Origin of the sequence: Niallia sp. FSL W8-1348, assembly GCF_038006745.1 — a bacterium.
Taxonomy (GTDB): Bacteria; Bacillota; Bacilli; order Bacillales; family Cytobacillaceae; genus Niallia; species Niallia alba.
In genome coordinates, this window is the sequence record NZ_JBBOVV010000001.1 from 2,400,172 (window position 1) to 2,515,514 (window position 115,343).

102 protein-coding genes, 7 pseudogenes and 1 riboswitch (2 of these 110 only partly in view) are annotated in these 115,343 nt (G+C 35.4%); of the genes and pseudogenes, 86 read left to right on the top strand and 23 right to left on the bottom strand.

Annotation, left to right across the window (positions count from 1 at the left end; all coding sequences use genetic code 11):
- The 3 genes from NST60_RS11535 to NST60_RS11545 all read left to right on the top strand — a co-directional run.
- Positions 1-684, top strand: the 3' portion of a protein-coding gene (locus NST60_RS11535) for a sucrose-specific PTS transporter subunit IIBC (protein WP_341098807.1). It extends 711 nt beyond the left edge of the window; 684 of the gene's 1,395 nt are visible here — the last part of the coding sequence; its start codon lies beyond the left edge, outside the window; the stop codon is at positions 682-684.
- A gap of 40 nt (positions 685-724) precedes the next feature.
- Positions 725-2,125, top strand: coding sequence for a sucrose-6-phosphate hydrolase (locus NST60_RS11540; RefSeq protein WP_341098808.1), 1,401 nt, complete (start codon positions 725-727; stop codon positions 2,123-2,125).
- 336 nt (positions 2,126-2,461) lie between these two features.
- A complete protein-coding gene (locus tag NST60_RS11545; protein WP_341098809.1) occupies positions 2,462-3,124 on the top strand; it encodes a BlaI/MecI/CopY family transcriptional regulator in 663 nt (220 codons plus the stop codon).
- Positions 3,125-3,855: 731 nt separating this feature from the next.
- Here the strand turns inward: NST60_RS11545 and NST60_RS11550 are convergent.
- Positions 3,856-4,299 (bottom strand): hypothetical protein, encoded by a 444-nt coding sequence (locus NST60_RS11550; RefSeq protein ID WP_341098810.1) that lies wholly within the window; start codon positions 4,297-4,299, stop codon positions 3,856-3,858.
- A gap of 84 nt (positions 4,300-4,383) precedes the next feature.
- Positions 4,384-4,686: a Gfo/Idh/MocA family oxidoreductase gene (locus NST60_RS11555; protein ID WP_341098811.1), complete on the bottom strand. Its 303-nt coding sequence runs from the start codon at positions 4,684-4,686 to the stop codon at positions 4,384-4,386.
- A 40-nt stretch (positions 4,687-4,726) separates the two neighbouring features.
- Here NST60_RS11555 and NST60_RS11560 point away from each other — a divergent pair.
- From NST60_RS11560 to NST60_RS11665, 22 genes and pseudogenes are all read left to right on the top strand, one after another.
- Positions 4,727-4,822, top strand: a pseudogene (locus tag NST60_RS11560) (NAD-dependent epimerase/dehydratase family protein); the annotation flags it as partial.
- A gap of 480 nt (positions 4,823-5,302) precedes the next feature.
- Positions 5,303-5,539: a DUF6429 family protein gene (locus tag NST60_RS11565; RefSeq protein WP_341098812.1), complete on the top strand. Its 237-nt coding sequence runs from the start codon at positions 5,303-5,305 to the stop codon at positions 5,537-5,539.
- Positions 5,540-5,657: 118 nt separating this feature from the next.
- The gene (locus NST60_RS11570) at positions 5,658-7,340 is read left to right on the top strand and encodes an SWIM zinc finger family protein (RefSeq protein ID WP_341098813.1); all 1,683 of its coding nucleotides are present in this window, start codon (positions 5,658-5,660) and stop codon (positions 7,338-7,340) included.
- Between the two features lie 198 nt (positions 7,341-7,538).
- A complete protein-coding gene (locus NST60_RS11575) occupies positions 7,539-8,987 on the top strand; it encodes a DEAD/DEAH box helicase (RefSeq protein WP_341099832.1) in 1,449 nt (482 codons plus the stop codon).
- Between the two features lie 199 nt (positions 8,988-9,186).
- Positions 9,187-9,368, top strand: a riboswitch (Lysine riboswitch).
- A 101-nt stretch (positions 9,369-9,469) separates the two neighbouring features.
- Positions 9,470-10,306 (top strand): transporter substrate-binding domain-containing protein, encoded by an 837-nt coding sequence (locus NST60_RS11580; RefSeq protein WP_341098814.1) that lies wholly within the window; start codon positions 9,470-9,472, stop codon positions 10,304-10,306.
- Positions 10,307-10,912: 606 nt separating this feature from the next.
- Positions 10,913-11,656, top strand: coding sequence for an amino acid ABC transporter permease (locus tag NST60_RS11585; protein ID WP_016201541.1), 744 nt, complete (start codon positions 10,913-10,915; stop codon positions 11,654-11,656).
- A gap of 20 nt (positions 11,657-11,676) precedes the next feature.
- On the top strand, positions 11,677-12,420 hold the full coding sequence (locus tag NST60_RS11590; protein WP_016201542.1) for an amino acid ABC transporter ATP-binding protein: 744 nt from the start codon (positions 11,677-11,679) through the stop codon (positions 12,418-12,420).
- 225 nt (positions 12,421-12,645) lie between these two features.
- Positions 12,646-14,034: a vWA domain-containing protein gene (locus tag NST60_RS11595; protein WP_169189492.1), complete on the top strand. Its 1,389-nt coding sequence runs from the start codon at positions 12,646-12,648 to the stop codon at positions 14,032-14,034.
- Positions 14,035-14,222: 188 nt separating this feature from the next.
- Positions 14,223-15,494, top strand: a complete 1,272-nt coding sequence (locus tag NST60_RS11600; protein ID WP_169189491.1) for a globin-coupled sensor protein — start codon at positions 14,223-14,225, stop codon at positions 15,492-15,494.
- Positions 15,495-15,553: 59 nt separating this feature from the next.
- Positions 15,554-15,972 (top strand): annotated as a pseudogene (locus NST60_RS11605) (YhgE/Pip domain-containing protein); the annotation flags it as partial.
- 258 nt (positions 15,973-16,230) lie between these two features.
- Positions 16,231-16,743: an LURP-one-related/scramblase family protein gene (locus NST60_RS11610; RefSeq protein ID WP_268870224.1), complete on the top strand. Its 513-nt coding sequence runs from the start codon at positions 16,231-16,233 to the stop codon at positions 16,741-16,743.
- 89 nt (positions 16,744-16,832) lie between these two features.
- Positions 16,833-17,174 (top strand): annotated as a pseudogene (locus NST60_RS11615) (zinc ribbon domain-containing protein YjdM).
- Between the two features lie 735 nt (positions 17,175-17,909).
- Positions 17,910-19,025: an IS4 family transposase gene (locus tag NST60_RS11620; RefSeq protein WP_100525938.1), complete on the top strand. Its 1,116-nt coding sequence runs from the start codon at positions 17,910-17,912 to the stop codon at positions 19,023-19,025.
- A gap of 211 nt (positions 19,026-19,236) precedes the next feature.
- Positions 19,237-20,190, top strand: coding sequence for an ATP-binding cassette domain-containing protein (locus NST60_RS11625; RefSeq protein WP_341099834.1), 954 nt, complete (start codon positions 19,237-19,239; stop codon positions 20,188-20,190).
- Entirely contained in the window at positions 20,187-21,002 is an 816-nt protein-coding gene (locus NST60_RS11630) for an ABC transporter permease (RefSeq protein WP_016201549.1), read from the top strand. Before NST60_RS11625 ends, NST60_RS11630 begins: the two co-directional genes overlap by 4 nt.
- Positions 21,003-21,101: 99 nt before the next feature.
- Entirely contained in the window at positions 21,102-21,779 is a 678-nt protein-coding gene (locus tag NST60_RS11635) for a response regulator transcription factor (protein WP_169189487.1), read from the top strand.
- Positions 21,780-21,796: 17 nt separating this feature from the next.
- The gene (locus tag NST60_RS11640) at positions 21,797-22,876 is read left to right on the top strand and encodes a sensor histidine kinase (protein ID WP_341099836.1); all 1,080 of its coding nucleotides are present in this window, start codon (positions 21,797-21,799) and stop codon (positions 22,874-22,876) included.
- A 56-nt stretch (positions 22,877-22,932) separates the two neighbouring features.
- Positions 22,933-23,235 (top strand): DUF3219 family protein, encoded by a 303-nt coding sequence (locus NST60_RS11645; protein WP_169189486.1) that lies wholly within the window; start codon positions 22,933-22,935, stop codon positions 23,233-23,235.
- An 88-nt stretch (positions 23,236-23,323) separates the two neighbouring features.
- Positions 23,324-24,319 carry an LLM class flavin-dependent oxidoreductase gene (locus NST60_RS11650; protein WP_169189485.1) on the top strand — a complete coding sequence of 332 codons (996 nt, stop codon included), beginning with the start codon at positions 23,324-23,326 and terminating at the stop codon, positions 24,317-24,319.
- Positions 24,320-24,353: 34 nt separating this feature from the next.
- Positions 24,354-25,334: an LLM class flavin-dependent oxidoreductase gene (locus NST60_RS11655; protein WP_341098815.1), complete on the top strand. Its 981-nt coding sequence runs from the start codon at positions 24,354-24,356 to the stop codon at positions 25,332-25,334.
- A gap of 233 nt (positions 25,335-25,567) precedes the next feature.
- Positions 25,568-25,843, top strand: a complete 276-nt coding sequence (locus NST60_RS11660; protein WP_169189483.1) for a CD3324 family protein — start codon at positions 25,568-25,570, stop codon at positions 25,841-25,843.
- Positions 25,844-25,970: 127 nt separating this feature from the next.
- Positions 25,971-26,627 (top strand): FusB/FusC family EF-G-binding protein, encoded by a 657-nt coding sequence (locus NST60_RS11665; protein ID WP_101728957.1) that lies wholly within the window; start codon positions 25,971-25,973, stop codon positions 26,625-26,627.
- A gap of 16 nt (positions 26,628-26,643) precedes the next feature.
- Here NST60_RS11665 and NST60_RS11670 read toward each other — a convergent pair whose 3' ends face one another.
- Positions 26,644-28,107 carry an aminotransferase-like domain-containing protein gene (locus NST60_RS11670; RefSeq protein WP_169189482.1) on the bottom strand — a complete coding sequence of 488 codons (1,464 nt, stop codon included), beginning with the start codon at positions 28,105-28,107 and terminating at the stop codon, positions 26,644-26,646.
- A gap of 126 nt (positions 28,108-28,233) precedes the next feature.
- Here NST60_RS11670 and NST60_RS11675 point away from each other — a divergent pair, with 126 nt between their 5' ends.
- From NST60_RS11675 to NST60_RS11730, 12 genes and pseudogenes are all read left to right on the top strand, one after another.
- Complete coding sequence (locus NST60_RS11675) at positions 28,234-28,848, top strand: LysE/ArgO family amino acid transporter (RefSeq protein WP_341098816.1); 615 nt, start codon at positions 28,234-28,236, stop codon at positions 28,846-28,848.
- Between the two features lie 159 nt (positions 28,849-29,007).
- Positions 29,008-29,757, top strand: a complete 750-nt coding sequence (locus NST60_RS11680; RefSeq protein ID WP_341098817.1) for a methionine ABC transporter ATP-binding protein — start codon at positions 29,008-29,010, stop codon at positions 29,755-29,757.
- Positions 29,750-30,412: a methionine ABC transporter permease gene (locus NST60_RS11685; protein WP_016201560.1), complete on the top strand. Its 663-nt coding sequence runs from the start codon at positions 29,750-29,752 to the stop codon at positions 30,410-30,412. The genes NST60_RS11680 and NST60_RS11685 overlap by 8 nt, the downstream gene beginning before the upstream one ends.
- A gap of 18 nt (positions 30,413-30,430) precedes the next feature.
- Entirely contained in the window at positions 30,431-31,258 is an 828-nt protein-coding gene (locus NST60_RS11690; RefSeq protein WP_101728952.1) for a MetQ/NlpA family ABC transporter substrate-binding protein, read from the top strand.
- A 295-nt stretch (positions 31,259-31,553) separates the two neighbouring features.
- On the top strand, positions 31,554-33,053 hold the full coding sequence (locus NST60_RS11695; protein ID WP_341098818.1) for a malate:quinone oxidoreductase: 1,500 nt from the start codon (positions 31,554-31,556) through the stop codon (positions 33,051-33,053).
- 548 nt (positions 33,054-33,601) lie between these two features.
- Entirely contained in the window at positions 33,602-34,996 is a 1,395-nt protein-coding gene (locus NST60_RS11700; protein WP_341098819.1) for an MFS transporter, read from the top strand.
- Positions 34,997-35,067: 71 nt separating this feature from the next.
- Positions 35,068-36,240 (top strand): annotated as a pseudogene (gene xynB, locus NST60_RS11705) (xylan 1,4-beta-xylosidase); the annotation flags it as partial.
- 131 nt (positions 36,241-36,371) lie between these two features.
- A complete protein-coding gene (locus NST60_RS11710) occupies positions 36,372-37,634 on the top strand; it encodes a hypothetical protein (RefSeq protein ID WP_341098820.1) in 1,263 nt (420 codons plus the stop codon).
- A gap of 210 nt (positions 37,635-37,844) precedes the next feature.
- Positions 37,845-38,771: a hypothetical protein gene (locus tag NST60_RS11715; protein WP_341098821.1), complete on the top strand. Its 927-nt coding sequence runs from the start codon at positions 37,845-37,847 to the stop codon at positions 38,769-38,771.
- A 107-nt stretch (positions 38,772-38,878) separates the two neighbouring features.
- Entirely contained in the window at positions 38,879-40,234 is a 1,356-nt protein-coding gene (locus NST60_RS11720; RefSeq protein WP_016205203.1) for a transposase, read from the top strand.
- A 235-nt stretch (positions 40,235-40,469) separates the two neighbouring features.
- The gene (locus NST60_RS11725) at positions 40,470-40,967 is read left to right on the top strand and encodes a hypothetical protein (RefSeq protein ID WP_341098822.1); all 498 of its coding nucleotides are present in this window, start codon (positions 40,470-40,472) and stop codon (positions 40,965-40,967) included.
- A 210-nt stretch (positions 40,968-41,177) separates the two neighbouring features.
- A complete protein-coding gene (locus NST60_RS11730; protein ID WP_341098823.1) occupies positions 41,178-41,495 on the top strand; it encodes a hypothetical protein in 318 nt (105 codons plus the stop codon).
- Position 41,496: 1 nt separating this feature from the next.
- Here the strand turns inward: NST60_RS11730 and NST60_RS11735 are convergent.
- Positions 41,497-42,613 (bottom strand): annotated as a pseudogene (locus NST60_RS11735) (IS3 family transposase).
- Positions 42,614-42,879: 266 nt separating this feature from the next.
- On the opposite strand from NST60_RS11735, the gene NST60_RS26780 reads away from it, so the two are divergent.
- From NST60_RS26780 to NST60_RS11770, 8 genes and pseudogenes are all read left to right on the top strand, one after another.
- Complete coding sequence (locus NST60_RS26780) at positions 42,880-43,242, top strand: lysostaphin resistance A-like protein (protein WP_445304393.1); 363 nt, start codon at positions 42,880-42,882, stop codon at positions 43,240-43,242.
- A 374-nt stretch (positions 43,243-43,616) separates the two neighbouring features.
- Positions 43,617-43,787: a hypothetical protein gene (locus NST60_RS11740; RefSeq protein WP_341098824.1), complete on the top strand. Its 171-nt coding sequence runs from the start codon at positions 43,617-43,619 to the stop codon at positions 43,785-43,787.
- Between the two features lie 13 nt (positions 43,788-43,800).
- Positions 43,801-44,418: pseudogene (locus NST60_RS11745) on the top strand (recombinase family protein).
- On the top strand, positions 44,418-46,133 hold the full coding sequence (topB, locus tag NST60_RS11750; RefSeq protein ID WP_445304394.1) for a DNA topoisomerase III: 1,716 nt from the start codon (positions 44,418-44,420) through the stop codon (positions 46,131-46,133). Before NST60_RS11745 ends, topB begins: the two are co-directional and overlap by 1 nt.
- Positions 46,117-46,446: pseudogene (locus tag NST60_RS11755) on the top strand (ParA family protein); the annotation flags it as partial. The gene topB and the pseudogene NST60_RS11755, both read left to right, overlap by 17 nt.
- Positions 46,447-46,520: 74 nt before the next feature.
- Positions 46,521-46,730: a peptide-binding protein gene (locus NST60_RS11760; protein ID WP_000527318.1), complete on the top strand. Its 210-nt coding sequence runs from the start codon at positions 46,521-46,523 to the stop codon at positions 46,728-46,730.
- 16 nt (positions 46,731-46,746) lie between these two features.
- Complete coding sequence (locus NST60_RS11765) at positions 46,747-47,019, top strand: antitoxin (protein ID WP_341098825.1); 273 nt, start codon at positions 46,747-46,749, stop codon at positions 47,017-47,019.
- 1 nt (position 47,020) lies between these two features.
- Positions 47,021-47,329 carry a zeta toxin family protein gene (locus NST60_RS11770; protein WP_002355414.1) on the top strand — a complete coding sequence of 103 codons (309 nt, stop codon included), beginning with the start codon at positions 47,021-47,023 and terminating at the stop codon, positions 47,327-47,329.
- A 79-nt stretch (positions 47,330-47,408) separates the two neighbouring features.
- Here NST60_RS11770 and NST60_RS11775 read toward each other — a convergent pair whose 3' ends face one another.
- Together NST60_RS11775 and NST60_RS11780 are read right to left on the bottom strand one after the other, a co-directional pair.
- A complete protein-coding gene (locus NST60_RS11775; RefSeq protein WP_341098826.1) occupies positions 47,409-48,389 on the bottom strand; it encodes a tyrosine-type recombinase/integrase in 981 nt (326 codons plus the stop codon).
- Positions 48,390-48,393: 4 nt separating this feature from the next.
- Positions 48,394-49,161 (bottom strand): DeoR/GlpR family DNA-binding transcription regulator, encoded by a 768-nt coding sequence (locus tag NST60_RS11780; RefSeq protein ID WP_341098827.1) that lies wholly within the window; start codon positions 49,159-49,161, stop codon positions 48,394-48,396.
- Positions 49,162-49,640: 479 nt separating this feature from the next.
- Here NST60_RS11780 and lacA point away from each other — a divergent pair, with 479 nt between their 5' ends.
- From lacA to NST60_RS11845, 13 genes are all read left to right on the top strand, one after another.
- The gene (gene lacA / locus NST60_RS11785; RefSeq protein ID WP_002290555.1) at positions 49,641-50,066 is read left to right on the top strand and encodes a galactose-6-phosphate isomerase subunit LacA; all 426 of its coding nucleotides are present in this window, start codon (positions 49,641-49,643) and stop codon (positions 50,064-50,066) included.
- A 16-nt stretch (positions 50,067-50,082) separates the two neighbouring features.
- Complete coding sequence (gene lacB / locus NST60_RS11790; RefSeq protein WP_341098828.1) at positions 50,083-50,604, top strand: galactose-6-phosphate isomerase subunit LacB; 522 nt, start codon at positions 50,083-50,085, stop codon at positions 50,602-50,604.
- 10 nt (positions 50,605-50,614) lie between these two features.
- Entirely contained in the window at positions 50,615-51,547 is a 933-nt protein-coding gene (lacC, locus tag NST60_RS11795; protein WP_341098829.1) for a tagatose-6-phosphate kinase, read from the top strand.
- A gap of 2 nt (positions 51,548-51,549) precedes the next feature.
- Positions 51,550-52,530, top strand: coding sequence for a tagatose-bisphosphate aldolase (lacD, locus tag NST60_RS11800; RefSeq protein ID WP_341098830.1), 981 nt, complete (start codon positions 51,550-51,552; stop codon positions 52,528-52,530).
- A 27-nt stretch (positions 52,531-52,557) separates the two neighbouring features.
- Positions 52,558-52,875: a PTS lactose/cellobiose transporter subunit IIA gene (locus NST60_RS11805; RefSeq protein ID WP_002290550.1), complete on the top strand. Its 318-nt coding sequence runs from the start codon at positions 52,558-52,560 to the stop codon at positions 52,873-52,875.
- Complete coding sequence (locus NST60_RS11810) at positions 52,875-54,581, top strand: lactose-specific PTS transporter subunit EIIC (RefSeq protein ID WP_341098831.1); 1,707 nt, start codon at positions 52,875-52,877, stop codon at positions 54,579-54,581. The genes NST60_RS11805 and NST60_RS11810 overlap by 1 nt, the downstream gene beginning before the upstream one ends.
- Positions 54,582-54,727: 146 nt before the next feature.
- Positions 54,728-56,134 carry a 6-phospho-beta-galactosidase gene (gene lacG, locus NST60_RS11815; protein WP_002290548.1) on the top strand — a complete coding sequence of 469 codons (1,407 nt, stop codon included), beginning with the start codon at positions 54,728-54,730 and terminating at the stop codon, positions 56,132-56,134.
- A gap of 22 nt (positions 56,135-56,156) precedes the next feature.
- Complete coding sequence (locus tag NST60_RS11820) at positions 56,157-56,429, top strand: DUF3884 family protein (protein WP_002305107.1); 273 nt, start codon at positions 56,157-56,159, stop codon at positions 56,427-56,429.
- Positions 56,430-56,449: 20 nt separating this feature from the next.
- Positions 56,450-57,349, top strand: a complete 900-nt coding sequence (locus NST60_RS11825; protein ID WP_341098832.1) for an aldose 1-epimerase family protein — start codon at positions 56,450-56,452, stop codon at positions 57,347-57,349.
- A 388-nt stretch (positions 57,350-57,737) separates the two neighbouring features.
- On the top strand, positions 57,738-58,310 hold the full coding sequence (locus NST60_RS11830; protein ID WP_445304395.1) for a zeta toxin family protein: 573 nt from the start codon (positions 57,738-57,740) through the stop codon (positions 58,308-58,310).
- A gap of 268 nt (positions 58,311-58,578) precedes the next feature.
- Positions 58,579-59,741 (top strand): IS3 family transposase gene (locus NST60_RS11835; RefSeq protein ID WP_341098833.1). Its coding sequence is split into 2 segments (ribosomal slippage): positions 58,579-58,855 and positions 58,855-59,741, totalling 1,164 coding nucleotides; the frame shifts between segments, so codons are not numbered across the junction.
- A gap of 102 nt (positions 59,742-59,843) precedes the next feature.
- A complete protein-coding gene (locus tag NST60_RS11840; protein WP_341098834.1) occupies positions 59,844-60,104 on the top strand; it encodes a hypothetical protein in 261 nt (86 codons plus the stop codon).
- 161 nt (positions 60,105-60,265) lie between these two features.
- Positions 60,266-60,478 carry a hypothetical protein gene (locus tag NST60_RS11845; RefSeq protein ID WP_341098835.1) on the top strand — a complete coding sequence of 71 codons (213 nt, stop codon included), beginning with the start codon at positions 60,266-60,268 and terminating at the stop codon, positions 60,476-60,478.
- 76 nt (positions 60,479-60,554) lie between these two features.
- Here the strand turns inward: NST60_RS11845 and xerS are convergent, their stop codons facing one another.
- From xerS to istA (NST60_RS11865), 4 genes are all read right to left on the bottom strand, one after another.
- Complete coding sequence (xerS, locus tag NST60_RS11850; protein WP_341098836.1) at positions 60,555-61,661, bottom strand: tyrosine recombinase XerS; 1,107 nt, start codon at positions 61,659-61,661, stop codon at positions 60,555-60,557.
- A gap of 272 nt (positions 61,662-61,933) precedes the next feature.
- Positions 61,934-63,271 carry an ISLre2 family transposase gene (locus NST60_RS11855; RefSeq protein ID WP_100525934.1) on the bottom strand — a complete coding sequence of 446 codons (1,338 nt, stop codon included), beginning with the start codon at positions 63,269-63,271 and terminating at the stop codon, positions 61,934-61,936.
- A gap of 607 nt (positions 63,272-63,878) precedes the next feature.
- Positions 63,879-64,598, bottom strand: a complete 720-nt coding sequence (istB, locus tag NST60_RS11860; RefSeq protein WP_003320558.1) for an IS21-like element helper ATPase IstB — start codon at positions 64,596-64,598, stop codon at positions 63,879-63,881.
- Positions 64,595-66,094, bottom strand: a complete 1,500-nt coding sequence (istA, locus tag NST60_RS11865) for an IS21 family transposase (RefSeq protein ID WP_012961019.1) — start codon at positions 66,092-66,094, stop codon at positions 64,595-64,597. Before istA (NST60_RS11865) ends, istB (NST60_RS11860) begins: the two co-directional genes overlap by 4 nt.
- Before the next feature lie 323 nt (positions 66,095-66,417).
- Between istA (NST60_RS11865) and NST60_RS11870 the strand changes: the two genes are divergently transcribed.
- From NST60_RS11870 to NST60_RS11890, 5 genes are all read left to right on the top strand, one after another.
- Positions 66,418-67,284, top strand: coding sequence for a hypothetical protein (locus NST60_RS11870; protein WP_341098837.1), 867 nt, complete (start codon positions 66,418-66,420; stop codon positions 67,282-67,284).
- A gap of 117 nt (positions 67,285-67,401) precedes the next feature.
- Complete coding sequence (gene istA, locus NST60_RS11875; protein WP_016205473.1) at positions 67,402-68,835, top strand: IS21 family transposase; 1,434 nt, start codon at positions 67,402-67,404, stop codon at positions 68,833-68,835.
- Entirely contained in the window at positions 68,819-69,544 is a 726-nt protein-coding gene (istB, locus tag NST60_RS11880; RefSeq protein WP_341098838.1) for an IS21-like element helper ATPase IstB, read from the top strand. The genes istA (NST60_RS11875) and istB (NST60_RS11880) overlap by 17 nt, the downstream gene beginning before the upstream one ends.
- A 447-nt stretch (positions 69,545-69,991) precedes the next feature.
- Positions 69,992-72,001, top strand: a complete 2,010-nt coding sequence (locus tag NST60_RS11885; RefSeq protein ID WP_341098839.1) for a DEAD/DEAH box helicase — start codon at positions 69,992-69,994, stop codon at positions 71,999-72,001.
- A gap of 9 nt (positions 72,002-72,010) precedes the next feature.
- The gene (locus NST60_RS11890; RefSeq protein ID WP_341098840.1) at positions 72,011-72,664 is read left to right on the top strand and encodes a hypothetical protein; all 654 of its coding nucleotides are present in this window, start codon (positions 72,011-72,013) and stop codon (positions 72,662-72,664) included.
- Positions 72,665-73,391: 727 nt separating this feature from the next.
- On the opposite strand, the gene istB (NST60_RS11895) is transcribed toward NST60_RS11890, so the two are convergent.
- Positions 73,392-74,162, bottom strand: a complete 771-nt coding sequence (gene istB, locus NST60_RS11895) for an IS21-like element helper ATPase IstB (protein ID WP_341098841.1) — start codon at positions 74,160-74,162, stop codon at positions 73,392-73,394.
- Positions 74,162-75,715, bottom strand: coding sequence for an IS21 family transposase (gene istA / locus NST60_RS11900; RefSeq protein ID WP_341098842.1), 1,554 nt, complete (start codon positions 75,713-75,715; stop codon positions 74,162-74,164). The genes istB (NST60_RS11895) and istA (NST60_RS11900) overlap by 1 nt, the downstream gene beginning before the upstream one ends.
- 458 nt (positions 75,716-76,173) lie before the next feature.
- On the opposite strand from istA (NST60_RS11900), the gene NST60_RS11905 reads away from it, so the two are divergent.
- The 5 genes from NST60_RS11905 (at position 76,174) to NST60_RS11925 (ending at position 81,901) form a co-directional block, all read left to right on the top strand.
- On the top strand, positions 76,174-76,488 hold the full coding sequence (locus NST60_RS11905) for a PTS sugar transporter subunit IIB (protein ID WP_016201565.1): 315 nt from the start codon (positions 76,174-76,176) through the stop codon (positions 76,486-76,488).
- A 55-nt stretch (positions 76,489-76,543) separates the two neighbouring features.
- Entirely contained in the window at positions 76,544-77,821 is a 1,278-nt protein-coding gene (gene celB, locus NST60_RS11910) for a PTS cellobiose transporter subunit IIC (protein ID WP_101728947.1), read from the top strand.
- A 107-nt stretch (positions 77,822-77,928) separates the two neighbouring features.
- Positions 77,929-78,243 carry a PTS lactose/cellobiose transporter subunit IIA gene (locus NST60_RS11915; protein WP_040342725.1) on the top strand — a complete coding sequence of 105 codons (315 nt, stop codon included), beginning with the start codon at positions 77,929-77,931 and terminating at the stop codon, positions 78,241-78,243.
- A gap of 18 nt (positions 78,244-78,261) precedes the next feature.
- Entirely contained in the window at positions 78,262-79,653 is a 1,392-nt protein-coding gene (locus NST60_RS11920) for a glycoside hydrolase family 1 protein (protein ID WP_169189479.1), read from the top strand.
- Between the two features lie 313 nt (positions 79,654-79,966).
- The gene (locus tag NST60_RS11925; protein WP_341098843.1) at positions 79,967-81,901 is read left to right on the top strand and encodes a BglG family transcription antiterminator; all 1,935 of its coding nucleotides are present in this window, start codon (positions 79,967-79,969) and stop codon (positions 81,899-81,901) included.
- Between the two features lie 84 nt (positions 81,902-81,985).
- Here NST60_RS11925 and NST60_RS11930 read toward each other — a convergent pair whose 3' ends face one another.
- Together NST60_RS11930 and NST60_RS11935 are read right to left on the bottom strand one after the other, a co-directional pair.
- A complete protein-coding gene (locus NST60_RS11930; protein ID WP_101728945.1) occupies positions 81,986-83,140 on the bottom strand; it encodes an endo-1,4-beta-xylanase in 1,155 nt (384 codons plus the stop codon).
- A 476-nt stretch (positions 83,141-83,616) separates the two neighbouring features.
- A complete protein-coding gene (locus NST60_RS11935) occupies positions 83,617-85,278 on the bottom strand; it encodes a peptide ABC transporter substrate-binding protein (RefSeq protein ID WP_169189476.1) in 1,662 nt (553 codons plus the stop codon).
- A 333-nt stretch (positions 85,279-85,611) separates the two neighbouring features.
- On the opposite strand from NST60_RS11935, the gene NST60_RS11940 reads away from it, so the two are divergent.
- Entirely contained in the window at positions 85,612-86,058 is a 447-nt protein-coding gene (locus tag NST60_RS11940; protein WP_169189475.1) for a GNAT family N-acetyltransferase, read from the top strand.
- A 243-nt stretch (positions 86,059-86,301) separates the two neighbouring features.
- Here the strand turns inward: NST60_RS11940 and ahpF are convergent, their stop codons facing one another.
- Positions 86,302-87,831 (bottom strand): alkyl hydroperoxide reductase subunit F, encoded by a 1,530-nt coding sequence (ahpF, locus tag NST60_RS11945; RefSeq protein ID WP_016201573.1) that lies wholly within the window; start codon positions 87,829-87,831, stop codon positions 86,302-86,304.
- A 14-nt stretch (positions 87,832-87,845) separates the two neighbouring features.
- Positions 87,846-88,409, bottom strand: coding sequence for an alkyl hydroperoxide reductase subunit C (gene ahpC / locus NST60_RS11950; protein ID WP_016201574.1), 564 nt, complete (start codon positions 88,407-88,409; stop codon positions 87,846-87,848).
- A 790-nt stretch (positions 88,410-89,199) separates the two neighbouring features.
- Between ahpC and NST60_RS11955 the strand changes: the two genes are divergently transcribed.
- Positions 89,200-90,639 carry a phospholipase D-like domain-containing protein gene (locus NST60_RS11955; RefSeq protein ID WP_169189474.1) on the top strand — a complete coding sequence of 480 codons (1,440 nt, stop codon included), beginning with the start codon at positions 89,200-89,202 and terminating at the stop codon, positions 90,637-90,639.
- A gap of 199 nt (positions 90,640-90,838) precedes the next feature.
- Here NST60_RS11955 and NST60_RS11960 read toward each other — a convergent pair whose 3' ends face one another.
- From NST60_RS11960 to NST60_RS11975, 4 genes are read right to left on the bottom strand one after another with little or no spacing between them, the layout of a single operon-like run.
- Positions 90,839-91,651 carry an ABC transporter permease gene (locus tag NST60_RS11960; protein WP_101728940.1) on the bottom strand — a complete coding sequence of 271 codons (813 nt, stop codon included), beginning with the start codon at positions 91,649-91,651 and terminating at the stop codon, positions 90,839-90,841.
- Positions 91,648-92,625, bottom strand: a complete 978-nt coding sequence (locus NST60_RS11965) for an ABC transporter ATP-binding protein (RefSeq protein ID WP_341098844.1) — start codon at positions 92,623-92,625, stop codon at positions 91,648-91,650. Before NST60_RS11965 ends, NST60_RS11960 begins: the two co-directional genes overlap by 4 nt.
- Before the next feature lie 13 nt (positions 92,626-92,638).
- Positions 92,639-93,448: an ABC transporter permease gene (locus tag NST60_RS11970; RefSeq protein ID WP_341098845.1), complete on the bottom strand. Its 810-nt coding sequence runs from the start codon at positions 93,446-93,448 to the stop codon at positions 92,639-92,641.
- A complete protein-coding gene (locus tag NST60_RS11975) occupies positions 93,449-94,474 on the bottom strand; it encodes an ArsR/SmtB family transcription factor (RefSeq protein ID WP_224427580.1) in 1,026 nt (341 codons plus the stop codon).
- Between the two features lie 488 nt (positions 94,475-94,962).
- Between NST60_RS11975 and NST60_RS11980 the strand changes: the two genes are divergently transcribed.
- The gene (locus NST60_RS11980) at positions 94,963-95,121 is read left to right on the top strand and encodes a hypothetical protein (protein WP_341098846.1); all 159 of its coding nucleotides are present in this window, start codon (positions 94,963-94,965) and stop codon (positions 95,119-95,121) included.
- A 9-nt stretch (positions 95,122-95,130) separates the two neighbouring features.
- Here NST60_RS11980 and NST60_RS11985 read toward each other — a convergent pair whose 3' ends face one another.
- Positions 95,131-95,496, bottom strand: coding sequence for a VOC family protein (locus NST60_RS11985; protein ID WP_169189471.1), 366 nt, complete (start codon positions 95,494-95,496; stop codon positions 95,131-95,133).
- Positions 95,497-95,686: 190 nt separating this feature from the next.
- On the opposite strand from NST60_RS11985, the gene NST60_RS11990 reads away from it, so the two are divergent.
- The 9 genes from NST60_RS11990 (at position 95,687) to NST60_RS12030 (ending at position 107,903) form a co-directional block, all read left to right on the top strand.
- Positions 95,687-96,148 carry a hypothetical protein gene (locus NST60_RS11990; RefSeq protein ID WP_101728937.1) on the top strand — a complete coding sequence of 154 codons (462 nt, stop codon included), beginning with the start codon at positions 95,687-95,689 and terminating at the stop codon, positions 96,146-96,148.
- 89 nt (positions 96,149-96,237) lie between these two features.
- Entirely contained in the window at positions 96,238-97,269 is a 1,032-nt protein-coding gene (locus NST60_RS11995; RefSeq protein ID WP_016201583.1) for a polysaccharide pyruvyl transferase family protein, read from the top strand.
- A 237-nt stretch (positions 97,270-97,506) separates the two neighbouring features.
- Entirely contained in the window at positions 97,507-98,754 is a 1,248-nt protein-coding gene (locus tag NST60_RS12000; protein ID WP_341098847.1) for a sugar ABC transporter substrate-binding protein, read from the top strand.
- 221 nt (positions 98,755-98,975) lie between these two features.
- Complete coding sequence (locus tag NST60_RS12005) at positions 98,976-99,806, top strand: carbohydrate ABC transporter permease (protein WP_411955776.1); 831 nt, start codon at positions 98,976-98,978, stop codon at positions 99,804-99,806.
- Positions 99,807-99,818: 12 nt separating this feature from the next.
- Positions 99,819-100,649, top strand: a complete 831-nt coding sequence (locus tag NST60_RS12010; protein WP_016201586.1) for a carbohydrate ABC transporter permease — start codon at positions 99,819-99,821, stop codon at positions 100,647-100,649.
- An 11-nt stretch (positions 100,650-100,660) separates the two neighbouring features.
- Entirely contained in the window at positions 100,661-102,820 is a 2,160-nt protein-coding gene (locus NST60_RS12015) for a glycoside hydrolase family 3 N-terminal domain-containing protein (protein WP_101728936.1), read from the top strand.
- 10 nt (positions 102,821-102,830) lie between these two features.
- Positions 102,831-106,145, top strand: coding sequence for a GH36-type glycosyl hydrolase domain-containing protein (locus tag NST60_RS12020; protein WP_224427575.1), 3,315 nt, complete (start codon positions 102,831-102,833; stop codon positions 106,143-106,145).
- A gap of 18 nt (positions 106,146-106,163) precedes the next feature.
- Positions 106,164-107,135, top strand: a complete 972-nt coding sequence (locus NST60_RS12025) for a LacI family DNA-binding transcriptional regulator (RefSeq protein ID WP_016201589.1) — start codon at positions 106,164-106,166, stop codon at positions 107,133-107,135.
- A gap of 9 nt (positions 107,136-107,144) precedes the next feature.
- A complete protein-coding gene (locus tag NST60_RS12030) occupies positions 107,145-107,903 on the top strand; it encodes an alpha/beta hydrolase (protein ID WP_224427574.1) in 759 nt (252 codons plus the stop codon).
- A 450-nt stretch (positions 107,904-108,353) separates the two neighbouring features.
- Here the strand turns inward: NST60_RS12030 and NST60_RS12035 are convergent, their stop codons facing one another.
- Both NST60_RS12035 and NST60_RS12040 read right to left on the bottom strand, forming a co-directional pair.
- The gene (locus NST60_RS12035; RefSeq protein ID WP_169189466.1) at positions 108,354-109,001 is read right to left on the bottom strand and encodes a copper homeostasis protein CutC; all 648 of its coding nucleotides are present in this window, start codon (positions 108,999-109,001) and stop codon (positions 108,354-108,356) included.
- Positions 109,002-109,238: 237 nt separating this feature from the next.
- Positions 109,239-109,529 (bottom strand): DUF5316 domain-containing protein, encoded by a 291-nt coding sequence (locus NST60_RS12040; protein WP_016201592.1) that lies wholly within the window; start codon positions 109,527-109,529, stop codon positions 109,239-109,241.
- A gap of 108 nt (positions 109,530-109,637) precedes the next feature.
- On the opposite strand from NST60_RS12040, the gene NST60_RS12045 reads away from it, so the two are divergent.
- The 6 genes from NST60_RS12045 to NST60_RS12070 form a co-directional block, all read left to right on the top strand.
- Complete coding sequence (locus tag NST60_RS12045; RefSeq protein ID WP_224427573.1) at positions 109,638-110,423, top strand: hypothetical protein; 786 nt, start codon at positions 109,638-109,640, stop codon at positions 110,421-110,423.
- 579 nt (positions 110,424-111,002) lie between these two features.
- Positions 111,003-111,827 (top strand): CPBP family intramembrane glutamic endopeptidase, encoded by an 825-nt coding sequence (locus NST60_RS12050; RefSeq protein ID WP_224427572.1) that lies wholly within the window; start codon positions 111,003-111,005, stop codon positions 111,825-111,827.
- A 124-nt stretch (positions 111,828-111,951) separates the two neighbouring features.
- On the top strand, positions 111,952-113,067 hold the full coding sequence (locus NST60_RS12055) for an IS4 family transposase (RefSeq protein WP_341098848.1): 1,116 nt from the start codon (positions 111,952-111,954) through the stop codon (positions 113,065-113,067).
- Between the two features lie 451 nt (positions 113,068-113,518).
- On the top strand, positions 113,519-114,796 hold the full coding sequence (locus NST60_RS12060) for a histidine--tRNA ligase (RefSeq protein WP_016201596.1): 1,278 nt from the start codon (positions 113,519-113,521) through the stop codon (positions 114,794-114,796).
- 17 nt (positions 114,797-114,813) lie between these two features.
- Positions 114,814-115,011, top strand: a complete 198-nt coding sequence (locus NST60_RS12065; protein ID WP_224427786.1) for a hypothetical protein — start codon at positions 114,814-114,816, stop codon at positions 115,009-115,011.
- A 229-nt stretch (positions 115,012-115,240) separates the two neighbouring features.
- A protein-coding gene (locus NST60_RS12070; RefSeq protein ID WP_016201597.1) for a tyrosine-type recombinase/integrase crosses the window boundary here: on the top strand, positions 115,241-115,343 show its 5' end (the start). Its footprint extends 455 nt past the window's final position; the window shows 103 of its 558 coding nt (coding positions 1-103); it begins with the start codon at positions 115,241-115,243; its stop codon lies beyond the right edge, outside the window.

Consider the following 115,343-nt stretch of genomic DNA (forward strand, 5'->3'; position numbering starts at 1 on the left):
GGGGCCAAGCTTGAAAGGGCGATTAGAAAACGTGTTCCTGAAACATTGGATTTAATTGTTACACCATTTTTGACGCTGCTTGTGATGATAGCACTTGGACTATTAGTGATTGGACCAGTATTCCATACAGTCGAACAAGGAATCTTAGATGTAGCGACAAATGTCCTTTCATGGCCGTTTGGTTTGGCGGGACTATTAATTGGCGGATTGAACCAGTTGATTGTAATCACTGGTGTTCACCATGTATTCAATATGTTAGAAATTCAACTGCTTGCTGAATTCAAAAATAATCCTTACAACGCTATTGTAACGTGTTCGGTTGCTGCACAGGGGGGAGCGGCTTTGGCAGTTGGATTAAAGACAAAATCTGCAAAATTAAAAGCTCTAGCTCTACCATCATCATTTTCGGCATTTTTAGGAATTACCGAGCCAGCTATCTTTGGAGTAAATCTTCGTTATGGAAAACCGTTTATTATGGCACTAATCGGTGGTGCAGCAGGTGGATTTTTAGCTTCTATTCTTGGTCTAAAGGCAACTGGAATGGCAATTACCGTAATTCCTGGCTTACTGCTTTATTTAAATGGACAGATTTTACAATATATTTTAGTGAACGCCGTTGCAATTGCTGTTGCTTTTGTACTGACTTGGATGTTCGGCTACTCAGATAAAGAGCAGGAGAATTAGGCTGAAATGAAGTATTTTTTCTTAAGAAGGAGGTTCTGAAATGACAGAAATCCTTATACAAAAAGCTTATAACGAAGTAAAAAAATATAGGAATAAAGTAATAAATGACCCTTATCGATTACGCTATCATCTAATGCCGCCTGTTGGCTTACTGAATGATCCGAATGGATTAATCCAATTTAAAGGGATATATCATGTCTTTTACCAATGGAATCCATTTGAAACGACCCATGGTGCTAAATTTTGGGGGCACTATACTTCGGAAGATATGGTTCATTGGCGGGAGGAGCCTATTGCCTTGGCTCCAAGTGAATGGTATGACAGAAACGGCTGTTATTCTGGAAGTGCAGTAGAGGCGGATGGAAAACTGTACCTCTTTTATACGGGTAATGTGAAGCAAGAAGATGGGACTCGGGAAACGTATCAATGCCTTGCAGTTTCTGAAAATGGGATTGATTTTGAAAAGCTTGGTCCTGTATTAAGGCTTCCTGAACATTACACATCTCATTTTCGTGATCCGAAGGTTTGGAAAAAAGATGACCACTGGTATATGGCTGTTGGTGCACAAACCTTGGAGGAAAAGGGGGCAGTTGCACTATTCCACTCTAAAGATTTGTACAATTGGGAGGAAGCGGGGCGAATTGCTGGATCAGGAATGGATGGATGGAAGGACTTTGGATATATGTGGGAATGTCCGGATCTTATTCATTTAAATGGTAAAGATGTTTTATTAGTTTCACCTCAGGGGCTCGAGCCCGAAGGTGATTTCTATCATAATTTGTTCCAATCTGGATATTTAATAGGGGAATTAGATTATAAGAGGATGAAGTTTCAGCATGGGACATTTACCGAACTGGACCGTGGCTTTGACTTCTATGCACCGCAGACATTTACGGATAAGTCAGGGAGAACCATTCTTTACGGTTGGATGGGAATCACTGATGAGTTGGAAGCACATCAGCCAACGATTGTTAATCGCTGGGTTCATGCTCTAACAATCCCAAGAGAATTAGAACTTCACGATGGAAAAATTTTTCAAAGGCCAGTGAAAGAATTGGAAAAGTTGCGAAAAAACCAAGTAGTCGTGGAAACTAACAAATTTGAAGGGATTTCAGCGGAATTTATTATAGACTTTGTAAAAACTGCTCCATTCAGGATTTCATTTCGGAATGAAGCGTACTTAAGTTTTGACGCAGAAAGACTTACCTTAAAAAGAAGAAATTTAATGACAGATGATCTAGAATCAAGAACTTGCAAAATAGCTTCTGTTTCTAAGTTGCAAATTTTTATGGATCATTCCTCCTTGGAGATTTTTATCAATGATGGTGAAGAGGTATTCACTGCTCGATATTTTCCAAATCCAAATGATGCTATGATTAGTATGGAAGGGGAAGCAGAATTTAAACTAATCAAGTGGAGTCTTGGGGATGATGGGGAATGATCTGCAAAGACTGAACCTCAACTGTTTTGCATATAGCATAAGTAAATGAAGTTTTCAGCTAAACGCCTCTCCTTAAGGTTGGAGAGGCGTTTAGCATAATAAGGTTTTTAACGGATTGACAAATGTAAGAATTTTATTAAACTATAAATAGTTCTATCCTCAAAATCTCTCTAGATTTTCTTTGTATATTTGCTACTCCGCCTCTTACTTTCTATAATTTAAGCCATATTAAACCTCTTTTTTTCTCTGTCACTAACATCATCGATCTTAAAATCTGTCCGAAGTTCAAATGATAAATAGTAGTATTGAATATGTATGGATAGGAGGAGGAATCCTATGGGATTTGAAAAAGAATATCATGCCTTTTTGAATGCTCACTTGCAGGCAAGAACTGGTGAACAGTTGCGGCGCTTACAAGAAGGCCACAATCAGGCTGAAATGTTGTTTTTGAGGCAAGTGTGGTGGCCAATATTTTTTCACTTTAAGCACCTTCACCCAGAATATGAAGTCGATGATTTCAAGGATGGCAAAAGGTATTTGGATTTTGCTTATATTCGTCCTGGTATCCGGATATGTATTGAAATCGACGGGTATGGTCCTCACCTAAAGAACATAAGTAGATGGCAATTTTCCGACAACCTGGAACGTCAAAATCAATTGGTGATTGATGGATGGACTGTTATCCGATTTTCTTATGACCAAGTGAAAGAGAAGCCTCGTCGATGCCAGCAGATTGTTCAGCAAGTGATTGGCCAATGGCTGGGTGAAGAATTAGACCAGATATCTTTGTCCATTGTCGAAAAGGAAGTACTGCGATTAGTGATACGGAAAGGAGAACCCATATCTCCTAAAGAAGTCGAGAAGTATTTGAATTTAAGTGATAAGACGGTGAAAAAAATACTTTCTCGACTAGTCGAAAAAAAGATGCTGATTCCTGCCTCTGGGATCAAGAGGGTTCGCTCTTATCGGTTGGGAGATCTGGTTAAACGCCCAATTTGATAAATAGACGGAAAAATTCCGCTTAATTAGAAAAAGAATAAAAAAATAGCTTAAATAGACGGAGAGATTCCGCCTATCGACTCGAAAAACATGAAAATGGGGAATTTTGCTTTACATAATCGGAAAACTTACCCTTAATTACCCCTGAAACTAGCTCCACTCTGCATCTAACAGAAAAAACTCCGCTTATTTTACTTTCTCTAGTTACTTAAGGTTCAGAATTTTTATCGAAAAGGAAGTTAGATGGGCGTGTATCCTTCTTTTGGTTAAGTAAAAAATCCAAGAAATCCTTATTTAGATGCGTTATGGAGAGCAATATCATAAATAGGTATTTTCTTATGGAAGTCTGCCTTCATTTATTTAAATAACGATCTTTCTAAATGTTTCCTTGGAGAATAGGGGATTATGTAACTTACAAATAACCACAGCATATTTTTATTGTTACACCATTTTTTCTCAATCTCCCAAATCGTCAGTAGTTCGAATCGTATAAGAAATGACGGACATTCAAATCCCAACCTGACTAGTCCTTAAACAATTCTTCAATCAATCATACAGTCCAGACTGAACCATCCTGTTAGCCATTTCCATTAGCTTTCAGCCCATGGTTGGCGAACAGTCTTAACAATTTTCCTTAGATAGTATGGCCTTTTCCATCATTAGCCCCAGGTATTGATCTTCAGCAAGGCTATAAAAGTTCGGACCGCCTGCTATATATTCTGCCATTTTCTTTAAGCAAGAAGCGATGGCAATTTCATCATCATAGAGCCTTGCAGGAATAAAAGGATTTCGATAAACCCAGCGTTCGCGGCCATAATTCCTTCCAGGTAATAGCCTTCTTGATTTTCCTCTTCTCCTTTATTAATCCGCTTTAAATCCAAGAAAGCAGGCGTTGAATAGTCGCTCAACACTGCCAATCGATTATCGAATATTTCCCCGCGGTTTCCGCGCACAGATAAATGATTCGAACGAATCCACGAACGATGTTGATCTTTTGTAAAATCATAGATTCCTAGCTTTCCATCAAATTCAAGCGACACCAAGTCGCGTTCAGCTAAAATGATTTTTTCTTCTTTGGGAGGGCCACTCCGATCTGGACCAGCTACAAGGGAGGATTCGAATCTCATTCCTCTAATAGTTGCATTCTCAAAACCAAATCCGAGCATTTTTCTCATTAAGCTTATGCCATGATAAAAATGGGAAATAGAAACGGAAGCTTGCGTAACATTTCCTAATCTTTCAGAATCAATAAGGGATAGTCATGCTTGCTGTATAGGATGTAAATAATATTGTTCTGCAACCTGTACTTTAGCACCTCTACAAGTAAGTTTTTCATGAAGGGTTACTAACTCCTTTATTGATGGAGCGGGAGGAGTTTCTGCTAATACCGGGATACCAAGCTCTCCTAATTGAAGCATATAGTCAGGGATTGCTGATCCACTTACGGATACTACTATGAAGTCAGGATTCTCATTTTCCAAGAGTTGAGACAAATTACTGTAAGTAGTGACATTCCATTTTTGTTCTAAAAACTTTCTCTTCTCTTCATTCCTTACAACCATCCCGCTTACACGAAATTTCTTAGGAAGAGCTTGAGCAATTCTTGCATATTTCCATCCAAATGAAGTGACATTTGAAAATAATGTTATGTCTACTTATAACATTTTAGAGGCAACTGGGAATTTAGGGATTAAAAAGTTATGGTCACAGTGACTTCTCGAAATTTGTCGAAATTGATAGAGAGTGTAACTACGTGAATTTGCTAAACTGAAATAGCAACTGAATCTAAAAGGGCTATTCGAAAAATAGTTTTTTAGCTAAAATTAGAGAAAAGAAAAACCAAAAAACGCTGTAAATTCAACATTTTGTTGTTTTTAGTTTGGGTAAAACCGTTTCTAAAATAGGTTTTTTTATAGTCACTTTATTTATTAAGCAATATTCGAAGAGTTGTACGTTATGAACTGTGTAACATCTATATGAAACAAGATTTTTTGGGGCGTCACTGTGACTGAGAAATCATCTTTTGTACTACTGATTTACTACCAACAGGTTCCCTTCATAAAGAATGGACACCTTTTTTAATATATCTTAGCTAAATCAGGGATAAACAATATTGTAAATTGAATTTTTTTTTAATAAGCTAGAATTAAACGATACATGGAAAGAGGGTTAATCGAGATGGAGAAACAGATTAAGGAACTTACTCTGTTATTGTTATACTTAACATCATGGAAAGAAAAGGATTTTCCAGAAGAAATGAGGAGAAGTTGGAAGGGATATCCATTTGACGTCCTGAATGAATTTTACGACAAAGATTTGCTTAGAGGGAGTATCAAATCTAAGTCAGTATATTTAACTGAGTCTGGAATCAAAGAGTCTGAAGCGTTAGTAAAAAAATACCTAGGGAATGTGTAATAAAGTAATGGAACATTGAGTGTATGATAAAGCATTATATAATCGAAAAAGTACATAATTTGAAAATGAAGATCCAATAGGGTAGTAATGGACAATTATGGATTGGGCGGGACTGGAAATGAACATTAATCATTTTGAGAACGATATAAATAAAACGATCGTAGACAGAGGATATAGCTATTATATTGAAGGATATATTTTAGAAGTCTATGAAAAAGCCGATAATGAATATATTTTTCTTATTGAAGGAAGCGATGACTACGAAGTGGTAGTGCAGCTTGGGGATGACGGAGAAATTTTATATTCTGAATGTGATTGTCCCTATGATTTTGGGCCAGTATGTAAACACGAAGTTGCAGCCTATTTTCAACTATTTGAAATGGTCAATCATGTAACCACAACTAAAAATGATACGAATATGACCAACAAACGAACGACAATTCATGAGGTTTTAAGTAATCTCTCAAAAGAAGAATTGATCCATATTATTATCAATTGCGCAAATCATGATGCTACCTTTGAAAAAAGTCTCATCGTTAAGTATTCAAATGGCTATCCTCAACAGGAGCTTGCAATATGTCAGGAGCTAATTCATTCAATTGTGAGGAAGTACACAGGCAGAGAAGGTTTTATCAAGTATCGAGATACGGGCGCTTTTGTAAGAGAGATGGAAGATGTAATAGATAAAGCAAGAAATACTGAAAATGTGCTAGTGGCATTGGATATCACACTATTATTGCTCGAGGAAGCAATCGCTGCATTTCAATATGCGGATGATTCCAGTGGGGATATTGGTTATCTTGTCAGGGAAACACTAGAATTATTAGCGGAAATGGTAACTAGCCGGGTTGGATTAGATCATCAAAGTGCAGAAATATTTGAGAAACTACTAGCCCAAACCGATAATGAAGTTTTTGAGGGATGGTTAGATTACAAGATTGATTTATTAACCATTTGTTTTGGATTTGCCGATGATGAAAGGCATAGGGAGCAACTTAAAAATAAAATAGAGTCCATGATTGATAATAAATCAAGGGAGAGGTATACGTACTATAATAATGAAAGTATGCTCCAGCTATTATTTCAGCTCATTGTGCAATATGGTTCACAAGATGAAGCAGATCAATTTATTCACGAGCATCTTCAGTTTTCGTCCTTCAGAGAGCAATTATTGAATAAATACCTTCAAGAGAAAAACTACCATAAAGTTATTGAAGTGGCTAAAGAAGGAGAAACGCAGGATCAACAATACCCAGGATTACTATCTAAATGGAAAAAATTTCGCTACGCAGCATATACATTCCTTGCATTAAAAGAAGAACAGCAAGTGTTAGCCAAGGAACTTTTGCTTGCTGGTGACTTTGAATATTATAGGGACTTAAAAGAATTAGCCAAAGAAAATCAAGATGTATCCTCATTCTATAGGAGTATAAAAAATGAACTGAAAACGGAGAAAGGCTGGCATACGAATCGTATATTTCTTAAATTGATAGAGGAAGAAAATGATCTTGAAGAAATGTTGGATTTTGTTGAAAATAATCCTAGCTATATAGAAGATTATGCTGAGAAGCTAGTCAAAGTGTTTAAAGAAGAAGTCATTGAAATATACAAGAAATATATACATTCGATTGCAAGCATTTCTTCCAATCGAAGAGCCTATCAAGGTGTATGTCACAAAATAACGAGATATAAAAAGATTGCAGGTAAGCCACAACAAGTGGAGTTGATAAACGAACTAATAGGATTATATAAGAAAAGGCCAGCCTTTATAGATGAATTGGGGAAAATTAAATCACTTTAGTGCTAAGTACTCCATGGAAAATTTTGCTATTATGATATGTAATTTATATAATGATTTCCGCTGAGGAATTAATTACAATTTATTTCCCTGAACACTCATTATAATTACAGCTTTAGCTAATTTGCTAAGAAAAATAGCGTATAATAAGACCTTACGGAAATAATAAAAGAATAATTTAAAATAAAAAGAGGCTTAATGATGAGTGCAAAGAATTTTCATGATTTTAATTTAAGTAATCAAATAGTAAAAGCTCTAGATAGTTTAGAATATAGAACACCAACAGAGGTTCAGAATAAAGTAATCCCTCTTGTACTAGAAAAAATCGATCTTGTTGTGAAATCACAAACTGGAAGTGGCAAGACGGCTTCCTATGGGATTCCTATTTGTGAATTAGTGGAATGGGAAGAGAATAAACCTCAAGCGTTAATTTTGACACCAACAAGGGAACTTGCTGTTCAAGTTAAAGAAGATTTTATAGATATAGGAAGATTTAAACGAATTAAAGCAGCAGCTGTATATGGAAAACAGCCGTTTGCTATCCAAAAAACAGAATTAAAACAAAAGACGCATGTAGTGGTCGGTACACCAGGTCGCGTATTGGATCATATCGAGAGAGGGACATTGTCCTTAGACAGAATTAGCTATCTTGTAATTGATGAAGCGGACGAAATGTTAAACATGGGATTTATTGAACAGGTAGAAGCTATCATCAATGCATTACCACAAAATCGAGTAACCATGTTATTTTCAGCTACTTTACCTGAGGCGGTTAAAGAACTGTCACAGCGCTATATGAAGACACCCATTGATATTGAAATCAAGGCGACTGGATTGACTACAGATAAAATTGAACACTCGCTTATAAAAGTAGAAGAGAAGGATAAGTTCTCTCTTCTTCAAGATGTAACGATTGTAGAAAATCCTGATAGTTGTATTATCTTTTGTCGTACAAAAGATAGAGTAGATACCTTGAGTGATCAATTAACAGATTTAGGATATAACTGTGATCAAATCCATGGTGGTATGGTACAGGAAGATAGACTTGAAGTCATGAATGATTTTAAAAGGGGAGAGTTCCACTATTTAATTGCGACAGACGTGGCAGCTAGAGGGATTGATATTGATAATATCACCCATGTGATCAATTATGATCTTCCTTTAGAAAAGGAGAGCTATGTTCATCGCACAGGAAGAACAGGGCGGGCAGGTAAAAAAGGGAAAGCCATCACATTTGTGACACCATTTGAAGATAGGTTTTTACAGGAGATAGAAGAATATATAGGTTTTGAAATTCCAATGATAGATGCTCCTGCAAAAGAAGAAGTTGCCAATAGGCAAGCTGACTTTGAAGCAAAAAAGAATGAAGAACCAACTATTAAAAAGGCAAAAAATGAAAAATTGAACAAGCAAATTATGAAATTATACTTTAATGGCGGCAAGAAAAAGAAGCTTCGAGCAGTCGACTTTGTTGGAACGATCGCTAAAATAGAAGGTGTAACAGCAGAGGATATTGGGATTATTACCATAATGGATACTTTTTCTTATGTAGAGATTTTAAATGATAAAGGGCGTTTAGTATTGGAAAGAATGAAGAAAACGCCAATCAAAGGTAAATCATTGAAGGTATATGAGGCTAAGAAGGACTAAAAATCATAATCAGTTGATTTTTATAATAATACAGAGAGTAGTACAAATTTGCTGAAAAGAAGCGTTTTGTGATAAAGATTTTTCCTTATTAAAACCAAATAAAATACAATTTACAAAGGTAATGGTGATAAAAACAAGTTGACGAATCTCGACAAAATACGGTACTATTAAAAATAATTGAATAAGACCTCACTTTTAACAGTGAGGTAGAGGCGCGATATTTAACAGTCTTTAGCGGAGTTTGAGAAGCTATGATGCTAAGGAGAAGGAAATGTCGCCGAAGTGTGTAATATTTCTCCGTATTACATGCTGGGTCTGTAGTTAAGAGCTGCAGGACTGTCTCAATAAACCCCTTGTTTATTGAGTTGTGCTATCTCATTTGGGATAAAAGAGAGGACTTTAGGGCTATTACATATACTACGACCTGAGTTGATCTCAGGTCGTTTTTTTTGTTTTAGTAGATTAATAGGAGGAGAGACATCATGAAAAACAAGTTTACATTATTTATGGTTTTAATGGTAGGAGCTATGCTTTTATTGGCAGGATGTGGGACGAACAGTGATTCAGCTTCTGGATCATCAAATGATAATACATTTAAAGTAGGACTGGAAGCGGGTTATGCTCCATTTAACTGGACACAAAACAATGATTCTAATGGAGCTGTGAAAATCAATGGCTCTTCAGAATATGCTGGCGGATATGATGTGGAAATTGCGAAAAAAGTGGCTGAAGGTTTAGGAAAAGAATTAGTGATTGTTAAAACAGAATGGGATGGATTAGTACCAGCATTAGTTTCTGGGAAAATTGATGCGATTATCGCAGGGATGTCACCAACTGCAGAACGTAAAGAAACAATTGACTTTTCAGATAGCTATTATAAATCAAATTTAGTAATGGTTGTGAAAAAAGGAAGTAAGTATGAAAATGCTGCTTCTATCCAAGATTTCAAAGGTGCTAAAGTTACAGCACAGCTGAATACCTTTCACTATTCTGTAATTGATCAAATTGAAGGTGTAGAAAAAAAGACGGCTATGGATAACTTCCCAGCAATGAGGGTAGCGCTTGAGTCAGGAGTTATTGATGGATATGTTTCAGAACGTCCTGAAGGAGTTAGTGCCTCAACTGCAAATGACAAGTTTGCAATGGTTGAATTTAGTGATGGATTTGAAACATCGGAAGAAGATACATCTATCGCAGTTGGCCTTCAAAAGGGCAGTGATTTAACAGAGAAGATTAATAAAATTTTAGCAGATATCAAAGAAGAAGAACGTGCAAGCATAATGGATAATGCTATAAAAAATCAACCAGCAGCAGAATAAAAAGGATAAAGAGGCTGGGAAATAAGTATTCCAGTCATAGATAAACCCGAACAACTATCAAATAATCCTAAATGATTGTTCGGGTTTTATTAGTTTTATAAAAGGCTGTTTCAGTACAGTTAGTGTTAATATCCGCAGCCTGAATACACTTCGCTTTCCATGGGGCGAGCGCCGAGCCGCTTCGGCCTATGGCCTGCAGGGTCTCGGACTTTCTCGCAGCTCCCATAGGAGTCTACGTGTATTCAGGCTGCTCCATATTTCCTACTAATTCATTTTTTCTAAAAAAACAATATTTTTTAGGGAATTGCCTTTAAAAACAGAGTGGAATGGAGCGGAAGACACTCGACTCCTGCGGGAAGTAGAGCAAAACCTAAGACCCCACAGGCTTTAGCCGAGGAGGCTTAGGTTGCTCCCCGCGGAAAGCGAGTTTCTGTAGCGCAATGGAACGAATTAGTTTTTACACTTGACTATATTTAAAAACATAAATAACCATTGTATAAAAGGAACCTTTATTTAAGTGATAAATTAGAGATTGTTCGTCTTTACAGATTGGCTATCTAGTTTTGTCCCAGCCTCTTTATACAGTAAAGTAAGTGAGGAGAAAAGATGAGTCTTGAATGGATCATTAAAATAATTTCAGAGAATTGGCCTATGTTCCTTCGTGGTGCTGGTTTAACCCTTTTGATTGCCTTGATAGGGACGATTATTGGGGCAGCTATCGGATTGGTAGCAGGTGTAATTCGCACGATCCCTACACCAGAACGAGGTGCAAAAAAAGTCATTTTAAAACTGGTCAATATCATACTGTCTATCTATATTGAATTCTTCCGTGGAACACCGATGATTGTCCAAGCGATGGTTATTTATTATGGTTCTGCGCTAGCATTTGGTATAAATATGAATGTTCTTACTGCGGCGATTATTGTCGTATCGATTAATACAGGAGCTTATATGGCAGAAATTGTTCGAGGCGGAATTATTTCCGTTGATAAAGGGCAGTTTGAAGCAGCGCATGCAATTGGGATGAATCATGTTCAAGCAATGTGGAATGTTGTTTTGCCACAGGTTATTCGAAATATCCTGCCTGCAACTGGCAATCAGTTTGTTATTAATATTAAAGATACGTCCGTACTGAATGTTATTTCAGTGACAGAATTATATTTCGTGACAAAATCGATTTCAGGAAATAACTTTAGATATTTTGAATCTTTCTTTGTAGCTTGTCTCATTTATTTTGTGATGACCTTTATTGTAACGAGAATATTGCTATATATGGAGAAGAAATTAGATGGATCTGATAGCTATACGGTGATCGGAAGAGATGACCAATTAAGAGGCAAATTTAAATAATGGAAGAAGGTGAAAAACAGATGGAAAAAATTATTGATATTCAGCATCTTAATAAATCCTATGGAACACATGAAGTACTTAGAGACATTAATTTTTCTGTAACGAAAGGAGAAGTAGTTTCCATTATCGGTTCGTCTGGATCTGGTAAATCGACGCTACTTCGTTGTATTAATCTTTTAGAAAAACCAAGTGGCGGGCAAATACTCTATCATGGAGAAAATATATTGGATGATAAACATGATGTTGCGTCCTATCGAAAACACTTAGGGATGGTGTTCCAGCAGTTTAACCTATTTAACAATCATAATGTTCTCAATAATTGTGTAGTAGGACAAATAAAGGTCCTAAAGAGATCCAAAGAAGAGGCCGAGAAAGTAGCGATGCATTACTTAAACGTTGTTGGTATGGATAAGTATATTAATGCACAGCCAAAACAATTATCAGGCGGTCAAAAACAGCGAGTCGCAATAGCAAGAGCTCTTTCGATGAATCCAGATGTTATGCTGTTTGATGAGCCTACATCGGCTCTTGATCCAGAAATGGTAGGCGAGGTTTTAAAGGTCATGAAGGAACTTGCCAATTCTGGCTTAACGATGATTGTTGTAACACATGAAATGGAATTCGCAAAAGAAGTATCAGATCGAGTTATCTTTATGGATAAAGGTGTTATTGCGGAGGAAGGAAGTCCGGAGCGGATTTTTCAAAATCCTACACAAGAACGTACTAGAGAGTTTTTAAAGCGGACGATTCTGCAACCACAATAAATTTCATGATAGAAAGATAGGAAAGAAGTTACCTAAATGAATAAAGGATTTATAAATAGATGATCTCTGTTTTCTGTAGAGGTCATCTTTTTTATTTGTCAGTACTTTAATTAATAGGAATATGCACCTAACGATTCTGCTGTAAATTGTGCCCTAAGCCTTAGAAACTAATATCTCCATAGGACGTATAGAAAATAATGGATTTTTCTAGAAGGAGGGTATTAGATGAAAGCTTTACAAAGAGGGGCAATTTTAGTTTGTATTTTGTCTTTAGTGATAATCTCAGCTTGTGCAAAGGATCAAGTGCAACCGGAGAAGCTAAAAACTACTAAAACAACGACAACGGAGGAAGCTGTGGAAGAAAAAATCCCGCCTGCTGCCAAAACGGTAGAAGAAATGGTTGATCAGCAAGCAGGAGTATTAGTTGAAACACATATGGATCAGCAGTTAGAAACACTGGAAGGCTGGGACAGTCAGCAGTACCGAGATTTTCTAGAAGACACATTTAATCCGATTGCCGAGAAAGAGCTTGAGAATTATTTTATGAAACATAAAAATCTAAGCAGTGAGCAAGTGTATGATTACCTTGTTTATACGCTAGGGTCAGGAAATTATAAAAACTATTATGAGCAATTAGTTACATACGAGCATGGGTTTGTGATGCCTGAATTGCCGAGTGGTGAGGATGAAGTAACCACACAACAAAAGAAAATGAACGTTTTGGTGTTAATGGATGCAAGTGGCAGTATGAATGGGGAAATAGAAGGAAAAACAAAAATGGAGCTTGCAAAAGCAGCAATTGCGAAGTTTATGGAGCAAATTCCAAGTGATGCGAATGTTGCGTTGATTTCTTATGGACATGTTGGCTCATCGGCTGATTCAGACAAGAAAAAATCTTGTTCGGCCGTGGAATCGATATATCCGCTATCTGCCTATCAACCTAAAAATTTCACAAACTCATTAAATTCTTTTCAGGCAAGTGGCTGGACACCGTTAGCTGGGGCTATAAATGATGCTCAGAGAATATTGGCGTCCTATTCTGCAGATGAGTACGAAAATTTGGTTTATATGGTGAGTGATGGAGTGGAAACATGTGATGGAGACCCTGTTACTGCTGCTAAACAACTACAAAATCAAAGTATTAAGGCTAAAGTAAATATCATTGGATTTGACGTAGATAACGAAGGCCAAAAGCAATTAAAACAAGTGGCCGATTCTGGTGGTGGGGAGTATGTGACAGTGAACGATCCAGCTGATTTGGAAGTGCAAATTACAAAAAAATGGCAGCCTACGATTGGGGAGCTTGTTTGGACACAAGGGGTGACGTTACAGCAAATGACTGCGGCGATGGAGAGGATGAATGAGATTTATAATCCTCTATATAGGGTTTCCGATGCAGAATGGAATCGAATTAAAGATGCAGCGTATTTCTTGCATGATGAGAAAGTGATTACCGATGATGTAGAAAAACAAGTTTTGAAATTAGCTCATTCACAGCACGATTTGCGAAATAAGCACTTCCAAGCTATAAAGGAAGAAAAGGAGTCGGAAAGAGATCGAGCAGCAAAAGAAATTAACGATAAGGTAGAAAAATGGCGTCAGCAATGGCAATAGGAGTATAGAGGAAGCAGGAAATTACACGAAAAGCAGTTCTTCCATTGTTTCATTTTTAATGAATAATAGAAAGTAACTGCTTTTATTTTTCAGGAGTTAATACCTATAATTGAGTCTTTTTGCCTATATTGGTAAATGGTATAATAGTTACATTATATACATTTATTAACAGCAGGGAGAGACTCGTAATGCCGTTATTAGGAAAGAAAAAGGCTGAATTGTTATTTTCATCTTTAGATAACGTAGTGGTAGATTTTAATTTGCCAAAGGAATTGCTAACTCAAATTGAAATGATAGGCTTAACAGAAATGGATGTTAAACGATTGTTCGTTTTAAAACCAATAGTAGAAAGCGAAGCGCAAAATTTAGTGAATTCCTTTTATGAGACTGTCATGAAAGAACCTACTTTAATTACGATCATTAATACCTATAGCGATGTTGAAAAACTTGGAAAAACATTGTATCACCATATTACAGAAATATTTTCTGGGAAAGTGAATGAATCATATGTTATACAGAGAAAAAGAATTGCGCATGTTCATGTCAAAATAGGGTTAGGAACGAAATGGTATGTGAACGCTTTCCAACATTTATTGAATGCGATTGTAGAAGTTTTTTATCGAGAAATCCAAAATAAAAATGAATTGTATGAGGCTGTTCGCTCCCTTCAAAAAATCTTTAGTTTAGAGCAACAATTAGTATTAGAAGCGTATGAAATAAAGGAAGAATCCAATCGTCTAGTAAAAGAAAAAGAAAAAGAGAAAATACAAGAAAAGTTGAGGGAAACTGCCCATGAATTATCTGCTATCACACAAGAAACGAGTTCTTCCTTACAAGGTCTGATTAGCCAATTTGATAAAATTCAAATGTTAGCCAATGGTGGGAACCAGGCTATTCAAAAGGTAGAGGACTTGTCTGAAGAGGGAAAAAATAGAATGGGACAAGAAAAGGAATCTGCCACAGCGATCAAAAATCAGATTGTTGTTCTGCAGGATGAGATTAGTCAAATGAGCCGAGTTAGTCAAAAAATTGATCATGTAGTAGACGTTGTTGCTTCCATTGCTAATCAAATTAATCTTTTAGCACTAAATGCATCGATTGAATCGGCACGCGCTGGTGAACATGGCAAGGGGTTTGCAGTAGTAGCAGGTGAAATAAGAAAATTATCGAATATGACAAAACAATCTACGGAAGAAATTGCTTCTTTTGTTAAAGAAATTTCTCAACAGGTCAAAAAGGTAAATGGGTCTGTCACTACCTTTAACGAGGATATCGTGAAAAATCAAAAAATAACAGAAGAAACAATTGAGTTCTTCAATCAAATTGTTTATGCTGTCAAACATTCAAAATATAAAACAGAAGTAATATTTAAGGAAATTAAAAATAGTAACTTAATTGTAAATCAACTTCATGAAACAACAAATGAAATAACACATACGGCTGAAATGTTAGTTAAATAACAAAGCTGCGAATGGGACAAAGCCGCTTAAGGAAGGCACAGATAAGCTAATGGACGGATATGTTTTCTGAACCAGTAGTACTCGAACAGCAAAATGTTTCCACTGTGCCAAACTACGGATCGGGTATCGCACCTTACTTCTTGTCACTTGCCTTTTTTGTAGGTGGGGATAATGGCATCCAATATTCTTCCTCTTGGAAAACGAAAAGAGCAGATTGTAAATGGAACCCATCATTTAGTTAACAAACTAGGATTGGTTTATACGATTGGATTTGTTCAAGCGATTATCGTAGATATTATTGTTTTAAGTGTGTTTAAGCTGGAAGTAGCAAGTGTTCCATTATTTGTACTTTAATTGGCATGAGCTTCAAACCCAATTATTTATTTTGGTGACTTATCTTGCAATAGCTGGGATCATTGCATGGATTGCAAGTCATATCCAGCATCGAGAAACGTCTGTTCAAAGTTCGCTTTCTTAAAGACCAAAACAGGCGACATAAGCTATCCTGTTTTAAATGACTTTGATTTAAAAGTGGAAGGAAAAGGTATGTAAACATCTTCGTTTACATACCTTTTTTCACTATGGGAGGTATTACGTCATAAAGTGTTGAATATAGGAATGAAATGACCATTTATACAAACGGTCTCCATTCTAAATAGTGATTTTAAGTTGATTTCCATGTTATAACAATTGATTATTATATGAAATAAGGCAAACCAATTTAGCAAACTGCTATATCAGGAGGTATAAAATGAAACAACTTTATATAAAGCAAAAGGTGTTTAGTTTAAGTGGTAAATTTACAGTTAAGGATCAGCAGGAGAAGGATGTTTATTATGTAGAGGGAAGTTTTATGAAAATTCCTAAGACCTTCTCTATTAGGGATGAAAACAAAAATGAAATTGCGCTTATTACGAAAAAGGTATTAAGCTTTTTACCAAAGTTTTTTGTTGAAATAAATGGTCAAGAAGTCCTGACTATTAAGAAAGAGTTTTCCTTTTTTAAAGCACGATATAATATTGAGGCAGCAGGTATGGAGGTACTTGGTAACTGGTGGGATATGGATTTTCAAGTATTACAAAATGGGAAAGTCATCGGTAAAGTAAATAAAGAGTGGTTCACTTGGGGAGATAGTTATAAGGTACAAATTTTAAATGAAGAGTTAGAGACGATTGTTATTGCCCTCGTCATCGCAATTGATTGTGTGAAAGCAGATGAAGCAGCTGCAGCTTCATCATCAACCCATTAACATTAAGTAGAGGTAAGGTCCCTCTGAGGATCCCTTTTTGTTATAATAGTATCCTTAATACCAATTCAATTTGTGGAGGAGTAATAAGAATGAGCAATTTGCCTAATTGTCCAAAATGCGAATCAGAATATACATAAGATGATGGGACGTTTTTGGTTTGTCCAGAATGTGGACATGAGTGGACGTTTAGTACTGAAACCGAAATAGACGGAGACAGCAGAGTTATTAAAGATGCAAATGGAAATGTTTTGAATGATGGAGATACGGTTACTGTTATCAAGGATTTAAAAGTAAAAGGTAGCTCTTCGGTTCTAAAGCAAGGAACAAAGGTGAAAAATATTCGCTTAGTTGATGGTGACCACGATATTGACTGTAAAATTGTTGGTTTTGGTGCAATGAAATTAAAATCAGAATTTGTGAAAAAAATATAAAGTGAGAATCAAGGGGACGGTTCTACTGTTTCCCTTAAAAGTCCTCAGAAGAACCGTACCTCTGCCTTACTTCGTATCAAATGCATCTACATTTTCAATGGGGAAAATGGATTGGAAAGGTAGATGGCTATCACCGATTTGTTTTGTCTCTCTACTATGAATTTGATATTCTAGCATTTGTTCAATGTTTAACTCTCCCCTTTCGTCTCAGCATTTAGGATAGTATAGTCTGTAATAAGTTGGTTTTCTCTTTGCTCCACATCAGTTACCTTCATTTTATAATCAAACCGTTTAATTTCCTGCTGAATAATGCCCGAATATCTTTTGCTAAGCGGTTATCACAATGTTTCGCAGATAAAACATCTGCATGACTTTTGGATAACCGATTTTCCTTTTATAACAGAATCTGTAACCTAGTCATCTTTTGTTTTTCTATCGAAGTCATAGTAGCGGACCATTGCTGTTATTCATTTCCCCCAAAAAAAGTCCCCCTAAGAACCGTCTCTCTGCTTCCCTCGTTCATATGGAGTTCATATTTGTGTTTTATTATCGCTTCATCAGATGAAGAGGAGGATTTACTTTGAATCAAATTATCACTAGTGTTGCATTAATTTAATTTCATTATTAAAAATACTCGAAATGTTCACTTTTATTATTTTATGCATAGAAAAAGTCCTTTATAATGGATAAGTCAGGTGGTAACCCGTCCAAATCCACTAAAAAAGGACCAATCTCATGGACAAGATTACACGAAAAACTTCATTTGGACAATGGTTTTCACCAATAAATCTTCAATTATTTGAAGAAAACGTGAAAACGTTGAAATTAGATTTCTATACGAAAAAACTAACGACAGAGTCATTTCTAAAATTATTACTTTTTGCGCAGCTAGAAGAAGTCGAAAGTCTGCATGCGCTGAGCGATTGTCTTTTCGATGATCAACTGCAAAAGGGCATTGATCTTGATTCTATCAGTATTTCCCAACTCTCACGCCGTTTAAATGGCATGAATCCAGACTTATTCCAAAAGCTTTTCCTTGATTTAGTTTCACAAATTCATGCCAAAACGCACAACACGAAACTTGTGATGCCATTAAAAATCATTGATTCAAGCACATTGCCTCTCAATTTGACTAATCATAAATGGGCAAAATTCCGCAAAACAAAAGCGGGTGTTAAATTGCACTTACGCCTTGTGTTTATGGAAAAAGGTATATCCTATCCCGAAAAGGCCATTATGACAACGGCCAAAGAACATGACCGCGGTCAGCTTGAAGTAATGGTTGATGACAAGGAATGTATGTATGTGTTTGACCGTGGTTACTTAGACTACGAACGCTTTGATCGGATGACAGATGACGGCTACTTTTTCCTTTCTAGGCTGCGAAAAAACGCAGTCATACGGGAGGTTTACGATTTTAAACTACCCGAGAATACATCTGTTTTGTCGGATCAAATGGTGTTGATTGGTACGACGCAAAACCGTGCCGAAAATTACTTTCGTCTTCTAAAAGTGATTGATTCAAAAGGAAATGAGCTTCATTTAATCACAAATCGTTTTGATTTAAGTGCTGAAGAAATCTCAAAGATGTATAAATCACGCTGGGCGATTGAGTTATTTTTCAAATGGATTAAACAACATCTCCATATCAAAAAGTTTTACGGCCAAAGCGAATGGGCAATTCAGAATCAAGTGTTTATCGCACTTATTGTTTTTTGCCTGCATGTTCTCGCACAAATCGAGACAAAAAGTAAACGAAAAACCCTACAAATTAGCCGATATTTACGGGCAGCTTTGTGGAAACCAGCACATATTTGGCTTCGAAAGATTGAAGGAAAAACCATTCCTTAATAAACAAATTGTCGTCGTCTCTTAAGTCTAATTGTAAAAAATTTCCAAATGGATGGATCCACCTTTAGTTGGGTATTTACTTTTTTGGCTCTTAACAGGGGACATATTTAAACTGAATATTCTAACAACATTTATGCAACACTAGTGTCAAATTATAAATAATAAAAAGATTATAGATAGTAGTGAATGGGCTGTGGAGGCTCGTGGTTTGATGAAGGTATTTGGTGATAATCGGGCGGTTGATGGGGTGGATTTGAATGTTCGCGCTGGTTCGATTTATGGTGTGCTTGGCCCAAATGGAGCTGGGAAAACGACCACGATTAGAATGCTTGCAACATTACTGAAGGCAGATGCTGGTTCAGCAAAAATCTTTGGTTACGATATAGTAAAGGAACCGCAGCTTGTTCGCCAATTAATTGGTGTTACAGGTCAGTACGCTTCTGTTGATGAGTCATTAAGTGCTACGGAGAACCTAATTATTTTTTCTCGTCTATTAGGCTTAGGGCGAGCTGAAGCGAAGCGTAAAGCAATGGATTTACTAGAAGAGTTTGGTTTAATAGAAGCGGCAAAACGTCCATTGAAGAATTTCTCTGGCGGAATGCGCAGAAGGCTTGATTTAGCTGCCAGTCTCATTGCCCAACCACCGCTTATCTTTTTAGATGAACCAACAACTGGGCTAGATCCGCGAACCCGCAACCAAATGTGGGATACAATCCGAAAGTTAATTAATGGGGGCTCGACAGTACTACTAACGACACAATATCTTCAAGAGGCAGATGAACTAGCGGACCGAGTTGCGGTTATCGATCATGGGAAAGTAGTTGCGGAAGGAACCGTAAATGATTTGAAGGAATCAATCGGTACATCATCCTTACATTTAAGTATACAAAACGAGCAGTATATGCAGGATGCTCGCTTAATCGTGGAGCGTGTGCTTAACGTCCAATCAGCTGTTTCAGCAGAAGGTGGAAAAATCACAGCACCTATGGCCGATGCTGATAAAGTAACAGATTTGCTAATTACCTTAAAAGAGGCTGGTATTCAATTAGCTGAGCTAAGTGTACAGAAGCCAACATTAGATGAGGTTTTCCTATCTATCACTGGTTCAAAAGAAAATATCGCAGATACTACGAATAAATCTAGTAAAGTGGAGGAATTAGTATGAGCAGCACTATCATAAAACCAGCTCATGAACGGAAACTTCGTGGAAACTCAAGTTTTCGCCAAGCGGTTAGAAATTCATTAACAATGGCTTACAGAGGTTTGCTTAAGATAAAGCGTACACCTGAACAATTATTCGATGTTACATTGCAGCCGATTATTTTTACTCTTATGTTTACGTATATATTTGGCGGGGCTATTTCTGGAAATGTGCAAAACTATTTGCCTGTTATTATTCCAGGCATTCTCGTCCAAACTGTTATTACCACTTCTGTTGTGACAGGAGTACAGCTCAGGGAGGACATGGATAAAGGGGTCTTTGATCGGTTTAAGTCCTTGCCGATTGCCCGGATCGCACCTTTAGCTGGAGCATTATTAGCTGATACGATTCGATATACCATTGCAACAACTCTTACATTTACAATGGGATATGTTATGGGCTACCGACCAGAAGGTGGTATAGGCTTTGTGATCCTAGCAGGACTTCTTGTCATTGTCTGTTCTTGGGCAATTAGCTGGATCTTTGCTTTCTTGGGTGTTATTTCACGCACAGCTTCAAGTGTGCAAGGGATCTCAATGATTGTTTTATTTCCGCTAACCTTTCTTTCTAATGCCTTTGTACCAGCTGATACAATGCCTAATATACTTCAATGGTTTGTAAAAGTTAATCCAATTTCGCATTTAGTTACAGCAGTAAGAGATTTAACGAACAATGGCACAATGGGATGGGATTTCACGATCTCCCTAATTGGGGCAGCAGTCATCGTAGCAATTTTTGCGCCAATTACAGTACGAGCTTATATGCGACGTGCATGAGTTTTAGTAAGAAGAAATGGTAGAATAAAGAATAATCAAATGGATAGGAACGGCCATTAATTTGGCGGTTCTCCTTATTTTTTAAAAGGGATGAAGTGTATGGCAAAAATATTAATCGTAGATGATGATCCACATATTCGGGAATTAATCCGCATCATTCTGGCGAAGGAGGGTCTTTCCATTGTAGAGGCAGAAGATGGAGAAGTTGCTATGACTTTATTAGAGCAAGATAAAATGGATTTAATTATCCTCGATATTATGATGCCAAATATGGATGGATGGACATTTTGTCGAGAAGTACGAACCAATTATACGGATACAATGCCAATTTTAATGTTGACTGCAAAAGGAGAAACAACCCAAAAGGTAAAGGGCTTTGATCTCGGAGCGGACGATTACTTAGTAAAGCCATTTGCTCCGGCCGAATTACTAGCAAGGGTAAAAGCGCTTCTTAAGCGCTATCAAATTACTCTCTCCAATCGGATTGTGATTGGAGATGTCACTATTGATCGTGATTCTTATAAAGTCTCTATTGGCGCCGAAGAAATTACGTTGCCTTTAAAGGAATTTGAACTATTATTTAAACTTGCAACCCATCAAAAGAAAACTTTCTCGAGAGAACAATTGATTGAAGACATATGGGGCTTTGATTATGAAGGAGATGAGCGCACAGTTGATGTTCATATAAAACGCTTGCGACAGCGGTTTTCTCAAGAAGAATGCCCCTTTAAGATAATAACAATCCGTGGTCTCGGTTATCGTTTGGAGGGAAAATAGTGAAGTTCTCACAATTTATGAAACGAACAGCAGGCTTCCTTTCAATCATTGTATTTTTACTAGTATGCTGGTCACTAGCTTATTGGCTAACTGCATGGCTTTATGATGCAATTCAAATAACTCCTAGTGAATTCATCAGACAGTTAATAAATTCGATCGTTGGATTTTTCTTCTTTGGTTGTTGTATAGCAATTATCACAAGAATTCCATGGGTAAAATCAAGACAAGAGAAACACCTGCATCCAATCATTCAAGCAATAAAAATGATTGCAGAAGGAAATTTTAAGATTGATCTTTCTTATTATAAAAGTCAGTTTCGTGAAGGAGATGATGATCATCCCTATTATCAAATCGTATCAAGCATCAGTGATATGGCAGAAAAATTAGGAGAAATGGAAGAAATGCGTCAGGAATTTATCTCGAATGTGTCCCATGAAATCCAGTCTCCCTTAACGTCTATTAGTGGTTTTGCCCATACCTTGAAAAATGATGATTTAAGTCCAGAAGAACGAAAACATTATTTACATATTATTGAAATGGAAAGTACACGCTTGTCCAAATTAAGTGAAAATCTATTAAAGCTTACCTCTTTAGAATCGGAACACTTGCCTTTGGATCAAAGAGAATACCGATTAGATCACCAGCTTCGTCGTATTATTCTTGCTAACGAGCCACAATGGACAGAAAAAGAAATCAATATGGATATCTCGCTTGAGGACGTAAAAGTCACTGCAGATGAAGTTATGCTGGATCAAGTATGGATTAATTTACTGCATAATAGTATAAAATTCACGCCCACAAAAGGTACTATAGCAGTCGAGGCATTTAAATCGGATAATGGAAGCATCACTGTTAAAATAAAAGACACAGGAATCGGCATAGAACAAGAATCACTCATGCATATATTTGAACGATTTTATAAAGCAGATAAATCAAGAAATCGAAAAGCTGGAGGAAATGGACTCGGTCTTTCGATTGTCAAAAAAATAATTGATTTACACAAAGGCGAAATCCAAGTCCAAAGTGAAGTAGGAAAAGGAACAGAAGTAACGGTGAAAATAGGGAAGCAGAGGGACGGTTCTACTGAGGTCAATTAAACGGATCTTATAAGAAACGTCCCTCTGCTTCCACTTCTAAATAAGGAGTGAGTAACATGGTAAATAAAGTTGTCTTAAATGATTTTGAATTAACTGTTTCCAATTATAAAGAGAAAAAGATGAAAAGTAATAAGACCGAGAAGTATTTAATGCTCGTTAGTTTTGAATTTGAAGTAAGTGGTGGGGAAGAATACCATGTAGTGACGAAGTTTTTATATGAAAATGTTTTTGATGTAAGTATCCCAAATAAGCAATTGAATTTTAGAGGGAAAATCAATCAGTATTCTACTTCTTATACCGATTTCTCAGATGAAAATAGTATAAGTGAATTCTTTTTAGAATTGAAAGAAGTGGAATGAATTTACAAATATAATAGACAAACAGATCGCTGTTAATCGTTTTTATGATCTGTTTTTTGCTTATTTATACAACAGGGAGGTCTGTCAGATGAAGTTAAGTATTTTAGACCAAGCTCCAGTTTTATCTGGAAAAACGGCGCAAGAGGCACTTCTGGAATCGATGAAACTTGCACAATTTGGAGAAAAACTCGGTTACACAAGATACTGGATTGCAGAGCATCATGATTTCCCAGGTCTTGCTAGCTCTGCTCCAGAAGTCGTACTAGGATACATAGGAGCTAATACAGAAAAGATAAGAATTGGAGCTGGAGCTATATTATTACCACATTATAAGCCTTATAAAGTGGCCGAAACGTTTAATGTGCTGGCAACCTTATTTCCAAATCGAATTGATCTAGGAATAGGTCGAGCACCAGGCGGATCTGCTGAAGCTTCGATTGCTCTTTCTGGGAATTTTTTAGAAAATGTCCGGAATATGCCGGAATCCATTAAAGACCTTCTACATTTTTTATATAATAATTATCCATCTGATCAGATGTTTTCCAAAATAACTGCACATCCTCTTCCCATTGTTCCCCCTGTCCCTTGGATTCTAGGGACGAGCGAAAAAAGTGCTATCCAAGCTGCAAATTATGGGACAGCCTACGCATTTGGACACTTTATGAGCGAAAAAGATGGAATGGAGATTGTAAATACATATAGAAATGCATTTCGAAAAAGCGGAGGTATTCAAAAGCCCGAAGCTATCGTAACTGTATCAGTTATTTGTGCGGAAACAACCGAACAAGCAGAGGAACTTGCTTTAAGTTGGTTTCTATCGAAAATTAAAATAGATACAGGCGAAAAAACTAAAGGAATTCCAACAATAGAAGAAGCAAGAAACTATTCTTTTACTAGCGATGAAAAAGATAGAATAAAAGAAATGCGAAAAAAGATGATTATAGGGAATCCAAAAGAGGTTAAAGAGCAATTGGTTGACTTACAATCAGCGTATAATGCAGATGAAATGATGATTATTACTATTACTAATAGTTATGAAAGCCGAAAAAAATCCTATCAGCTTATTGCAAAAGAGCTATGGTAATCTTTCTAAAATGTGAGGAAAGAAGGGGATTCAAATGAAGTTGAGTGTACTTGATCAGTCTGTTATTAGTAAAAATTTGCATGCAGCGAATGCTCTTCAAAATACGATTTATTTGGCAAAAAGAACAGAGGAATTAGGATACACTCGGTTTTGGGTTGCTGAGCATCATAATTCAAATGGAATCGCGGGGACTTCTCCAGCGGTACTTATATCGAGTATTGCCTCTCAAACAAACAGGATACGTGTCGGTTCTGGTGGTGTTTTGCTTCCCCAGTACAGTCCATTTAAAATAGCGGAAGATTTTAAGGTGTTAGAAGCGTTATATCCTAACCGAATCGATTTAGGCATTGGGCGTTCACCAGGCGGATCTACTCCCACTCGATTAGCCCTTACAGATGGGATGAGGAAAAGCTTGAATGAGTTCCCACGACAAGTAACGGAACTTCAAAATTATTTAGCAAATACCCCGCTTGGTCTTGAAGTTCGAGCATATCCCTCCATTGAAACACAACCGGAAATATGGATGTTAGGTGTCTCACAGCGAGGAGCCAGATTAGCCGCGGAAAAAGGAACTGCTTTTACATATGGACATTTTATCAATCCAATTAGCGGAAGCATTGCGATGAAGCATTATCGGGAGAACTTCCAGCCATCTGGCACTCTTGCTAATCCAAAAGCAAATATATGTGTTTTTGTTGTATGTGCACCTACACAAGAAGAAGCAGAAGAAATGGCAATGAGCCAAGATCTTTGGCTGTTAGCAGTGGAAAAAGGAGAAGATACCTTTATTCTCTCGAAAGAAGAGGCAAAAAGGGCAGACCTTTCAGAAGAAGACAGAGAAATCGTAAGGAAAAACCGAAAACGAGCAATAATTGGAACGCCAGAAAAAGTAAAAGAAGAGCTTGTCCGATTAAGTGAAAACTATCAAACGGATGAATTTATGATTATAACAAATATTTATGATTTTGAAGAAAAACTGCAATCTTATACATTACTAGCACAAGCAGTTCTTTGATATTTGGTTTAAACACTCGATAAAATTAGCTATAATAATGATAAAAGGGGGTGCTTACAGTTGGAGAATCACATACGATTGTCTGATACTACTTCCACTCATGCAAAGCCTATTATTAGAAAGGCGATACTTTGCATGGGGCGAAACGATTAAATTTATCGCTAACAAAGATTTCTAATATTTTGGCTTTGCACCTTATTTTAGACAAAATTAAAAATAAGGGAGCGGGCAAATTGAAATATACGAATGCAAACAATGTTTTACCTGAAAAACTTATTGCCGAAATTCAAAAATATGTTCAAGGTGAGACTTTATATATACCTAAGCAAGAAAACGCCTATAAGAAGTGGGGAACATCTAGTGGCGGCAGAAAAATGCTGGATCGCAGGAATCATGCAATAAAAGCAGCCTTTGCAAAGGGAAGCACGATTTATGCTTTGGCGAAGGAGCATCATCTTTCAACAGAAACGATTAAGAAAATCGTGTATTCAAATAAGAATGAGGGATAGCACTGATGAGGTTCATCAGTGCTTTTTTATGTAGAGATTGTTTCTAAGTCATCTTTTCCATTTTAGAAAGGTAGGAACTTTATTAAAATAGTAAGAGGGGCGCAACCAATGATAGGAGAGAATGCATATGACAGAACAATTTATAAAAAATGAACAGCTGAATTTTATTGAAAAACAGATTGCAATCATTAAGGATAGTTCCAATAAAAACTTGCCAAAGACGGTGCTAACCGCAGTAATAGATTTAGCAAATGCAAAAATTTTGGATCTCTTTCCTCAAGCATCACTTGAACAGCAAGAGTTGTTAGATATTACAAAATGGAATACAAAGGAAGAGTATGAGCGATATATCGAACAGTTAACTGCTTGTTTACTACCATTTCCCAAAATTACAGAGCAGCAGCTCAAAAAATTATTTCCCAAGCAAAAAAAATTAAGGTTACCTGATTTATCAACGATAGATCACAATAAATTAACTTTTTTAAGTTGGAATGATTTGAAATCTAATAAAAAAGTTATTATTTATGATCTAGAAGGAACATTAGTTGGGACGGAAGGAAAAATGACACCGACGAGTAAAAAAAATATTTGTTCCTTCTGTAACTGCTTTGGAGAAGTAGCCTATTTTTCAACTGTGACAAAAGAAAAAAGGCCCAAAAATGCAGATTATTACAAAGCCATTGGCAATCTAATTTGCACAGATAGCAATGAATGCAATAAGAACATAACCAATACCGAATATTTGCGAGAATTTTTGAAGACTGCGGAGGGACGGTTCTACTAAGGACTATTAAATGCCCTCAGTAGAACCGTCTCCGTGCTTCCCTTTTGATAATTTGTGCTAAGGCTATCAATCCTCTCTCCAACTCATCGAATGAGGCGTAGGAATAGGATAATCGTAGATGCTGGTCATCTGTTTTATCGTATACGATTCCTGGATTGATAAGAATTCCGTCTTTAAGGGCTAGAGAAAATAGCCTTTGTGAAGAGATGCTTAGCTTTAATTTTAGCCATATATAAAACCCACCTTTCGGCAATGTCCATGTGGCGATATCAGAAAAATATTTCTTTAATAGTTCATTTGTAAAATCTCTTCTATGTCTAAGCTCGTCTCTTATATTAATTAAAAATTCCTCATACCAACCTTTGCTCAGCCATTTTTCTACAGCAAATTGAGATAAGGTACTGGAACCATAATCTGTTTGCATTTTAATATCAGCCAAATGACCAATCACTGCCTCCGGACCTACTATCCATCCGATTCGAAGTCCTGGGCTTAATGATTTGGACATGCTCCCAATATAGAGAACATTTCCTTGGAAATCATGAGCTTTTAGAGGCTTAGGTGGTGGGATGTCTAACCATAAATCTCCGTATACATCATCCTCAATGATAGGGATTTTTTCCATTTGGCTAACTGCTATTAAATCTTTCCGTCTTCTTTCAGACATTACAATACCTGTTGGATTATGAAAATTAGGTATCGTATAAAGTAACCCCGCTTTATGTTGCTTCTTTAGTCGTCCGATAGTATCAAATGTTACCCCTTCTTCATCAAGTGGTAGGCCAAGTAAATGCATCCCAGCCGATTGGAATACATGGATGGAATTTAAATAAGATGGTGTTTCATGAAAGATTGTAGAGCCTCTTTTTAATAGCCCAATAGATAGCAATTGCAGTGCCTGCAGTCCGCCAGAAACAATTAAAATCGATTCAGATGAAGCAATGATTCCTTTCTTGCTTAAATAGGCACTGACTGTTTGGCGCAAAGCAAAGCTTCCCTTTGGTTCCGTGTAGCCAAGAGATAAGCTTTGCTTCTCATTAAATTGAAAAGTTTCTTCCATCCGTCCTTTAGGTAGCAGTTCTGGGGAAAGTTCCCCCGTACCTAGCCTAATCATATGGGGATTTGCTTCCGCTTTATTAATTTCTTGGATGATGGAAATATTCGGTTGGTGAATTCCTGATTTAACATAACTGATCCAATCAGGAGGAGGTGTGGCTGCAAGTAGACCCCATGTATTATTTATTATCTTTGTACCACTTCCCACTTTCGCTTCCATTAAGCCATCTGCAGCCAATTCTTCAAGTACTGCTACAATGGTGCTTCGATTCACTTGAAATTGTTTGGCTAAGTTGCGTTGAGAAGGAAGTTTCATACCGATTGTCCATTCACCATGCTGTATTTTTGTTTTCATATATGCAGTTATTTGTTGATGCAACGAGACAGTAGAATTCTTTTGTGGCTTCCATTCTATTTCTGCCATAAAAGTGTGCTCCTCTTCTTTGTTTTCTCTTATTTTACCAAAATGGTTGGGTTGGTGACCATCCAATTGGATGGAGACAAGAAAACGATTCTCCGCTATGCTGAATAAAGCAGAGGGGGAAGAAGAATGGAACCATTATTACATGGAATGATATTAGCATTTGGGTTAATACTACCTTTAGGTGTTCAAAATATATTTTTGTTTAATCAAGGGGCGACACATACAAGATTCATTGGTGCATTACCTGCTATTATTACAGCTAGCATTTGTGACAGTTTACTTATTTATTTGTCTGTTGCAGGCGTTTCTGTATTAGTGTTTACCTTTGAGTGGGTTAAAGCGATGCTATTTGTTGTTGGCTTCTTTTTCTTAGTTTATATGGGATGGGCTATGTGGAAAAGTGCAGACAAGGAAGGGAATAGGCAGGAGCAAGTACCCTTTTCCCCCCTTCGCCAAATAGCTTTTGCTGCATCTGTTTCTCTATTAAATCCACATGCGATACTTGATACAATCGGGGTCATTGGTACAAGCTCTCTAGCCTATACAGGAGAAGATAAAATTATCTTTGCTGTTGCTTGTATAAGTGTCTCATGGATTTGGTTTTGTCTTTTGGTGATAGTAGGAAGAAGACTCGGACAAATCGGCCACCAAGGGAAGCTGATAAAACGCGTTAACCAACTATCTGCAATGATCATTTGGGCGATGGCTCTTTATTTGGGTATAAATCTTATAAACTCATAAAGACTGCAGAGTGACGATTCTACTGTAGACCATCTAAATGACCCCAAAAGAACCGTCACCCTGCTTCCCACATTGGGCATTCAAAATGACATCGCCTCAATATTTCGCTATAATGAAAAAGTTGTGAGTACCCTTCAAATGGTAAAGGGGGTTTTTGTTATGATTCAATTGCGTAATGTCAGTAAGCGTTTTGCGTATGATGAGGTCATTAAGTCTATTTCTTTAGCGATACATAAAGGGGAAGTCTTTGGAATTATTGGGGCGAGTGGTGCTGGTAAATCGACGTTGCTTCGTCTAATGAATTTATTAGAGGTCCCGGAGACGGGAGAAGTAGAAGTAGATGGGCGAAAGTTGACCAGTCTTAGCTATAAGGAACTTCGCCAAGCTCGCCAATCGATTGGGATGATATTTCAGCATTTCAATCTTGTCGCGAATAAGACAGTTTACGATAATGTCTTAGTGTCTTTAGAATTAGCTAATTATCCAAGAAAAGACAGAAGAAATCGTGTAATAGAGTGTCTCCAATTTGTTGGACTGGAAAGTTATATGGAGAAATATCCTGCCCAATTAAGCGGTGGTCAAAAGCAGCGTGTGGCGATTGCAAGGGCGATTGCAAATAACCCGCAAGTATTATTATGTGATGAACCAACCTCTTCCCTTGATCCGAAAACGTCTGCGGAAATCTTACATGTACTAGAGGATGTAAATAAGCGATTAGGTGTAACTATTGTCATCGTCAGTCATGAGATGGAAGTAATTAAAAGTATATGTAATCGCGTGACGGTTATCGAGGATGGAGAAATTTATGAAACTGTTGCTATTGAACCAAAAGGAATTCAACAAATAAATAATACCTCAAAAAGATTGGTAGAACAGCTAAAAAAGGATGGTGAATTTGACCATGCCTGAGATATTAGTTCAATATAGAATGGAAATTTGGCAATCAATCGGACAGACATTTATAATGGTTGGCATGTCTATTTTAGCAGCGATTATAATAGGACTTCCAGTTGGGACATTGCTTTTCTTAAGTAGAAAGGGAAAAATGCTAGAGAACCCAATCGTTTTTTCTACGTTGAATTTATTAGTAAATATTATTCGTTCGTTTCCGTTTTTATTATTAGTTGTCTTTCTTATTCCGTTTACAAGAATTATCATTGGAACGGCTATTGGAACAGCTGCTGCCACTGTTCCATTATCAATTATCGCTATTGCCCATTATTCTCGCTTAGTAGAGCAATCGTTACTGGAGGTGCCGAAGGGTGTCATAGAAGCAGCTATTTCGATGGGGGCTTCTGTTAGGGAGGTAATTTTTAAATTTCTTTATGTCGAAGCTCGCTCTGGACTCGTATTAGGACTGACAACATCGATTATTAGCTTTATTTCTTATTCAACCATTATGGGAGTTGTCGGCGGCGGCGGTATTGGAGATTTTGCTATCCGCTATGGATATCAACAATTTAAAACAGACTTGATGATTTATATGATTATTATTATGGTAATATTAGTACAGGCTATACAATTTACTGGAACAGCTATAGCGAAAGTGATTGATAAAAGGTAAAGGATAGGAGATAAGGAAATGAAAAAGATATTATTTTTAATGATGATTGGTATATTTATGTTGGCTGCGTGCGGTAAAGAAAATACCGAAACAGACAAAAAGAAAGTGGAGAATACAGAGCAAGAGGAAGTTACGTTAAAGGTTGCATCCTTAATTCCGCCAATGACGGAAATCCTTGATCTTGTAAAACCAACATTAGCAGAAGAAGGTATTAACCTTGATGTGGTTGTGCTAAGTGATAATGTGCAACCAAATACTGCTCTTGCAGCAGGTGAGGTGGATGCAAACTTCTTCCAACATGTTCCCTACATGGAGGAATTCAACCGCAGCAATGATGCAGAGCTAGTGCCTGTGAAAGCTATTTATTTTGCCAATTATGGAGTTTATTCAAAACAATATGACTCTATGGATGATGTACCAGAAGGTGCTGTAATCGCGATTGCGAATGATGTTTCCAATATAGATCGATCTTTGGCATTATTAGCTCAACATAATGTAATCAAGTTAAAAGAGAAAGAAGGCCCTTATTATACAAAAGCGGATATCATTGAAAACCCGAAAAACTATAAGTTTGAAGAAGTTGATTTATTAATGCTTGCAAGAATGTATGATGATGCTGATTTAGTCGTGATGACACCAGCTTATGCATCTCCACTTGGATTAACACCGAAAAGTGATGCATTGTTAACAGAAGGTGTAGAAAATGACTTTGCGATTACGTTAGTTGCTCGTAAAGATAATGCGGATTGGGAACCTATTCAAAAGTTAGCAGAGGCAATGACTAGTCCAGAAGTTCGTAAATTTTTAGAAGAAAAATATGATGAAACAGCAATTCCTGCATTTTAAATACGAGGGAAATTAAGAAAGTAATATTTTTTAAATAATAAGCATATCAATGCCTTATCCTAGTTTTTTACAGGGTAAGGCTTTCTTTTTGGGTAAATTCTGGCTTTAAAAAAAGGATTAACTAGCGTATAATTAAAGGTAACTATTTAAAATTTTTTGAAAATAAGTTGGACTGTAACCAGGTAATATTTGCTCCAGAAATGATGGTTGGCTAACAATTTCTTACCTACTTCCATGTATTAAAAAGGGAACGCTTACATTCTTTCTGAAAATCTAAAGTATAAGGAAGGTTAAAATGAGCAGAAGAGAAACGAAAACAGACGTTATTTTAATTGGTGCCGGGATTATGAGTGCAACTTTGGGGATGCTTTTAAAAGAATTAGACCCGAATATGAAAATTACAGTGTTTGAAAAATTAACTAGCGCAGGAGAGGAAAGCTCCAATGAATGGAATAATGCGGGAACAGGTCATGCCGCACTTTGCGAACTGAACTACACAGTAGAAAAACCTGATGGCTCTATAGACATAAGTAAGGCGATAGAAATTAACGAACAGTTTCAAGTTTCATTGCAATTTTGGTCTCATCTTGTAAAAAATCAAGTACTACATAATCCACAAGATTTCATTATGCCACTACCGCATATGAGTTTAGTGCTAGGAGAAAAGAATGTAAACTTCTTACAGAAGCGTTTTGAGGCGATGGTAAGCAACCCATTATTTGAAGGAATGGAATTTTCAAAGGATCCTGAAAAACTAAAAGAATGGATTCCGCTTATTATGCAGGATCGTGAATCAAAAGAGCCGATAGCTGCAACGAAAATTGATGCCGGAACCGATGTTAATTTTGGTGCTTTGACAAGATTATTGTTTGCTGAATTAGCGAAAAAAGATGTGGGCATTAACTACAAGCACAGTGTAAATGATTTAAAACAGACAGATGATGGCTTGTGGAAAGTGAAGGTCCAAAATAATACCGGTTCGATAGAAACACATACTGCTAAATTTGTCTTTATTGGAGGCGGCGGTGGCAGCTTGCATTTATTGCAGAAATCAGGCATCCCAGAAGGAAAGCATATGGGCGGGTTTCCAGTCAGTGGTATATTTTTAGTATGTAAGAATCCAGAAATTGTTGCTCAGCATCATGCAAAAGTTTATGGGAAAGCAAAGGTAGGTGCACCGCCAATGTCAGTTCCTCATCTTGATACACGCTTTATTGATAATAAAAAGTCATTGCTATTTGGGCCATTTGCTGGTTTTTCTCCTAAATTTTTAAAGACAGGCTCCATGTTTGACTTAATTTCATCTGTAAAGCCAGATAATTTGTTAACAATGTTAGCAGCTGGTGCTAAAAATATGTCTTTAACGAGTTATTTAATCCAGCAACTCATGCTTTCAAAAGAAAAGCGAATCGAAGAATTGCGGGAATTCATTCCAAATGCGAAAGCAGAGGATTGGGATCTTGTGGTAGCTGGGCAACGTGTCCAAGTCATTAAAGACACAGAAGCAGGAGGTAAAGGAACCCTTCAATTTGGAACAGAGGTTGTCAGTTCTGCCGATGGTTCCATAGCAGCATTGCTCGGCGCTTCACCAGGGGCTTCCACAGCTGTCCATGTTATGCTAAAAGTTATTCAGAAGTGTTTTACAGAAAAAATGCCAGAGTGGGAACCAAAATTAAAAAAGATGATTCCATCTTATGGTGTATCGCTTAAGGATAACCCAGAACTATTGGATGAAGTTCACTCGTTAACAGCTCAAGCACTCAAACTAAGTGAAAAAAAACCAATTCATCATTAATAATTTACTTTCTCTGATAAGCAAGTTTGCTTATTGGAGAAAAAATATTTTTTGAGCGAAACTTTAAGGTTCACCTCACTATTTTAGCAAAATATGAATGAACATAATAAAAAAGAACTTTCGTCTTCGGATGAAGGTTCTTTTTTTGAAAAAACCTCTTATAAAGCGGAACCTCTTACAAATGTATAGAAAAATAAAATAATTAGCCTAGATGAAGTTTTTATATAATTTTTGCGAAATGATTGACAAACGCTTTCAAAATTGGTTAACTTAGTTTATACAACAAACAAACTAACTTGAAATACTAGTTGTATCTGTCATATTATCAGCAGGGAGGAAAAGATTTTATGAAGCATTTTCTAATTATTTAGAAAAGCAATCTTTTTGTAGTCTTTTGTGGAAACGATTCCACTCTTGATTAATAGCAATAGTATCGTTATTTCAAGCATTATATGTTCAACAAAATAGTAAAAACCCTCCAGCTAGATAAAATAAATAATTTTAGAGATAAGTAGTAACTTTCGGGGGCTTTTGAAGGAGGAAAGATAATGGCAAGTGAAAATTTAAAAAAGATTAGTATGAATGAGAAATTTGGCTATGCATCTGGAGATTTTGCCTGTAACTTGATTTACACTACGGTATCAACCTACCTTTTGTTCTTTTATACGGATGTTTATGGATTATCTGCAGCAGCAGCAGGAACGATGTTTTTAGTAGTTCGAATCATTGATGCTCTTGCCGATCCTTTTATTGGAACAATCGTAGATAGAACGAATACAAAGTTTGGCCGTTTTAGACCATATCTATTTTTTGGGGCTTTCCCTTTTGCTATACTAGCAATTCTCTGTTTTACTACTCCTGATTTTTCAAGTATGGGTAAATTAATCTATGCGTATATTACTTATGTTGGATTATCGCTAGTATATACAACGATAAATGTTCCATATGGTGCATTAACATCTGCTATGACAAGAAATAATCAAGAAGTGGTTAGTATTACATCGGTTCGGATGATTTTAGCCAATCTGGGTGGATTAGTTGTAGCCTTTTTCGTTCCACTATTATCGACATTTCTAGGAAATACTACAGGAAATACAGCTCTTGGCTGGCAACTAACAATGAGTATATTAGGGGGCATTGGCGCTTGTCTATTAATTTTCTGCTTTAAAAGTACGAAAGAACGAGTGGTTTTACAAAAATCTGAGGATAAAGTTAAGCTAACGGACATCTTTGAACAATTCCGTATTAATCGTCCATTGGTTGTTTTAAGTATCTTCTTTATCATTATCTTTGGTGTTAACTCTATTAGTAACTCTGTAGGAATCTACTATGTAACATATAACCTTGGTAGAGAGGACTTAGTAAAGTGGTATGGATTACTTGGAAGCTTGCCTGCTTTAGTAGTTCTTCCGTTTTTACCTAAAATCAGTAAGTCACTTGGTAAGAAAAGACTATTAAATTATGCGTTACTGTTAAATATTGTTGGTCTTTTAGCTCTACTCATCATTCCGCCTAGTAATGTGGCACTTGTCCTTATTTTTCGTCTAGTTGCTGCTGCTGGAAGCTTAACAGCTGGAGGATATATGTGGGCACTTATACCAGAAACAATTGAATATGGGGAATACAAGACAGGAAAACGAATGGGTGGCTTGATCTATGCAATCATCGGCTTCTTCTTTAAATTTGGGATGGCGCTTGGCGGTATTGTCCCAGGCTTAATCTTAGACAAATTCGGCTATGTTGCCAATCAAATACAAACACCTGAGGCTTTGATGGGGATTCTTATTACGACAACCGTCGTACCAGTAGTTTTCCTTGTATTAGCAATGATTGACATCAATTTCTATAATCTTGATGAAAAGACGTATGACAAGATGATCCGAGAACTAGAGAATCGGGATAAAGTTTATTTGGAAAACATAGAAGAATTTGAGACAAAATAATAGCTTTATAAACTATTAAACGATTAAATTACTATTCTATTGGAAACAGCGATTATAAGGAGGATTTTAAGATGAAAATTATCAACCCAGTACTTAAAGGATTTAATCCAGACCCAAGTATTTGTAGAGTCGGTGAAGACTATTATATCGCATTATCCACCTTTGAATGGTTCCCAGGAGTACAAATTCATCATTCTAAGGATTTAGTTAATTGGGAATTAGTTGCACACCCATTACAAAGAGTGTCTCAACTAGATATGAAAGGAAATCCTAACTCAGGTGGTGTTTGGGCACCTTGCTTAAGTTATAGCGACGGAAAATTTTGGCTGATTTATACAGATGTAAAAGTGGTAGATGGAGCTTGGAAAGATTGTCACAACTATTTGGTTACATCCGAAATAGTAGATGGCGATTGGGGAGAACCAGTTAAGTTAAATAGCTCAGGTTTCGATGCTTCCTTGTTCCATGACACAGATGGAAAGAAGTATTTATTGAATATGCTGTGGGATCAACGCATTGATCGTCATCCATTTGGCGGGATTGTCATGCAGGAATACTCTACTGAGGAGAAAAAATTAATTAATAAACCACAAATTATTTTTAAAGGTACGGATATTAAATTAACAGAGGCACCGCATCTTTATCATATTGGTGAGTATTATTATTTATTAACAGCAGAAGGTGGAACTAAATATGAGCATGCTGCAACAATTGCTCGTTCTAAAAATATAGAAGGACCATATGAGGTACATCCACATAACCCCATTTTAACTTCTTGGCATGATCCTAGAAACCCATTGCAAAAGTGTGGACATGCCTCTATCGTTCAAACACATACAGATGAATGGTATTTGGCCCATTTAACTGGCCGTCCGATTCATCCAGATGATGACTCGATTATTCAACAAAGAGGGTATTGTCCGTTAGGAAGGGAAACAGCGATTCAAAAGCTGGAGTGGAGAGATGGCTGGCCATATGTTGTTGGTGGAAAAGAAGGGAGTTTAGAGGTAGAAGCTCCAAAGATTCCTGAAACAAAATTTCCTCCGACTTACCCAGTTGTTGATGAATTTGATCGTGAGGAGCTAAATATTAATTTTCAAACATTACGTATTCCATTTACAGAACAATTAGGCTCGTTAACAGAAAGGCCAAACCATTTACGCTTATTTGGCCAAGAATCATTAACATCAACCTTTACACAATCTTATGTAGCGAGACGTTGGCAAAGCCTTCAATTTAAATCAACTTTTACCCACTCAGCGCATCTTTGATTATTATAAGAATAATACACAGAAAGTTTTAAATGAATTTTCATTACCAATTTTATGTATTGATGGTATAATTTTTATAAAAAAAGTTAGTTTGGAGACTGTACATGAGATTTATTAGAATGTCAAGACTAGAGCCTGAAGAAGTCTTTAATCCTAGAAAAGAATATGATCCAAGTATGTATATAGCTAGACCTGACCATGAAAGGCAATTTAAAAATGCCCTAAGAAATGATTTGTGTATCTTAATACATGGTCAAAGTGGAACAGGGAAAACCTGGCTAACAAGAAGGGTTTTAATTGAAGAAGATTATTATTTTAAACCAATAAACTTAGCTAGTGCTTCTAGCGCAAAAAGTATTGCTAGTTGTTTTAAGAACATAATGGCAAGAGAAAATTGGCAGATTAAGACAAAGTATACTGAAACAAAAAACGCTAATGTAAAAATTCCTATTGCTGATGGTGGAATAAGTCATGCTGCAGAGTATGTGGCAGAGGTCGACTATTTCCTTGAATTTTTAAAGTTTATGAAACATAGAGCAAAGAATAGAGGTAAAAAAAGGTATATAGTTTTTGAGAATTTTGAAGCTATTGTAGATAGTGATGAATTAATAAAGGAACTTACCAATCTTATAATCTTAATTGATGACGATGAAGTACTAAAGTTTAACACTAAGATTATAGTAGTAGCTGCAACAGGTGATATACAGAGTTATTTCAAAAGGGTATCAAACATTAATACTATAGATAATAGAGTAATGGAGCTTCCTGAGATAAGAACACTTAAAACACAACAGTCATTTGAATTAGTTGAGAGAGGGTTTGATAAATTAGATATCCATTTTAATAACCAAGATGATAAAGAATTTTATAAAAGAGAGATTGCGTGGATAACAGGTGGAGTTCCACAAAGATTACACGAGTTTTGTTTGGAGTTAAGTATAAGATGTAAAGAAAATAATTGGTCTGCGAAAAAAGAATATCTACAGGAAGCAACTAAAACATGGTTATCAACTTCCTTAAATAAAAATTATGCAGCTATTTCGAAAATATTTGTGTATGATTCAAGAAGTATATCACGAAAAAATCAAGTTTTATTCTGTTTAGGACTCAAAGAAAAAGAGTACTTTACAACAAAAGAAATTAGTGAGGATTTAATTACTGAGTTTCCTATCTCGACATTTGAAAAAAAAATTAATGTTACCCCAATATTGAATAGTCTTTGTAGTACAGATCCAATAATCCTTTATAAAGACCAAGAAACTAAAAAATATCGCTTTGCAGACAATAAGTTTACACTTTGCTTAAGATCGATGCTTTATAAAGACGAGGTAGAAAATGTTCAGATTTATGATTTGGATGATATTTAGTTATGTTTTATTTCAACCTTTTAAAATTTATCCAACTTTTAATTTTCAATTGGGTGTAGTGGCGATATAGATTTGCAAGTGGTTTTGTTTTGCAGAATTGGTTATACGTTCTTTTTTGAAGCAGAGCAGTTTATCCTTAATAGGAAACTGTTTGCTAGTTGAGTTTTATAGCGTGTTTATATTTATTGATAAGGATTTTTTTATTATATATTGGAGGCTAGAAGTGTGACATATTGTATTGGCTTTAAATCTAAAACAGCAGTATTTTTGATAGCTGACAGTCTAACTTCAAGTGGACGAAATCATGATATTGATGAAGTATTTGGTGCACATACTACTTTTGGTGAATTTGTTAGGGCAGATAATAAAACTATGCAAGATAGAAGCTATAAAGTCTTTAAATTACCTGGTAATGTTTTAGTTACTTTCGCAGGGGATGTTGAAAATGCTTTGGAAGCAATTGGAATCTTTAAGGATGAACTTGAAAAAGGATTGAAACCTTTAACTGCTTTCGAAAGAGTGTTATCATCTGGTCCTTTTTCTAGTATAGAATTACTAGTGGGTTTTATGGAGAAAGATATTCCTAGACTATATTCGTATAATTACATGGGAAACAGTAGATTCAAAGAGGAACATTCTTCAATACACCTAGGTACTGGAAGAGAACATAGATTTTTAAGTGAAAAAAGCTCACAGTTTGTAGATTTTATTACAAATGAGGATTTTGGAGATGGAAAAAGTTTAGTTTATACACTTGCTTTTTTACAGAATTTTTCCACAAAAAACCCTTTGACCATGTTTGAAGTAGGTGGCTTTTTCTTTGGGGGATTTGTAAACAAAGAAGGAGTTCAACGAACTTGGAATACCACTTACTTAATGTACGCTGTAACTCACGATAAAGGGGAAAGAAAGCTTCATTTAAATTATCAAGTATCATTAACTCGAAAAGGTGATTTACTATTAGTTTCCTCTAGTTTTTTAGATCATGAAAGAATATATTTGCAAGAAATTAATTTGAAAGATGAAGAATCTGCTTTTTTTGAGTTGGATAAAAAAGTAAATGAATTAAGAGATGATTATTGGGAAGGAAACTTTAAATTTATAGTTTTATTAAATCGAATCAATTTCATAAATTAAATCCTTAGAGCCACAAGCTATCAAATGTACGAAAAAAGGAGTACCTCCCCAAAATGTCGAAATAAGTAAGCACCACACAAACTTATAAGACTGGAGGAAGACTCCCTATGACTATTATACGACAAGGAAGCCTATTTGACCTACAAGAATTATATAATTTAGAACCTACCCAACGTTTTGAAGCTATTTTTTCTTCTATTGATATAGACCCAATCTTCGCTGTGGTAACGAAGAAATCACGTTTTGGAAGACCCGTTAAGTTGAACTATGCAGCGATGATTTATTCACTCGTTGCTAGAATCACAGAGCGTATTTCATTTATTAAAGATTTAGTGAAAAGATTACAGAATGACATGATTTTTCGCCTTGATTGTGGCTTTTTAGTGTCAGATACTATTCCGTCAGAAGCAGCTTATTCCAGAATGGTCACAATCCTCAGTGAATCGAATGTACTTGAAAAAGTCCAAGGAACCTTGCTTCATCAAGCGATTTCAGAAGGTTTTATTTCCGATGACACAGTAGCCATTGACGCTACACACTTTCTCGCAAAAGATGGAGCACCACCAAAGGAAGAACAACCGAAAAGTGAACCGAAAAAGCGTGGGCGTAAATCAAAAGAAGAATATGAAAAATGGCTCATTGAAAAGGCGGAACTGGAAGCCAATCTGCCTCTTTTTGATAAAAAAATCGAAGATCAGTTAGACATTCCTTTAGCCGACCTTCGAGCTGAAATTCCTCAAGATCCACAGTGGGGTGTGAAGAAAAACAGTGAAGGAAAAAACGTTTTTTGGTATGGATTTAAAGCTCATTTGGCTGTTGGAACATCCAGTCAATATATTCTTCAATCCCTTCTTTCTTCGGCCAACTTGAATGACGGAAAGGCTGCGATTCCTTTATTAAAAGGAATTCATGAACGAATATCGCTTTCTTCTTTACTCTATGAAACAATGGACGCTGGTTACGATTTTGAAGCCATTTATACGCAAATACATCGAATGGGTCATCGAGCTGTGATTGCTTATAATAAACGCAATGAACCAGAACCAATTGGTTTTGATAAGCATTTCGCTCCTACTTGTGTCCGTGAACATTCCTATCGCTATGATAGCTTTGAAGTAAAATATGAAACACTAAAATACACACGTCCAAACGAATGTAAAGACTGTCCACTAGCCAATGATGCTCTATGTCAAAAGGTGTATAAAGTAAAAATCACTACAGATTTAAGAAAATTTACAGCGCCAGCACGTGGATCTCAAACATGGAAAAAAATCTTCAAAAGACGCACGGCGGTAGAACGTGTGAATGCTTATCTTAAGGGATATTTCCAATTAAACAATGTTCGTTATCGTACAGGAAAAAAGGCTAAAGTCCATTTTGACCTCGTTACGTTAGTTTATAATGCTTCAAAATTAGCTGCAGACCGTCTTAATCAAATGTTAAATCAACAACAAGTTGCTTAATCAAAGTAAAAAAATTAAAAGGAATTAAATTCTGCAAGTTTTTGATTTTTTAAAAGTTGGACTTATGAAATTGACTCAATTATATAAATATAAAACAAACCCTACCTTTATTAATTAGTAGGGTTTTTGGATTATGATTAAAATTCATTGAAAATCGTTTTTTTATTCCTCTCGCAGCAAGATTATTAGCCAACCATTACCAAAAGATGTAAAATATATACATTGAGGTGATAACATGAGTGAGAAACTTAATGCTGGCATATATGCAATTATTAATAAGAAATTGAGAATTGTTTATGTTGGACAAACTCAATTAGCATTCGTAGTTAGATGGATAGAGCATGTGTTAAATATACCGGAATATACAAGCAAGCCTAATAGGATGAATTTATACTTAGATAAAGATACGCATTATATAGTTTTGAAAATGTTAGATCCTTCTACGCACAGCAAAAAAGATTTTTTAATATATGAGCATCAAGCAATGGATTTTTATAAAAGTAAAGATTGGATTGTTGTGTCTCATGATACATATACCAATAAAGCAGATGATACTGTATCTGAGAGAGATTTTTTAGAGGTTAAGTCAAGATATAAGCGTTGCATTAGAAAGATGGTTAATGAGTTATCAGATTCTAATAAAAAGTATAGTAGACAATTCTTATACAATGGGCTATACAAAAAGATAAATAAAGAATCGATACTGACCTTCACCAAAGAGAAGGTAAAGTAATATTAGATAAGTTAAGTAAAGAGGAACTAGGATACGCCTTAATGGAACTTTATCCAAGATTCTATGAAAAGAGATTAGCTGAATATAGAAAGACATTGAAGATTGATGATGACCAACTTACTTTATTTTAATTTTTATATCTAAATTTTTAACAGAAGGGTATATCAGTTTCTTTTTCTTTTGACTATAATTTTATAAGGAGATGTTATTTTGTCAAAAAGAACATCAAGAATGGATGAAGTAATTAATATTAAAAAGTTAATAAAAAATTTCCAATCTTTAACGTATAGCGATATTTCTAAAATCTATGTTGAAGAAAAATTTGAAGAAATCGAAAGTGAAATCGAGGATTTGAAATGGGAAATTAGTGACTTCGAAAAGTACATAGGTCAAATTGAAAATTATTTAGAGTTGTGTATGGAAGATTTGGGGATTTCTTCACAGAATTATAATAAGGATACTTCTATTGAATTAATAAAAGAGGAAATAATAAATCTAAAAAATAAATTAGTGGTATGTCAACACTAAACTAAACACTTTTATTAAGGTGAAATTTCTTGTATTCTATGGGACTTACATAATCTAATGTTCCGTGAATCCTTTCTTGATTAAACCACTTTACATAGGCACTTAATTTACTCTGAAGGTCTCCTAAATTTCAAATATTTGCCCTTTACAAAATTCTATTTTAATCGCTTTAAATGTTGATTCTGCTACAGCATTATCGTAGGGGCATCCTTTTAGGCTAAGTGATCGTTGTATGTTAAACACATTTAATGCTTCATCTATTAATTGATTTTTAAATTCACTTCCACGATCGGTGTGGAATAGACGAATACAACGCAAATCTGCTCGTATAGTCGATAATGCTCGATACACAAGCTGGGCATCCTTATTCGGACCGGCACTGAAACCAATAATCTCTCTGTTAAAAAGATCAACAAATAAACAGATGTAATGCCATTTTTTTGACACTCTGACATACGTTAAATCGCTGACAACAGCGGCAAGTGGGGTATCTTGCTTAAACTTTCTATTCAATTTATTTTTCACAAGGGATTCATTCGTTTTATTTTTACTTGGTTTAAATTGTGCTACAGTGTATTTGGAAACTAATCCATTTTCTTTCATAATGCGGCTTATTTTTCGTCGGGAAACGGTAAAGCCTACCTTCTTCAACTCCCATTTAATCTTGCGTGCCCCATAAATCTGATGACTTTTATGGAAGATAGATTCGATGGTAGCTACTAACTTATTTTCTTTATTATCAATTGGCTTGGACTCGTAGTAATACGTACTGCGACAAAGTTGTAGGACATCGCACATTGCTGATACAGGGTATTTGTGTGCGTTTTGTTTCACTACATTTACCTTTGTCCTAAGATCAGCGCGGCTTGCTTTAAAATATCATTTTCCATTTGTAAACGCTTATTTTCTTTACGTAATTGAATTAGTTCATTCTCTTCCGGAGTACGGTTGTCTTTTTCTTTAAAAGATCCTGTAGATTGAGCTTGTAGGATCCATCTATCTAGGGCAGAAGCAGTCAAGTCATATTCTTTTACTATATCTTTTCTTTGCTTTCCACTTTCGTATAATTGAACCATTTGCGCCTTAAATTCTTCTGTAAAAGTTCGTCTTGTTTTCATATGATTACTCCTTAACTGGTACTGGCAGACTATGAATATCGTGCATGACACCGTAACTTGACACGGAGCCTCTGTGGGTATGCTTCTTCCAGCCAATACAGCTGTTAGAAAAGAATCGCTGGCTTGCCAGGCAGGCTAGCTTACCCACCTCTCCGCATAAAGTTACTAGTATCACTCTATTCTGTTTTCCTAGTGAATATACTTTGTTCTATTAATCTGCCAACCCTTATTTTATTTGTCCAGTTAAGTGTAGCCTTTCCATTAACATGGTTTTATTTCGAGAGACAGATGTAATTTTATTTAATTACCCTGTAGATCAAAGAACTATCCCACTATTGTTAGATAGCATATTAGTAGCTCCGATTTTTGAGGAGATGCTTTTTAGATTTACTTTAATTTATGTTGGTGCAAAAAAATGGCTGAGAGCATTCACTGCCTTAGTGAGTATATTCTTATTTGCTTTAAATCATATCCAAAATGTTGAGGGTAATCTATTTTTATTGTTCCCATTTTTGGTTATAGGGATCTATTTGACGATTGTATACTTGCGAAAAAAAAATATTTTCGAATCAATATTTGCACATGCTTTTTATAATTCTATAGTCATATTAATAGCTACGCTGTTTTGAATGTTTACTTATTTGAAATGGTTGATGTAATATTTATTTCGGAAAAAGAGTATTCAGAAAGTCTATAATTTCTGGATGCTCTTCTTTTATATGTATAGCTCAAAATGATTTCTAATGTTGTTCAATTAAAAGTACGATTTATGGATAGATTTATGAATATTTGTCCAATCAATAAAATAGGGTCAGAAACTTAAAAGTTTTTGATCCTTTTTTAATTTCTCATTTAATCGCTCTTTCAGCAGCTCAATTAATTAGGTCAGAAAGTATTTCATTTAGCGGTCAACAGATTATACTTATTTGTCCTAATATGATTTTAGCAGTATATCTGACTTGGTGAATAGGTCATTTAAGTTGAGCATAATAGGAGGAGTAAAATGAAAAAATTTATTTATCGAGTTTTAGAAAATGACGAAGTGGTGGCTATTTTTAATGAGCAACAATATGCGCAAGATTTTATCGCTTACGAAAAGACAATTTCTGATAAGCAATTTGAAATTGAAAAAGTAGATATAGCTGATTGGTTATTGCAACCGAGACAATTTTAGAGGTTGGTTGAAAATGGCTAAAATTGGTTATGCACGTGTCAGTAGCAAAGAACAGAACTTAGATCGTCAATTACAAGCGTTACAGGGCGTTTCTAAGGTCTTTTCAGACAAATTAAGCGGTCAATCGGTCGAACGCCCACAATTACAAGCTATGCTTAACTATATTCGTGAAGGGGATATTGTTATTGTTACTGAATTAGATCGATTAGGACGAAATAATAAAGAATTAACAGAATTGATGAATCAAATTCAAATTAAGGGGGCAACCCTGGAAGTCTTAAATTTACCCTCAATGAATGGTATTGAAGATGAAAATTTAAGGCGTTTGATTAATAGCCTTGTCATTGAATTGTACAAGTATCAAGCAGAATCAGAACGAAAAAAAATTAAGGAACGTCAGGCACAAGGAATCGAAATTGCTAAGAAAAAAGGCAAATTCAAAGGTCGGCAACTGAAATTTTAAAAAAATGATCCACGTTTAAAGCATGCTTTCGATTTGTTTTTGAATGGTTTATCCGATAAAGAAGTTGAAGAACAAACTGGAATCAATCGCCGAACGTTTAGAAGGTATCGAGCAAGATATAACGTGACAGTAGATCAAAGAAAAAACAATGAAAAGAGGGATAGTTAATGAGTACGGTTATTTTAGCTGAAAAACCAAGCCAGGCATTAGCCTACGCAAGTGCTTTAAAACAAAGCACCAAAAAAGACGGTTATTTTGAGATCAAAGACCCACTATTTACAGATGAAACGTTTATCACCTTTGGTTTTGGGCATTTAGTGGAATTAGCAGAACCAGGTCATTATGACAAAAAGTGGCAAAATTGGAAACTTGAATCTTTGCCGATTTTTCCTGATCGATACGATTTTGAAGTTGCAAAAGATAAGGGAAAGCAGTTTAAAATTGTTGCAGAACTTCTCAAAAAGGCAAATACAATTATTGTTGCAACAGATAGCGACAGAGAAGGTGAAAATATCGCCTGGTCGATTATCCATAAAGCAAATGCCTTTTCAAAAGATAAAACATTTAAAAGACTATGGATCAATAGCTTAGAAAAAGATGTGATCCGAAGCGGTTTTCAAAATTTGCAACCAGGAATGAATTACTATCCCTTTTATCAAGAAGCGCAAACACGCCAAATTGCCGATTGGTTGATCGGCATGAACGCAAGCCCTTTGTATACGTTAAATTTACAACAGAAGGGCGTACAAGGTACATTTTCACTAGGACGTGTTCAAATGCCCACCTTATACCTTATTTTTCAGCGCCAGGAATCCATAGAGAATTTTAAAAAAGAACCTTTTTTCGAGGTGGAAGCTAGTATAAAAGTAAACCAAGGGTCATTTAAGGGCGTTCTAAGCCCCACACAGCGTTTTAAAACCCAAGAGGAGCTTTTAGCTTTTGTTTCTTCTAAACAAGCTAAAATAGGCAATCAAGAGGGGATAATTGCTGATGTTCAAACCAAAGAGAAGAAAACGAATAGTCCGAGTTTGTTTTCTTTAAGTAGTTTGCAATCAAAAGTCAATCAGCTTTATAAAGCGACAGCGAGCCAAACTTTAAAAGCTATGCAAGGACTGTATGAAGCAAAATTATTGAGTTATCCAAGAACAGATACACCATTTATTACAGAGAACGAATTTGCTTATTTAAAAGCGAATTTTGGCAAATATAGCGGTTTTTTAGGACTTGATCTTGAAATGGTTGAAACAGAGCCTAGAAAGCGTTATGTGGACGGTAGTAAGGTACAGGAACACCACGCCATTATCCCAACAAAACAAGTACCTACCGAATCTGCATTAGCGAAAATGGACGATTTACAACGAAAAATTTATGCTTTAGTTGTTAAAACGACCGTTGCCATGTTTTTACCTGATTACTTGTATGAAGAAACCAAGATACAAACGAAAGTAGCTGATTTGCTGTTTCAATCGATCGGAAAGACACCAAAACAAGAAGGTTGGAAAATTCTTTTCAAACAACAAACCAAAGAAGAAAAAGAGGACGTTCAAACGTTACCACTCGTTATCATTGGCGAACGTGCCGAAGTTGATGTTAAGAGTGTTGAAAAAGAAACGCAACCGCCAAAAGCTTTTACAGAGGGTACACTTTTAACCGCTATGAAAACGGCGAATAAAACGGTTGATGATGAAGAAGCAATAAAAATTTTACAAGAAGTTGAGGGGATTGGAACAGAAGCAACAAGAGCAAGTATTATTGAAGCGTTAAAACAAAAAGAATATATCCAAGTGATTAAGAATAAGCTTGTTGTAACTGAAAAAGGAAAATTATTGTGCCAGGCAGTTGAAAGTCAGCACCTTTTAACGAGTGCTGAACTATTTGATTGATTTACAAGAACAGTTTAACCCTGGACTAGATATGATCGGTTTTGTTCCTTATTTAGTTGATACGGACAGCGCAACGATAAAATCAAACCTGGAAGAACTGTACAAAGAACATGAAGAAGATAATTTGGTTTTCCAAAATATTATCAAGCGAAGTAATAAAGTAAGTACCTGGTCTAAGAACGGCATTACAGAACATAAAGGCTATGACAAAAAAGTTTTAGCCATGTATGAGAATGTATTTTTTGAAATGGTTGAGCGAATCATTCAGTTAGAAAATGAAAAAAGAATAGAATCACAAATCACAAGTGATTAATCACAAATCACTTGTGATTTGTGATTGTTGATGATAAAATAAGAATAAGAAGAAATAGAAAGAAGTGAGTGATTGTGGGAAACTTAGGCGCACAGAAAGCAAAACGAAATGATACGCCAATCAGCGCAAAAAAAGATATAATGGGGGATAAGACGGTTCGTGTTCGTGCTGACTTGCACCATATTATAAAAATCGAAACAGCAAAGAATGGCGGAAACGTAAAAGAAGTTATGGATCAAGCCTTAGAAGAATATATACGGAAATATTTACCTGACAAACTTTAAAAGGAGTGAAAATGAAATGGCAGTTACGTATGAAAAAACATTTGAAATTGAAATCATTAATGAGTTATCGGCAAGTGTTTATAGTCGGGTATTAAATTATGTTTTGAATCATGAACTAGATACTAAAAATACTCGTTTACTAGAAGTGAATCTTTTAAATCAATTAGAAGTGGCACAAGAAGTTGATTTATTTCAACAACCATTTGAAGAATTACAAGCTATTCATGAGTATTGGCGGTCAATGAATCAATATTCAAAACAAATTTTGACAAAAGAGAAAGTGGCTTAACATGGCGAATATTACTGACTTCACCGAAAAGCAATTTGAAGATCGTTTAGAAAAGAATGTTGAACGACTAACTAAAAATAGACTAGCGGTTGAATCGCCAACCGCTTTTTTACTTGGTGGGCAACCAGGATCAGGGAAAACTAGTTTGCGATCGGCAATTTCCGAAGAAACACAAGGAAATGTTGTTATCATTGATAATGATACGTTCAAACAACAGCACCCAAATTTTGACGAATTAGTGAAACTCTATGAAAAAGACGTAGTAAAACATGCAACATCCTATTCTAATCAGCTGGTAAAGCTTAATTAGGTTATATAAGCTTGAAAATAAAGGGTTTGTCCAATATGGACAAGCCTTTTTCTTATGTTTTGCCACAGATTTGCCACACTTATTGTGTAAGAGTATCAAGGATAGGTATAATTTGATCCTTTGTTTTTTTAGTGATGTGCAAATAAATTTCTGTTACACGACTACCTCTAGAATGCCCTACACGGTCTTGAATTGCTTCTAGGGGTATTCCTTGCTCTGCTAAGAAACTAATATGCGTATGACGGAATATATGGGTCGTAATATGTTTATTAAAACTAAGTTTATTATCAATATCAATTCCTGCTCGTTTTGGATTACCTTTTCGATTTAATTTTCCATTTTCAGGTGAGTTGAGGAAATTGTTAAGGACACTATAATGAAGAGGTGTTCCATTATAGTCGGGTTTATGACGACTTTTGGAAGTGAAAATCCATCCATTATCTTTATAATCAGGATTGAATCTTATATGTTGGTGATTTAACTCAATTTCCTCTTTAAGAATTTCTATAGCCCTTTTAGATAATTGGACATTTCGGTAACTTTGTAAGTTTTTTACATTACCTTCATAGCTATTTTCTACAGCTCCTCCGTGAGTGGCCTGACTAATGATGATATTTTGCTTTTCAAAATATTGATAGGCACCAATATTTTGGAGTTTTCGACTCTGTAAGTCAACAGGGCCATTAGTTAGAATACCTATTGGGATGTGGTTTTTATGTAGAGCCAGCAGTAGTTGATGTATCTCAGGAATCATCGTAATCTGATCGAGTTCATATTCATAGTCAGCTTGGAAGTCTAGAGCTTCTGTCCTAGAAATACTATCGATGCCAAATTCTTCCATAGTCTTCTGACAGCGAAAAATTCTAAGCTGCTCAATACTGATGAGTTTTTTCGTGTATTTAGGAAAAGCAACATCAGACCAATATCTGAAACGTTTGTAAATGTTATCTATTTGTTGGATATCAATCGTTGGAAAACATTTCTCAACGCTACGTTTAAAGGGGAGTTGATGGTCATAAAGAGTGTCATCAAGGTCAAAAACAATATTTTTATAAGTCATAATTCTAGTCCGCTTTTAAAATAGTAGTGTACTTGCTAAATTCCTCTAAGTGTTGAGGGCTAATCTGGTTATCTGTAATGATGGTATCGAGTTGATCTAGATTATAGAAGTTAAAGAAATCGTATCGATCGAATTTAGTACTGTCTACTAATAAGAATTTTTCTACAGCATTGTTTAGGGCAAGTTGTTGAATCACACCTTCCTTGTCACTATATGTAGCAATAGAATTATGGGTAACAGCATTTGCACTAACAAAAGCTTTGGCAAATCTCATTGCTTTTAAATTTGTCGAAGCCATTGAACCTACAAAAGCTCCAGTTATTTCTCTATATTCACCGCCAAGAAGCAATAAATCAATGGTTTCGCTATCATTTAGAATCAAGAACACAGGGAGACTATTTGTAATGACACGAATTTTATAACCTTTACGACCTTTCAATTCTAATGCCAGTTGTTCAAGTGTAGTTCCGGGTCCAATAAAAATAGTATCGCCATCTTTGATTAAAGAGCAGGCTTTTTTAGCAATGTCAATTTTTTCTTTTGTATTTAGACTTTTCTTCTCGATATGTGTCTTTTCAAGTGGCTTTTTAGAGGAAAGCAATTGTGCACCACCATGAGTACGTGTTAAAAGTCCATCAGCTTCTAGAGCATCAAGGTCTCTACGGGCTGTCATATCGGAAATATCTAGTTCATCTATTATTTCTTTTATGGTTATGGTCCCATCAATCTTTAACATATCTAAAATTTTTTCTAATCGTCGTTTTTTGTTCATATGAAGACTCTTCTTTCATAAAGTAATTTTTTTCCAAAGATAATTCTCTTTTAATTGTATCATAAAAGACAAGGTAAAACAAACAATTTCAAACAAAAAAACAAACCTTAGATGATGAAATAAGAACAGAGGATTGACGTATATTAGCTTAGGTCAGATTTTTTATAAGACGAAAATAAAGTAGGACCTCTTAATCAGTAAGTTATAGAAAGTAAAAGACTTTTGTAATACTTGAATAGATATTTCACGTCCATTTTGTGATGGATTAAATGAACAAAAATGAACAATAATTTAACGGTGTTATCTATTTTTAAAAAAAACAAATAAAAAAACAAAAAATAAACAAAAAGCGTTGCTTTTTGTTTGAATTTTTGATATTATATAAACAAAGAAATGATGAAAACGTTTTTTCGAACATTTTGCAAAATGTTTTCTACTTCTACGTAGCATTTCTTTCTAAAATTTAGGAGGTAGTCAAAATGGCTATTGTTGTTGGTGCAGATCTCAAAGGTACGAGATTAAAAGATGTTGTGAAAAATTTTCTTGTAGAAGAAGGTTTTGAGGTAATTGATGTGACTAAGGACGGACAAGATTTTGTTGATGTTACCTTGGCAGTTGCCTCTGAAGTAAATAAAGATGAGCAAAACTTAGGTATTGTAATTGATGCTTATGGAGCTGGTCCATTCATGGTAGCAACTAAAATTAAAGGTATGGTTGCAGCAGAAGTTTCAGATGAACGCTCAGCTTATATGACACGTGGACATAACAATTCACGAATGATTACGGTTGGCGCTGAAATCGTCGGTGATGAGCTTGCTAAAAACATCGCTAAAGGTTTCGTCAATGGTAAATATGATGGCGGACGTCATCAAATCCGAGTAGATATGCTTAACAAAATGTGTTAAGAAAAGGAGTTAAGGAATGAGAATCGCAATTGGATGTGACCACATTGTCACAGATGAAAAAATGGCAGTATCAGAATTCTTGAAATCAAAAGGACATGAGGTCCTTGATTTCGGGACATATGACCACGCACGTACTCACTACCCTCTCTATGGTAAAAAAGTCGGTGAAGCAGTAGTAAGTGGTCAAGCAGACTTGGGAGTATGTATCTGTGGTACAGGTGTCGGCATTAACAATGCAGTCAATAAAGTTCCAGGTGTTCGCTCAGCGTTGGTTCGTGATATGACATCAGCTATATATGCAAAAGAAGAGTTAAATGCGAATGTTATCGGTTTCGGTGGAATGATTACTGGTGGTCTTCTTATGAATGACATCATTGAAGCTTTCATTGAAGCTGAGTACAAACCAACAGAAGAAAATAAAAAATTGATTGCAAAAATCGAACACGTTGAAACACATAATGCACATCAAGCAGATGAAGATTTCTTTACAGAATTCCTTGAAAAATGGGACCGTGGTGACTACCACGACCAAGATTAAGGTATAACAAATGATTCTGACAGTCACACTAAATCCTTCAGTAGACATCTCTTATCCTCTAGAAACATTGAAAATTGATACAGTGAATAGGGTGAAAGATGTTAGTAAGACAGCTGGTGGAAAAGGCTTAAATGTTACTAGAGTCTTGTATGAATCTGGTGATAAAGTTACTGCTACAGGTTTCTTAGGTGGTAAAATTGGTGAATTTATTGAAAGCGAATTAGAACAATCTCTTGTTAGTCCAGCTTTTTATAAAATCTCAGGAAACACTAGAAACTGTATTGCTATCTTACACGAGGGTAACCAAACAGAAATTTTGGAACAAGGACCAACAATTTCTCATGAAGAAGCAGAAGGCTTTCTTGACCACTATAGCAATCTTATTAAACAATCAGAAGTTGTGACAATTTCAGGAAGTTTACCTTCAGGACTTCCCAACGATTATTATGAAAAACTTATCCAACTTGCTTCGGATGAAGGAGTAGCAGCCGTTTTGGATTGTTCAGGTGCACCTCTTGAAACAGTTCTAAAATCGTCGGCTAAACCTAATGCCATCAAACCTAATAATGAGGAACTTTCACAGTTGCTTGGAAAAGAAGTAACAAAAGATATTGAAGAACTCAAAGACGTTCTTAAAGAGTCACTTTTTAGTGGTATCGAATGGATAGTGGTCTCATTAGGTCGAAACGGTGCCTTTGCAAAACATGGTGATGTTTTCTATAAGGTAGATATTCCTGATATCCCAGTTGTTAATCCAGTCGGATCAGGGGACTCAACGGTAGCTGGTATTGCATCAGCTTTAAATAGTAAAAAAAGTGACGCTGACTTATTAAAACATGCGATGACATTGGGTATGTTAAATGCTCAAGAAACAATGACAGGGCATGTGAATATGACTAATTACGAAACACTAAACTCACAAATTGAAGTAAAAGAGGTATAAAAATGGTACTTACAGAACAGAAACGCAAATCTTTGGAAAAAATTTCAGATAAAAACGGTGTTATCTCAGCTTTGGCATTTGACCAACGTGGTGCTTTGAAACGTTTGATGGCACAGTATCAAGATACAGAACCAACTGTAGCTCAAATGGAAGAACTAAAGGTTTTGGTTGCTGATGAACTTACAAAATACGCTTCTTCAATGTTGCTTGACCCTGAATATGGACTTCCAGCAACAAAAGTATTGGATAAAGAAGCAGGTCTTCTTCTTGCCTATGAAAAAACAGGTTATGATACATCAAGTACAAAACGTTTGCCTGACTGCTTGGATGTTTGGTCTGCAAAACGCATCAAAGAGCAAGGCGCTGATGCCGTTAAGTTCTTGCTTTACTATGATGTAGACAGCTCAGATGAACTTAACCAACAAAAACAAGCTTATATTGAACGTGTTGGTTCTGAATGTGTCGCTGAAGATATTCCTTTCTTCTTGGAAATCCTTGCTTATGATGAAGAAATCTCAGATGCAGGTTCTGTTGAATATGCAAAAGTGAAACCTCGCAAAGTCATTGAAGCGATGAAAGTTTTCTCTGATCCACGCTTTAACATTGATGTTCTTAAAGTAGAAGTACCAGTTAACGTTAAATATGTCGAAGGTTTTGCTGATGGTGAAGTGGTTTACAGTAAAGCTGAAGCTGCTGACTTCTTTAAAGCACAAGAAGAAGCGACTAACCTTCCATACATCTACCTAAGTGCAGGTGTATCTGCTAAATTGTTCCAAGAAACATTGCAATTTGCTCACGACTCAGGTGCCAAGTTTAATGGTGTGCTTTGTGGACGTGCTACTTGGGCAGGATCTGTAGAACCTTACATCAAAGAAGGTGAAAAAGCAGCACGTGAATGGTTGCGTACTACTGGATTCGAAAATATTGATGAACTTAACAAAGTTCTTGTTAAAACAGCTAGTCCATGGACTGATAAAGTATAGTAAAAACATAAAACGGAGGATATTGTTATGAACAGAGAAGAGATGACTCTCTTAGGGTTTGAAATTGTTGCTTATGCTGGAGATGCTCGCTCTAAACTTTTAGAAGCGCTTAAAGCGGCTGAAAATGGTGATTTCGCTAAGGCAGATAGTCTTGTAGTAGAAGCAGGAAGCTGTATTGCAGAGGCTCACAATTCTCAGACAGCTATGTTGGCTCGAGAAGCTTCTGGGGAGGAACTTCCATACAGCGTTACCATGATGCATGGTCAGGACCACTTAATGACTACTGTCTTATTAAAAGATGTGATTCATCACCTCATCGAACTTTATAAAAGAGGAGCAAAATAATGCATAAACTCATTGAACTTATTGAGAAAGGGAAACCGTTCTTTGAGAAAATCTCTCGAAACATCTATCTTCGTGCTATTCGTGATGGATTTATCGCTGGTATGCCAGTCATCCTTTTCTCATCTATCTTTATCCTTATTGCCTATGTCCCAAATGCTTGGGGATTCCACTGGTCAAAAGACATTGAGACCTTCTTGATGACTCCTTATAGCTATTCGATGGGTATCCTAGCATTCTTTGTTGGTGGTACTACCGCTAAAGCTTTGACGGACTCAATGAACCGTGACCTACCTGCGACCAATCAGATTAACTTCTTATCTACGATGCTAGCGTCTATGGTAGGGTTCCTTTTGATGGCAGCTGAGCCAGCAAAAGAAGGAGGCTTCTTGACAGCCTTCATGGGAACAAAAGGTCTTTTGACAGCATTTATTGCAGCCTTTGTGACAGTTAATGTTTACAAGGTCTGTGTGAAAAATAATGTTACTATTCGTATGCCTGAAGAGGTTCCACCAAATATCTCTCAAGTATTTAAAGACTTGATTCCATTCACTGTATCGGTTGTTCTCCTTTATGGACTTGAACTCATTGTTAAGGGAACTCTTGGTGTAACCGTTGCAGAATCAATCGGTACCCTTCTTGCTCCTCTCTTCTCAGCTGCAGATGGTTACCTTGGAATTACACTTATCTTTGGTGCTTATGCCTTCTTCTGGTTTGTTGGTATCCACGGTCCTTCAATTGTCGAACCAGCAATCGCTGCTATCACTTATGCCAATATCGATGCCAACTTGCATCTTATCCAAGCTGGACAACATGCAGATAAAGTTATCACTTCTGGTACTCAAATGTTTATTGTTACCATGGGTGGAACAGGAGCTACATTGATTGTTCCATTCTTGTTCATGTGGATTTGTAAATCAGAACGTAACCGTGCCATCGGACGTACCTCAGTTGTTCCAACATTCTTTGGGGTTAATGAGCCAATCTTATTTGGTGCACCAATCGTATTGAATCCGATTTTCTTTGTACCGTTCATTTTCGCTCCGATTGTCAACGTTTGGATCTTTAAATTCTTTGTTGACACATTGAACATGAACTCATTCTCTGCCAACCTTCCATGGGTTACTCCTGGTCCGTTGGGAATTGTACTCGGTACTAACTTCCAAGTTCTATCATTTATCTTAGCCGGACTCTTGGTAGTTGTTGATACTATCATTTATTACCCATTTGTTAAGGTATACGATGAACAAATTCTTGAAGAAGAACGTTCTGGTAAAACAAACGATGCTCTTAAAGAAAAAGTAGCTGCAAACTTCAATACTGCTAAAGCAGATGCCGTTCTTGGAAAAGCAGGCGTTGCTAAAGAAGATGTAGCAGCAAACAATAATATCACAAAAGAAACTAATGTCCTTGTTCTTTGTGCAGGTGGAGGTACAAGTGGCTTGCTTGCCAATGCCTTGAACAAAGCAGCAGCAGAATACAATGTTCCAGTCAAAGCGGCAGCGGGTAGTTACGGTGCTCACCGTGAAATGTTGCCAGAGTTTGACTTGGTTATCTTGGCTCCACAGGTCGCTTCAAACTTCGATGATATGAAGGCTGAAACAGATAAATTGGGCATTAAACTTGCAAAAACTGAAGGAGCTCAATATATCAAATTGACACGTGATGGACAAGGTGCTCTTGCATTTGTTCAACAACAGTTTGATTAATAAATTTGTAAAAGTTATTTGAGACGAGATTATTCTTTCAGTTCCTTATAATATTGTTAACCATATCATTGCATTTCATTTCATTTCCTTGGTTTCCGGAACTCAGAATATCGTCTCAAATGCTTTTTTTGAAAGGATTTATAGTTATGACTAAAACACTTCCTAAAGATTTTATTTTTGGTGGTGCTACAGCTGCTTATCAAGCAGAAGGTGCGACTCACACGGATGGTAAAGGCCCAGTTGCATGGGATAAGTATCTTGAAGACAATTATTGGTACACAGCAGAGCCTGCAAGTGATTTTTACCATAAATATCCTGTTGATTTAGAATTAGCTGAAAAATATGGCGTTAATGGTATTCGTATTTCAATTGCCTGGTCTCGTATTTTCCCAACTGGCTATGGCGAAGTAAATGAAAAAGGTGTTGAATTCTACCATAATCTTTTTGCCGAGTGCCACAAACGTCATGTTGAGCCATTCGTGACTTTGCACCACTTTGACACACCAGAAGTTCTTCACTCAGATGGAGATTTCTTAAACCGCGAAAATATAGAACACTTTGTAGATTATGCCGCTTTCTGTTTTGAAGAGTTCCCAGAAGTAAACTACTGGACAACTTTCAATGAAATTGGCCCAATTGGAGATGGTCAATACTTGGTTGGTAAATTCCCTCCAGGCATTCAATATGATCTTGCCAAAGTCTTCCAATCACACCACAATATGATGGTTTCTCATGCACGTGCTGTGAAATTGTATAAAGATAAAGGTTATAAAGGCGAAATTGGTGTAGTACATGCGTTGCCAACCAAATACCCTTATGATCCAGAAAATCCAGCAGATGTTCGTGCCGCTGAGTTAGAAGATATCATCCATAACAAATTTATCTTGGATGCAACCTACCTTGGACACTATTCAGATAAAACGATGGAAGGGGTCAACCACATCCTAGCTGAAAATGGTGGAGAACTTGATCTTCGTGATGAAGACTTCCAAGCACTTGAAGCAGCTAAAGATTTGAACGATTTCCTTGGTATCAACTACTACATGAGTGATTGGATGCAAGCCTTTGATGGTGAGACTGAAATCATTCACAATGGTAAGGGTGAAAAAGGAAGTTCTAAGTACCAGATTAAAGGTGTTGGTCGCCGAATCGCACCAGATTATGTGCCTAGAACGGATTGGGACTGGATTATTTATCCTGAAGGCTTGTATGACCAAATCATGCGAGTGAAAAATGATTATCCAAACTACAAGAAGATTTACATCACTGAAAACGGTCTTGGATACAAAGATGAGTTTGTAGATAATACCGTTTATGATGATGGTCGTATTGATTACGTGAAGAAACACTTGGAAGTTTTATCAGACGCAATTGCGGATGGTGCAAATGTTAAAGGTTACTTCATCTGGTCACTTATGGATGTCTTCTCATGGTCAAACGGATACGAAAAACGTTATGGACTATTCTATGTAGACTTTGACACGCAAGAACGCTATCCTAAGAAATCAGCTCATTGGTATAAGAAAGTAGCAGAAACTCAAGTGATAGAGTAATATTACTTGAAAATGTAAAAAATTGTTATCCGATACTTTAGAAAAAGTACAACACTTATTTAGACCAGGCTTTGAAAAGGTATATATTGTTAGTTTCGAAGATTGTCCTATGATTCCTGAGCTTGAAGCTACCCCGTTGCTAAAATGTGGTAAATGGTATGTTTCAACTGGAAAAGAGTGGATTTGCCATTCTGATTTAGAGTTATCAGCATTTGAATGGGAATTTTTACAATCACTCGATGTAGAAATACGTGAGACTATTCACTTCGAGGTAAATTATTTGCCTTTCCAATAATAAAAAGAAAGGAATTAGTTGTGACTATCGAATTAAAAAACGAGTATCTTACTGTTCAGTTTAAAACACTTGGTGGTCAACTGACTTCGATTAAAGACAAGGATGGGATAGAGTATCTCTGGCAAGCTGATCCAAATTATTGGAATGGACAGGCGCCTATTCTATTTCCTATCTGTGGTAGTTTACGAAATGATTGGGCTATTTATAGACCTCAAGAAAGACCCTTTTTTACAGGTCTTATTCGTAGACATGGTTTTGTTCGAAAAGAAGAATTTATTCTGGAAGAAGTCAATGATAATAGCGTGACCTTTAGTATTAAACCGAATGCTGAGATGCTTGATAATTACCTATATCAGTTTGAACTGAGAGTTGTTTATACCTTGAATGGTAAATCAATTAGAACCGAATTTCAGGTAACGAACTTGGAAATGGAAAAAACAATGCCTTACTTTATTGGAGCCCATCCAGCATTCAATTGTCCTTTAGTAGAAGGTGAAAACTATGAGGATTATTATATTGAATTTAGTGAGGTTGAGTCTTGCTCGATACCAAAGAGTTTTCCTGAGACAGGATTATTAGATTTGCAAGATCGGACACCTTTTTTGGAAAATCAAAAGATTCTCGATTTGGACTACTCACTTTTTTCCCATGATGCCATTACATTTGACCAGCTCAAGTCTCGTAGCGTAACGCTTCGGTCAAGGAAGTCTGGTAAAGGTCTTCGAGTAGATTTTGATGATTTTCCGAACTTGATTCTGTGGTCTACAACTAATAAAAGTCCATTCATTGCTTTGGAACCTTGGAGTGGTCTCTCCACTTCACTTGAAGAAGGTAATTTCTTAGAAGATAAAAGACAGGTAACGAAAATTTCACCTCAAGAAACTTCTAGAAAAATCTATGATATTACTATCCTTAATTAAAATTTGTTATTATTTGAGTCTTCAATAAGATTTGAATACTCTTACCTTGTGATGATAGATTGGTCTTCTCCGTGCCAGTCTTACATCGCAAGGTTTTTAAGTTTTTTGTGGGTCTATGTCAACTGTAGTGGGTGACGAAAAGCTAATATCTAAAGACAGTCTGGTAGTAAAAAAATAAGATTATTTACTACTTCTTGATTTAAAATAATAGTGGAGCCATTAATTTGTGGCAAATTTAATTTAATATTTTGCCTCAAATTAGCCACACTTTTTATAGAACTAAGAGGAAAAATGAAGTTTTCTTCCTATTAATATAGTTGTTTGAAATCTTAAATATAGCGTTTTACGATGTAATGGGAAGTATGGTGAATAAATCAACTATGTTCGTATGACAGAAGCACTTATTAGCCGTTTAAGCGATCAAGGCTATAATTTAGTGATTGAAGGAACAGGACGAACAACAGACGTTCCTATTCAAACAGCCACAATGCTTCAATCTAAAGGTTATGAAACAAAAATGTACGTCACGGCAGTACCGAAAATTGAATCATACTTAGGAACGATTGAACGATATGAAACCATGTATGCAGATGATCCAATGACAGCTAGGGCAACACCAAAACAAGCGCATGATATTGTTGTCAAAAACTTGCCGACCAATTTAGAAACCCTTCATAAAACGGGCTTATTTAGCGATATAAGGCTTTACAATAGAGAAGGAGTGAAACTCTATTCAAGCTTAGAAACGCCTTCCATTAGTCCGAAAGAGACCTTAGAAAGAGAATTAAATCGTAAAGTATCAGGGAAAGAAATTCAACCGACTTTGGAGAGAATAGAGCAAAAAATGGTTCAAAATCAACACCAAGAAACCCCTGAATTTAAAGCAATTCAACAAAAAATGGAAAGCTTGCAGCCACCTACACCACCAATACCCAAAACACCTAAACTTCCAGGTATTTAAACCTTAAAAAAGGAAAAGAGTAGTTACCAAAAAACGGTAACTACTCTTTTTTTATAAAAACATTTCCTCATATGTTAAAAGCTGATCGAGAAATAAAGCACACAACGGTATTCTTTCTTTTTTCAGTTGGTACATTTTGCAGTCTGTAACGTGTCATTTACTGTTTGTTACCTTAACATATCCAGTCGAAAACTGGATAGGCTACAATTAACTAGACAGAAAAATTAAGGTGTGTAGACTAGAAGAAAATATACCAGGAGGAATTTTTATGTCTAAGAGAACACGAAGAACTTTTTCACAAGAATTCAAGCAACAAATCGTCAATCTTTACTTAGCTGGAAAGCCACGTGTAGAAATCATTCGAGAATATGAACTAACGGCTTCAGCATTTGACAAATGGGTAAAGCAATCTAAAACGAGTGGTTCATTCAAAGAAAAAGATAATCTTACGCCTGAACAAAAAGAATTGTTAGAACTACATAAAAGAAACCAGCAATTAGAAATGGAAAATGATATTTTAAAGCAAGCAGCGCTGATATTCGGACGAAGAGACAAGTAATCGATGCGAATAAGCATCTTTACCCTATATCAGCGATGTGCAGAATATTAGGTCTATCACGTCAGTCCTATTATTATCAATCAAAACCAAAGAAAGACGAATCAGAACTTGAAGAAGCAATCGCTGAAGAATTTATCCGCAGCCGAAAGGCCTACGGCTCAAGAAAAATAAAAAAAGCCTTATCAAAACGAGGCATTCAGATCAGCCGACGAAAAATTAGTAGAATCATGAAAAATAGAGGATTAAAATCGAGCTATACTGTTGCTTATTTTAAAGTACATCATTCTACTTGCAATGAAGCCAAAACGACAAACGTATTGAATCGTAAATTCTTAAGAGACAACCCATTAGAAGCGATCGTAACAGACTTGACTTATGTACGAGTCGGGAAAAAATGGAATTATGTCTGTTTCATTTTGGATCTGTTCAATCGAGAAATTCTCGGCTATTCTTGTGGAGAACATAAAGATGCCGTTCTAGTAAAAAAAGCATTTAGCCGTATCAAACAACCTCTGACAGAGGTTGAGATTTTTCATACTGATCGTGGAAAAGAGTTTGATAACCAAGCTATTGATGAATTATTAACAACTTTTGACATCAATCGATCATTGAGTCATAAAGGCTGTCCTTTTGATAATGCCGTAGCTGAATCAACTTATAAGTCGCTGAAAGTAGAATTTGTCTATCAATACACATTTGAAACCTTACAACAATTGGATTTGGAGTTATTTGACTATGTCAATTGGTGGAACCACCTTCGGTTGCACGGTACACTTGGCTACGAGACACCGGTTGGTTACCGTAACCAGAGATTGGCGCAGCGAATCCTTGATAATGAGCTCGGATGTGCTAACGCTAGCGAGGCAGTCTAACTTTAACTGTTAGCTCCTGCCGAAGATCGTCACATCCGAGGAGGCTCATTGTCAAGGACAATCGGAATAGCATACGGAAAGAAGTTCTGCACCTTATAAAATTTGTCAAAAAAACTGTTGCCATTCCATGGAGCCAATAAGTTTGCTAAACATCACGGAATCAAATTGATTATTGGAAATGAAGATTCTTTACTTGCCGCAACAATTCAGAAGCGCTTAGAGGTGGTACTACCTGACGAATCAGTCATTGGTGAACCTTTTTATTGCTTAAAGGAAAAAGGGGAAAGTGGACAGATAACTGGTACATTATATTCGAAATATAGATGCAAATGGTATACCGTTTTTGATTTTGTATTTTTCTAAAAAGAAGCAGAAGAGAGTGGTACAAATTTAAATTCAGTCATAAGAGGTATAGATAAAGAACATCTTACAATACTATGTGATTATAGCGACAACATAGGGTTAAATTTGGCTATAAAACAGATGTACTTAGAGTAGAATCTAAACTAAAAAAGACGTTTCAATTGAAACGCCTCTTGTTTAATATTCATAGTAATAACTTAAAATGTGATTTTAAAATTAATATTGAGAATGCAGCTAAAAAATCAGATTTGATTGGAGATAAAAACAACCCTAACAAAGATCTTAACCCAATTTCATTAATTGTTATGGCTAAAGATAAAATTAACAAAGATTTAGGTTTAGTAATTAAGGTTCTAACCGTACAGCAGAAGTGAGATATTTATAATACATAAATATTACAAATGATTAAACAAAAGGGAGCATAAATTTTTGACTTTAATGCTTCCTTTTTTATTTTTTTCTCCTTTGGTCAAGTCGTTCTGCAGCAAGCTTAGCTTTTTCTCTAGATGTATTGATATAAAGTAAGGATATATCAGATTGAGTATGCCCCAATTGGTTCATAATAAGTGGAATGTCTCCTCCTGTTTGTTCAGCTAAATTAGTAGCGTAAGTATGTCTTAATTTATGGGGGGCCATTCGTTTATCAAATGATTTGGTATACTTATAAACTATATTCTCAACAGCACGAGCAGTAAGAGGGAGTGTATCTCCTTTATATTGTTTAACAAATAGATACTGACTGTCCTCATTTCCTGCTTTATACCTTTCAGTTCTAATAGTTAGATAATCTAATATATCTAACATCGAAGAAGGAGTAACTGGAATAGTATCTTTCTTGCCACCTTTTCTAATAATACTTATTTCGTTATTTTTACTATCTATATCTTTAAGACGTAATTCTATCAATTCATTTACTCTAATTCCGCTACCCAAAAATAATGAAATGATAGCAAAATTTCGTTCCTTATCACGTTTAAAGAACTTTAATTCCGAAGCCGAAAGAGTGTTTTCATATTCGTTTTTTATATACTCCAAAAAATCGAGATCTTCATTTCCAATAAAAATCTTCTCAGAAATCTTTCGTGCTCTTTCGTTAAAAGTTTCCGAAACTTTTTTAATCGGAATTTTTTTCATTACATTTCGATGAAAATAAGGTTCTCCTTGTGTTCCTGGAACTTCTGCTTCTATAGTCAAATAATTAAAAAGCGAACGAAGGGAGGACTTATGCCTATTAACTGTTTTTGAACTTATTTTATGAGATTCATTTGCTTTCTCATACTTTTTCCGACCGACATATTTAAAATAATCTTGTGCATCAGATAAGGGTAGGGATCCTAATATGCCTACTGGAAATGTTTTCAAACTAGACCATTTGACTCTTTCATCAGCCATTAACCAAGATAAAAATTCCTTATAATCTCTAACATAATTGAATAGAGTAAGAGGGGAGCGATTATCCATTTTGGCCTCTACATATTCATTTATAAAGTCTGGCATTTCCTTTAGAAGTTCCTCTAGTCGCTTTTCATAATATTCATGTTGTTTTGTTATAGCCAATTCGTTTCACCTCACAATAAGAACATTTGTTAATACATATAAACATTTAATTAATGGCTAATCATAAACGTCTAAAACCTTGGTATATAGGGATTAGACGATTTTATTATTATACCATATTTAAGGTTAAGAAGGATTAGCGCTAGTTTTATCAGATTGAGTCAAGTTTTTGTGGGAGTTTTTTTAGCTCCCTTTTTTATAAAGTAAAACCTCTAAGTTTGTATCCGCTTTCCAATTGGTTTTGTTCTTCCAACTGTTGATTCTCTCATTTTTTAAAAACCTTTTAATCCCTGTAAGGCAAAGTGAACGGGTTTTCCAATCGCTTGATTTAAGTATGGCATGTTCTGACGCACGGTTTCTGTTACTAATTTTGTGGGTATTTTTCTTTTCGGTCGATGCTCTTTCTTTGATTTTTCCGTGGCTTTTTCCCATTTTCCATATATCGTTTGGATAGATAGATCATCCTTCAACCCAATCCACAAACGTGCCATGCTCATGACGCCTTTTTTGCTCCATGCTCTTCCATTTTTTAATCGTTTGGCTAATTGATTCATCATTGCTTCTGCACTTCCCATTGGACGATACGCTGTCGTGTCCACGCCTTTCTCCTGTAACCAACTACGGTAATCTTTTATGGTTTCCTGATGATGCGTTAAAAAGCCGAGGAAATGTGCTAGTTTTTCTTCTTCTTCTGGTGTATCCATTGTTCCTACTGCGCTATTCAACTCTAGAAGTAATGTTTCTACCTGGTAGTTTTTTAACGCTCTTTTCATGTAGCGGTATCGAGGATGGCTCTTCATTAGTTGCTTCATCGAACGAGCGACATGAAAACGGTCCATGGTGAAAAAGGCGCGTTCCCGAAAATACTCCCGACATGCCGTTATCCAGCCTGCTCCATCGCCATTAATAATAAGCAAGGTTTGGGTTGGATCATACGCATAATGATTCTGTAAGAATGTTTCAAAAGCTTCCCAAAAGGGTTCTTTTTCTTCATAGAGAAAATGCCTTTTATTTCGGAGCCTGACTCGCTTTCCGTTTTCTTTCCATCCCTCATGTACAGCGGCGAATTTCAACTCCCATCCACGCTTTTTCTTTTCTTGACTCTTCACATATAATCCATCTACTTCGACAAACAACACCTTTTGAAAAGGACGTTTTTCCTTAGCGGGAAGTACGCTTGTATGAAGAAGATGTTGCCGTAATGCTTCGTGGCTCATCGCCGAATAGCCTAAAAATTGTTCGAACGTTTCCACCGCCTTTCGATAGGAGGAACCATTTGTCGCTAATTCTAGCCCCCATTCTTCTAATAGTGGACTAAACCCTTTATTCCCTTGAAACTGTAAATAATGATCTAACAGACAAATATATTTTTTGGTTACACGATCGAAATAATAATTACGCTTCAGCTCCACTGCTCCAAACGCTGTATCTACTCGTATTTCTCGTTTATCTCGTAAAGCAAATCTTCTTTTGTCTCGTTGCTGAGCAATCTCTAGATCCCAATTTTCTAATGTTTGAACAAGGATTTCTTGAAAGGTCATTTGTAGTGTTCGAAATAAAGTTTTTTCCAATTCTTTTAATGATGGCATTTTTGTGTTACATTGATTCATGAGAGCCTCTCCTTTTCGTAGTATTCTAGTCAAACTCTACTTTACAAAAGGAAGCTCTCTTTTTTAATACTTAATTTTTTCCAGCTACCGCGCTTTCGCTTGGTGGCCTTTTTGTCTAGTTGGGGGACTCGTCCCCCAACTAGACAAAAAGGATATTTATTCTCCCACAAACATTTTACTCATACGTTTTATAAGTAATGCTTGTTGAAGCTTAAAGAAAGAGAATAAGAGGGATAGTATATTGAATGAAGAAATTGAATTCACAGTAATTGAAGAATAAATAAATGTGTTAACTTTTTAGAAAGGGCAGAAAACATTTGGGATTAGTTATTAAGAAATTAGAGAATATTACACCCATATACATATACATTAATAATTAAAAAATGGTTATAACCTCTCAAAAAAATAACTATGTGGTATAATTTAGCAGAATACACAATAATTCGACAATTTTTAAATAATCTTGAAATTGGAGATGTGAACATGAATACTAAATCAAAAAAGAGAAAAAGAAATGGTGCCAAATATATTCCTCAATTAAATGTATTTGGCAATTAAAAAATGTACCAAATGGCAATTAAATATGCATGCCACTTGTCACTTCAAATTATTGATGCAATAAAGACTCTTTATAACGAAAACTATCTCCTTTAAAAACAAGTAAATGAGAATGGTGAATCAGGCGGTCAATGACAGCTTCTGTTAGAATCGGGTCGCCAAAAACATGATTCCATTGACCGAATTGAAGATTGGTTGTAATCACTATACTTCGGTTTTCATAACACATAGAAATCACTTGAAATAAAAGCTCTGCTCCTTCTTTGTTTAACGGAATATAGCCGAGCTCATCAAGTATTAAAAGGTCTAGCTTTTCGATTTGTTTCATCAGCTTTGGTAGAGTGTTTTTCTGGTTTGCTTCAATTAGTTTATTAACCAAGCCTGCCACTGTATAGAACTTTACCTGGCTGCCAAATCTATGTATGGCATTTAAGGATAGTAATGTTGCCAAATAAGTCTTTCCTGTACCGACACCACCGTATAAAATAAGGTTTTCCCTCTCCTTAATAAAGTCACCATTAATGACAGCTGTACGTTCAATTCCTTGTGGAATTTGTATATGTTCCCATTGGAAAGGCGTAGAACCTGTCTTCGGTAGCTGAGCTTGACTTAGTAATAAATTAACTTTTCTTTCTTCCCGATTTTGGACTTCCTTTTCAAAAAGCTTTAATAGGTACTCTTCATTTGTTTCTGCTTCTATTTGATTAAAATTCTCTCTAATCCAACTTAACTTTAGTCGCTTTGCGTAGGCTTGTATTTGCTCGTTCATTCACTCGTACCCCCTTGAAAAAAAGCATCGTAATGAGAAAGCCCACGAGTTGCGCTAGGTACTGTTGGAACATTAAGACGAGGAGTAATCGCCTCATAAGATGTACCTTGATTTAGTAGAGAATAGAAACAATGCTTGATTTGATCCGCACTAGGATGACCATGTGAAGAAGCTAACTCTAATGCCTCATTCAATAAAGTAAAATCATCATTTTTTAAGAGCGTAGCTAAAAGACGTAAAACTTCTTTCTGCTCTTCTTCTGTACAATCTCTTAAAAAGTTGGACCATTCAAGAGGAAATTGGTCATATAAACTAGAATATTTAATTGCCTTTGGACGTTTTGATAGTAAGTGTAAATATGGTTGCCAGTTCATCGACCTTCTTTTTACTCCATATAAACGAGAATGCTTTACAATAACCTGACGTTCTTCGTTCAATACAATAATAGAGTTATAGGTTACACAAATATTTATGCGCTGCTTGGCAAATCTAGGCGACGTTGAATATTCCTTGTTATCGATGTTTATAATCCCGTATTTATCTGCCTTCACTTCCTGATAACGCACACATTCAAACTTCTTCTCAGGAAGGATAAGCCATTCCTTTTTGTCTTCCTTATATAACTCTGATTGAAGCGTTTCTTTTAAGTAGTGTGGACGATTTCGGTCTTCCTCTGCGCATTGCCAAAGTGTTTCATTAAATTGGTCGAGATCCACTATGGTGCACTCGGGTAAGAAGAAGTTATTTCGAACATATTTCACCATTGCTTCAACGTGTCCTTTTTCATTCCCCTTCCCAGGATTACAAAATTCGTAACTGAACCCATAGTGTAAGACAAAACGTTCAAATGTATCAGTGAGTTCACGTTCACCCTTACCTTTTATCTTTTTCACGGCGGGGGATAAGTTATCGAATCGTATCGTTGTCGGCACACCACCCATATAGTGAAACATACGTTGTAGGCCCTCTAGTAAACACTCAGTGTTTTCCGAAGGAAATACCTGAAACAGGAATGAATTACTGTACGGAAATGACATCACTAAATACGGTAGGTCTATTATCTCTGATTCATATAAGAAGGGTGCTGTACCAAAATCAACTTGTGCTGTTCCTGGTATGGATTCAAGAGGTAATGAAGCTCCTTCTATATATTCTTTTAGCTCTTTCTTCCTTCTTGAAACATAGTCACGAACTGTACGTGCAGAACCTTCGAAGCTATGAAACTTAACTAACTGCTCGTACATTCTTTTGGCAGTTCTATGATTCTTCTTTTTCTTTTTTAAGTCTTCTCGAATCCACTTATCTAAAATAGGCTTCACTGGATCCATCACTCTAGAGCTTCTTTTCTGTGGTTTTTTTACTGGAAACTCTTCTTGATTCGCGTACTTAGAAACTGTACGAGGATCCAGTTCCATCTTTCTTGCCACACTGGAATAAGTTCCACCTTTTTGATTCACTTCATGTCTGATATAATCAATTTGTGCCACTGCTAACATCTCCTAATAGCCTCCTGTTAAACGTTGTTGGTCCAACGAGGAGTTTAAAGTTATTATGAGAAGTTGACAAGTGGTTTTTTTAATTTGTGTAGGGCCCGGAGGGCCCTACACAAATTAACTGCCATTCCCTACATATTTAGTTTGCCATAAACAAATTAAATAAATTTAAAAATATATTTCAAGGAATTTCATATAATAAAGTTAATTTAGCAAATAGTGAATTAATTAACTTTGTAAATGGTCTTTATAGTATTCCAATTTACAGAAAATTAATAGCAGGAAATCCTTTTCCAAAGGAATTATCTCAGTTAGGGAAAGCGAAAATGTTATATGTCTCTAATGATATTGGTAGGGAATTATATTGGAACGCATTAATAGTTTGTCAATATAAAAGCGAAATAAATAAATTTTTAATTCTTAAAGATAAATTTAATAAAAATTTGCTGGAAAGTAAATTTGACTTAGCTAGAGATATATTAACAGAGATTCAAAGTGATTTTGGTTATTCTAATTGGTTAATTGAGAATAGGATTGCATTACTTGAAGAGATGGAGGGCTATGAAAAACAAAAAGAATTTGTAAACAGCATTACTAAAAATAAAGATATTGAACCTATAGTTGTTTTTCTAACTAGTTATTTTAGTATTAGAGCAGAAAAAAATGTATCACCAAATAAATACAATTCTAGAATTGAAGAAGTAAAAAAAGAATTTATTGAAGGAAATTCAGAAGCGGAGTATTTAATAAATCTTTCAGAATACATGCAGTTTAAACTAAATTTAAACAATATAGAATATTATAAATATAATGTTATTCTTTCATATGAAAGTAAAATGTCATTAATAGATAGGTATATGACTTTAATAAAAATTTGTAGTCATATTTCTTCAAATACAGAAAAAAAAGAAGAAATTTCTTTAATAAGAGATTCCATTAAATTATTGGATAATGCAATTAGTGATACAATTTTATCAAGTCTATCACTAAGACTAGGTTGCTACGAAAACGTTATAAACGACAACTCTAAAGATATCATAGCAGTGATAGAAAAATATACCATAGGTGACTATAAAGGGTGTATATCTCTATCAGAAAAGTTATTAAATCAATCACCATTTTTAGTAGATATTTATGATGTTTATGTTAAATCACTAATAAGATGTTTATTGCAAAATAAAAGTGCAGACTAGTGCAACGTATTTGTACAGAGTCTAGCACTTTTTTAGTGCCACAAAAAAAGACTTGCCAGCCACCCCAAGTCACTCTACTGTAAAGGTGTCGAATCTCATCAGTGGAGGAATGAAAGGATGCTAGCAATGTCTGAAGTTAATTGTATCAAAACTTTAAGAAACGAAAAAGGACTATCTATTAGCCAAATTGCGGATACATTAGATATAAATTGGAGAACAGCAAAGAAATATGGGGATGGGGATCAACTTCCTCAAGAGAAAACATTTCTAAAAAAAGGAATGATGTATGAAGAACGTTGGGGAGAAATAGTTCTAGATTGGTTAGAAGAGGATTCGAAGGTGAAGAAAAAACTAAGGCGAACAAATAAGCAAATGCATGAGGAACTAGTAGCATTAGGGTTTCCAGGGTCTTATCGAACAGTCTGCGACTTTATTGCAAATTGTAAAGCTGCAAGGGATGACGAACAATCGAAAGGATACGAACGATTAGCTCATCCAGAGGGTGAAGCTCAAGTGGATTTTGGTGTAATGGAGGCTGTACATGAAGGTGAAATCGTTGATGTACATGCATTAATTATGTCATTCCCAGCAAGTAATACCGGTTTTGTAGTACCTCTTCCCTCTGAAAATCAAGAGTGCTTTCTAAGTGGTCTAAAGCTACTATTTAAACAAGCTGGAGGTATTCCGTTAAGCATTCGAATTGATAACTTAACACCTGCGGTTAAAAAGGTACGTGGATCTGAAGGCGAGGCACAATTAACAGATGAATTCATGGCATTTAAAAATCATTATGGATTTAAAGTACAGGTATGTAATCCACGAAGTGGCCATGAAAAAGGGAATGTCGAAAGAAAAGTCGGCTATGTACGGTATAACTTTTTTAGTGTACCACCTGTTATCAAGGATTTTGATGACCTGACGGAACAACTCTATCAAAAGTTTTTAATAGATAGAAAGAGAATGCACTACCGAAAAGAAGCTATAATCGAAGACCTTTGGGCATGCGAACAAAAGCAATTGCTTAAATTACCAGATAATGATTATTCAGTATTTAAACAAACGACAATCAAATTTAATAAATACAATGAGTTCAAATTAGATCAACATCTTATTCATGTACCAAAAGCAAAGAACTATAGTCAGCTGTATTGCATCACATTTTGGAATGAATTTAAGGTTATTACCAACGAAGGTGAAGTACTATTAAGCGATGCAAGACCCTATATGAGAAAACGTAGATTAATTCCCTGGAAAGATATCTTAAAAGATTGGGTTTATAAACCACGAGTGGTCGGACATTCACGCTATCGTGAGTATTTACCTGCAAGAGTACGTGAATACTTACTAACACCCTCTCTGTCTCTAAGAAAACAACGTATCAATGAAATTATTACGTTATTAGTACAGTATGATATGAAAGGAATCAATGAACAGTTCTACGAACTGATTTCAAAGAATGATGAAGTTGTATCAAATCCTTACGATGTCGAGTGGTCACAGTATGATGCATTACAACCGATTGGAGGTGAGAATCATGAAGGAAACCATTGATCAATTATGTAAGCAACTACGTCTAGCTCATATAGCAGAAGGATTTGAAGATGTTCCCTTTACAACGCCAAATGAATTCGTCCACCAATTATTATTAAAGGAACGTGATGGACGAGAGCAAGCCAGAGCAGCAAGAAATATTAAAAAAGCACGCTTTCTAGATTATAAAGTTTTAGAGAATTATGAATGGCATAAGGATATCAGTTTACCGCACCATCTGAGTAAAGAAGAATTGATGAATTTAGATTTTATTAAACGAAAAGAAGATGTAATTTTGGTTGGATCTCCTGGTACAGGGAAAACACATTTAGCCTCAGCTTTAGGAAGACGAGCATGTGAAAGAGGATTTGAAGTACGTTTTTATCGTGTATCTCATCTAGTAGAGGAACTAGAATCTGCACTGGCCAATGGCCGATTAACAAGCTTTCGAAAAAAACTAGAGAAAGTTGATTTAATCATTTTAGATGAAATGGGTTATCTCCCATTTGGAAAAGATGGTGCAGAGCTACTTTTCCAAATAATCTCAGAGTGTTATGAACAAAAAAGTTTGATTATCACATCAAATCTTGAATTTAGCCAGTGGAATCGTGTTTTCTCCGATTCGCGACTGACAGCTGCGTTAGTAGATCGCTTGATTCATCATGCACATATTATCTCATACACAGGATCAAGTTTTCGATTAGCGAACGCACTTTCAAAAAAATTGTAAATATATTGGGTGGCAACACTCTGCATTTCTCGTTGCAAATCTCTGGACTTTTCTCTTGCAAAATACACTTTAATCACTTTACTTTATTCTAAAACTATTAAATTATTGATTTGTTTCTAATTTTATAAAATGTATTATTTATAGGAGCTATTTACAAACTTTACATGTAATAATCTTAACAGTAATATTAACAAAATATGAGAAAAATCTCCTTTAGGTTATATACTATACCTTGATAAAAATAAAAAGAATTACACATAAAGTCATCAATATAAAATCTGGCTGAACAAACAACTGGGTAAAGCAGCAGTTACTAGCCACAAATATACAGAACCAGCAATTATATGGTTTTGAATAAATACTCTTGGGCATTCATATAGAAAAAGTATATTAAACTGTTTAGCAATGATATATTAAATATAAGAAAAAGTAAAAGGATGAAAATAAATGGAAAGTAGCTATTTTTTTGAACACTTGGATACAGATACGGAAAGTAATTCTAAAGTAAAATTAATAATAAGTAGTCTGAAAAAATTTGCTGAACAAGAGAAAAGGCAAGTATATATAATAAATAAGCCTGTTGGTGAAAGAAAATACCAATATTCTTACAAAGAAGCCATTTTAATTCTTATTCCTAATGTGAAGCTATTATTAATAAATGTAGGAAGTGATACTAGTTCATTCGAAGATTTTTCTGAAGACTTTATTGAAGATCTTGGATACATATCAGATAAATACAATTATAAAAGCTTTTTAGGTAGACCAAGAAAATGGAGAGACGAACTTATAAAGGATGTTAAATTTGATTCTAATGATGATATTTTAACAGTTATAAAGGATAATACTTTATCTGGATTAAATGCTCGTAAAGGAGAGTTAATAATATCTTTACTAACAGGGAGTATAAATGATATTGACCGCGTTGACGGTGAACTCCCTACCAATTCGTTAGAGCAAATAAAGAAAAATATTATCTTATTTGACGGTGAACAAACTAGATTTATTTATAAACAACCGGATAAAAAAATAGTAACAATTCAGGGACTAGCAGGGACAGGTAAAACAGAATTGCTCTTACATAAACTCAAGGATATATACATAAATGAGGAAAATTCAAAAATCTTTTTTACTTGTTTCAGTAAAATATTGGCAAAAAGTTTGAAGGAAAGAATTCCAAACTTTTTCGATTTTATGAAAGTAGAAGAGCAAATTAAATGGAATGAGCGACTTTGGGTTGAAAGAAGCTGGGGTTCTCAAGTAGATAGAAATTCTGGCTTATATAGTTTTATTTGTAGTCACTATCATATTCCTTTTCAGAGATACAGTTGGGCAGTATCTTTTGAATCAGTATGTAAAAATGCTTTAGAAAAACTTAATCAACTTGAATTAGAAGGGACATTTGAACCATACTTTGATTATATTCTAATTGATGAGAGTCAGGATTTTAATGAAGCATTTTTTGAACTATGTGAAAAAGTAACAAAAAAACAAGTTTATATAGCTGGGGATATTTTTCAAAGTATTTATTACTATAATGAAAATACTGAAATTAAGCCTGATTTTCTATTAAACCGAGTTTATAGAACTGATCCTAAAACTTTGATGTTCGCTCATGCAATAGGATTTGGACTATTAGAGCGACCTGTTGTTAGGTGGTTAAGTGATGATGAGTGGGAGGCTTGTGGCTATACAATAGAAAAAGAAGGGGAGTATTACAGTTTATCAAGAGAACCATTAAAAAGGTTTGAGAACATTGATGAAAATATTACTAGCCTTAAAGTTGGAGTTGCTGATAATGGTAAGTATTTAGAAAATGTTTTGTCGGCAATACAAGATATTCGAGAAAAGAATCCTACTGTTGAACCTGGAGATATTGGTATCGTATTTCTTGAGGGTGATAACTCAAATTATAATCTTGCAGAGCAACTAATTATTAAAGTTGATCAATTGTTTGGTTGGTCTTCTATTAAGGGTTATGAAGTGAAAACTAAGACGAATGATGCCTTATTTATTAGTAATCGAAATAATATCAAAGGGCTAGAGTTCCCTTTCATTATCTGTATAACAACCTCAGCGCTAAATAGCAATACGACTATTAGGAATTCATTGTATATGATGCTCACAAGGTCATTTATTACAAGTTATTTAATTCTTTCAGAGGAAAATGGCGATCTTAATGAAGAAATTAATCGCTCAGTTAATGAACTAATTGATACAGGAAAACTAAAAGTTAAAAAACCTGAACCAAATGAAATAATGGACAAATCGAAACTAATGCTTGAAGCAACTATAAATAAATCTCAATATGAAATTGTTGAGGAGATTTTGCAGACGTTTCAGATTCAAGACCTTAGAATTAAAGAACAAATTCATAGGGTAGTTCACGTTATGTTACAAGACAGTGTGGATGTAGATAAAATTTATGCAGTAATAAGTAAAAACATTGAATTGATTTAGGGTGCTGGAATGAAAGAGTTTACAGTAAGAATGACTAAAAGATTCGTCGAAATTGTATCAAAACCAATTAGAACTAAAAATGACATTATCATGATAATGCTAGAAGCAATCCCCCTACTAACAAATGGAGATATATTAGAAAGACCAGATAACAATTATATTATTTTAAGAGTTGACAAGATGAAACGGCTGTTTTTTGTAATTAAAAATAAAATTTTCTCTTTTAATTTTCCTTTTAATATTGAAGTAAAATTAGAGGAGGAAAATCCCATTATTTATGATTTTTCTACAGATTTAGAGTTAGATGCATTAAATTTGACAGTTTTAAAGTCAGCATACGAAGAAATTTTTTTAGAAAACGAAATTAAAGGGCTCCTTGATTTAGATTCTGAATTGATACAAATCATAGACAGTTTTGAAAGTAAACCCAATAAAGATCAAATATGGCAAATTCTAAAAAAATTACTTATTTTCGAACCAGGATATTTAAGATTTGATTTTGATGAATTGCACGAAAATGGAAAATTACATCCATTAAATCACCTTGATATTAATTATTCTTCTGATGGTACCTTTAAAATAGGTATTGAACATACTATTAATTGTAATACATTCATAGATATTCTTGATATCAATTCGGATAGTTACTATCTCTCAAAGTAGAAGTTAATTTCATAAAATTAAACACAAGATGCGGGCAACTGTACCTGTCTGGTATTGGCTTCGGTATGAAAGCCCAGACTCATGCCTTTTATATTCATCCTAGTCTTTAGAGGTTATAAGTATGGACAGGTAACGACATACCTAATAATGAAATAGAAATATTTGAGATTCTATGTAAGTAATTTAAACTATTGGGAATCATGGGCAATAATGAAAACAACCACAAAAGAATTTATTAGTACATAATGGATAAGGGGATATTCAAAGGAAATCAGAAATTTAATTATAATTTTGCTTTTTTGAGTTAGATATTGTAGTAATTCATGTGGTTGCATGGAAAGAAAGTATAAATTCGTCCAGATCCATGGAGTGTATCGGTTTTATATTAATTCATTCAAAAGTAGATTATTTATAAAATAGAATTTAGAAATAATAGAAAATAACTTTATCTGAATTAAATAAAATTACTAGAGGAAAATAGGAATATCTATAAAATAAGACATTCCTTAAATTATTCAACATAGTTATCAATAAATAGAATAATCGTTCGTATAATGCGTGTATTAACGCTTCTGTGATTTCTAGTGATAAACGTCTAATACCTTGATACATAGGGGATTAGACGTTTTCTTTATTATACCCTATTTAAGGTTAAGAAGGATTAATGCTTATTTTACTGGAATAAGGCTTTTGTAACCGTCAAGTAGTTTTGAACACTTTTTGCTAATTAATTTTGAACACTTTCTCTTTCAAAAATTGTTGTTCTATTCTTTATTCTGTAGCTGTCATTTTCGTTCATTTGAATAACCTCTACTCTATGTAATAATCGGTCCAATATGGCTGTTGTAATCCCTTGGTCTCCCATTAATTCACCCCATTCTTCGGGGCCCTTATTGGAGGTAAGAATAATAGAACTACGTTCATAAAGATGGTTAACCAGGTGGAAAAATAGATTTGCTTCCCTCTGATCCATTGCCATGTACATTAAATCATCAATAATCACCAAATCCGATTCTTTTATTCTTTTTAACCGCAATTTTGATTTTGTAATATATTCTTCCGTTTTTAATAAGTGTATGAGTTCACCCATTGTTGAAAATGCTACTTTAAATCCCTTTTGAATGGCTTCAACTCCTAATCCAATTGAAATATGGGTTTTCCCTGAGCCTGGGGGTCCCAATAAAATTAGATTGTATTGTTGTTCCAGCCAATTTAATTCACTTAATTGATTTAATTGGCGTGTGCTAAGCGATATTTGTTCTTCTACATTAAACTCATCAAGTGTTTTAAAATATGGAAAGCTAGCCCACTTTAATCTCTTTTGAATCCCTTTTTCTTCGCGTTTCTTCATTTCATGCATAAGAAGTTCATGTAAAAACTCTTGATAAGTCCACGATGATTTCTCTGCGTGTCGTAGTAATATTGGCAGCTCTTCAGCGGTTTCCACCATCCGAAGATGGCGGAATTGTTCTTGTAATAGTTGTACAGTGCTAGTCATTATGAAACACCTCTCATAATTTTCGTGTAATATTCTATATCCCTTGTTACTGCTGTAGCGGTTGTTGCGGGGCTATTTCTTTTAGCTTCGAGAGAAGCAGGGGATTCTACATCTTTTTCTTCCTTTAATCGGGTCAAATGCTGTGCAATATCACGTAAATCGTTTGCACTCCATAGCTGTTCTTTTAGGCAAACCGCCAGGGCTTCCTCTATTTGAGGGCGAAAATGAGTAATGGCATATTGAATGACTTGGAACTGATCTCTTACATACCTTGGATACTGCCGGGTTACTTCATTGACAAATTTTAAAGCCTTTTCTTGATCTTTGAATTGACGAACAATAGTCTCTTTATATGCTTGAATTCCTTTCGAGCGATCTCTGGTGTGTTGACGGTTCTTTATCAACTCACCTTTCCCATGACATATCGGATGCTTTGCTAGTATTTCGCCTTGAAGGTCTGCTCGAATAATGAGTTCCTCGCCCTGGGTTTCTATGTAAACCGTATTATCACCTCTTGGACGATAAGTTCCTAAAGGAACCGAATAACGATTAGATTGATATCTGATAATATTGTCCTTATGAACAGTTCTTGTTATACTATTTACAAGGTTGCTTTCGAAAGAAAGCAGGGAGGAGACTGGCGTTAAGTGTTGCTTTTCGAGGGCGTGCACTTCTACTGGTCTCTTTTTTGTTGTGTGATGTACATTGTAATTTCCTGTCCTCTTCAACCATGCTAAACATTTTTCATTCCAGGATTCTAGATTTGGAAATACTCTGTGTTTTGCAAAGTTCCTTTTTACATATTTCACTACATTTTCTACCTTCCCTTTACTTTGGGGATCTGCCTTTCTACAGAGGTAAATTCGGAACCCTCGTTCCTGCTTATATGCTTGAAATTCCCCTGTTAAAATTATATCTCCGGCATTTTCACTAACGGTTATCAAATGATCTTGATCATAAACAATTTCCTTCGGAATTCCTCCAAAGAATTGAAATGCTTTTTCATGACAACGTATGGTATCCCTAGTGGTAAAAGGTCTATCAAGCCATTCCACATATTTATAACGAGAATTAGAGAGTACAAAGGTAATAAAATATAGTTTAACAGGCTTTTTTCCCTGATTCTTTACGGTTATTTCTCCCCAGTCGACCTGAATTTGTTGCCCCATCGGTAGTTCCTCCACAGCTTCATGATCACGTACACGAACCACTTTTGGGATGTGGTAAATATCCCTTAATTCACTAACATACCCCCGAATAGTACTACTTCCAATTTTTATTCTAGGGTACTTTTCCTTTAACCAGTCCTCCACCTGAGCAGAAGAAATATCAGGATGTTCCTTTAGCCAACTTAATATAAGTTCACGGTGTGTATCTAACTTTTTCTCCCTACTCCCAGTTGATAACACCCACTCGGATGCTTGATTAAAATTCATGCTTAAATACTTATAAACTGTGTTTCTAGAAATCCCTAATTTTTTTGCAATAGCTGCTACTTTAAATCCTTGTTCCTTTAATTGATGAACCTTTATAAACAAATGTAACTTTTCCACCTTTCAAATCCTCCAGTAAACTATGATGACATAAAATCATAATAGACTAACTGGTGGTTATTTTGATAAAAAAGTGTTCAATTCTATCTGGCGGAAACTGTTGATTTTAGTTTAGCAGTTACAAATGGAGCGGAAGATACTCGACTCCTGCGGAATGCGAGTGTCTGTAGAGCAATGGAACAACATAGTTTTTATATTTAACTATATTAAAAACATAAATAATCAATATAGGAAAGTAACCAATTAAGTGCTAAATTAGAGAATGTTCGCCTTTACCTATTATCTGTTTAGTTATGTCCCAGTCTTTTTCTAATGAAAAATGAAAGTGTTAACATTTCATTTCCTCCTTTAGACGGAAAAACAATATGTTAAGTTGAAAGGGTTTTCGTTGTAAGATAAAAACGTAGTAATCATAATAAATAATTTACTTTAAAATAAATTACTCGGAGGTCGTTAAAATGAAAAGAATTTTATTAGCTTGTTCTTCAGGAATGTCTACTAGTCTATTAGTTTCAAAAATGAAAGATGCTGCAAAAGAAAATGGCATTGAAGCAGAAATTTGGGCTGTTGCTCAAGATAAAGCACAAACAGATATGGAACGTGCAGATGTGCTATTAATTGGTCCACAAATGCGCTTCTTGAAAAAGAAACTAGCAAGTCAGGCAGAAACAGTTGGAATCCCATTAGATGTTATTGATCCAGTTGCTTACGGGCGTATTGATGGATTAGCTGTTTTAAATAAAGCGTTAGAATTAATCGAGAATTACAAGTAATCATTCGTTTTAAAATGAAAGCATTTACTAATAGAAGAAAGAGAGGATAAACCTTATGAATAAATTTATGGAGGTTTTGGAAAATATTCTGTTGCCAATTGCTGAGAAATTGAACAATAATCGTTATTTAGCAGCATTACGCGATGGATTTATGGTTGCCTTGCCGCTAATCATTTTTGGATCAATTTTTGTTGTAATTGCAAACTTTCCTTTCCTAGATAAAATGATAAGCGAAGATGCATATGCTGCTTATCAAAATGCATTAGGACCAGCATCTGCAGCAACGCTAAGTATAATGGGGCTATTTGTCATAATGGGGATAGGATATAAACTGACACAGCATTATGGTCTCGAAGCAATTTATGGTGCGGTAGTTGGGGTAGCATCTTTCCTTATCTTAAATCCACAAAAATTAGGGGAAGTAACAGGTGTTATTCCAACCGCAATACTAGGCGCACAAGGAATGTTCTTAGGAATATTCACGGCATTTATTTCAGCAGAGCTATATCGATTCTTTGTGAAGAAAAATTGGACGATTAAAATGCCACCAGGTGTACCAGATTCTGTATCTAGATCCTTTAGTGCATTGATTCCGATTACGTTAACATTAACGATCTTTTTAATCATTCGCATTCTTTTTAGCTTTACACCATTTGAAACAGTACAAAACTTTATTTATACAATCATTCAAGAACCATTAACTGCTCTAGGTAGTAGCTTGCCAGCAACAATCGTAGTGGTATTATTAATTCAATTATTCTGGTTCTTTGGTTTACATGGTCAAATTATTATGAACTCTGTACTTGATCCAATTTGGTATGCATTAAATGATCAAAACTTTAGTGCTTTCCAAGCAGGAACAGAGCTTCCAAATGTTATAACAAAACAATTTATGGATACGTTCCTAGTTGGTATGGGTGGTACTGGAATGACGTTGGGTGTTGTCATCCTTATCTTCTTAATTGGTAAGAGCAGACAAACAAAAGAACTTGGAAAATTAGGTGGACCAGCAGGAATCTTTAACGTAAATGAACCCATTATCTTTGGATTACCAATTATCATGAACCCATTAGTTCTAATTCCTTGGTTATTAGCACCAGTAGTAGTAACTATTATTACGTATCTAACCATGTCAGCGGGAATTGTTCCGAAACCAGCAGGAATCATTGTTCCATGGACAACACCAATTGGTATCAGTGGATTTTTAGCAACTGGTAATGATTGGAGAGGGGCAGCACTGCAAATCTTTAACTTACTTGTTGTAATGGTGATTTGGTGGCCATTCCTTAAAGTTCTAGATAAAAATTATTATGAAACAGAAAAAAAAGGATAAGAAGTAAGAAAGATAGAAGTAGGATTTTAAATTAAGAGAAAGGGGTTTTTACCTTAGTTAAGCTTAAGTGTAAAATCCCCTTTGGTTTTAGAAATGGAGTGACAGGGATGGAAACAGATAACAAAATGACAGAAATAGCTTTTCAAATTATTCTCTTTGCTGGAAATGGACGTTCATGTGCAATGGAAGCAATACAAGAAGCAAAAGAAGGGAACTTTGAAGAAGCGGATCGATTAATAGAAGAGTCAAGTACAGAACTTGGTAAAGCACATGGTTTTCAAACGAGACTACTCCAAGAGGAAGCGAGCGGAAATGGTGCTGGTGTGAATGTTATTTTAGTTCATTCTCAAGATCATTTAATGACAGCTATTACTGTTCGTGATTTAGCTATTGAAATAATTGAGATTTATCGTAATAAATAATTTTGGAGGTTTCTTAAAATGACTGTTCAATACAAATTTCCTGAAGGTTTTTGGTGGGGAAGTGCCACATCTGCAACACAAATTGAAGGCGCAGCAAATGAAGCAGGAAAAGGAAAAAACATTTGGGACCATTGGTATGAGGCAGAACCAAATCGCTTTTTTAATAATGTAGGGCCGGAAACTACTTCTAATTTCTATTATCAATACAAAGAAGATATTCAATTGATGAAGGAAATTGGTCATAATTCTTTCCGCTTATCTATTTCTTGGTCTAGATTAATTCCAAACGGACGGGGAGAAGTTAATCCAGAAGCTGTAACTTTTTACAATAATGTCATTGATGAATTATTAGCTAATGGAATCGAGCCATTCGTTACCCTGTATCATTTCGATATGCCGCTAGAAATGCAGAACATTGGTGGATGGGAAAATCGAGAAGTAGTAGATGCATATCAAGCGTATGCTTTACAAGCCTTCCAACTATTTGGTGATCGTGTGAAAAAATGGTTTACATTCAATGAACCGATTGTTCCAGTAGAAGGTGGATACTTATACGATTTCCATTATCCGAATATCGTAGATTTTAAGAAGGCTGCACAAGTAGCCTACCATACGGTTTTAGCTCATGCTAAAGCAGTTCAAGCTTTTCGAGGATGGAATAAAGACGGAGATACAAAAATAGGTATTGTCTTGAATTTAACGCCATCTTATCCAAGAAGCCAGAATCCATTTGATTTAAAAGCTGCAAATATTTGTGATTTATTCTTTAACAGAAGCTTCCTAGATCCTGCTGTTCTTGGTGAATATCCAGAGGAATTAGTAGAAATACTACGTGAACATGGACAACTACCAAATGTAGAACAAGGTGATTTAGAATTAATGAAAGAAAATACAGTCGATATTCTTGGGGTTAACTATTATCAGCCACGCCGAGTAAAGGCAAAAGAACATTTGCCGAACCCTTATAGTCCATTTATGCCAGAGTGGTTCTTTGATTCATATGAAATGCCAGGTAGAAAGATGAATCCTTATCGCGGATGGGAAATCTACGAAAAAGGTATTTACGATATCATGGTAAATTTAAAGGAAAACTACGGGAATGTGGAATCATTTATTTCCGAAAATGGCATGGGAGTTCAAGATGAGGAACGTTTCTTACAAGACGGTCAAATTCAAGACGATTATCGAATTGAATTTATTGAAGGTCATTTACAATGGCTGCATAAGTCGATTGAAGAAGGCTGCAATGTAAAGGGCTATCATTTATGGACGTTCATGGACAACTGGTCTTGGTCTAATGCATATAAAAATCGCTATGGTTTTATTTCTGTAGACATAAAGACACAACAAAGAACGCCAAAGAAAAGTGCCTATTGGTTTAAAAATGTAGCAACTAATAATGGATTTTAGAATCAATAGTTAATATTTCTGATATAATTTTTTAAGATATAAAAGATAGGTTCTGATCAAGGATTAAGATCAGAACCTTTTTGAGTAAAGTTGTTTTCTATAAGATTATTATTTCTAGAGATGAAAAATTTTCAAATAGCACGTTGCAGCCTTATTATATATGTAGACTCTTAAGGGATTAGTATGTGAAGCCTATAGAAAGTGAAGGGTATGTAGGCTGCATTTAATAGTAATACACCTTGTTATAATAATAGGAAGAAATTATATTTATATAGAAATATTTGTAAATATATTAAAGGAAGGAGACCTTATTTTGTTAAGCTCCCGAATGAAACAAGTTTTACGTGAGTTATTGGCAGCGGATACACCTCTGACAGGTGAGTACTTAGCTACCGTTAATCAAGTGACAGCTCGTACAACGAGAGAAGATATTAAAAACCTAGATACTATATTAAACAAGCATGGTGCGAAAATACTATCTGTTATATCAAAGGGCTATACATTGGAGATTTGGGATAAATCCGTCTTTCAACAATATCTACATTCTATATTTGTAGAAAACGCACTATCTCATTCAGGCATTCCCAAAACCCCAGAGGATAGAGTGACTTATATTATTATTCGTTTTTTACTAAATGATCATTATCTTAAATTGGATGATCTTGCAGATGAGTTGTATGTGAGCAAGTCTACGATTCAACAAGACATTAAAAGTGTGAAAGAAATTCTGCAAAAGTATGATATTACCCTAGAGGCAAGACCAAATTATGGACTTAAGGCAGTTGGGGATGAAATCAAGGTGCGATTCTGTTTATCGGAATATGTACTTGATCGAAAAAAACAAACAACAAATACTATAGACAGTCCGCTACCATCAATTTTAGATGACGAAAATATGGAGCAAATCCAAGAAATTATTTTAAGACAAATAAAAAAATATCAAATTACCTTATCTGATATAGCTATAAATAATTTATTAATTCATATTGTTATCGCCCAAAAACGAATTGTCAGTGGTCATTATGTGGCATTATTTCATGCAGATATGGATGAAATAGAACAACAAAGGGAATTTCATGTTGCAAATGAAATTGTCAAAGAAGTAGAGGAACTATATCAAATTAAGTTTCCACAAGCAGAGGTTGCTTATATTGCCATGCATTTACTTGGAACAAAGCTGGTGACACAGAAAAAAGGTCATATCGATCATGTAATTGAAGAAGATATTCTTCAGTTAGTGAACTTTGTCCTGTCAAAAATAGAAGAAAAATTAGATTTAGGGATTGAGAAGGATGAAGAGCTTATCTTTGGGATGAGCATGCATCTAAAGCCTGCTGTCAATCGAATTAAATATGGCATGAATATTAGGAATCCAATGCTGCAAGAAATTAAGAATAATTATCCACTCGCCTATGAAGCGGGAATTATAGCGGGGCTCGCAATTAAGGAATTCACAGGAATTGAAATGGATGAGAATGAGATTGGCTATTTGGCTCTCCATATTGGTGCAGCGATGGAAAGAACCAAATTACAATCTGGCCCAAAGCGTTGTTTGGTAGTATGTGCTTCTGGTCTTGGAACGGCTCAGTTAATTTATTATCGCCTAAAATCTTATTTTGGCAGTAATTTAGAGGTAGTTGGAACTACAGAATTTTATATGCTCGATCAATATAATTTAACTGAGGTTGATTTTATCGTTAGCTCTATTCCAATTAAGGAGAGATTTGATGTTCCAGTAATTGAAGTAAATGCAATCCTAAAGGAAAGTGATTTAAAGGCGATTGAAAAATTTATTGTAACGCAAAGCAATCATCAGCCGATTGAATCTTTTTTTCTCCAGGATCTTGTCTTTTTAAAGAAAACATTTCATACTCAAGAAGAAGTTTTAACATATTTGCATACACAACTCATGGAGAATGGTTTAGTGGGTAGCCCATTTTTAGATGCAGTATATGAACGAGAAAAAGTAGCGCCAACTTCTTATGGGAATTTGGTTGCTATCCCACATCCAATTACCCCACAAACAGAGAAGACCTTTTTATGTGTTTGTACGTTAGAAAAGCCAATTGATTGGAATAACAATCCTGTTCAAATTGTCTTCTTGTTATGTGTAAAAAAGAATAGTCAAGAAGATTTGCAAGAAATGTATGATGTTCTCGGAAAATTTATTGAGGACCATACAAGTGTTCATAAAATATTAAAAGCAAGCTCCTACGAAGAGTTTATGCGGATAATGAAAGAATCATAAAGCTTATTATTAAATCAAACACCAGCAAACAGGAAGGCACCACAAAGGAATCGAAACTCCAACTCCTTTGTGGTGTTTTTTTCTTTAATCTATAATTGCCCAGTAGGCAGGTTTTACCTTGTAGTTTTTATCAAATACAAATGGTGCATCGACACCCACGCCATTATTGTACTGCTCGGCCCGATCATTTAACCATGTATGGTTATCAGCGATGCCCCAGAATGTAACGCTACTAATTTTATCATCTAAGCTTTCAAACAAGTTAAATAATTGATTATATCTTTCTGCTTGTGCTTCAAAGCGATCAAGTGGTATTTCTTCATACGTTGGATAAGCTGGTGTTGGCGGCCAGCCATAAAGGCTGACATCTAGCTCAGTAATTTGATTATCTAAACCAAGCCCAGCAAATAAATTAATGGAAGCTTCAATATCAGAGATAGAGGGCCAGCCAATTTGAATATGGGACTGGTGACCAACGCCATCAATTGGTACTCCCTGTTTTAACAAATCTTGTACAAGATTATATAAACGGTCTCTCTTTGGATTGACCTCTGTGTTGTAATCATTGATATATAGTTTCGCATCCTTATTGGCATACTTTTTGGCTGTCTTGAAGGCTACTTTTATATAATCTGTTCCAGTAATTTTAAACCATGGAGATTCTCTTAGTCCTTTTTCGTTAGCTGGATTTCCATCATCAATAACCTCATTGACAACATCCCATGATTGAATATCATTCTTATATCGTTTAACAATCGTTTTAATATGGGTTTCTAATCGCTTTAATAAAAGCTTCTTATTTTTCTCTTGTTTTTTGGGATTAGTCTCATTTACCATGGGCTTTCCATCTTTATCAAGGAAAAACCATTCTGGTACTTGACTATGCCAGATGAGGGTATGAAAACGAAGTTCCATGCCATTCTTTTTAGCAAATTGGACAATTTTATCAGCTTCCTTGAAATTGAATTTTCCCTCTACAGGCTGAATATTAATAGGTTTCATCACATTTTCTGCAACAATGCTGTTAAAATGCCGTTTTAATACAGCTGCATCTTTTCCTTCTAGTTGATAGGGTTCTACAGCAGCACCAATAGAGAAGGAATCTTGATATCTTGTGCGAAGCTTATCTGCTTCTAATGCATGTACAGATTCTTTAGCCGCGGCACTAGACATTCCTGCAGGCAATAATAAAGTGAAAGCTAATCCAGTAATAATAGATGAACGTAAATGTTTTAGCATATTTAGGTCTCCTTTTGTGATGATTAATGAAAAGCCGGCTTTATGAACAAGAATGAAATAGTGGGTGTTCCTTACTTAACATAACAGCTCCGTTACGAAAAAATGTAATCGTATACATTTGGTTTTAGGTGAATGGTTGAAGATATTCTTTTGAAGAAATCCATGATGACATACAAGGTGGAACAGATCAGTTAACAGAACGCAATCCCCTCCTTACCAATAAGTGCATGATGATGGAATATTTTAATTTTGAAGGATAAGGAATATCTAAGTCCTTATCTAGACAAAAGTATAGCAAGGTTTAAATAGTTTGTATATGTAACGAACTAAGTTTTTTGTAGAATACGGAAAAATGAATCTTTTGTTCTAGGAAAAGATATCTAATGCGATAGTTTCTTAGGAACTGTTGAAAACGCAAATAAGCGGGGATATACCTACTTCGGTATATTCCCGCTTATTGATGAAATAGTTCTCTATTATTCTCCTACGTCAGCCCACTTATATTCATATGTTGCCCCGAATGGGTTCACGAACACATTTTGAACTTTTGGTGAAACTAATTGTGCTCTAGAAGCTTGGTAAACAGGTGCAATTGGTGCATCTTCAAATAATAGTTTTTCTGCTTTCAGGAAGTTGTCGTAACGAGCAACATTATCTGTTGCAAATTTTGTTGCAGTATCGCCAACTAGCTGATCGTATTCTTTATTAGAATAGCCAGTCTTATTGTTTCCGCCATCTGTAATCCATAGGTTCATGAATGTATATGGATCTAGGAAGTCAGGGCCCCATCTAGAAAGTTGAAGCTCATATTGCATATTGGAATCTAAATCCAGGCGTTGTTCTTTTGGAACTTGTTTAATGTTAACTGTTAAGCCTTCTAAGTTTGTGGAAAGCTGATTAGCAACATATTGAATTAACGTTTTCGTTGTTGCATCATCATCTGCTAAAAACTCAAGCTCAACTTTATCTGTGCCTAACTCTTCTAATCCTTTTGCCCAGTATTCTTTTGCTGCTTCTAAATCATATGTTACAAGATCTCCGCTTACTTTACGGAAGTCCTCACCAGTTTCTGGCATTGGAGTAAAATCAGTTGGAACAATTCCATTCGCAACGATAGAACCATTGTTTAAAATTTCATTAACTAAAGCATCTTTATCAAATGCACGGCTTATTGCTAGGCGAATGTTTTGATTTGCTAAAGCTTCTGAAGTTGTTTGGTTAAATTTAAGGAAGTACACAAATGTATCAGCTGAAACTACATAATTCTCATCTGTTGAGTATTGGTCAACTAGATCAGATGTAAGATCCATTCGATCAACAGATCCTTTTTCATATAGGTTAAGCGCAGTTTGTGGATCTTTTACTACTTCAAATGTTAGTTTATCCATGTTTACTGTACTTGCATCCCAATAATTATCGTTCTTTGCAAGTACCCATGAATTACTTGTACTATCCCAATTAGACATGGCATAAGGTCCATTTGCTAACAAGTCTTCAGAGCTTGTTGCAAATTTATCCCCTTTTTCTTCTACAAATTTTTGGTTTAATGGTAAGAATGTACCGAAAGTAGTTAATGTTTCAAAATAAGGTGTTGGATTTTCTAATTCTACAACAAGTGTATAATCACCGTCTGCTTTAACGCCTAATTGGTCAACAGCCAGTTCTCCAGTGCTGATAGCAGTAGCATTTTTGATTACACCATTCATCATATACGGACCATATTCTGATCCAGTATCAGGGTTAACAGCACGTTGCCAAGAATATACGAAGTCATTTGCTGTAACTGGGTCGCCGTTTGACCACTTAGCATCTTCTCTTAATGTAAAAGTCCAAGTTAAACCATCATCACTTACTCTATGATCTGTCGCAATTCCAGGTGATGGTTGTGTATCTTTATCTAAACGGTAAAGCCCTTCCATAGTAGCGCCTAAATAGATAAAGGAAGATTCATCTGTCGCTAAAGATGGATCCATTGACGGAATCGCTTCTGGATTTAAAAAGTTAAGGACCTTTTCACCTGATTTGCTTTCTTTATTGTCTGCATCTGTTGAAACGTTGGTATTATCTCCAGAGCATGCTGCTAAGACACTTAGCACAAATGCAAAAGTGAGAAGCAATAACCAATTTTTTCGCTTCATGAAGTATTCCCCCTAATTTGTATTGTTTAATTCTGAATATTGTATATGTAGTGAACATTCAAAACTATAAAAATTATTATACCTATTAATTAATGGACTTGTAAAGTTATTGTTGGATAATTATTGAAGAGATTAGTATATTTGGATCTATTTTTCAGGTTATTTATTCATATTTTTAAATAATAGGGAATTTTTTTATTATTCAAAAGATAATAAAGGGGATGGTATAATGGTTTTAAAAATTATTCATATCTATTTAAAAGGTGTAAATTTATTTTGAAATGAACGAATAAATATTTTTATCGTCAAGGATATAGGAAAGAGAGGAATTAGATGAATTATCGTAAAGCGACTGTTGATGATGCCAACTTACTAATGGAATGGAGGAAAATCCAGTTAGTAGAGGAGGGGATTAAAGCAGATAAAGATATTGATAAAGAGTTAGAGGCTTTCTTTCAAAAAAAATTAGCAGAAGAATCTCTTATTCAATGGATAGTAGAAGAGCAAACGGAGATCATTGCAACAGGAGCAATCGTTATTTATGATTTTCCCCCTTCCTATACTAATAAGAGTGGAAAAAAAGCTTACGTGACCAATATGTATACGAAAAATGATTATCGTGGAAAAGGAATTGCTACTGGTTTATTAACGAAATTAGTAGATGAAGCAAAAAGCTTAGGCATTACGAAAATGTGGCTTGGTGCATCAAAGCTTGGCAGGCCTGTCTACAAGAAGTTCGGCTTTAAAGAAACAGATGAATGGATGGAGTTAGAGTTATAAAGTGGAATGAACGAAGGGCTGTTCTGTTTTTAGAGTGCAGTCTTTTTTAGTTATCAAGAGGGTTTTAATTAAATAGGACTTCTCAGAGCCGGAAAGTGAGAAAAGGAGAAGAGAAAGGTAACAGAGAGAGCTATTTTAGCACAGGGATCAGCAGAATTCTAACAAAAACCCCCTCCTACTAAGCAGAATTCACACAATAAAAAGGAGCTCCTCAAGAAGGAAGCTCCTTTACAAACACAACTATTAGTTACGGATTAAATAATCAAATGCGCCTAATGAGGCAGTTGCACCTGAACCCATGGAGATAATAATTTGTTTATAAGCACTATCTGTACAATCTCCAGCAGCAAATACACCTGGAAGACTTGTTGCACCATGCTTATCAACAAGAATTTCGCCCATTCTGTTACGTTCAACTGTACCTTCTAACCAATCGGTACTAGGCACTAGACCGATTTGAACAAACACACCTGCAAGTTCGATATGTTTTTCTTCACCTGTTTCACGTTCAATATAAGTAATACCGTTTACCTTATCAGTACCAGTAATTTCTTTTGTTTGAACATTTTTAAGAACAGTAACATTAGGTAGGCTATTTAGACGATCTTGTAAAACAGAATCAGCTTTTAATTCTGGCATAAATTCAAGAACTGTTACGTGTTTCACAATCCCTGCTAAGTCGATAGCAGCTTCAATTCCTGAGTTACCGCCACCAATAACAGCAACATCTTTTCCAGTGAATAATGGGCCATCACAGTGTGGGCAATATGCTACGCCTTTATTTTTGAATTCTGCTTCTCCAGGTACACCAACATTACGCCAGCGAGCACCAGTTGATAGAATAACAGATTTACTTTTTAGAATCGCGCCATTTTCTAACTCGATTTCGATTAAGTCTTTCTTTTCTAAGCGTTTAGCACGTTGAAGATTCATTACATCAATGTCATATTCTTTCACATGCTCTTCAAGACTTGCTGCAAGCTTAGGACCTTCTGTTTGCTTCACACTAATGAAGTTTTCAATAGCTAAAGTATCCATGATCTGGCCACCGAAACGTTCAGCAACGATACCAGTACGAATTCCTTTACGAGCAGCATAGATTGCTGCACTTGCACCAGCAGGACCGCCCCCAACTACTAATACATCATAAGGATCTTTGTTAGCAAATTCTGAAGCATCAGCTGTACTGCCCATTTTCGCTAAAATTTCTTCTAACGACATACGACCACTGCCGAATGATTCTCCGTTGAGGAAAACAGTAGGAACTGCCATGATATCCTTGCTTTCGACTTCTTCTTTAAAAGCGGCCCCATCAATCATTGTATGCGTGATTCCAGGGTTTAAAAGACTCATAACATTCAATGCTTGTACAACATCCGGACAGTTATGGCAAGTTAAGCTAATATATGATTCAAAGTGGTAATCACCTTTGATTGCTTTAATTTGATCCATTACCTTTTGATCTACTTTAGGAGCTCTACCACTTACTTGAAGTAAAGCTAATACTAAAGAAGTAAACTCATGTCCAAGAGGGATACCAGCAAAAGTGATTCCAGTATCTTCTCCAACGCGGTTTACGCTAAAGCTTGGTGTTCTTTCTAATTCAGTAGTTTCTACTTTGATATGTGATGACATGGTAGCTAGTTCATCCACTAGGGCTAGCATGTCACGGGATACTTCATCAGATCCCGTGCTAACCTTAAGAACTACATCGCCTTCCATCATTTGCAGATATTGATTCAGTTGCCCTTTAATTTCGTTATCTAATAACATATAGAGCCACTCCCTTAAATTTTACCAACAAGGTCTAGGCTTGGTTTAAGTGTTGTGCTGCCTTCTTGCCATTTAGCTGGGCAAACTTCACCTGGATTGTTGCGAACATATTGTGCAGCTTTGATTTTGTTTACTAGAGTGCTTGCATCACGGCCGATACCATCTGCGTTGATTTCAACAGCTTGAATTTTACCATCTGGATCGATAATGAATGTTCCACGATCTGCAAGACCAGCTTCTTCATTTAAAATTTCGAAGTCACGAGAAATTCTTTGTGTTGGGTCACCGATCATAATGTATTCAATTTTACCGATTGCATCTGAATGATCATGCCATGCTTTATGAGTGAAATGAGTGTCTGTTGAAACAGAATATACTTCTACTCCAAGGTCTTTTAATTTTGCATATTCATTTTGTAAATCTTCTAATTCAGTTGGGCATACGAAAGTGAAATCAGCTGGGTAGAAACAGAAAATACTCCATTTACCTTTTAAGTTTTCTTCTGTTACTGAGATGAATTCACCGTTATGAAATGCTTGAGCGTTAAATGGTGCAACTTCTTTTCCGATAATTGACATTTTTAAATTCCTCCTATTAAAAATAAATTTATTACTAGTTTAGACGAATAATCTAAACTTATGCAAATAATAATAATTACAATTCAACATTTATTATTATATAAACTTAATTATTTTGTCAAGGATAAGGTGTTACTTAATTATAATTATTTTAATTTTAATGGACTGTGTATCCTGTCTAATTTGTAAAATAGTTAATAACATTAGCACTGAGATTAAATTAATATCGCTTTTTAACCGTTAATTTTCATTTATTAAGGTTTTTTCTCAATTAAGGTAAATTTAATTAATCTATTAAACATTTAATGAATTTGTTTAAATCTATGATTCGGATGGATGGAGCAAATCTTTTTAGTAGGTTTGTGATTTTACATTGGAAAAAACACAAATTACAGGAGGAATATACTGAATAATAAGAAAAATCATTATGGCTCTAAATCATTCTTTTGAATAGGCTGTTTTCGTAAAGTTTGTTGCGATTACCCGCAGCCGGAATACACTTCGCTTTCCGTGGGGCTCGCGCTGAGCCTCCTCAGCTTCGCCTCCGGGGTCTCAGACTGTCTCGCTAATCCCACAGGAGTCTTCGTGTATTCCGGCTGCTCCATTTTTCCAACTAATTGTTTTTTCCTATTGAAATAACAACAATCCTTTAGAAAACAGCCTTTGAATATCATTCATGTATACATTATATAAACGGTAAATAGTAATTAATAAGAAAGCGATTCTTCTTTTCATAATTGTTTAAATGAAGGAGAAGATAAGTATACATAAAAAATTGGTGGGAGACAATATGATAGGTAAAAGTCTGAAGATAATCTTAGTGCTAGCTGGAGTCTATCTCCTTTATATTGTAGTTTCCTGTGTTATCGTACCTTCTTTTCATGAGCCCAAGGCAGATTCCTCTTGGAAGCCAAAGATTGATCTCAATCAGAATGATATAAAAGGAGTGTCACCAGACAAAGTGGTATTACTTCAAGATAGGGAAGACTCAGGTTTGGCCAGGTTACAGTTGATAAAGAATGCAAAAGAATCTGTTGATATTTCTACTTATGCAATTCATAAGGGACCATACGCCGATTTATTTTTTGGCTGTATATTTGATGCTGCCAATCGTGGTGTGAAAGTGCGGATCTTATTAGATGGAATAGTTAATAAATTCAATCAGGATCTACGTTTATATAGCTATGCAATATTTGCTCATCCGAATATCGAATTAAAGTATTATGAGCCACTTCATTTAGGGAAGCCGTGGACATGGAATAATCGATTTCATGATAAGCTTTTTATCATTGATGAAGAGGTTGCGTTAGTTGGTGGCAGAAATATAGGGGACAAATACTTTAGCGCGGCAGGCTCTAAAGGAGCATCAAATGACCGGGATGTGCTCGTTTTCACAGAAACAAAAAGAAACAAGGCCAGTGTATTAACACAAATGGCAGATTATTATCAATTTGTATGGGAACATCCATATACGGAGAAGGCAGTGAAGAAAATATCCCACAGAAAGGAAGCGTTAGGAAAGAACAAAGAGAAAGAGGCTCTTCGATCATTAAAAAATGCGAAAGATATCTATCCGTTACCGATCAATAAAGACATAGATTGGAAAAAGGATGCCTACCCAGCAGAGAAGGTATATTTTCTCTACAATCCACATCAACGAATCAATAAAGATCCACTTATTTGGAAAGAACTTGTTTCTTTAAGTGAACAAGCAACAAAGTCTATTTATTTAGAAAGTCCATATATCGTTCCGACTAAGAAAATGCTTGAGTATGTAGATTCAGAGAAGATAACAGTTAATCATTTGAAGGTACTAACGAACTCTATTGCTTCCACTCCAAATTTGCTTGCTTTTTCTGGTTATTGGTTTAATCGAAAGGAAATTATTGATTCGGTTGATGAATTATTTGAATATCAGGCAAAGACAGAATCTCTTCATGGAAAAACATATATTTTTGATGGGAGAATTAGTTTAATTGGTTCTTACAATTTAGATGCTAGAAGTACTTTTTTAAATACAGAAACAATGATTTTAATTGATAGTAAAGATTTTGCTCATTATTTACAAAAGGAATTAAATAAAACAATCGATCAACATAGTCTTCAAGTTTTAGAAGATGGAAGCTATAAAAATGATAATAAAGTAAAGGAATCAGAGGCAGCTATTTGGAAGAAGTTAGTCGTTAAGGCCTTGTCTTATGTTGTAAAACTTGTCGATTTTCTTGTTTAATTATCCTACTTTTAATTGGGCAGTAAGACCCAACTGTAAGCTATGGAAAAGCGAAGAAGCTAGGTGGAGGATGAGAAAAACCCTCCACTAATGGAAGTCTACTTTTTATTTCCTAGAAAATAAAAAGTAATAGTAATAAAGGCAAGAATCGTCTAAAAGCCTCCGTGTTTCACGTGAAACACGGAGGCTTTTAGGAGGGTTAATAAAGAACCATATTACCTGTTTCTTTTGCATGTGTTTCTGCCTTTTTTAACAAAAACACAGAGGAAATACATAATAATAGGATGATTGTAAGTAAGAGTGAATATTGTCCAATCATCTGGGTGAAATTTTTTCCGTTCAACACTAAATCCCGGAATATTTCTAGTACATAAGTTAAAGGGAAAAGGTATGCGATTGCTTTTCCCCAAATTGGAAAGGCAAGCACAGGAATACGGACACCGGAGAAGAACTGCATGGGCTCTTCAAAGATGGTAAAAAGTATTCCCGCATCACGGGAAAACAGAAATACAATATTTAAGAATCCGCCCCAAACAATAGCAGATACACTAAGAAGCAACAGTGCTAATGGAACATGAGTCCAATAAATATCAGCTGCTTTTCCTGTAACGACAAGCACTAATAGGATGAAAGCAGTAAATAGCCATACTGCTTCTAGAAGGTTTCCGGCAGCTCTAGCAAACATGATCATCAAGCGGTTTGCAGGAGTTAGAAAGATAAGCTCAAGTGTCCCTGCTTGGCGTTCATAGCTCATATTCCAAGCGGATTGGACTAGGCTCCAGAAAAAAATATAGCCCAAGTAGCCAGTTAGGAGAAACATTGTAATTTGATCAACATTCATATAGGCTGATAAGGGACTAGAGTCTGTTAAGTTAAAAGGCTTAAAAGAATAATAGGCGGTAACAAATAATAAAGCAGGCCAAAAAAGCAAGGAAAAATAAATCAGCTTGTTATGAAAATTATGCCTATGACTTTTTACCATCTCCGCATGTAAAATAGTCAACATCTTCATGCCGATTTCTCCTTTGCTAAGGTGAGAATCGCATCTTCTAATCGAGGACGCTTCAGCTCAAGTTTAAGAATAGAAATGGCTTCATTCATACAAATATTAATAAAGAAAGAAGTAGGGTCAAATGGTGCATCTATATGAATAGAGGTACTGTCTGTTAAATCAGTAAACTGTATAGTACAATTTACTAATTCCTTTTTGATTTTGTTTTGCAAAGCAACAGATAATGAGCTTGTTTCTATCATCAAATGATAGTTTTTTACAACGGAAGCAATAATTTTTTCTGGTGTATCATGTAAAATAATGGTTCCCTTTTCGATAATATAGACACGATCACAAAGCTCTTCCACTTCCTCTAAATAATGGCTAGTTAATAAAATTCCTTTATTCTCTTGACTAGCTAGGTCTTTTACTAATCCTCTTAATTGTTTAGCTACTGGTGCATCTAGACCGAGAGTAGGCTCATCAAGGAATAAATATTTTGGATCATTAATAAGCCCTCTAGCAATCTGTAGCCTTTGTTTCATTCCTTTGGAATACAGCTCGACAGGAACATCTTTTGAATCGGATAAACCAACTTGATCAAGAAGGTATGCAATTCTCTTCTCTAATTGGAGACCAGAAAGTTGATACAATTTTCCAAAATAACGGAGATTTTCTTCTCCAGTCAATCTCCAATAGAGCATTCTTTCTCCTCCGGCAATCATGTTAATCTTCTTTTTTACTTTCATTGCATCTTTTACCGCGTCGTCCCCATCAACAGTTATTTGACCTTCTGTTGGATTTAATAAAGTACTTAGCATTTTTATTGTAGTTGTTTTGCCAGCCCCATTTAAACCGAGTAAGCCAACAATTTCCCCCTCATTAATCGATAAATCTAACTTTTTTACTGCACAGACAATTTGTTTTTCTGAGCGAAAAAAGTTCATTCTTTTTTTTATCGTGTAGTATTTACTAATTCCTTTTGCTTCTATCATTTTTCTTCACTCCTTATCCAAAGTGCTTTTCTAATACGTACTTCTCCATTCTTTTCATTAAATACGAGCCGATGGGCAAATAAATCAGTCCGAGGATGACTATTTTTAGTAATGGGGTTAATAGGTCGTTTATTGCAACCCCCTCAATCCAAACCATTCGTAAGGCATCTACTCCATAGGTAAGCGGCATTATGTGGCTAATCCATCTCACACCTTCTGGTAAAAAGTCACTAGGGAAAGTGATGCTGCATACAAGCCCCATAAGAACAAATAGCGTATTTTGTGTAATATATGTATCTCTAAAAAAGAGCATAAAGGAGCCTAATACTAATGCCATCGAAAAGGTAGATAGGATCAATATGGCAAGAACAATTAACACATGAAACCAGTTAATTTGTTGTAAATGCAAGCCAAATAAAGAGCCAATAGCAATAATAACGAGAAATTCCATCATGATTCTAATCAATCCTTGAGCAACATATCCGAGAAAATAACCTTTTCTTGTTGAAGGTGTTAGCAATAGAGATTCTAGAGTGCCCTCTCTTAGTTCTGTAATGAGTGTGCGACTCGTAATCATCAACAGAGATACAGAAAACGAATATAATAAGCCTCCTAAAATACAGTAAGAAAGGTAATCATTTGTGCCCGCATAAGCAGAGAAGCTAGATGATAAGTCCCCCTTAAAAACAAAGAAGTAGGTCAGATAGGCAAAGATAATTATATAAATGGCACTTAATATATGACCTAGAAAAAAAGACCAAGGAAAAGCTCTTCTCATAACGAGATAGTTTCGCCAAAAGGTGGCAGAAATACTCAACCACATTTATGTATCCTCCTTTTGACCAAGGGAAGGCTGATCAAAAAACTGGTTTAAGTCGACCTTCAATTGGTCTAATTTTGGTAAATTCGTTTTATAAAAGACAAAATGTCCGTGTCTTTCACCAGTAATTAAATTTGCCTTTTCTAATATTTTTAAATGCTTAGAAATAGTCGCTTTTGCAAGACCTGTAGATTCAGATAATTGTTGTGTACAAAATGGATGTTCTGACATTTGTTTTAATAACTGTAACCTTGTTTTGTCTCCTAATGCAGCCAGAACAGAAAGCAAGTCCACAGGTACAATATCTTGCTTGTTCTCTGCCTGATTAGGAAAGGGAACATGTAAATAAACAATGATTGTCGGCACTTCCAAACCAACTAAGAGATGTGGAGCAATAAAGCTGGATGGATAAATCGTCAATGTTTCTATTTCTTCATAAGTAAAAATCCAGGTGTCTGCTTTATAAAATCGTATCGACTTTTGATCAAGCTTAAAGCGAGGATGGATAGAGTTCATCGCTTCATATGGATTAGCCTCTATTGCTTTTTTTAACTCATAAACAGACTTAATTAACCATGGTTCCATTCGATACAATTCACGGGCAAAATATGTTTGATGATAATCATAAAGCAAATCGCATAGCTGATTTCGGTAATAATTAGGCTTCTTTAGTAACTTTTGTTCCATAACATTTGCTTTTGTGTGTATTCTTTTACCAAGAAGGAAAGCGATAAATTGGTTTTCCGGAAGCATGCGTAATCGCTCAATTGCTTCTTCCACATGCTTCTCTTCCAATAAAAGATAATCGTCTAAATCGAGAAAATTGAGCCATCCATTGCTTAGTTCACCAAAAAGTTGGATCATTTCCCATAGCTGATTCGGTATTTCTTTTTTTATTTGTTCTGCCCATTCCAGCCTCGTCAGGTGGTGGGCTGGATTGTATATAACATGTAAGCTTGTTAATAATTCACGGAAGGGAGAGTAAATAATACGTACATGTTTTTTAATCCAAAGGTTTAGGTTATCCATGGATCTCTTCCTTTTACTTTAATTCGCTTTTGGGCGAATCAAATTTATAATTTTGCAAAATTATTCAGTATTTTATATAGAGAGGAAGGATTTGTCAATGGAAAATTTGGGGAATGTTGTTTTTTAAAAAGATGAAAGTGAAGGAAGAAGAGGGAGGAGTGGTGCTCATCAAGAGGATGAAAACCAAAAAAGCAGAAGCCCGAGGGAAAAGAGGTGTTCATAAAGGGGATGAAAGCCGAAAAAGCAGAAGCCTGAGGAAAAAGTGGTGCTCATAAAGGGGATGAAAGCTGAAAAAGCGGAAGCCTGAGGAAAAAGTGGTGCTCATCAAGAGGATGAAAACCCAAAAAGCAAAAGCACAAAGGAAAAGTGGTGCTCATCAAGAGGATGAAAGCCGAAAAAGCAGAAGCCTGAGGAAAAAGTGGTGCTCATAAAGGGGATGAAAGCTGAAAAAGCGGAAGCCTGAGGAAAAAGTGGTGCTCATCAAGAGGATGAAAGCCGAAAAAGCAGAAGCCCGAGGGAAAAGAGGTGTTCATCAAGCAAATAAAAGTCAAAAAAGCAATGCTCAAGCGAAAAAGAGGAGTCCATCAACAGCAAATACCAAACCTGAAACTACTCCCACCTCAAAAACAAAAAAGCTACCTAATTAGGCAGCAATATTAAACTACTATCTCACTCATTAAAACATGTAAATTTCCTTCTATGTCACGGAAAAAGGCCATCCATGTTTCTGTAGTCTCCATCTTAGCGACAAGATGAGGCTCACTTACAACGGCGACTTCGTTTTTTATTAATTCCTCAAAAGCTGTTTTTATATTCTCTACTTGAAAATAAATAGTGGAACTCGGATGATCGAATTCCTTATTTTCTGGGAGACTGATAAGTAAACGTAAGCCGTTACAATCAAAGAAGGCCATATTCTCTGTTTGAAATAATAGGGATAACCTTAACTTTTCCTTATAAAAGTGAATGGCATTTTCTATTTTTTTTACGATTATGCCGATTTGACCAACTTTTTGTATCATGGTGGTTCTCTTTTCAGAATGGCATTTTCTGATAAATAAATTATACATAGAAGTATTACCAATATCTATCAAATCTCTAATAGAGGATTCACTTCAGAATAGTAGAGGTATTTTACATATATCTATTTTTTTCTACACACTCGTAGCACTTGAACCGTTCATCCTAATAGGAAGAGAAGGGAGGATGACGATGTTTTCCCTAAGTGATCTTGATAAATTTGCATGGGCCTTTTTCGTCATTTTGCCTATTGTTAGCTTTATTCATGCTGTTGGACACCATTTTTTTGTTTGGCTATTTGGCGGAAAGGGTGATTTGATCGTTGGCAAGGGTAAAGAGATATTTTGTATTGGTCCCATCCATATTCGTTTGTTTTATTTTATAGACGCAGCTTGTCATTATAAAGGGATTGAGAAAAAAAAGAGATGGCAACGAATTTTAATTCATGGGGGAGGCAGTTTATTTAACTTATTAACTGTTTTAGTGATTAATTTCTTAATCATTCAGGATATTTTACCAAGAAGCTCCTTTTTCTATCAGTTTGCGTATTTCTCTTTTTACTATATCTTTTTTGCATTGCTTCCTTTTGATTATGGAGAAAATGCGCCAAGTGACGGCCAAGCAATTCTTTTAGCATGGAAAAAAGGAAGGTAAGAGAGAAAGTGACTATTTTCGGAATACTTATTACTCCTTTTGGGTACATGACAATAAACCCGAAGATCTATAGAAGGAGGAATAATGTTATGTTAAATCAAGCAAGAAAAGAGTTTAGTATAGTAAAAGGAATTGCTCCTAATGTTAATCAGGATGCTTTATTTAATGATAAAAGAAAGGTATTTCTATTTGGATCTCCGAGTTATACGAATATGGGAGATCAGGCAATAGCATATGCGGAAGAAAAATTTATTGAAAATTGTTTTCCATACTATGAATATATTGAAATTATGGATTATGCAACAGATGAAGGAATAGAGCTAGTTAAAAAGATTATTAATGCAGACGATATTGTTTGTTTTACAGGTGGAGGAAATTTAGGAAGCTTATATGTAGATATTGAAGAGGATCGCAGAAAGGTAATTGAGTCATTTAAAGATTATCGCACGATTGTGTTCCCACAATCAGCCTTTTTTGAAGATACGGAGGAAGGGAGAGCAGAAAAGAAAAAAAGTCAGGAAGCATATAACCAAAACCCTAATCTAACATTAGTAGCAAGAGAGAAGCAGACTTTAGAAATTCTGAAAGATACTTTCCAAGCAAATGTGCTGTACACTCCGGATATGGTGTTATCTCTTTCCATTGAACCGAGGGACCTTGAAAGGGAAGGTGTTCTATTTGTCTTAAGAGCGGACAAGGAAAAGGTCACGGAAGAAAGTTTTGTGTCTGATTTAATGAACTTAGTAGGAAAAGATAATCTTGTCGAGCGAACAGATACGGTACTTTCAGAGGTTGATGTGATCGATTATGCGGACCGAGAAGACCAGTTATTGAAAATGCTTGATAAAATTGGTTCGAAAAAATTAATTATTACAGATCGCCTGCATGCCATGATTTTTTCTATTATTACTAAGACCCCTTGTCTAGTATTTGGGAACAGCTATGGAAAAGCGAAGCATTCTTATAATGATTGGCTACACGAACTATCTTTTATTGAATACACCGACAATAAAGAATTAAATGGGCTGCCATCTATCATTGAAAAATTACAAAGTGCTGAGCCGAATAAGATTGACGTAAGAGAAGATTTTCAAGTGCTAAAGGATTTTTTTAGAGGATAAACCTATTTTATTTTCGATGTCTCAACAACGCTTAAAGAGAAAAGTACTATCAATAAAAATTGTTGATAGTACTTTTCTTTAAACATTGTTGGGCATTTTTTTATCTTTGTGAAACGTTTCTATATATAAAATCAAATAATACAATTAGAAAACGCTTGCAAAGTAATGATTCGTGATATATACTTACTTATATCGAAACGTTTCTATAAAATTCATCTAAAAATGGAGGAAACAAGAATGAATTTCAAAAAGAAATTTGCATTGCTAGGAACCACAGCACTACTTGCAGTTGGATTAATGGCGGGATGTTCTGATAGTAAGAATGATGCTAGTAACTCAGAAGTACTGACAGTTTGGGGGATGGGTGATGAAGTGAAACAACTCCCTAAAATGGCAGAGGAATTTACAAAAGAAACTGGTATTGAAGTTAAAATTCAAGCAATTCCTTGGGCTAGTGCTCATGATAAATTATTGACAGCGGTAGCTTCGAAACAAGGTCCTGATGTACTTCAAATGGGTACTACTTGGATGCCGGAATTTCAAGCAGCTGGTGCACTAGCTGATATGGGGGAATACATCGATAAATACGATAATTTAAACCTAGATAATTTTTTTGAAGGTTCAGTAGAAACAACAAAGTTTGATGATAAATATTATGCTATACCTTGGGCTGCAGAAACAAGAGTTTTATTCTATCGTACAGATATTTTAGAATCTGTTGGATATACAGAGGCACCTAAAACGTGGGAAGAACTTGAAGATGCAGCAAAGAAATTATCAGAACGAGGAGACAATATGTATGGCCTAAATGTAGACTCTAAGGAACAAACATTAGGCTTCATGTTTGCACGACAAAACGGTTCTGATTTATTGTCTGATGACGGAAAGCCACATTTTAACGAGGCACCGTTTGTAGAAGCAGTTACGTATCTAAATGATATGATTCAAAAAGGTTATGCACCTAAGCAGGACTTAGGAATGGATGTTTCGCAAACGTTCTCAGGCGATGCTATTGTACCAATGTTTATTAGTGGTCCATGGATGGTAAAAGCGGTTAATGACACAGTGCCAGATATTGAAGGCAAATGGGCAACTGCTGTTCTACCTTCTGGTAAAGAAAATAATTTTTCAAGTCTTGGCGGTTCTAATTTAACAATATTTGAACATTCAAAGAAAAAAGATCAAGCGGCACAGTTTATTGATTTTATGGTGAAAAAGGAAAATCAATTAAAATGGTTAGAATTAACGAATGCAATGCCTACAGTAAAAGAAGCATGGAATGATGAAAAATTAGCTGGTGATCCATTATATCAAGTATTTGGAGAGCAAATGGAAAATTCTCGTCCAATGCCGTTAATTCCTGAATTTGAAGAAATTGCACAAAACTATTTGAAGCATTTTGAGAAAATTTATCTAGGTGGAGAAGATGTACAGTCAGAACTAGATGCGTTTAATACGGAAACAGAAAAAGTTTTAAGCAAATAAACGAGCAGAGAGGAGTATCTCAAACTTTGGAGGAAGCTACCTAAATACTAACGGTTCGATCAGAAGTAATAAAAAACTGATCAAATACGTTAGAAAAATAGAATCTTCCTTCTAGGAGATGCTCCTTTTCTATTTAAAGTAAAGGAAGTGCTTTAAAATTGAGAAACTTTACTAGTAAAAGAGCCCCTTACCTATTTATATCTCCTGCATTGCTCTTACTAATGTTGTTTTCCTTAATTCCAATTGTTGTAGCATTTTTTATTAGCTTTACAGATATTAGTTTAGTCGGATTAGCAGATTGGTCACAAATCAATTTTGTGGGATTAAGCAATTATAAGGAAATTTTAACAGACCCTGTTTTCCTTAAATCAATTGGAAATACCTTATTTTATGTGGTTATTGGTGTACCTTTAGTTATCGCTTGTTCTTTAGGTATTGCTGTCATGATTAACTTTGGAGAAAATAAGATATTTCAATTTTTTCGCTTAATTTTTTATACGCCATCTATAACAAATGTGGTCGCTGTAGCAGTAGTGTGGAGTTATCTTTATAATCCAAGCTTTGGGTTTTTAAACTATTTGCTATCCCTGATCAATGTTTCTCCGGTTCCGTGGTTGCAAGATCCAACGATGGCAAAAATTTCATTAATTATTCTCGCTTTATGGAGAGCAATTGGTACGAATATGATTATTTTTTTAGCAGCTCTTCAAGGTATACCGAAAGAATATTATGAGGCTGCTTCATTAGATGGAGCTAATCGACGCCAACAATTATTTCAAATTACGATACCGATGCTTAAGTTTGCTACTTTCTTTGTAACTATTACTACTATGATTGGCTGGTTACAGTTCTTCGAAGAGCCATTTATTATGACCAATGGTGGACCTTTAGATAGTACTACTTCAGTTGCACTATTTATTTACCGGAACGGGTTCCAATTTAGTAAGTTTGGTTATGCAGCAGCAGGATCATTTATTTTATTTATTGCGATTATTATCGTTACATTGATTCAATTCCGCATTCAGCGTAAGAGTGATGAAGAATCAATATAGGAGGAAATAGCTATGAATACATCTCTAAAACAAACGAGAACTTCGAAGTGGATTGTTGGAATTATTCTTACAGTTGGCGGATTTTTTATGGTCTTACCATTTATTTGGATGATCCTTTCTTCCTTAAAGACCGATGCAGAAATTATGCAGTTTCCACCAACCATTTGGCCACAGGAGTTTACCTTAGCTAATTTTAAAGAACTGTTTTTAGCGTTTAACTTTGCAGTGTATTTAAAGAATACATTAATTATCGTCCTTTGCTCATTTGGCGGATTAATTTTAAACGCGATGGCGGGATATGGATTTGCAAAATATAACTTCAAGGGAAAGAATATTTTATTTTATTTAGTGCTTGCAACGATGATGATACCTGGGCAAGTCACAATGATACCAGTTTATTTGATTTTGAATGCAATGGGCTTAACGAATACAATGGCAGGTATTGTTCTTCCGGGATTAGTTGGAGCTTTCGCTATTTTCTTATTCCGTCAATTTATGTCTACCATATCGAATGAGTTACTAGAAGCAGCTAGATTAGATGGTGCAAGTGAATGGAAAATATTTTGGAAAATAATAATGCCGGTTTCACGCCCAGTTATTGCAGTACAAGGAATCCTGACTTTTATTGGTGCATGGAACTCCTTCTTATGGCCGTTAATTATGGCAAATGATGAGAAATACTATACTTTATCTGTTGGTTTACAACTATTAAAAGGACAATATGCAAGTAATTATGCCTTACAGATGGCAGGTTCTACTTTTATGATTATTCCAATCATTATTGTATTCATGATATTCCAAAAATACATCCTGCAAGGATTTAATGTATCAGGATTAAAGTAAGGAGCATGTAAATGAGACAAGAAGAGTTAGTTAAATTAGTGGACGAATTGACAGTAGAGGAAAAAGTAGATCAGCTTCTACAGCTATCAGCCGATTTTTACACAAAAAAAAATGAAGAAATGACAGGACCATTAACCGATTTAGGGTTAACGGAAGAAAATATTAAACAAGCAGGATCCACTTTGGGCTTATCAGGAGCTCAAGAAGCTATACGTGTCCAAAAAGAATATATGAATAAGCATCGCTTAGGTATTCCAACATTAATGATGGCTGATATTATCCATGGTTTTCGTACCATATTCCCGATTCCCTTAGGATTAGGAAGTTCATGGAGTTTAGAAGCCGCAGAAAAAATGGCGCAAATTTCTGCATTAGAAGCCAGTGTATCCGGTTTACACGTTACTTTTTCACCAATGGTTGACTTAGTGCGCGACCCTCGATGGGGAAGAGTAATGGAATCAACAGGAGAAGATGCTTATTTAAATGGCGAATTTGCTAAAGCATTAGTGCGTGGCTATCAAGGGGAAGATTTGAAAAGCGATACAGATCGAGTAGCAGCTTGTGTGAAACACTTTGCAGCATATGGTGCTCCAGCAGGTGGAAGAGATTACAATACGGTAGATATGTCTGAACGTCAATTAAGGGAAAGCTATTTGCCAAGCTATAAAGCAGCTATTGATGCAGGGGCAAAATTAGTAATGACCTCTTTCAATACAGTAGATGGAATTCCGGCAACTGGAAACGAGTGGCTTTTTAGAGAGATATTAAGAGAACAGTTCGGTTTTGGTGGGGTGGTTATTTCTGATTGGGGAGCAGTGAAAGAACTGATTGCCCATGGAGTAGCTGGAGATGAAAAAAAGGCTGCTGAGCTTGCTATAAAGGCAGGGGTCGATATCGAGATGATGACCACTTGTTATGCTCATTATTTAAAGGAGTTAATCGAGGAAGAAGTAGTAGAAGAAAAGTTGTTAAACGAAGCGGTACTGAGAATTTTAGAACTGAAAAACGATTTAGGATTATTTGAAAATCCTCATCGTGGAGCAGATGCAGACCGGGAGAAAGAAGTAATTTTATCAACATTACATCGAAAACAAGCTAGAGAAATAGCGGCAAAATCGATTGTATTACTAGAAAACAATGGTGTCTTACCATTATCAATGAATCAAAAAGTAGCAGTCGTCGGACCGGGAGCAGATTCACAGGACATCTTAGGAGCATGGTCATGGCAAGGGAAAATGGATGAAGCTGTTTCGTTATTAGAAGGAATGCAGGCAAAATCTGATCATATTATCTCTGCCGAAATGCCTTGTGACTACTTTGAATTATCAGAAGATATGATCTCATGTGCAGTAAAAGCAACGAGTGATGCAGAAGTCATAGTATTAGCTTTGGGTGAACAAGAATGGATGAGTGGTGAGGCAGCAAGTCGAAGTGACATTTGTTTACCGAAAGAGCAGATTAGACTATTCAAGCTATTAAAGGATACAGGTAAGCCGATTATCGTTACTTTATATAATGGCCGTCCATTAGATATTAGTGAACTAGATGGAGCAGCTGCCATTGTAGAAGCATGGTTCCCTGGTACAGAAGGTGGAAATGCGCTAAGTGACGTCTTATATGGAGATGTAAACCCAAGTGGGCGTTTAAGCATGAGTTTCCCTGAAAATGTTGGACAAGTGCCGATTTACTACAATGTAGATAATACAGGTCGTCCTTATGAAGAAAATCCGGATGAAAAATATGTTTCTAAATACTTAGATGTTTCTAATTACGCACGCTATCCATTCGGTTATGGATTAAGTTACAGTGAAGTTATTTACAGTAATTTACAATTAGATAAAGAGGTTATATCAGAGGAAGAAGCCATAGAGGTTACAGTGGAAGTAGAGAATAGAGGGGACTATCTCGTTACAGAAACAGTCCAGCTTTATATTCGTGACTTAGTTGGTGAAGTTGTACGTCCTGTTAAGGAATTAATAGACTTTAAGCAAGTTCAATTAGAAAGCGGAGAAAAGCAAGTGGTTACCTTCGCTATTTCTGAGAAACAGCTTCGGTATACACATAGAAATATGAACTTCTCTAGTGATAATGGTGATTTTGAAGTAATGGTCGGACCAAATAGTATAGAACTTCAATCAAAATGTTTTGAATTAAAAAAGATAAGAGGATAGGAATGAAGACATGAATACTCAAACAGTTACTTTGAATGGGAATGATACGACTTTTTCTTTTCTTCCTAGCGGGGATATATATGAAATTCGTCATAAAGATATAATGGTCAACCAACTCATAGGGAATCTATTAGATGGTAGTGCGAACCAAATCTATTTACGAGTGTTTAAGGAAGGGGAAATTTTCTCTACACCTTTACTTGGTGTTCGATCAGATAGTCAACTATCAGTAGGTGAGCACACATTAATTTGGAGCGGCAGCTTTGAAGGTGTATCCTATGAAGTCCAATTTTTACTAACTTCACATGATGTATGGTTTTGGGAAGTTAGTTTACAAGGGGATCAAACAGTAGATTTATTATATGGGCAAGATATTGGGATTGCAGCAAAAGGAGCAGTTCAATCAAATGAGGCATATGTGTCTCAATATATTGATCATCATATTGATACACAATACGGATATACAATCTGTTCTAGACAAAATCAGCCACAAGGGGCGAAGTTTCCATATCTTCAACAAGGGTGTTTACAAAAGACAATCGGATTTAGTACAGATGGTTATCAATTCTTTGGGAAGTCTTACAAAGAAACAAACATTCCTGAAGCATTGCGAAAGGAAAGCTTGCCAACGGAGGTATATCAATATGAAATGGCCTATGTCTCTTTGCAAACAGAGAAACAACATGTACAAGAGAAACAATCGGTTGTTTTTTATGGTTCTATCTTAGAAAATCATCCAACAGCTGTAGAAAAACCATATTTCACTACTCAACAAATAGAAGAAATTTGGACAGAAGCAAACAAATTGGAGCAGGTTACGAAACCGGTAAATAAAATAACTAATATTGCTAATCAGGTTGTACAAACAGAAATATTGACGCCTAAAGAAGTAAATGAATTATTTGGCAATCAAATAGAAAAAGAGATGGTAGATCAAAAGCTTATGTCTTTTTTCACGGATAATCAGCATCATGTCGTGTTAAAAGAAAAGGAAGTTCAAATGGAAAGACCACATGGGCATATTCTATTGAGTGGTACTGATTTAGTAGTAGATAGACCAGTAATGGCAACAACAGTCTATATGTACGGTATTTTTAACTCACAAATTGTTTTAGGAAACACCTCTATGAACAAGATGATGAGTAATAATAGAAATTCACTTAATATAATGAAGAAATCTGGTCAGCGAATTTATATGAAAATAAAGAATCAGTGGCAGTTATTAGCGATGCCATCTGCATTTGAAATGGGCTTTAACGTCGCTAAATGGTATTACAAGCTGGCGGATGACTTGATTGTAGTGACAAATTATACTTCTGTAGAAGATTATGAGATTAAGTTAAACATCGAGAGTATAAGAGGGGAAAAATATGACTTTATCATTAGCAACCATATTTTAATGAATGATGGTGAAGATTCTATTCCATTCAAATGGAATCAATCAGATCAAGTCATCACTTTTAATGGAACACCTAATTCTACTGTTGGTCAAGGATATCCAGAATTAACGTATCATGTACATGTTGAACAACCCTTTACATTGAAAGATGAAACGGTTTTTGTTTCTTCTGAGGAATCGTCTAGCTTCCCGCTAGTCATGGTAGAATTGAATCAAGAACATGCAGTAAACCTAACTATTCAAGGGAATTTGCATAAAGGAGATTATCAACATCATCGAAAGAATGAAACGGAAGAGACGGAAAGCTATGAGCGTTATCTGGATGAATTACTGAATGGTTTTCAAATGAAGCATGAGAATCCGCTAATTCAGGAAGAAGTAGAGAGAATGAACCTGCTTAGTAGATGGTATTCTCATAATATGCTAGTTCATTATCTATCTCCACATGGATTAGAGCAATATGGAGGAGCTGCATGGGGAACAAGGGATGTTTCTCAGGGGCCAGTTGAATATTTTTTTGCCGTTAATCGTCCTGAAATTGTTCGTGAAATTTTGAAAAAAGTATATGCGAACCAATTCGAAAATGATGGGAATTGGCCGCAGTGGTTTATGTTTGATCGCTTTGAAAAGATTAAGGCAGATGAAAGTCATGGCGATGTAATCGTATGGCCATTAAAGGTTGTTGGAGATTATTTAACATTTACAGGTGATACGAGCATATTGGATGAACCTATTCCATATACAAGCAGACATACATTTGAAAAAACAGCGGCGCACTATCCGTTATTGGAACATGTAAAGAAACAAATTCATTATATAGAAACAAATTTTCTGCCGGATACGTTTTTATCATGCTATGGAGATGGGGATTGGGACGATACCTTACAGCCGTATGATAGCAGGTTAAAAAAGAATATGGCTAGTAGCTGGACAGTAGCTCTTACTTACCAGACATTACGTAATTTGGCAAAGGCATTAAAGGATTATGATAATCAGTATGCAGAATATCTTTTTGATTTGGTGAAAAATATCAAAGCGGATTTTGATAGATTTATATTAAGCACAGATACGATACCTGGATTTGTTTATATGGAAGATTCGAATCATGTGGAATTAATGATACATCCAGAAGATGAAAAAACAAATATTCAATACCGATTATTGCCAATGACGAGAAGTATGATCGCAGAATTAATTACACCTGAGATGGCGGAGCATCATTATCAAATAATTAAAGAAAATTTATATTTTCCAGATGGCGTGCGTTTAATGAATCGTCCTGCATTCTATCAAGGTGGGGTAAGCACAAACTTTAAACGCGCAGAACAGGCTGCTAATTTTGGTAGAGAAATTGGTTTGCAATATGTCCATGCCCATATTCGCTTTACGGAAGCAATGGCGAAGTTAGGGAAGGCGGAAGAAACGTGGAAAGGATTAAATACGATTAATCCAATTGGCATCAAAGACCGAGTGGAAAATGCAGCGATTCGCCAAAGTAATGTTTATTTCAGCAGTTCTGATGGCGATTTCAAAACTAGGTATGAAGCACAAGAGAATTTTGGTAAACTTAAAAATGGCGATGTTGCTGTAAAAGGTGGCTGGCGTATTTACTCCAGTGGCCCAGGAATCTATATAAATCAGTTGATAAGCAATGTATTAGGAATTCGCCAAACGGCGACTACGTTTATTATAGATCCGGTTCTACCAGAAAGATTAAATGGCTTAACAGTAGCCTTTAAATTATTCGATAAGCCTGTAAAAATTAACTATAAGCTAGGACATGAAGATAGAAAGATAATTTTCAATGGCAATGTAGTAGAAGGTAAGTTTGAAGCTAATCTTTATCGAATGGGTGGAATATGCTTAGATAAAGAAGTGATCAAGAAGAACTTACAACAAGAAAATACATTAGAAATATACTGCTAGTAGGAAGGGGTGAAGGCAATGGTAGGGATTAAAGATATAGCTAAGGCAGCTGGTGTTTCTATTTCTACCGTATCCTATGCACTAAATGGCAGTCCAAAGGTAACGGAAGCCACTCGTGCAAGAATAACTGCTATTGCAAATGAACTCAATTATATTCCTAATATGGCAGCGAGAACATTGAAAAAGCAGGAAACAAAAATTATAGCAGTCTACCTGGCTGATTATGGTGGGAGCTTTTATGGCGAGCTATTAGAAGGAATTAAAAAAGGTCTTGCTCATTACAACTACGATATGATTGTTTGTAGTGGGCAAAAGTCCCACCTTTTTCTACCGGAAAGAATGGTGGATGGAGGAATTATATTAGATTGGACCTTTAGCACCGAAGAAATTATTCAATTTGCCAATCGGGGTCATTCTCTCGTTGTATTAGATCGAGAAATAAGTTGCCCAAATGTTAGAAAAGTACTATTGGATAATAAAGGCGGAGCGACCTTAGCGATGGAAAAAATCATTGCAAGTGACCCTAATAAAGTCTATTTAGTAACTGGCCCAGAAGAAGCTTTTGATAGCCGCCAAAGGCTGGAAGCGAGTGAACGTGAATTAGCTCGCTATGGAGTAGAGTATGAGGTTATTCCATCTGCGTTTACAGAGGAATCAGGGTATGCTGCTGCGGAAATTATTCATTCGAAGATGACAGGTCCTCCTGTTACTATTTTTTCTTTTAATGATGAAATGGCCGTGGGAATTTATAAATATTTTAGAAATAAAGATAGAAAGATAGGTACAGATATTTCCCTTATTGGATTTGATAATATAGAAATCGGCTCCTTTTTAAATCCGTCATTAGCAACGATTTCTTATTCTAAGCATCGTTGGGGAATGGTTGCAGCTGAAAAGGTTGTTCAGCTGATAAATAATGAAGAAGCAGAGAATGAATCGATTATCACAAGTTTTGTAGAAGGCAAATCTTTTATCTCTAATAAAAAGTAGGTGTATAAAATGGCTATTTCTAAAGTGAATTTTCGTTCTGAGGTTTTAGGGAAAGTGACTTCTATGAATATATATCTTCCTGATAAAGAGAATAGCTCCCCTATGCCTGTTATCTATCTATTACATGGTTGGTCCGATAATGATGAAGCATGGCTAACTGCCACATCACTTGAAAGATATGCGTCAGACTATGAATTTGCCATTGTAATGCCACAAGTAGATTTAAGTTACTACACAGATATGGTACATGGAAATCGCTATTGGACGTTTTTATCAGAAGAATTACCTGCATTAGTTAGAAAGTGGTTTCGTATTTCGGATCAGAAAGAAGCTAATTTTGTTGCTGGACTATCAATGGGAGGGTATGGCGCAACAAAATTGGCTCTAACTTATCCAGATCGCTTCAATAGCTTCGCATCATTATCTGGAGCGATGGATGTCGTAGAACTATGGAAGAGAGATAGGAATAGAGACAAAGCATTTTCTACTATTTTTGGTTCTATTAACGAACTGGAAGGCAGTAAGAATGACTTATTTTACCTATTAGAAAAAACGAAGAGAAACAGTCAGGTGAAGATGCTGCAAATCTGTGGTACAGAAGACTTCCTTTATCAAGATAACTTAAAGTTTAGAAAGAAAGCACAGGAAATAATTGAGGACTTTCATTATGTTGAAATGCCTGGTGATCATAATTGGGCATTTTGGGATCAAACGATTCAGATTGTATTAAAATGGTTTAATGAGAACTACATTAAAGCGAATAATTAGAGGAAGGGACTGGGATATAAGTATTCCAGCCAAGGATAAATCCGAACAATTATACGGAGATGCTAAAGAAAGTTCCGTATAATTGTTTGGTTTTTTATTTGTTTTTAAAGGATGTTTCCATGAAGTTTAGTGCGATTCCCCGCAGCGGAATACACTTCGCTTTCCGTGGGACTCGCGCTGAGCCGCTTCGGCTTCGCCTGCAGGGTCTCAGGCTGTCTCGCTAATCCCCGTGGTGTCTACGTGTATTCCGGCTGCTACTGTTTTCCCAACTAATTATATTTCCTCTTGTAAAAAGTATGCGAAAGCAGCCGCTATTTACTAGCTAAATTAGATATTGTTCTTCTTTACAGAGTATCTATTTAGTTATGTCCCAGCCTTTAATTGTTTCAAGATGGAAGGGGAAAAGCAGGTTATAAAGAAAGCTTCCATAAGTGGGGGTCTTATTGCCCGTTAAGAGTGGGATAAATCCCCAACAATTTTCGTTCCGTGTGCTTCTTTCATTCCTAATTCGGAAGAAAGGAATGGAAGGTTAGCAGACGTAATTCCGCCACCGGGAATAATAATAATTTTTTCAGAAGCATGTTCTATATAACTTTTAAGTGCAGATAGATTGTCTTCTATTCTTGTCGATAGTGGACCTCCATGTGTTAAAATACGGTGCACACCATGGGAAATGAGCCAGTCAATTGCTTGGCGTTTTCGCTTTGGAGCAATTTCATCAAAAGCCATATGAAAGGTAATCTCCATGCCAGCAGCAGCGGTTAAGCATTTCTCCATCGCCCCTTCATCGATCCAATTATCTCTATTTAGACAGCCAATTACTATTCCGTTAATGCCAAGCTGGTTAAACAGATGGATATCTTGGCACATAATATCCACTTCATCTTCGTTATAAATAAAGTTGCCGCCTCTTGGACGAACGATGGCCATCACCTTTGTATTTGTATTTCGGCAATAGGAAACAGTCTTTGCAGCAACACCATAACTAACAGTTGTTCCTCCAACTGAAAGGTTATCGCATAACTCAATTCGATGCGCCCCCTTTTTAATAGCACTTGGAACGAGGGTGAAGTTTTCAACACAGACTTCTTTTATCATATGGATAACACCTACAATCAATTACTTAGTGTAATATATATTTACTGGAGGAATTCAGTGAAGTCCCTCTAAGTAAAAATGTGTTAAACGTTGTAACATTTAAAAAAATGATCCAGAAAATTAAAGAATAGATTACTAATTATTGAGCATTTTTATGTCAAAAAGAATTGCTCGCCCTAGTTCGATGATTGCATCTTGAACAGGAAGAGTAAATATTCTACCATTCAAATCTATATTTTATAAAGTGAACAAAGTTATACCAACAATCAGATTTGGAAGACCAAATAGAAAGAAATAAGTTGATAAATTAACTTGTTCAGTTCTACTTTTTTGATTTTGACTCCAATAATTAGCTCTAATTCTATCCCCGCTTGCAAATGCTCCAGAAGCTAGTCCTGAAATGATAATACAGATTAATCCTATTGTACCTGCTATACTGGCTGAAATATTGTACAAAGACTCAAAAAAACTCATGAAAATAAATATTACACTAGTAAATATACCTGAAATGAATACTTTTTTCTTCATTATTTTACCCCCTTTCCTTAAAAATTGAAAATTTAAAATATTCTATATATACACACATTGGTGTTTATAGAAAATATTAACATAAAATAATAAGAAGAGGTGTTTAAAGTGAAAAAAATAAAGTTGTTAGTCCCTATTCTTGTAGTATGTTTTTTTTCTACGATTTTTCAAGATGTACAAACTTCTCCATTATCATCTGGTAAAGAAAATAATGGGATTATATCTCAAAAAAAGGAGATTACTAATATCGAGGAATTATATGAGAGAGCTAAAAAAGGAATAACAGATATACCAATTGAGGAAATTGAGAAATCCAATATTTTAACAGAATTAGAAATACAAAAAGAAGATACATCTACGAATAAATTACAAAAAATGATTATATCAGAACAAGAAGATATGGAAATTGTAGAGGAAGTTTCAACTGCTCAGGTTCTTAGAACCATTAAGAATGGTAATACTACTTCACAAGAGATTGCTTTAACAAGCTTTACTACATTAGCCTATGGTACTCTCGAGGATTCTGCTACGGATACAACCAAGTCAGTAAGAGCGTATTCGACTATTACTTATAGAACTGAAAAAATTAATGGTAGTAATTGTATTTTAATGACTTATACTCGTGGAGGTTGGACTATTTTAGATAACTCAGTTTCTATTTCGAATAGAAAGGTTAATTTTGGAACTTCAGGTCCATCTTCAGTAAATGGAGTATTGAAAAATCAAACATCAGATAAAGCACCAACAACTAATTCTTTCGGTTATTCAGTCCCTAATACTTGGATACCTATCGTAAAGGATGGCGGCTACACTAGTTGTGGAACGACACAGACAGTAACCTTAAAAAGGGGTAGTTCGACATGGACATTTAAAATGATCAATAGAGTAGTATGATTATTTTGTTTTATCGGGTAATTTGACTAAAGATGTCCTATATAAAGCACTAAATCTCAAAAGGCAGAATTCTGCCTTTTGAGATTTAGAAATAACGAGAAAAATAGACTAATAATAAATAATGCATTCTATTTAATCTATTTTAATGCAATTATAATATTTTTAATAAGAATTTATAGATTAGTTGTTAATTTAATTTTGAAATGACATGTTCAGAAAAATGATTATTTGAAATACGAAATTGGGGTTGTCCTGTTTGTCATGAACATCACGACAGAGATATCAATGCTAGAAAATAGTATAAGTTGAAGGCTTACGAATACTAGCTTTGGTTTAAATAAAAAGATAGAACCGTAGGAATCTATTGGTAAAGCTTGGTCAATAAGAGAAACTGCTGTTGGCAAAGAAATATGTTAACAAGTACGTTCAGTTCCCAATCTCTCACTTTAATTAGACTGCAAGGTTGACACAAGAGGGCGTAGTAATAAGTTCTGCTCAAAGGTGCAAGATGAGCAGCCGGAAATCTATATGAAAACTAGTGAAGTCTTTCTAAGAAAGTAGGCAAATGGAGAAGAATAGATGAGAGAAAAGTATTTTACCAAGATTAAATGGAGAAGGTTATTTATCTGGTTGATCGTATATATTATATTATTTACTTGCATGGATGTTTTTGTCATAGAAAATAGTACAGAGAAAGAGAGTAATTTCTATTTTAAGATGGGATTTCATGTTACAGTTTTTATGTGGATTCTGTATTCCTTTAGAAAAAATAATCTGTCTATTAAAGCAGTTATATTTCATCCAAGGAAAGAAAAGTCCTCGTGGGGAAAGTATGTTTTTCTAGAATTATTAGGAGATTTAATTGCTGTAACCTTATTATTTCTTATAATCTTAATTATAGCTTTGAACTCTGAGTCGCTTATTCAAGAAATAATAAATAGTGATAGTGAAGTGGGAGACTCGACTTTTTTTATTGGGAGTCTGTTTGTTACCATTCTCGTTGCGCCAATTGTAGAAGAGTTGTTGTTTAGAGGAATATTGTTCAATAAGTGGAGTGAATCATTAGGTGCCAAAAAGGCATTATTTATTACCTCGTTTTTATTTGGGGTTCTTCATATTGGAAGTTCACCAATTTTTATCGGGCAGTTATTAGCTGGATTCCTATTTTGCTTAGTATATATGAGAACGAAATCGTTAGTGTTGCCAATACTTTTACATATAGGAAATAATAGTATAAGTAGTATAGGCATGTTAATAAATGCAGGTGATGACACAAACATACCGGATATCGCTCTAATGTTAAGTCAAATGAAAGTAGCTGCTATTATTTCAGGGGTTATTTTACTAATATTGGTTCCGATATATAGTTTTTTTATGTATAAATTATCACTAGTGTTGCATTAATTTAATTTCACTATTAAAAATACTCGAAATGTTCACTTTTATTATTTTATGCATAGAAAAAGTCCTTTATAATGGATAAGTCAGGTGGTAACCCGTCCAAATCCACTAAAAAAGGACCAATCTCATGGACAAGATTACACGAAAAACTTCATTTGGACAATGGTTTTCGCCAATTAATCTTCAATTATTTGAAGAACAGGTGAAAACATTGAAATTAGATTGCTATACGAAAAAGTTAACGACAGAATCATTCCTAAAACTATTACTTTTTGCACAATTAGAAGAAGTTGAAAGTCTTCATGCGTTAAGTGATTGCCTTTTTGATGATCATCTTCAAAAGGAAATCGACCTTGATTCTATAAGCATTTCTCAGCTCTCGCGCCGTTTAAATGGTCTAAATCCAGATTTGTTTCAAAGACTTTTCCTTGATTTAGTCGGACAAATTCACGCCAAAACACACTACACAAAACTTGTCATGCCGTTAAAAATTATTGATTCAAGTACTTTGCCACTAAATTTGACCAATCATAAATGGGCGAAGTTCCGCAAAACTAAGGCAGGCGTAAAGTTACACTTACGCCTTGTATTTATGGAAAAGGGAGAATCCTATCCCGAAAAAGCCGTGATGACAACGGCAAGCGAACACGATCGTGGTCAACTTGAGATTATGGTTGACGATAAAGAATGCATGTATGTGTTTGACCGAGGTTATCTAGACTACGAGCGTTTTGATCGCATGACCGATGAAGGCTACTTTTTTCTTTCTAGGCTACGAAAAAACGCAGTCATACGGGAAGTTTATAATTTTAAACTACCCGAGAATTCAGCTGTTTTGTCAGATCAAATGGTGTTGATTGGTACGACTCAAAACCGTGCTGAAAATTACTTTCGTCTTCTAAAAGTGATGGATTCAAAAGGAAATGAACTGCATTTAATTACCAATCGTTTTGATTTGAGTGCCGAAGAAATTTCAGAGATGTACAAATCACGGTGGGCAATTGAGTTGTTCTTTAAATGGATCAAACAGCATCTCAGCATCAAAAAGTTCTACGGTCAAAGTGAATGGGCGATTCAAAACCAAGTGTTTATCGCACTGATTGTTTTTTGCCTACATGTTCTCGTACAACTTGAAACAAGAAGTAAGCGAAAAACCTTACAAATTAGCCGTTATTTAAGGGCTGCATTGTGGAAACCAGCCCATATCTGGCTTCGAAAGATTGAAGGGAAAGCCATCCCTTAATAAGCAAATTGTTGTTGTCGCACAAGTCTAATTGTAAAAAAAACCCAAATGGATGGAGCCACCTTTGAATAGGTATTTACCTTTTTGGCTCTAAACAAGGAGGATAATCAGACTGAAAATTGCGACAATATTTATGCAACACTAGTGATAAATTATATAAAACGACTAAAATGGAAATACCTTATCATGTAAATGTAAAAAATTACAACTAGTTATTGTATTCTAATTTCCAGTATGTTAAAGTATTTGGAAAATAAGAGGTGATTGAAATGGTTAACTGCGTACTTACTATCAACCTTTCACAATTACATCATCATAAACAGTAGTCTTGCTATTTCGATAAAAAATCGTACATAGGAAGACTATTTCTCATGAAACCGCATTTGATTAAGTTTTACTACTTAAATCAAGGGCGGTTTTTTATTTTATTTTAAATGGGAGGCATGAAAAAATGAAGAAGATGAATTACCAAAATGTAAAGGGAACGCTCGATTATTTGCCGGAGGAGGAAGGAATCAGAAGAATTATTCGAAGAACGATTGAAGATGTATTTATTCAGTATGGCTGTAAACCGATTGAGACACCTATCTTAAATTATCAAGAGTTGCTTGCTTCTAAATACGGAGGAGGAGCAGAAATCTTAGAAGAAATGTACACTCTTTCCGATCGGGGCAAAAGAGAGCTTGCATTACGCTATGACTTAACCATTCCATTTGCGAAGGTTGTGGCAATGAACCCAACGATAAAAATGCCTTTTAAACGCTATGAGATTGGCAAAGTTTTTAGAGATGGGCCGATCAAGACAGGCAGATACCGAGAGTTTACGCAATGTGATGTTGATATTGTAGGTGTTCAATCACAAATGGCAGAAGCAGAGCTCATGATCATGGCATTGGATATTTTTAAAAAGTTAAAAATGGACGTAACCATTCAATATAATAATCGGAAATTATTAGCTGGGTTTCTCCGTCAATTGAATATTACAGGGCAAATGATAAACCGAGTGATTTTGATTTTAGATAAAATCGAAAAAATTAGTAAAGATAAAATGAAGGCGGAACTAAGAGAAGCTGGATTAGAACAAATGGCGATAGACGCAATTGAAGCATTTTTACAAAAGGACTTGGATGGCATAGTGGAGCAGTATCAACAGATGGCTGAAAAGGAAGAGAGTATTAAACAAGGGCTAGAAGAATGGAACGAATTACAATCTTATATAAAACGGCTAGGAATGGAGCCATATTGTGTATTCAATCCATTTCTTGCGAGAGGTCTTGAAATTTATACAGGAACCATTTATGAAATTTTCTTAACTGACAAAAGAGTGAAGTCGAGCATTGGTAGTGGAGGAAGATATGATAACACGATAGGTGGTTTAATTGATTCCCAGGAAACCTATGCAACGGTTGGTATTTCCTTTGGATTAGATGTAATTTTATCCGCACTTTTATTAGAAGAGACTTGTTTAGACGCTAAAGGATTAGATTATTACATTATTCCGATTGGTTGTTCAATGGAAGCTCTTTTAGTGGCAAAAGCCCTTCGAGACCAAGGGTTTAAAGTAGAACTAGAATTAGGAAAGAAAAAACTTGCAAAAGCTTTAGAAAAAGCAAATAAAGAAGGTGTCAAAAAGGTAGTTATGATAGGAGAAAAGGAAGTGGCTGGAAATACCTATACAGTTAGAGATATGGAAACGGGAGAGGAATGGTTGGAAAAATTTAATTATTAATGGGGATGTGGCAGTAGATGGGGGATATTTACTGCCTTTATTTATGTTTGTCAAAGTTAGGAGCATTGTTAATTGTTAAGGCCATTTTTGTGAAAAAGGGCAGTCAAGAGGTAACAGAGAAGCATTCTCTGTTACCGAAAACAAGAGGGAAAGCGGAAAAAGGTAACAGAGTCGAGGTCAAAGTCATTCATCCTAAAAAGAAAAGCAAAAGGTAATAGAAAAAACACATTCATTTTCACAAAGGTAGAAAAAGTCACAAAAGTCACAGAAAGTACCTTTCCGACAGCACAGAAAATCAAATTTCCGAAAAAACTTTTCAACAGACTATTTCCACACAAATGAAGCATACTACAAAAGAAAAAACATTCGATAAGAGATATTCATTGTAATGTTACTTAAATGATGATAACATAAAGTTATGTAACATTATTGGGAGGCAAACCGATGGAATATGTCGATCCTATAAAAGAAATTGAAAGTATTAATGCGATTAAAGAAGTGCTAAGGAAACAATCACAAAGAGATTTGCTCCTTTTTGTGTTAGGTA

Excerpts from the sequence above, each read along its gene's own strand:
- topB (WP_445304394.1), top strand. The coding sequence starts at position 44,418 with ATGAGTACGGTTATTTTAGCTGAAAAACCAAGCCAGGCATTAGCCTAC.
- NST60_RS12065 (WP_224427786.1), top strand. The coding sequence starts at position 114,814 with ATGGGGGATATTTACTGCCTTTATTTATGTTTGTCAAAGTTAGGAGCA.
- NST60_RS11720 (WP_016205203.1), top strand. The coding sequence starts at position 38,879 with ATGACTATTATACGACAAGGAAGCCTATTTGACCTACAAGAATTATAT.
- NST60_RS11570 (WP_341098813.1), top strand. The coding sequence starts at position 5,658 with ATGAACATTAATCATTTTGAGAACGATATAAATAAAACGATCGTAGAC.
- NST60_RS12005 (WP_411955776.1), top strand. The coding sequence starts at position 98,976 with ATGTTGTTTTCCTTAATTCCAATTGTTGTAGCATTTTTTATTAGCTTT.
- istA (WP_016205473.1), top strand. The coding sequence starts at position 67,402 with ATGCTAGCAATGTCTGAAGTTAATTGTATCAAAACTTTAAGAAACGAA.
- NST60_RS12015 (WP_101728936.1), top strand. The coding sequence starts at position 100,661 with ATGAGACAAGAAGAGTTAGTTAAATTAGTGGACGAATTGACAGTAGAG.
- NST60_RS12010 (WP_016201586.1), top strand. The coding sequence starts at position 99,819 with ATGAATACATCTCTAAAACAAACGAGAACTTCGAAGTGGATTGTTGGA.
- NST60_RS11575 (WP_341099832.1), top strand. The coding sequence starts at position 7,539 with ATGAGTGCAAAGAATTTTCATGATTTTAATTTAAGTAATCAAATAGTA.
- NST60_RS11770 (WP_002355414.1), top strand. The coding sequence starts at position 47,021 with ATGGCGAATATTACTGACTTCACCGAAAAGCAATTTGAAGATCGTTTA.
- NST60_RS11980 (WP_341098846.1), top strand. The coding sequence starts at position 94,963 with ATGAAAGCCGAAAAAGCAGAAGCCCGAGGGAAAAGAGGTGTTCATCAA.
- NST60_RS11635 (WP_169189487.1), top strand. The coding sequence starts at position 21,102 with ATGGCAAAAATATTAATCGTAGATGATGATCCACATATTCGGGAATTA.
- istB (WP_341098838.1), top strand. The coding sequence starts at position 68,819 with ATGAAGGAAACCATTGATCAATTATGTAAGCAACTACGTCTAGCTCAT.
- NST60_RS11765 (WP_341098825.1), top strand. The coding sequence starts at position 46,747 with ATGGCAGTTACGTATGAAAAAACATTTGAAATTGAAATCATTAATGAG.
- NST60_RS11870 (WP_341098837.1), top strand. The coding sequence starts at position 66,418 with ATGTTATATGTCTCTAATGATATTGGTAGGGAATTATATTGGAACGCA.
- lacB (WP_341098828.1), top strand. The coding sequence starts at position 50,083 with ATGAGAATCGCAATTGGATGTGACCACATTGTCACAGATGAAAAAATG.
- NST60_RS12040 (WP_016201592.1), bottom strand. The coding sequence starts at position 109,529 with ATGAAGAAAAAAGTATTCATTTCAGGTATATTTACTAGTGTAATATTT.
- NST60_RS11695 (WP_341098818.1), top strand. The coding sequence starts at position 31,554 with ATGAGCAGAAGAGAAACGAAAACAGACGTTATTTTAATTGGTGCCGGG.
- NST60_RS11685 (WP_016201560.1), top strand. The coding sequence starts at position 29,750 with ATGCCTGAGATATTAGTTCAATATAGAATGGAAATTTGGCAATCAATC.
- NST60_RS12000 (WP_341098847.1), top strand. The coding sequence starts at position 97,507 with ATGAATTTCAAAAAGAAATTTGCATTGCTAGGAACCACAGCACTACTT.
- NST60_RS11650 (WP_169189485.1), top strand. The coding sequence starts at position 23,324 with ATGAAGTTAAGTATTTTAGACCAAGCTCCAGTTTTATCTGGAAAAACG.
- NST60_RS11620 (WP_100525938.1), top strand. The coding sequence starts at position 17,910 with ATGGACAAGATTACACGAAAAACTTCATTTGGACAATGGTTTTCACCA.
- NST60_RS11855 (WP_100525934.1), bottom strand. The coding sequence starts at position 63,271 with ATGAATCAATGTAACACAAAAATGCCATCATTAAAAGAATTGGAAAAA.
- NST60_RS11975 (WP_224427580.1), bottom strand. The coding sequence starts at position 94,474 with ATGGATAACCTAAACCTTTGGATTAAAAAACATGTACGTATTATTTAC.
- NST60_RS11700 (WP_341098819.1), top strand. The coding sequence starts at position 33,602 with ATGGCAAGTGAAAATTTAAAAAAGATTAGTATGAATGAGAAATTTGGC.
- NST60_RS26780 (WP_445304393.1), top strand. The coding sequence starts at position 42,880 with ATGGTTTTATTTCGAGAGACAGATGTAATTTTATTTAATTACCCTGTA.
- NST60_RS11645 (WP_169189486.1), top strand. The coding sequence starts at position 22,933 with ATGGTAAATAAAGTTGTCTTAAATGATTTTGAATTAACTGTTTCCAAT.
- NST60_RS12060 (WP_016201596.1), top strand. The coding sequence starts at position 113,519 with ATGAAGAAGATGAATTACCAAAATGTAAAGGGAACGCTCGATTATTTG.
- NST60_RS12055 (WP_341098848.1), top strand. The coding sequence starts at position 111,952 with ATGGACAAGATTACACGAAAAACTTCATTTGGACAATGGTTTTCGCCA.
- NST60_RS11935 (WP_169189476.1), bottom strand. The coding sequence starts at position 85,278 with ATGAAGCGAAAAAATTGGTTATTGCTTCTCACTTTTGCATTTGTGCTA.
- lacG (WP_002290548.1), top strand. The coding sequence starts at position 54,728 with ATGACTAAAACACTTCCTAAAGATTTTATTTTTGGTGGTGCTACAGCT.
- NST60_RS11540 (WP_341098808.1), top strand. The coding sequence starts at position 725 with ATGACAGAAATCCTTATACAAAAAGCTTATAACGAAGTAAAAAAATAT.
- NST60_RS11555 (WP_341098811.1), bottom strand. The coding sequence starts at position 4,686 with ATGGTTGTAAGGAATGAAGAGAAGAGAAAGTTTTTAGAACAAAAATGG.
- celB (WP_101728947.1), top strand. The coding sequence starts at position 76,544 with ATGAATAAATTTATGGAGGTTTTGGAAAATATTCTGTTGCCAATTGCT.
- NST60_RS11670 (WP_169189482.1), bottom strand. The coding sequence starts at position 28,107 with ATGGCAGAAATAGAATGGAAGCCACAAAAGAATTCTACTGTCTCGTTG.
- lacA (WP_002290555.1), top strand. The coding sequence starts at position 49,641 with ATGGCTATTGTTGTTGGTGCAGATCTCAAAGGTACGAGATTAAAAGAT.
- NST60_RS11970 (WP_341098845.1), bottom strand. The coding sequence starts at position 93,448 with ATGTGGTTGAGTATTTCTGCCACCTTTTGGCGAAACTATCTCGTTATG.
- ahpC (WP_016201574.1), bottom strand. The coding sequence starts at position 88,409 with ATGTCAATTATCGGAAAAGAAGTTGCACCATTTAACGCTCAAGCATTT.
- istB (WP_003320558.1), bottom strand. The coding sequence starts at position 64,598 with ATGAACGAGCAAATACAAGCCTACGCAAAGCGACTAAAGTTAAGTTGG.
- NST60_RS11930 (WP_101728945.1), bottom strand. The coding sequence starts at position 83,140 with ATGCTAAAACATTTACGTTCATCTATTATTACTGGATTAGCTTTCACT.
- NST60_RS11585 (WP_016201541.1), top strand. The coding sequence starts at position 10,913 with ATGAGTCTTGAATGGATCATTAAAATAATTTCAGAGAATTGGCCTATG.
- NST60_RS11690 (WP_101728952.1), top strand. The coding sequence starts at position 30,431 with ATGAAAAAGATATTATTTTTAATGATGATTGGTATATTTATGTTGGCT.
- NST60_RS11810 (WP_341098831.1), top strand. The coding sequence starts at position 52,875 with ATGCATAAACTCATTGAACTTATTGAGAAAGGGAAACCGTTCTTTGAG.
- NST60_RS12050 (WP_224427572.1), top strand. The coding sequence starts at position 111,003 with ATGAGAGAAAAGTATTTTACCAAGATTAAATGGAGAAGGTTATTTATC.
- NST60_RS11890 (WP_341098840.1), top strand. The coding sequence starts at position 72,011 with ATGAAAGAGTTTACAGTAAGAATGACTAAAAGATTCGTCGAAATTGTA.
- ahpF (WP_016201573.1), bottom strand. The coding sequence starts at position 87,831 with ATGTTATTAGATAACGAAATTAAAGGGCAACTGAATCAATATCTGCAA.
- NST60_RS11680 (WP_341098817.1), top strand. The coding sequence starts at position 29,008 with ATGATTCAATTGCGTAATGTCAGTAAGCGTTTTGCGTATGATGAGGTC.
- NST60_RS11995 (WP_016201583.1), top strand. The coding sequence starts at position 96,238 with ATGTTAAATCAAGCAAGAAAAGAGTTTAGTATAGTAAAAGGAATTGCT.
- NST60_RS11940 (WP_169189475.1), top strand. The coding sequence starts at position 85,612 with ATGAATTATCGTAAAGCGACTGTTGATGATGCCAACTTACTAATGGAA.
- NST60_RS12030 (WP_224427574.1), top strand. The coding sequence starts at position 107,145 with ATGGCTATTTCTAAAGTGAATTTTCGTTCTGAGGTTTTAGGGAAAGTG.
- NST60_RS11625 (WP_341099834.1), top strand. The coding sequence starts at position 19,237 with ATGAAGGTATTTGGTGATAATCGGGCGGTTGATGGGGTGGATTTGAAT.
- NST60_RS11960 (WP_101728940.1), bottom strand. The coding sequence starts at position 91,651 with ATGAAGATGTTGACTATTTTACATGCGGAGATGGTAAAAAGTCATAGG.
- NST60_RS11600 (WP_169189491.1), top strand. The coding sequence starts at position 14,223 with ATGCCGTTATTAGGAAAGAAAAAGGCTGAATTGTTATTTTCATCTTTA.
- lacC (WP_341098829.1), top strand. The coding sequence starts at position 50,615 with ATGATTCTGACAGTCACACTAAATCCTTCAGTAGACATCTCTTATCCT.
- NST60_RS11630 (WP_016201549.1), top strand. The coding sequence starts at position 20,187 with ATGAGCAGCACTATCATAAAACCAGCTCATGAACGGAAACTTCGTGGA.
- NST60_RS11655 (WP_341098815.1), top strand. The coding sequence starts at position 24,354 with ATGAAGTTGAGTGTACTTGATCAGTCTGTTATTAGTAAAAATTTGCAT.
- lacD (WP_341098830.1), top strand. The coding sequence starts at position 51,550 with ATGGTACTTACAGAACAGAAACGCAAATCTTTGGAAAAAATTTCAGAT.
- NST60_RS11595 (WP_169189492.1), top strand. The coding sequence starts at position 12,646 with ATGAAAGCTTTACAAAGAGGGGCAATTTTAGTTTGTATTTTGTCTTTA.
- NST60_RS11640 (WP_341099836.1), top strand. The coding sequence starts at position 21,797 with ATGAAACGAACAGCAGGCTTCCTTTCAATCATTGTATTTTTACTAGTA.
- NST60_RS11905 (WP_016201565.1), top strand. The coding sequence starts at position 76,174 with ATGAAAAGAATTTTATTAGCTTGTTCTTCAGGAATGTCTACTAGTCTA.
- NST60_RS12035 (WP_169189466.1), bottom strand. The coding sequence starts at position 109,001 with ATGATAAAAGAAGTCTGTGTTGAAAACTTCACCCTCGTTCCAAGTGCT.
- istB (WP_341098841.1), bottom strand. The coding sequence starts at position 74,162 with ATGACTAGCACTGTACAACTATTACAAGAACAATTCCGCCATCTTCGG.
- NST60_RS11805 (WP_002290550.1), top strand. The coding sequence starts at position 52,558 with ATGAACAGAGAAGAGATGACTCTCTTAGGGTTTGAAATTGTTGCTTAT.
- NST60_RS11550 (WP_341098810.1), bottom strand. The coding sequence starts at position 4,299 with ATGAGAAAAATGCTCGGATTTGGTTTTGAGAATGCAACTATTAGAGGA.
- NST60_RS11885 (WP_341098839.1), top strand. The coding sequence starts at position 69,992 with ATGGAAAGTAGCTATTTTTTTGAACACTTGGATACAGATACGGAAAGT.
- NST60_RS11580 (WP_341098814.1), top strand. The coding sequence starts at position 9,470 with ATGAAAAACAAGTTTACATTATTTATGGTTTTAATGGTAGGAGCTATG.
- NST60_RS11830 (WP_445304395.1), top strand. The coding sequence starts at position 57,738 with ATGACAGAAGCACTTATTAGCCGTTTAAGCGATCAAGGCTATAATTTA.
- NST60_RS11965 (WP_341098844.1), bottom strand. The coding sequence starts at position 92,625 with ATGATAGAAGCAAAAGGAATTAGTAAATACTACACGATAAAAAAAAGA.
- NST60_RS11665 (WP_101728957.1), top strand. The coding sequence starts at position 25,971 with ATGACAGAACAATTTATAAAAAATGAACAGCTGAATTTTATTGAAAAA.
- NST60_RS11990 (WP_101728937.1), top strand. The coding sequence starts at position 95,687 with ATGTTTTCCCTAAGTGATCTTGATAAATTTGCATGGGCCTTTTTCGTC.
- NST60_RS11710 (WP_341098820.1), top strand. The coding sequence starts at position 36,372 with ATGAGATTTATTAGAATGTCAAGACTAGAGCCTGAAGAAGTCTTTAAT.
- NST60_RS11985 (WP_169189471.1), bottom strand. The coding sequence starts at position 95,496 with ATGATACAAAAAGTTGGTCAAATCGGCATAATCGTAAAAAAAATAGAA.
- NST60_RS11565 (WP_341098812.1), top strand. The coding sequence starts at position 5,303 with ATGGAGAAACAGATTAAGGAACTTACTCTGTTATTGTTATACTTAACA.
- NST60_RS11920 (WP_169189479.1), top strand. The coding sequence starts at position 78,262 with ATGACTGTTCAATACAAATTTCCTGAAGGTTTTTGGTGGGGAAGTGCC.
- NST60_RS12025 (WP_016201589.1), top strand. The coding sequence starts at position 106,164 with ATGGTAGGGATTAAAGATATAGCTAAGGCAGCTGGTGTTTCTATTTCT.
- NST60_RS12020 (WP_224427575.1), top strand. The coding sequence starts at position 102,831 with ATGAATACTCAAACAGTTACTTTGAATGGGAATGATACGACTTTTTCT.
- NST60_RS11955 (WP_169189474.1), top strand. The coding sequence starts at position 89,200 with ATGATAGGTAAAAGTCTGAAGATAATCTTAGTGCTAGCTGGAGTCTAT.
- NST60_RS11780 (WP_341098827.1), bottom strand. The coding sequence starts at position 49,161 with ATGAACAAAAAACGACGATTAGAAAAAATTTTAGATATGTTAAAGATT.
- NST60_RS11775 (WP_341098826.1), bottom strand. The coding sequence starts at position 48,389 with ATGACTTATAAAAATATTGTTTTTGACCTTGATGACACTCTTTATGAC.
- NST60_RS11740 (WP_341098824.1), top strand. The coding sequence starts at position 43,617 with ATGAAAAAATTTATTTATCGAGTTTTAGAAAATGACGAAGTGGTGGCT.
- NST60_RS11915 (WP_040342725.1), top strand. The coding sequence starts at position 77,929 with ATGGAAACAGATAACAAAATGACAGAAATAGCTTTTCAAATTATTCTC.
- istA (WP_012961019.1), bottom strand. The coding sequence starts at position 66,094 with ATGTTAGCAGTGGCACAAATTGATTATATCAGACATGAAGTGAATCAA.
- NST60_RS11675 (WP_341098816.1), top strand. The coding sequence starts at position 28,234 with ATGGAACCATTATTACATGGAATGATATTAGCATTTGGGTTAATACTA.
- NST60_RS11590 (WP_016201542.1), top strand. The coding sequence starts at position 11,677 with ATGGAAAAAATTATTGATATTCAGCATCTTAATAAATCCTATGGAACA.
- NST60_RS11725 (WP_341098822.1), top strand. The coding sequence starts at position 40,470 with ATGAGTGAGAAACTTAATGCTGGCATATATGCAATTATTAATAAGAAA.
- NST60_RS11545 (WP_341098809.1), top strand. The coding sequence starts at position 2,462 with ATGGGATTTGAAAAAGAATATCATGCCTTTTTGAATGCTCACTTGCAG.